Raw genomic sequence first — 110,437 nt, 5'->3', positions numbered from 1 at the left:
CCTATACGATCCCGTTGAAAAGAAACTGAGCGACATGGAGGTAATCGGGCGCGTGATCTGGGCCGGAGGGAAAGTGTAGCGAGCCACGCACATTATGGGCCGACCAAAGATTGAGAGGGATCAAAGATGTTTTTTAGAAAAAGACGGCGTTGGAACGGTGAGGTTATCGCGTTGCTGCCTATGTTTGATCTAACGCCTGATATCCTTGGCGGCCCTTTGGCGATTCTCGATAGCTTAGACTTAGTTTATAGAAAGGGTTTCAGCCACCAAGAGGGGGCACTTTTTTTGGCGTACAATGCGTATGCGACGTTTATTAAGACGGAGGATCCGAGATCGGTGAACCTTGCGCACCGCATTAACCTAGCGGAAGAAGAATGGATTAAAATTGGGCGCGCAACTCCTGCACTCATTCATGGCTGGCGTGATTATATAAAAGGGATAAAGGCCTCGGCGGAACGACACAAATGAAACTGCGAAACGTCAAATTTTTGCTCATTCCCACTACCTAAAGTGAGGCAAATGTATTGTCGCGCAATGTTCTTGAATTGCTCGGCGGTTTTGCGCGATGCGAGCGGGCAATGCTCCATCACTTATCCGCATCTCTTCGAATTCTTCTTTCGAAAGATCATTAAAGTAAAAATTGCCAAGGCAATGACAGTACATGTTGGCAACTTTTTGAGGATTAGACGCCAGTCCGGCGCTTTCTAATTGAAAGCTCACATTAGGCAAACAAGTCCGTAAATGTCCAGTTTTTAGCGCTTGGATTAGGTGCGGATCTAAAGGTGTTTCGGCCACCACAGCACCCGTAAACGCCAATAGCGCCAGAAGCCACGTCCTAAAATTAACAATCAATCTCATCTATATCCGTCCTTTTTACCTGCCACCCCTAGACTAACCAACTCTGGGATACTGGCGCCTCCACCGTCAAGTCATGCGATATCAAGCGTGACCCCGGAGTTTGAAAAATACTGATTCTCCCCCCTATAATTGGGAGGTAATGGGCATTTTCCCAATTTGGGCTTGAATTTGGGAATTTTCCCAATATCCTGCTACCCACCTAGCAGGAGATAACTATGCCGACACTGGAAGCAGACATCGAGACGGTCAAGGCGCTGCACACCGCGCCTCTGGCCAGCCAAGCCACGCGCCTGCACGCCTTGGACAAGTGCCTGATCGCACTTGACGACCCGGACACTTGGAGCCTTGTGGAAGCCATTAGGGCGCTGAGCAGCATGATCGCCGATTGCTGCATTGAGTGCGATATGTTCATTCATGATGCGAGCGACGATCAGCCGACTTGCAAGAGTTGCGACGCCGAGGCTGCCGCCTTCATGGCTCTGCTCAAGGTCGAGGCCGAGGAAGACGCGGCTGACAACGCGCTGATGCGCATGCAGGAGGATCAGGCATGAGCAGATCCTTCGGCCCCGTGGTCATTGTGAACCCTGACACAGACGAGGTTGGGAAGGTGCACTGTCACTGGTGCATCTTCAACGACTACCGCCCGACAGGTCGGGTGTGTAGCCATGGCGACAGCGCCAATCCGCGCAAGATTTACGATCCGGATGACACGCCCGATTTTTGTGAAATGAAATCCGGGGCGATCCAGGACGCGTTGGACATGATGCGCGGCGTTTCGCACACGGTCATGCGCTGGTCCGGTCGCAAAACGGACGAGCCGCGTGTCGTTTACGAGGGCATCCCCTCGGAAGCGGCCCGCATGTTCCGGATCACGGCGCGCAACGCAAAGCGCGGGACTGTCGTTCTGGAGGATGTGTCTGGAAAGCAGCTCGACGCTTGGCCGGAGGGCGCAGCATGTACGCGCTGCGCGAGGCTATGCGCCAGTGGCGCCTTGACCTCGAACGCGGACAAAAGGCGGCGACCGCGCCTCTGTACGAAGCCTACAAGGCTGAACTGGATCGCTGGAAGCCGACGATTAAAGACGCAAAGCGCATCGAGGATGCCCTTGTCGCTACGATGGACAGCTTCACGCGCAAGCTGGACGAGGAAAAGCGCGCCAAGGAACGCGCGGCATGGGAAGCCGCTGAAAAGGCCCGCCGCGAGGCTGAGGCCAAGGCGGCCGCCGCCGCTGCCAGCGACCTTGAGGCGCAGCGCGAGGCCGACGCAGCCAAGCAGGCTGCTATCGACGCAGAAAAGGCCGCACAGGCCGCCAAGCGCGATAAGGTCCCTGGTTTGCGCACGGTGACGTTCCACAAAATCGAGGACTACCAGGAAACATGGTTGGACATCGTAAAGAAGGACCGTGACGCCGTGACCGCTTTTATCGAGGACTACGTGCGCCGCCACCACAAGACCCGCGATATTGCCGGCGTGCGCGTCTGGACAGAAAAGGTTGCCTATTGATGGCCCAGACCGTGATCCTCCGGGGGCCTGAGCAGCGAAGCCTTGCGCGTCAAATGATTGATCGCGCGCCGCAGGATGCTGTCGTTCGGATCTCGGAGGCCACCCGAAGCAATCAACAGAACGCCAAATTATGGGCCATGCTGTCTGACATATCGCGAGCCAAGCCTGACGGACGCACGCACACGCCGGAAGTCTGGAAGGCGCTATTCATGCACGCATTGGGCCACGAAACCCGCTTTGAAATGGGCTTGAGCGGCGAGCCGTTTCCGATCGGCTTTCGATCTTCGCACCTGACGGTGCGCCAAATGGCTGACCTGATCACCTTCATCGCAGAATACGGGGACCGGCACTGCGTTGTCTGGTCCGAGCCGCAAGACGAAAGGGCCAGCGCATGACCCGCCGTGAATTCTCAAACCGAACAAGGTTTCAAGCATGGGAGCGCGCAAGAGGCAAATGCGAGGAGTGCGGCGTCAAACTCAATGTGGGCGATCGCCGTGAGTTTGATCACCGCATCCCATGCGGCCTTGGCGGCGATAACAGCTTAGAAAATTGCGTCGTGCTGTGTGCTGCTTGCCACCGCGACAAGACCGACACCGAGGATATTCCCCGCATCGCAAAGGCCAAGCGCGTTGCCGCCAAGCACACCGGCGCGTTCCGGCCCAAGAGCACGATCCCCGGGTCGAAAGGCAGTAAATGGAAACGCAAGATGGATGGCACCGTCGTTCGGAGAGATTGAGAGGAGTTACAATGTTCCAAGCCGTTGTTAGAGCGATCTTTCGCAAGAAGGTCACACTCGCGCCCGAACCCGAACCCGCACAAGACACGTCGATATCTGTCGATGAAATCGAATTGCGCGTGACCGAGTTCTTAGCCCGAGGCCCCGCCACGACAACACAAATTTCCGGCCACATGAACAGAAGCAGTAGCCATATGGCCAGCTATCTGACGAATATGCATCGCAAAGGCGGGCTGATCAAAGCGGCCGCGTTCAAATCTTCCGACCAAAAGAGAGCCAGCGCAACGCTCTGGGCCTTGTCCGTAGAGTATCTGGTGCCTCGCGAAACTGTTGAATGTGGGGATGACTGAACATGCCCGTGACGCTTGATATCCCGACACTGCACGAGCGCGCCGACACACCGGTTATGCGCAAGATGTTGGAGAAGGTTGCTGAATCCGAAAACACCCTGGTCGAAATCCGCTTGCCGCGCCTGGCACGTAAAATGGGTGACGACCACAGCCATAGCGAGACGCAAAAGCTGGTCGAGATCGCTGAAAACTGCGGTTGGGTCCACCTGAAAACCAACAGCGTAGGCAGCATAAAGAACATCCAGATCACTGACGCGGGCCGGGCCATGATTGGCACCGCCCAGTGCCGCCGCCCTACGCGGCTACTGAGCGCGTCACCGAGGCCGATTTGGAAGGACCAGACCAATGACTGACCTGATCGACCGCGCGAAATCGGCGCTGGAAGGCGCAACACCGGGGCGGCGCGTCCAGTTTCATGGCGATTACTACATGGAGGCCAAGGGCACACCGTTTACCGAGTGGGACACATCGCACGACACAAGCGTGATCCTTCCCAACGGAGAACGACTTCGCGGATATTCGAGGCACAAGCACGCAGCAGATGCCGAACTTGACAACCTCGCCCCTGACCTCGCCCGCTTGGCTGTTGCGGCGGCGGAGTTGGCGGATCGTTTAGACGCTAAACTCAGATTGTGCTGCGGCGGCACTGATGCGGATCGCGCCGCCATCGCCCGCTTCCGGGCCATTGCGGAGGGGAAGGAATGACTAACCAAACAGACCCCGCCGCGCTGGTCCGGGCGGCGCTGGAGGCGGCGGCGGAAGCGTGTGCTGATGAAACGTGGAGGCGCGAAGGTGACGATGCTTTTACGCGCGGGCTGGACTGCGGATCGACTGAGCAAGCCGCTGCGTGCGCCGTTGCCATCCGCGCCCTTGCCGACTGCCCGGATGTGGTGGCGGGGATAATTGAGCGGGTGAAGGGAGAGAATGATGAGTGAACTGGTTGACTGGCTGACAATACCTGTCGGCATCGTAGGGCTGATTGCTTGGGTTCATGTGCTCAAAACAGCCCACCGTAGAATGAAGGACAAGACCGATGAGTGATGATCTGGTGAAGCGGCTGCGGGCTTTTGATTGCATCACGATGGAAGGGTGCGGAGACGATCTAAGGCACGCAGCCGCCGACCGCATCGAGGGACTTGAGGCCGAACTTCGTGAAGCGCGGATGCAATCACTGTCTGACTTAGGACAAGCACATGATGCATACCAAGCGCGGTTAGAGGCAGAGACCAAACTGGCGAAGGCGGTGGGGGCGCTCGGTGACATTTATGATGGCGAGCCTGAATGGCCAGACGACCCAAAAAAAGAACTGGATTGGTGCCGTAATCGTGCCCGCGCCACCCTCGCAGAACTGGAAGCCGAGAAGGACAAGACCGATGAGTAATAACCGTAAAGACTCCGGACGGATCAATTTGGTGACTTCGTTCATTTGCACCGAGTGCGGAGAAAATCTCGATTTGGCTTTCGACCAACTTGGAAAGCCAGCCCCGAAGGCGTCAACATCATTTGGAATGGGCGGGGCGTATGTGTTGGAAAATCGGGTGCACGTCCACCCATGCAGAACATGCATAGAAAAAGAGGTGGCACCCGCCCGCATGATTGCTGCTGCACTCGCAGAACTGAAAGCAGAGACCGATGACCAAGAGAGATAGAGATGGCGATATTGTGGACGATCTCCGTCTTGTAGTGCCTGCTTTGCGCAACCGCATTGAGGCGCTTGAAGCCAAGCTGGCGAAGGCCGTGGAGGCTTTAGATGAAGCTATCTACATGATCGCGCCGAGCGAGGCTGATATGGAGAAAAAAGCAGGCGTCTATCGGATCGTGAAGGCGCATGAAGAACTGAAAGGACAGGACCATGACAGCCCATGATCGAGCGATGGAACTGGTGCGGCAGCTACGGCAGGAAGGTCTCGACGTAGTACGGATCGTTGTGGAAGGTCGTAAGATCGACGTGGAAATCGCGCAGAAGGATGCGCCGCAACAGATAGACAGGGTGAAATGGTGAAACGGCAACTGCCAAAATATGTCTACGCGCGTGGCCGCAAGGGATACCCTTATTTCATACGCGGCAACACCTGCCAGCGCATTTTCGCAGAGCCGGGGTCCAATGCCTTCTGGGCCGAATACAACCGGCTTCTGAACGGCGCACCGACCGCGCCCAAGCGCACGATCAACAAGCTGATAGAGCACTACATGCGGTCGCCGGATTGGGCAAAGAAGGCGCACAACACTCGAAAGAGTTACGAGCGGTCATTCCTGTATTTCCGCGACAAGATCGGGCTCGTCGATCCGGCGTCCATCCGCCGCCGCCACGTCAACGACATGCGGGATGCGCTGTCTGCCACCCCGACAACCGCCAACCGGCGCGTTGCGGCCCTGTCCGTACTTATGAACCACGCCATAGACATCGGCTGGGTCGAACACGTGAACCCGGCCAGGGGCGTGAAGCAACTGGACGGCACAAAGACCCGCGAGGCATGGCCCGTCGATATGGTCGAGGCATTCCGCACGGCCGCCACGGGGCAGACGCTGCTGCTGTTTGAGCTTCTGATCGGCACAGGGCAGCGGATCGGGGACGTGTTGAACATGCAATGGGGGCAGATCGAGGACAACGGCATTGTCGTGCGTCAAAGCAAGACCAAGGCCGAGGTGTGGATCCCGTTCACCCGCCGCCTGTTGGACATGCTGAACAAGACGCCGCGAAATGCGCTCTACATCATAAACCATGAAGGGCACAGGGTGGCTTACAACACCGCCTGGAAATGGGTAATGGACGTGCGCAAGCAGATCGGCGCAACCGATTACGACATCCACGGATTGCGCCACACGGCGGCCTCAGAATTGGCCGCGCTCGGCATGACTGACGAGGAAATCATGAGCATTACTGGCCACACCTCAGCGGCCATGGTGCGGCTTTACGCAGGCAAGGCAGCGCAAAAGGCGCGGGCCAAGAAGGTTCAGGAAGAACGAGGATGAATAAATTAAGCTGCATGAGCCAAGAGTACCAAGAAATCAGATCACAGCTGGAAAAGGAAATGCCAATGAAGGGCGTTCCTATTAAAGCGCAAAATTTAGTCTGGGCGCTTGCTTGGGAATACGGCCACGCCGGCGGCGACGACATGATCGCACTTCATTACGATGACTTGAGGGCCGTTGCGCTTCTGGCTTCTGGCGTGCGCAAGGAATAGAGGCACTAAGAACAGAACAAGAATGAAACACGAATTTTGAAACACCTTTGAAACGCGCCCATCCGTAAGAGCAAATATATAAAAAAATCAATAATTTACGTGCGCCATAGAGATGATTGAGGAACATCTCCTTGGTCAGGGTCGTGCCCTTGCGCAGGCTCAGCAATTCGAGCATCTGGTATTCTTTCCCGGTCAGATGCACCGTCCGCCCCTCCACATCCACCGTCTTGGCATCCAGATTGACGTTGATGCGCCCGGTGCGGATCACCGATTGCGAATGCCCCTTCGAGCGGCGGATGATCGCGTGGATCCGCGCCACAAGCTCTTCGCGGTGGAATGGTTTGGTCAGGTAATCATCCGCGCCAAAGCCGAACCCCTTGATCTTGTTCTCGGTATCATCCGCACCGCTCAGGATCAGGATCGGCGTATCGATGCGCGCCAGCCGCAACTGGCGCAACACCTCGTGACCGTTCATGTCCGGCAGGCCCAGATCCAGCAGGATCAGGTCGTAATCATAGAGCTTGGCAAGGTCGATCCCCTCCTCGCCCAGATCGGTTGTATAGACGTTCAGGTTCGCATGGGTCAGCATCATATCGATGCTTTTCGCGGTCGTGGGGTCGTCTTCTACCAACAGCACACGCATTCACTCAACTCCGCTATGTCTTCGACTATCCGACCGAAACCATGGACAAGATTGGTTAAGCACAAGTTACCAGTGCGATAAAAATACAATTTTCTACCTTAGGTTGTACACCTCTTTCGTTCTGACCGTCGCGCGCAGCCCCGATGTGCCCTCTCGTTCGGCCGCACTCAGCCATTCGGCAAGCTCCGCTTCGCTCAGCTCGTAAAAGCTCTGCGCCTCGTCCTGCGACATCAGCCCATGCACCACGCCGCGCACCACCGCCATCTTGCGTCGCGCCGTCCAGCGCCGTGTATCCGCCGGCGGCAGATCTCCCCGGCTCAGGATACTGCCATCCGGCAAGGTCACCATCCGCGGCCCGTTCACCTTTTTCAGAAACATCTCTCTCACCCTCAAAAGCAACCGGGCACAAGACTGCCCCTGAGGTTTTAACGGCAGGTGAAACCGCCCCTTGAGACTGTCTCGCATTTTCTTATATTCCGTCACACCAAGGAGACCCGTCCAATGCCCCTCGAATCCGGCCTCAATTCCCTGGGCTTCGCCAAAGCCCCAGCCGACACCCGTGTCGTCGTTGCCATGTCCGGCGGCGTCGACAGCTCGGTCGTGGCCGCCCAACTGGCCGAGGAAGGCTATGACGTGGTGGGGGTCACCCTGCAGCTTTACGATCATGGCGCCGCACTTGCGAAAAAAGGCGCCTGCTGCGCCGGCATCGACATCCATGACGCCCGCCGCGTGGCCGAAGACATGGGCTTTCCCCATTATGTGCTCGATTACGAAAACATCTTCCGCGACGCGGTGATCGACGAGTTTGCCGACAGCTACCTTGCGGGCGCCACGCCCGTGCCCTGCATCCGGTGCAACGAGCGGGTGAAATTCAAGGACCTTCTGGAAACCGCCCGCGATCTCGACGCCGATTGCATGGCCACCGGCCATTACATCCAGCGCAAGATGGGCGCGCATGGTCCTGAATTGCACTGCGCCGCCGATGCCGCCCGCGATCAAAGCTATTTCCTGTTCTCCACCACCCCCGAACAGCTTGATTTCCTGCGCTTTCCCTTAGGCCACCTGCCCTCCAAGCACGCCACCCGTGAATTGGCCGCGCGCTACGGGCTGAAAGTGGCCGACAAGCCCGACAGTCAGGATATCTGCTTCGTGCCCGATGGCAATTATGCCGCAGTGATCGAAAAACTGCGACCCGGCGCCGCCGAACCCGGCGAAATCGCCCATGTCGATGGCCGCATCCTCGGCACCCATGAGGGGGTGATCCACTACACGATCGGCCAGCGCCGCGGCCTTGGCATCGGCGGGCTGAGCGAGCCGCTCTATGTGGTCAAACTCGATGTCGACGCGCAGCGCGTTATCGTCGGCCCCAAGGAACTGCTCGCCACCCGCCTCGTTCCCGTGCGCGAGATCAACTGGCTGGGCGACGCCCCTTTCGACAGCCGCCCGGAATGGCACCTCTCGGTCAAGCTGCGCTCCACCCGCCCCCCGCAAGAGGCGATCCTTCGCCCCCTGCCGGATGGCGGCGCCGAGGTCGAACTTCTCAGCCCCGAAGAAGGCGTCAGCCCGGGTCAGGCCTGCGTCTTCTATGAAACCGGTGACAGCCGCATCCTTGGCGGCGGCTGGATCTGGCGCGGATACTGAGCGCGCGTTTCGCAAACGCCCTGCACCCGTCCAGGCATGTCCCTGCACAGGCACTTCCGCACCCGTGCAGGAACGTCTTTTGGCATTACCGCGTCTCTACGATCTCGGAATAGGCCCCGCCAAGCTGCAGGGTCACCTTGATGGCGGCATCATCGCGGTTACGCCAGAACCAGCCGTGCTCTCCGGCAAAACCCGCCTCGATCCGGCCCTCGCCCTCGGTCGCACCCCGACCCCGGTCATAATCGACGGACTGCCCCTCGCCATGCGCGTGCAGGTCGAAATTGATCCGTCCGCCTGTCGCACTCCAAGCATAGGTCGCGATATCGCCCGCCTGCATCACCAGCTTGATCTCCGCCGACGCGTCCGGCTCCAGCGTGAAGCTGACAACATCCGTCCACGCCTGCTCCTGCGCCTGCGCGGCCCCTGCGAACAGGCCCAACACATCCCGCAACAGGCTCGATGATGTCTCGCTCCCGTGCAAAAGCCGGTCGCGTTCGGCCTCTTCGGCCAGCTCTCGCTTGATCTCGCCCATTTCCGTCAGGCCCAGCACACGCCCGATCCCCGTGGGGTCAATCGCGCGCTCGGCAGGCAGAACCACGGTCAAAAGGATCGCCACGCCGGCCACCCCTGCCAAAAGGGCCGACCGCTTCAGGCTGGCCAATGTTGGCAGCTCTTCGAGGGTGGGTTTTCTCACATTATGCATCTTGTCTCTCCCTTGTCTCAGCCATGCGCCACAAAGCCGTGGACCTGCACATAGGTCAGCCACAGCCCAAGCCCGATCATCACCACATTCGCGATGGTCGCCTGCCGCATGAAATTCGGTTGTCTGCGCCAGACCCCCATCACGATCAGGATCACCGCCAAAGCCAGCAGCTGCCCGATCTCGACCCCCACGTTGAAGGCGATCAGATTGGCCAGCAGCCCGTCCTCGGCAATCTCGTATTCAAGGATCTTCGTCGCGAGCCCCGTGCCATGGAACAGCCCGAAGATCAGCGTCGCGGCCTTGGTATCGGGCTGAACCCCGAACCACCGCTTGTAGGCGCCAAGGTTATCGAGCGCCTTGTAGACGACCGACAGGCCGATGATCGCGTCGATGAGATAGGCATTGATGCCCCAACCATACCAGACGCCCAGAAGCATCGTCACCGAATGGCCGAAAGCGAAGATGCTGACATAGATCGCCACATCCTTCATCCGGTACAGGAAGAACACCACCCCCAGCAGGAACAGGATGTGGTCATAGCCGGTGACCATGTGCTTGGCACCGAGATAGATGAAGGGGATGATATGCACCCCCCAGATCTCCTGGATATAGCCCGCGTCACCCGGCGTGACATTATGGGCCAGCGCCGGAGCGACGCTAAAGGCAATCGCGCAAACCGCGATCAGGGTCATGACAAGCGACCGGCGCACAGCCGTATCGCCAGCATGTCGGGATATCGAAATCATGGAACTCTCCATTTATGCGTGAACTCTTTCGGTCAGCCGCCGTGCGGCGGCGCCGATCACGCACGCGGAGGTCGGTCTATCCTGAACACCCGATACGCGCCCGGGTCCGACGATCTGAACCGCCAGCCATCGCGGCTGGCCGCTTGGGCCCCCGTCGGCGCACGCGCCACCAGAACCGCCTGACTGTGATCGTGATCGGCAGCATCGTGGCTGTGACCATGCAGCAGCCGATCAAGGTCATGCTCATGTTGATTTTCGTGCTCATGCACATGTCCGTGCGCATGCCCGTGACCGTGCCCTTGCTCGGCGATGACCTCAGGATGAGTCTGAGCCGTCTCCAACGCCTCCGGCGCATGCGTGACGCTCGGCATCACCGACCACAGGATCAGTGACAGACACAGGACCGCCGCGAACGCCGTCCGACAGGCTGTTTGCGTACCAAAGGGACACAATTTTCGCCAAATTGCGCAGACTCCGTCCCAAACCCGTGTCGGTTTCGTACGAACCCTACGCATGGCCCATCCGCGCCAGAACCGCCCTTGCCGCCCGCAGCCCCGGCGCCTCACCATCGCGCCCCAGCCGTTGCATGGTCAGCTCCATCGCCGCGCGTTGCGCGCCCGGCGCCTCCATCACCTCAAGCATGCCGGGCGCGATCAACTCGGGCCGGCAGCGCTTGCCGTTGAACTCCGGCACCGCCCGCGTCTCCGAGACAAGGTTGACAAGCGTCAGCGTGTCGATGGTCAGCATCTTGGAAATAATGAACCGACTCAACGGGTTGACGTCATAGGCAATGACCATCGGCGTGCCCGCCGCCACCAGTTCCAACGACACCGTCCCCGACGCCGCCAGCGCCCAATCCGCCGCCCCGAACGCCGCCCGCTTCTCGGCCTTGGCGGTTTCGGCATCGGTTTCGGAGGGGTCCAGGATCACCGGCCTCACCGGCCAGCCCTCGACCATCTCCCGCACCATCGGCGCCACGTTTGACCTCGTCGGAATGACCACCGAAAGATCCGGCTTTTCCCGGATAACCCTTTGAACAACCTCACTAAATATCGAACCAAGGCGCTGCACCTCTCCCCGGCGCGAGCCCGGCAGGATCATCCACAGCGCCCCCTCGATCCCGTGACGCTCCCTAAACCCTTGAATTTCCTCGGCATTCGCCTGACGATCACTCACCACCGGATGCCCCACAAAATCGCACGCCACCCCCGCCGCTTCCATATAGGGTGGCTCGAACGGCAAAAGCGCCAAGACCTGGTCCACGACCCGTGCCATCTTGCGCGCGCGCCCCGCGCGCCATGCCCAGACCGACGGCGCCACGTAATGCACTGTTCTTATGTCACTTTTCGCCTTGACCAGCTTGGCGACCCGCAAACAGAAATCCGGGCTGTCGATGGTGATCAGCACATCCGGCCGCGCCTCGAGCACCGCTTTTGCCGTCTGGTGCAACCGTCGCCGCAGATGGGGATATTTCGGCACGATCTCTGCCAACCCCATGACCGACAGCTCATCCATGTCAAACAGGGAAACCATCCCTTCGGCCTGCATCAGAGGCCCGCCAATCCCTTGGAATTCAACGCTTTCAAGGGATTTCAGCCCAGCCATCAGCGCGGCACCCAGCTTGTCGCCCGACGCCTCTCCGGCGATCAGGAACACCCGCATCACAGCACCCGTGACGAAAGAAAAAGCCCTGCCTTTTCAACAGCCTGCACGGTCTTTTCCCGCTCAAGGATCATCACCCTGCTTGCCTCGACCACAAGCCCCGCCAACCCGGCCTCGGCAACCGCCTCGATGGTCTTCGGTCCGATCACCGGCATATCGACCCGCAGGTCCTGCCCCCGCTTGGCCGCCTTGACGTAAACGCCCCTGACGCCCCGACGCAACGCCTCTGGCGTGGCTGCCACAAATCCCAGCAGGGCATCGGTCCCCTGCACCGTCTCGATCCCCAGGCACTGTCCCCCGGCCACCACACAGCCCTGCCCCACATCCAGCGGTGACAAGGCCATCAGAATATCCCATGCGCGCCCGGCATCCGTCAGATCGGTCTCGGACATCTCGGCGCCGACGCAAAGCCCCTCTTCTGCGGTCAGCCCCGGCACCAGCTCATGCGCGCCCATCACGGCAAAGCCCTGTTCTTCGAAAATCGCGATCACTTCTCTGAGCAGCGCGTCATCGCCGCCCTGCATCGCCACCATCAGCCGCGGCGCAAGGCCCAACATCACCGGATCGAACTCGGCCGGGTTCAGCGGCGGGCGCGAAAGCGATCCGGCAAAGACCACACGGTCCACGCCCTGCGCCCTCAACCCGTCAAAGACAGCGCCCATCTTCTCGAAGCGGTGAAGATGAACATCGCCCTGCAACGCGTTGGGAACGCCTTGAAAACCCAGCTTCAGCGCATCGGGCTGAGCCTCGGCGATCCGCACCGGAAGGCCGCCGCTACAGGCCAGGATCGCCAAACGTCCCGCCATGCTCAGCCCGCGCCCGGTGTCAGGAACGACCGGTCGCTCGCCCCCGTCACGAAGTCGACGATCTGGCGCACATAGTCGCTTTCGGTCTCGTCCCCAAGGCGCCGGGCGCGATCCTGAAACGCGCCTTCGCCCTGTGCCAGCATCTGAAACGCCGCCCTCAGCGCGGTGATATCCGCGCGTGGCACACCGCGCCGCTTGAGCCCCACAAGGTTCAGCCCGTCCAATTCACCGCGCGGCGCCTGCACCAGACCGTAAGGGATCACGTCATTGGTCACCATCGTGACCGCCCCGATGATCGCGCCCTGACCGATGCGCACGAATTGATGCACACCCGACAGGCCGCCGATGATGACATCGTCCTCCAACACGCAATGCCCGGCAAGCGCCGCGTTGTTCACGATGATGACCCGGTTGCCCAAATTAACGTCATGCGCAACGTGACAGCCTGCCATGAACAGTCCGTCATCGCCCACGCGGGTTTCCCCGCCGCCGCCTTCGGTGCCGGTATTCATCGTCACATGCTCGCGAATGCGGTTGCGCGCGCCGATCACCAACCGTGTCCGTTCGCCCTTGAATTTCAGGTCTTGCGGCACCTCCCCGATGCAGGCGAAGGGGAAAATCACCGTATCCTCGCCGATCACCGTGTCACCGGCCACCACGACATGCGATTTCAGCACGACGCGATCACCAAGCCGGACATCCGGGCCGACATGGCAAAACGGGCCTACATGACAGCCGGTCCCCAAAACCGCGCCCTCTTCGACAAGCGCGGTCGGGTGAATGAAGGTTTCCGCCAGTTGCGGCATCGGCGTCACTCCTTGGGCAAATCCATCATGGCGGTGAATTCGGCCTCGGTGACGATCTCACCCTCGACCTCGGCCACGCCGGCGAATTTCCACACTTTGCCGCCGGGCTTGCCACGCAACGTTGTCAGCTTCAATTCGAGCACATCTCCCGGCACGACCATGCGGCGGAATTTGCAATTGTCGATCGCCATGAAATAGACCAGCAGGTCGCGGCCTTCCATGCCCATGGCAGTCCCGACCATGACAGCGGCGGTCTGGGCCATCGCCTCGACGATGGTGACCCCCGGCATGATCGGCTTGCCGGGGAAATGCCCCTGAAAATGCGGCTCGTTGATCGTGACGTTCTTGATCCCGCGCGCCGATGTGCAGCCATCGATATCGACCACCTTGTCGATCAGCAGAAACGGATAGCGGTGCGGGATAAGCGCTTGGATCAGCTGGATATCCGCGGATTTCAGCGGCTCGGTCATGATGCATTCCTTCGATGTGCAGGCTTGCCATGTCCCTAGCAAGTCAACCTGTCATGGGCAAGCGGCCAGAGGGCGGCAAGGTCACTCGGCGCCAGAAGATGTGTCATCCGGCGCAGCTTGCGGTCCTCTCATCAGCTCGGGTGGCATTGTGTCGCCGATCGTCTCATCCACCCTCGAAATCGCAAGGGCGGTGATATCCACCGCATCTACACCGAGCAGCGTGGCACGGCTGTCAAGGATCACGGCGGCATCTGCATCGCGCATGATCTCGATCAGGATCGGCTCGACAATGCGCATGAAGGCCACAGGCGCCTGAGACCGGCTGCGCTCTAGGTCGCGCACGCGGCGTTCGCTATCCTCGCGGATTTGCTGCACTTTCCGGTCGAAACTATCCGCCATACGGCGAAACTCTTCCGGGCTGGTCTCGGCGCGCAATTCTGTCAGCGCCTTCTCTTCGCTTTCAAGCTGCTGTTCGAGATCCCGGTTCAGCGCGATCAGCGCGTCTCTTTCGGCCTGCAATTCATCGGTCATACGCTGACCCAGCCGGGTCTCGGCAAAGAGCAGATCGGGGTTGACCACCAGCACATCGCTTTGCACCACGCCGATGGATTGCGCCGAAGCCTGCACCCCGGCCAGCATCGTGATCCCCAACCCGACAGAAACCGCCACTCTCCTGAGAAATGCCAGACCCGTCATCCGAGGGCTCAGAACTCCGTCCTGACAGTCAGATCGAATGTCTGCTCGATATCTCCCGGCTCTTTTTCAAGCGCCGTCGACCAGTTCAGCCGCAGCGGACCGAAGGGTGATGCCCAGAACATCGACACGCCGACCACATGACGCGCCTTGAAGCCCTTGGAGCGGATCAGGCCCGTGGCATTGCGCGTATCCAGACCCCAGATGCTCCCCACATCATAGAAGGCCCCCCCGGAAATCCCGTATTCTTCCGGCAGGCCCAAGGGGAATTCGGCCTCGAACTTGGCCACCGCGTAGAAGTCGCCACCCAGATGCTCTGTCCCTTCTATCGGCCCCATCCCGTTCGGCTCGAAGCCGCGCATCACTTGCGAGCTGAAGCGATCCACCGCACGGCTGGTCTCCTTCTGGAAATCGAGCGCGCCACCTTCCAGCGTCGCCCGCAGGGTGACCTCCTCGTTCAGAACCATGGTCTGCGCGATGACACGGGCATTGGTCTTGATGAATTCCGTATCCCCACCAAGCCCGGCGAATTCCTGCCCGAAGGACAACAGCACGCCCGAGTTCGGATCAAGCCCGCCCCGGCGCGTGTCATAGGTGTATTCATAGCCGATGCCGCTTGACCACAGGCCTTTCCGTGCCACCTCCGACCGCAGGACGCTCGAGAAACCACGGTAATCGGTCATCTCGTCATAGCTCGCGTCATAGAACAGCGACAGACGGCCGTTTTCACTCACCGGGAAGGTCAGGCTGGGCCGGAAAATGCCCGTCGTCGTGTTGAACAGGCTGAAATCACTGTCGGATTCGATCAGTGCAAAGTCCAGCCCGAACGCCACATCGCGGCCAAGGAAAGCAGGCTCGACAAAGCTGATATTGTAATTGGCGTTGTTTTCAGCCGCGGCGATCTGAGCGGTCAGCTCCTGACCGCGCCCCATGAAGTTGCGTTCGCTGAAGCCCACGCTGATGCCAAGACCGCTATTGGTCGAATAGCTGCCGCCGAAGCTGAGCGAGCCTGTCGTGGTTTCCTCGACATTGACATCCACAACCACCTGATCGGGCCGCGAGCCTTCGCGCGCATCCACTTCAACATCCGAGAAATACCGCAGCGCGCGGATCCGCTCCGCGGCTTCGCGGATCTGGCGCGGGTTGAACGGATCGCCCTCGACCACGTCGAACTGACGCCGGATCACCTGATCCACCGTTGTCGTGTTGCCCTCGATGTCGATCCGCTCCACAAAGACTCTCGGACCGCGCACCAGCGCGAATTCGACGTCCAGCGTCAGATCCCTGTCATTGCGCGAGATCCGCGGCTCCACCCGCAGGAAATCCACACCCTCCTTGATCGCCAGACGCTCCATCCGCGAGATCGCGTTTTCCACGCGGGTGGGCGAATAGACCATGCCGGGTCTGAGCTTGAGCACGGCCTGATAGACGTCGGGATCGACTTCCGGCAAATCGCTGATTGTGGTGATCTCACCGAAGGTGAATTGCTGGCCTTCCTGGATGTTGAACGTCACGAAATAGGCGTCACGCTCCCGCGCCAATTCCGCATTCGTGCCCGTGACCCGAAAATCCACATAACCGCGCGACTGGTAGAAATCCGTCAGAACCTGCCTGTCGAACTCGATCCGGTCCTCGACAAAGGTGTCCCGTTCGATCAGCGCGCGCAGCAGACCGGCTTGCTTGCTGTCGATCACGCGCCGCAGGCGGCGATCGGAAAACGCCTTGTTGCCGACAAAACCGATGCGCTGCACTTCGATCTTGCCGCCTTCGAAAATCTCGAACACGAGGTCGACACGATTATCGCTGCGGCGGATCACCTTGGGCGACACCCGCGCCGACAAGCGCCCGTTCTGCGCATAGGCTTCGGTGAGGGTTGCTGCGTCCCGCTCGGCCTGTGTCGGGCTGAAGACCTGTCGCACCCGGCTTTGGACAAAGCCCTCGAGATCCTCATCCTTCAGCCGTCGGTTCCCCTCGAAGGCGATGCGGTTGATGGTCGGGTATTCAACGACACTGATGAAAAGCCGATTGCCGCGCGGCTCGATCGTCACGCTTTCGAACAACCCGGACGCAAGGATTTTCTGGTAGGCATCGTTCAATTCGGCTGCGGACACCGTCTGCCCCCGCTCGATCCCCGCATAGCTGAGAATCGTGCCGGCCTCGACCCGCTGGTTGCCTTCGATCTCGACGGTGCTGAACCGATAGGACTGCGCCGAGGCCACACCGGCAAACGCCAGAACGGCGAATGTCACCATGACAAGGCCAAAGGCCCGGAGGGTCTTAACGAGGCTTGGCGAAATCCCCCCGCTGAAGACGCGGCGCTGGTGCTTTATTTCCATGTCGTAATATCCGGTCCAACATCCCTATCACAGATGTCAGTATCCGGTCTGGAAAGGCTTGTCAAAACTGGGAGAGCAAGTTTGCCTGACAAAATTGATGCGCCGCTGTCCCGATGCGGCGCAGGCGTCACAGCGAGCCGATGAACCCACCTGCCAGCAACGCCACCGTGATGGTCGCCAGATACAGAATCCGGTCCCAGTTCAGATTGACCAGAAGGCTGAGCCCCCGATATCCGCGTTTGATGTGTTGCATGGTCTTGGTCCTGCCAGATCTTGTCCTCCATGGATGCAGACCCATTATGGCGACGGCCAGGACAGGATTTCGGCATTTTCAAGGCGCCGCGGACCGTGCCGCGACGCCCCTGGTCGTGATCGTGACCCTGATGACCGCGCCGACGATCAGCAGAAGATATCGTTATAGAGCGCAAAGGCCATCAGGCTCAGAATGAGCGTCAGGCCCAAGGTCATCAGGATGCGCAGCGCCCGGTCACTCGGCGGTTTGCCCGACACGGCCTCATAGGCGTAAAACGCCAGATGCCCGCCATCCAGAACCGGGATCGGGAACAGGTTCAGCAATCCGACCGCGGTGGACAACACGGCGATGAACCAGATGAAGCTCTGCGCGCCCTGACTGGCCATCGCGCCAGACACTTCGGCAATCCCGATGGGCCCCGACATGTTACAACTGCTGATCGCCCCGGTGATCATGTGATACAGGCCCGACATCGACCCCTCGATGATGTCCCAGACCTGCACCGCACCGCGCTGCACCGCCTCCACGGGGCCAAGCCGCTCGGTCGCGGGATCAAAGGCCAGTGCCCCCGCGATCCCGATGCGCCATTGCGTCTCGAACCCGCCATCGGGTTGCGGCTCGTCCACGCGCCGCGGCTCGAGCACGAAATCCAGTGTCTCACCCTCGCGCCAGACCTTCAGCGCAAGGGGCCTCCCGTCCGAACTTTCGACCACCTCCTTGAGTTCGGAAAACGCATGAATCGGCGTGCCGTCCACGGCGGTGATCACATCGCCCGGGCGCATGTTGATCTCGAAGGCGGCGGATTGCGGGGCAAGCTGCGCCACCAGCGGCGGCAGCGGATAGGGGCCTTGAACGGTCACCTCCTGACCATCGCGCAGCACCACGTAATCCAGCAGCGGCTCGGTCGGCAATTGATCCATGAACGGATCGAACACATCCGGGTTGCCGAAATCGGGCACATCGATCCCAGCCACGTTCAGCAGCGCGTCTCCCGGCTGCAGGGTGATGCCCTCGACCGGCAGCGGCTTCAACTCTCCCACCGCCAAAGGCTCGGCCACCTTGCCTTGGGTCATCATGATCGTGGCAAAAACCAGAATGGACAGCACGAAATTGAACACCGGACCCGCAGCCACCGTCGCCGTGCGCGCCCATAATGGCGCGCCATGCATGGTCTGCCGCCGTTCTTCCGGGCTCATCTGATAAAGCGCGCCCTCGGCCGTGGCGCTCGCGGCATCCGCATCGCCCCGAAACTTCACGAAGCCCCCAAACGGCAGCAGCGCCACCTGCCAGCGGGTGCCGTGCTTGTCCATCCGCGACCAGATGACCGGCCCGAACCCGATCGAGAACACATCCGCCTTGATGCCCGACCAGCGACCGACGATGTAGTGGCCGTATTCATGCACCGCGACGATCGCCGACAGGGCGACCACGAAAGCCAGAATTGTCATGAAGAGACCGCCGAATTGCGGCAAAAACGCTACGCTGTCCAAGATCGCTGTCCTATCTGCTCTGCTTTTGCGCCACCTCGTCGGCGCATATCCGTGAGAGGTGGTCCAGATGCATCACGGTATCAAGGGTGATCTCGGCATCAATAAGGCCTTTATCCGCCGACAGACGGGTCAAAACCTCTTCCACGATGGCGCTCATCGCCAGAAATCCGATGCGGCCCGCGATGAAATGATCCAGCGCGCGTTCTTTGGCGCCGTTGAACACCGCCCCGCTCAACCCGCGCGCCCGCATCACCTCGCGGGCCAGTCGCAAGGCGGGATAGCGCGCCATATCGGGCGCGCGGAACGTCAACTGTCCCGTGGCGGCCAGATCCAGCGCCTCTACGGGCAGCTCGCGTCGCTCGGGCCAGTTCAGCGCATAGCCGATGGCGTGTCGCATATCGGGTGGGCCGACATGGGCCATGAGCCCGCCATCGCAAAAGCCGACAAGCGCGTGGACAAGGGATTCGGGATGCACAAGCACCTCGATCTTGTCCGGGTCCAGCGCGAAGAATTCCCGCGCCTCGATCATCTCGAGCGCCTTGTTGAACATCGACGCCGAGTCGATCGTGATCCGCTGCCCCATATCCCAATTGGGATGGGTCGAGGCCTCTTCGATCGTGGCCCCCGCCAGCCGCTCCATCGGCCAGTCGCGGAACGCGCCGCCGCTCGCGGTGATGATGACCCGGCGCACGGCCTCCATATCCTCGCCCACCAGCGCCTGAAAAATCGCCGAATGCTCGCTGTCCACCGGCAGGATGCGCGCGCCGTTCCGTGCCGCCGTCGCCATCAGAAGCGGGCCTGCCGCCACCAGCGATTCCTTGTTGGCCAGCGCCAGTGTCGCGCCCTGCTCAAGCGCTGTCAGCCCCGGTGGCAGCCCTGCCGCCCCCACGATCGCCGACATCACCCAATCCGCAGGCCGGGCCGCTGCCTCGATCAGCGCCTGTGCGCCCGATGTGGCCTCGATCCCCGATCCCGCGAGCGCCGCGCGCAGATCGTCCAGCAAGTCGTCATGCGCCGTGACCGCAAGGTTTGCGCGGAACTCCCTCGCATCGGCCGCCAACTGCGCGATATTGCGCCCGCCGGTCAGCGCCACCACCTCGAACTCCTGTGGCGCACGACGGATCAGGTCCAGCGTGTTCTGCCCGATGGACCCGGTGGCCCCAAGAATCGTCACCCGCTTCATGTCAGCCCCGGCATCACGCCGGCCATCCACAAGATCATCACCATCATCGCAGCGCCCAGCATCGCATCGAACCTGTCAAGCACGCCCCCATGCCCCGGAATGAGAGCGGAGCTGTCCTTCACCCCGGTGCGCCGCTTCACAGCACTTTCCGCGATGTCGCCCATCTGCCCGGCGAAGCCCACCAGCATCGAGATCACGACAAGCCCCGCCCCTGCCCCGAGCGGCTCGGCAAAGACCAAGCCGACGATCCCCGCCCCGGCCCAACCCGCCAGCGTGCCGGACCAGGTTTTCTTGGGGCTGAAGCGCGGCCAGAATTTCGGCCCGCCCAAAATGCGGCCCGCGAAATAGCCCGCCACATCCGACACCACCACCACCAGCACCAGCCACGCGATCCAGCCAAGGCCAGCCGCGTCCAGCAAAACGCCGAAACCATAGCAGCCCAGCAGAACCCACAGCACGAACACGGCATAGACCCCGCCCTCGCGCCCCGCTTGCGTGGCCCCCACCAGCGCCGCCGCCGCCAGCGCCGGCAGCACGACCATCCCCGGCAGCAGCAACGCAAGCGCCAGCGCCACAGCCGACAAAAGCCCAAGCCCGACAACCCCCTTGGCGCCGAGCATGCGCGCGGCCTCCCACGTCATCAGACCGGCCAGCGCACAGATCATGCCCTTGAAGATCCAGCCCCCCGACCACAGCGCCACCGCACCCGCCACAGCCATCGCCAGCCCCGACAAAAGCCGCGGCGCAAGGTCGGACCAGCGGGCCGATGAACTCATCCGATGACGGCGCCGAAACGCCGCTCGCGCGCGCCATAACTCCGGAGCACGTCGGTAAAGATGTCCTTGGTGAAATCCGGCCAGAGCGTATCGATGAATTCATATTCCGAATAGGCCGATTGCCACAGCAGGAAGTTGGAGATCCGCGCCTCGCCGCTGGTGCGGATGACCAGCTCGGGATCCGGCAGAACGCAGGTATCCAGATACTTGGGCAGGGTTTCCTCATCCACGGCCTCCGGATCGAGCCGCCCAAGCGCCACATCCTGCGCCAGCCGCTTGGTGGCCCGTGCCACCTCGTCGCGCCCGCCGTAATTCAATGCGATGGTCAGGTTGAGACGGGTGCAATGGCTCGTCATCGTCTCGGCCTCATCCATCAGGTCCTGCAAGGACCGATCCAGCCGCCGACGATCCCCGATGAAGCGCACCCGCACGTTTTCCTTCACGAATTCCTGCATTTCCTTGATGATATACCGCCGGAACAGCGCCATCAGCCCCGACACCTCGGTCTGGGTGCGCTTCCAGTTCTCGGTCGAGAAGGCAAAGATCGTCAGGTAATCCACGCCCAGTTCCGGGCAGGCGCTGACGATGTCGCGCACGCGCCGGGCGCCTGCGTGATGCCCGAAAAGGCGCGGCCGTCCGCGCGCCTGCGCCCATCTGCCATTGCCATCCATGATGATCGCCACATGGCGCGGTCCACCGGTCGGGGGGCTGTTCCTCGCCATGTCGCAATCCTTCATCGTCACACCTGCATGATCTCGGCTTGCTTGGTCTCAAGCGCCTCGTCGACCTGGGCGATAAACTTGTTGGTCAGGTCCTGCACTTCGGATTCCCAGAACTTCTGGTCATCCTCGGACATGCCGTCTGCCTTGGCCTTCTTGATCTGGTCCATGCCGTCGCGGCGCACGTTGCGCACGGCCACGCGCGCGTGTTCGGCATATTGGGCCGCGACCTTGGTCAGCTCCTTGCGGCGCTCCTCGTTCAATTCGGGGATCGGCAGCATGATGATCGTTCCGTTGAGCTGCGGGTTGATCCCCAGCCCGCTTTCGCGGATCGCCTTTTCCACCTTGCCGACCAGTCCCTTGTCCCAGACATTGATCGTCACCATGCGCGACTCGGGCACGTTGACCGTGCCGACTTGGTTGATCGGGGTCCGCTGCCCATAGGCATCTACCATCACCGGCTCGAGGATCGACGCCGACGCGCGCCCCGTGCGCAACGAGGCGAATTCCGTCTTCAACGCCCCCATGGCGCCCTCCATGCGCCGTTGCAAATCACCCGTGTCCAGTTCGAACTCTTCCGCCATGTTCATCGGTTCCTTCTTGCGGCATTCGCGTCTTTGTTGGTCTCTTTTGCCTCAGCCATGCACGGTTGTATAGGTGCCGTGGCCCGCAAGGATGCCCTTGAAGCCGCCCGGCTCGTCCAGACTGAAGACGATGATCGGCAGGTTGTTGTCGCGCGCCAGCGCAATCGCGCTGGCGTCCATCACCTGCAGATGCTGGGCCAGCACATCGTCATAGCTGATCCGGTCATAGCGCTTGGCATCCGGATTGGTCATCGGATCCCTGTCGTAAACGCCATCCACCTTGGTGCCCTTGAAAATCGCCTCACAGGCCATCTCGTTGGCGCGCAGCGTGGCCGCGGTATCGGTCGTGAAATAAGGATTGCCCGTACCCGCCGCAAATATGCAGACACGCTTTTTCTCCAGATGGCGGACAGCACGGCGGCGGATATACGGCTCTGCCACCTCGTCCATCCGAATGGCCGAGATCACCCGGCAATAAACCCCCATCTTTTCGAGCGAGCTTTGCATCGCCAGCGCGTTCATCACCGTGGCCAGCATCCCCATGTAATCCGCGGTTGTGCGCTCCATGCCCTGCGCCGAGCCTTGCAGCCCGCGAAAGATGTTGCCGCCGCCGATCACCATGCAGATCTCGACGCCCAGATCGTGCACCGACTTGACCTCGCGGGCGATCCTCTCGACCGTCGGAGGATGCAGCCCATAGCCCTGATCGCCCATCAGCGCCTCGCCGGATATTTTCAGAAGAACGCGCTGGAATCTGGTTTCGGGCGGGGCAGTGTCTGACATGGGCGGATCTCCGTGCGGCCTTCTGATTGCGCGCAAAATGTCGGAAAACCCGCCGGTGTTCAATGACCGAAACCCGTTCCCGGCAGGATAAACGCCGATGGCTCTCGAAATGGGCCCCGATTTCGCATATCTGACGCCCCGATGACGCAGCTGCCCCACATATCGCCCGATCGCCCCGTGCTGATCGCCGGCCCCACCGCCAGCGGCAAGTCGGCGCTGGCCCTGCGCATCGCGCGAAATCAGGGCGGCGTGATCGTCAATGCCGACGCCATTCAGGTCTATGACAACTGGCGCGTGCTCACCGCGCGCCCCTCGCCCGAGGACGAGGCCGCAGCCCCCCACCGGCTCTATGGCCATGTGCCGCGGGACGGGGACTATTCCGTGGGCCACTGGCTGCGCGATCTGGAACCACTGCTGCGCAATGGCCCCCGCCCGATCATCATCGGCGGCACCGGGCTCTATTTCACGGCCCTCACCGAAGGTCTGGCGCAGATCCCACCGACCCCGCCCGCGATCCGCGCGCTGGCCAATGACCTTATGGCCCGCGAGGGCTGCGCCGCCCTTCTGGCCGATCTCGACACCGCCACACGCGACCGGATCGACACGCGCAACCCGATGCGGGTGCAACGCGCCTGGGAGGTGCAGCGCGCCACGGGTCGCGGCCTTGCGGACTGGCAGGACGACACGCCCCCGCCGCTCCTGCCGCTCGATCACTGCGCCGCCCTTCTGGTCGAGGCCGACAAGGACTGGCTCACGCCCCGGATCGAACGGCGCTTCGACGCCATGCTGCGCGCCGGCGCTCTGGACGAGGCGCGCGCCAATCTTGCGGGCTGGCAACCCGATCTGCCCTCGTCGCGCGCAATCGGCGCCCCCGAACTGATCGCCCATCTGCGCGGAGACATCAGCCTTGACACCGCCCGCGAGGCCGCGACCATCGCAACCCGCCAATTCGCCAAGCGACAACGCACATGGTTTCGCGCCCGGATGTCCGGCTGGCACAGGATTGCCGCGCAGGACTTGTGAATTATCAACAATTTTTATTAACAAGATCAGAATAATGGGCATATAGTGACGAAATTTCGTCAATCGGGGCTGTCCGGCCATGCAACGTCAACCGCACATCATGACGCTGGCCCAATGGGCCGGTCCCGCCCGCTGGAAAGCCGAACTCCCCCATAGCCACGACACCCATAGCATCCTGTGGATCACCCGTGGTCAGGGCCGCTGCCTGCTCGATGGCATCCGCCGCGGCGTCGGGGTGCATAACGCCGTCATCATTCCCGCAGGCACGCTCTTTTCCACCGATCTGGCCCGGCTGGGCTTCGGACTTGTCTGCGCGATCCCCCCGAGCGAGGCCGTGCCGATGCCCGACAGCGCACAGCTTTTGCGGCTGCGCGATGTCCATGCACAGTCGGAATTGACGACGATCCTTGAAACCATGCAGCGCGAGGACAAGGCACAACGCCCCTTCTCGGACGAGGCGATGCGCGCCCATGCCGTTCTGCTCGGGGTCTGGCTCCGGCGCAGCATGATCGAGCAAGACCCCGATCCGACCCGGCCTCCTGCTGCCGAGCGGTTGGTGCGTGCCTATGCCGCCCTGATCGAACGGGACCACGCGACCGGCAAGCCGATGGCCGATTTCGCCCGCGCGCTTGGCGTCACACCCACCCATCTGACCCGCACCTGTCGGCAATGCGCCGGCATGAGCGCGTCACAGCTTCTCACGCAACGCATCCTTCATGCCGCGCGCAGTCTGCTGGACCACTCGGATCATCCGTTCAACCGCATCGCCGCCATGCTGGGCTTTCGCAGTGCTGCCTATTTCTCGCGTTTCATGCTGCACCACACCGGACAGACGCCCACCCAACTGCGCCGTGAGGCGCATGGCGCGACGATGCCGCAAGCCGGCGAGCGCGGTTTTGGTTGAACTCGCAGCGCCCGGGATGTGTAATGGAACTGCGAGTCCTGATTTGCACGCATAAACGCGCTCGCACCTGATTGCCTGTCTCCCCACGCCAACCGAAAGCGAATTTCAGCACATGCCTTCACGCCCCCGCCGCCCCGCCTCTTTCCATCCCGCCGCCCGGCCCCTCGCCCGCGCGCTACAGGAAGGACGCATCGACCGGCGCGAGTTTCTGACCCGTGCCACCGGCCTTGGCGTCGGGGCGGCGGCGGCTTTCGCACTTGGCGGCTTGCCCACCCCGGCCCCGGCCCAGACCGCGATCGCTCAGGGCGGCACGCTGCGCATCCAGCAAAACGTCAAGGCCCTGCGCGATCCGCGCAGCTATGACTGGAGCGAGATGGGCAACCAGACCCGGGGCTTTCTGGAATATCTGGTGGAATACAATGGAGATGGCACGTTTCGCGGCCTTCTGCTCGAGACATGGCAGGTCAACGAAGACGCCACCCGCTACGTGCTCAACCTGCGCCCCGGCATCGCATGGAACAATGGCGATCGTTTCACCTCGGCGGATGTCGCGCATAATCTGGCGCGCTGGTGCGACAGCACCGCGCCGCGCAACGGCATGGCCAGCCGCTTTCCCGGCCTGATCGACCCCGCGACCGGCCAGCTGCGCGACGGCGCGGTGGGCACGCCCGACGATCTGACCGTGACCTTGCAGCTGTCGGCCCCTGACATCACCGTGATCGCCAATATGTCGGATTATCCCGCCGCCCTCGTGCATTCCTCCTATGATGGCGGCGATCCCTTCATGCATGGCATCGGCACAGGACCCTTCCGGCCTGTCAGCCTCGAAGTCGGCAAAAGCTGCGTGCTCGAACGCGATCCCGCGCATCAGTGGTGGGGCACCGAGGTCTTCGGCGGACCCTATCTGGACCGGGTCGAATTCATCGATTACGGCACCGACCCCTCGAAATGGGTCGACGCCGCGCGCAACGGGGACATCGACCTGCTCTATGAAAGCGTGGGCGATTTCATCGACGTCATGGACGCCATAGGCTGGACCCGCACCCGCACCGAAAGTGCCTCCACCGCCGTGATCCGGGCCAATGCCCGCGCCGAGATCGACGGTGCCACCCCCTATGCCGACGCCGCCCTGCGCCGGGCCATGGCGCTGGCCGTCAACAACGAGATCTGCCTCGAGCTGGGCCATGCCGGGCGCGGCACCGTCGCCGCCAATGACCATGTCAGCCCCCTGCATCCCGCCCATGCCGATCTCGGCCCCGCCCCCTATGATCCCGATCAGGCGCTGGCCGATATCCGCGCGGCGGGGCTTGGCGATTTCGAGCATACGCTGGTCACGCTGGATGACGAATGGCAGCGCAATACCGGCGATGCAGTGGCAGCACAGCTCAATGATGCCGGGATTTCCGCGCGCCGCGTGATCCTTCCCGGCGCCGAGTTCTGGGACAACTGGAAGGAATTTCCCTTCTCGCTCACCTTATGGAATCACCGGCCCCTCGCGATCCAGATCCTGAACCTCGCCTATCGCTCGGACGCCGCCTGGAATGAAAGCGGCTATGCCAACCCCGCCTTCGACGCGCTTCTGGATCAGGCCATGTCGCTCACCGATGCCGACGCCCGCCGCGACGTGATGCGCGACATTCAGACCATGATGCGCGACGACGGTGTGATTATTCAGCCCTATTGGCGCGCGCTTTATAATCACCACAACGGCACGCTGGTGAACGCCGAGAAACACCCGGCCAACGAAATCCATCTCTACAAGATCGGCTTTTCGGCTTAACCCATAGGGGCCGCCGCGGCTCAGCCGTTGCCCCAGATGATCCGCACGTAGTTGCGCGTTTCCTTGAACGGGGGAACGCCGCCGTATTTCTGCACCGCCCCCGGACCCGCATTATACGCCGCCAGCGCCAGCGGCCATGACCGGAAGGTGCGATACTGCTCGGCCAGATACCGCGCACCCCCATCGAGGTTCTCGTAAGGATCATGCGGATTGACCCGCAAAAGACGCGCCGTCCCCGGCATCAACTGCGCCAGCCCGATCGCCCCCTTGTGCGACAGCGCCTTGGGGTTCCACCCCGATTCCTGCTGCACAAGCCGCAAGAACAGATCAACCGGCACATCGTGCCGCCTGGCCGCATTCTTGGCCATATCCAGATATGGCCCGCGATAGGCCCCGCCGAAAGCCGGTCCCGGCTCGATTCCCCATTTGGTCGGCGTGTGAAACGTCTGGGGCTGCAAGCGCACCGAATTGTTGTATTGCTGTTTGGCGCGGGTATCCAGAACCTTGGTCTGCGACTTGAACACCATGGCCCGGTTCTTGCTCGACAACACATCCGCATGGCCAATGAGCGGCATAAGTATGCCGCACGACATCACCGCAACCATAAGATACCGCATGCGCGCTCTGCCCCCCGGCCTGTTTCGCTCCGGCGCACTATACGCGAATCCTTCATGAATTCCAGTTGCCTGCAGCCGCCTGCGTCGTTTTTCCCGACCAGCCATGCGAATTTTCAGCAAAATTTACCTTTCCTTCATCCCCATGCGATGGTGTAACGCTGCGCATAGACGCAAGCGACAGTTCCAAGGAGGTCCGCCATGGCCGGCTCAGTCAACAAGGTAATTCTCATCGGCAATCTGGGCCGCGATCCCGAGGTGCGCACCTTCCAGAACGGGGGCAAGGTCTGCAACCTGCGCATCGCCACCTCCGAAAACTGGAAAGACCGCACCACCGGCGAACGCCGCGAGCGCACGGAATGGCACACCGTGGCGATCTTCAACGAAGCCCTCGTGCGTCTGGCCGAACAATATCTTCGCAAAGGCTCCAAGGTCTATATCGAGGGCAAGCTCGAAACCCGCAAATGGCAGGACCAATCCGGACAGGATCGCTACAGCACCGAAGTTGTGCTGCGCCCCTATGCCGGTGAAATGACCTTCCTCGATGGCCGCAGCGATGCGGGCGGCGGTGGCGGCGGTGGCGGCTCTTACGGCGGCGGTCAGGACAGCGGCGATTACGGCGGCTATGACAACGATCCGGGCCGCGGCGGCCCGCAGGGCGAACCGGCCCGTGGCCCCTCGCGCGATATCGACGACGAAATCCCGTTCTGATCTTGCCGCATCGCAGCATTTCAGGGCCACCTTCCGGGGTGGCCCTTTTGCTTATGCACACTCACAACCCTGCCGCGCGGCGCTTTTGCCTCTTTCTTTTCTGCCCCACAGCCTATAGGGCGCAGGGAAACTTCCCCGGGATCGGACCAAAATGGACCTGCGCAACATCGCAATCATCGCTCACGTCGACCATGGCAAGACCACGCTTGTCGACGAACTTCTCAAACAATCCGGCGCCTTCCGCGCCAATCAGGCCGTGGACGAACGCGCCATGGACTCCAACGACCTCGAGCGTGAGCGGGGCATCACCATCCTCGCCAAGGCCACCAGCGTCGAATGGAAGACCACGCGCATCAACATCGTCGACACCCCCGGCCACGCCGATTTCGGCGGCGAGGTCGAGCGTATCCTCAGCATGGTTGATGGCGTCGTTCTGCTGGTCGATGCCGCCGAAGGCCCGATGCCGCAGACCAAATTCGTCACCTCCAAGGCGCTTGCCCTTGGCCTGCGCCCGATCGTGGTGCTCAACAAGGTCGACAAGCCCGATGCCGAACCCGACCGTGCGCTCGATGAATGCTTCGATCTCTTCGCCAATCTCGACGCGAACGAAGATCAGCTGGATTTCCCGCATCTCTACGCCTCGGGCCGCGCAGGCTGGGCCGATACCGAATTGACCGGACCGCGCAAGGATCTCTCGGCGCTGTTCGATCTGATCGTGAATCACGTCCCCGCCCCGCGCCAGATCAAGCACGTGAACGACGATTTCCGCATGCTCGCCACCACCCTCAGCGCCGACCCCTTCGTGGGCCGCATCCTGACGGGCCGGGTCGAAACCGGCCGCCTCAAGGTGGGCCAGACAGTGCAGGCCATCAGCCGCGTGGGCCAGAAGATCGAACAATTCCGCGTCACCCGCATTCAGGCGTTCCGCGGCCTTGGCCAGCAGGACATCGACGAAGCGGCAGCCGGCGATATCGTCAGCCTCGCAGGCATGCAGAAAGCCACCGTCGCCGACACGATCTGCGCGCTTGCCGTGGACGAACCGCTCGAAGCACAGCCGATCGATCCGCCGACCATCTCGGTCACCTTCGGGATCAACGACAGCCCCCTTGCGGGCCGTGACGGCAAGAAGGTGCAATCGCGCGTGATCCGCGAACGCCTGATGAAAGAAGCCGAATCGAATGTCGCCATCAAGGTCACCGACACCCCCGGCGGCGAAGCCTTCGAGGTTGCGGGCCGTGGCGAATTGCAGATGGGCGTCTTGATCGAGAACATGCGCCGCGAAGGCTTCGAGCTGTCGATCTCGCGCCCGCAAGTGCTGCTGCGCAAGGATGCCGACGGCAACACGCTCGAACCCATCGAAGAAGTCACCATCGACGTGGATGACGATTACTCGGGTGCCGTGATTGAAAAGATCACCGGACCGCGCAAGGGCGAACTGGCCGAAATGCGCCCCGGCGGCGCCGGCAAGACCCGCATCATCGCCCATGTCCCCTCGCGCGGGCTCATCGGCTATCAGGGCGAGTTTCTGACCGATACGCGCGGCACCGGCGTGCTCAACCGGGTCTTCCACAGCTGGGCGCCCCACAAAGGCCCGATCCCCGGCCGCCGTGCCGGTGTGCTGATCTCCATGGAAGACGGCGAGTCGGTCGCCTATGCGCTCTGGAACCTCGAAGATCGCGGCCGCATGTTCATAGGCGCTCAGGCCAAGGTCTATCAGGGCATGATCATCGGCGAACACAGCCGCGAAAACGATCTCGAGGTGAACCCCCTCAAGGGCAAGAAACTCACCAACGTGCGCGCGTCAGGCACCGACGAGGCCGTGCGCCTCACCACGCCCATCACCATGAGCCTCGAAGAGGCCATCGCCTATATCGATGACGATGAACTGGTCGAGGTGACCCCCAACGCCATCCGCCTGCGCAAGCGGCATCTCGATCCGCATGAGCGCAAGCGCGCGTCGAAATCCTCCTGAGGCGCATAGCCCTCAGGGCGCGGTCTCGATCCGGCCAACCACCTCCAGCCCGCCGCGCCCGTCGCGGCGGGCGACGATGATCTCGCCCGAACCGGGGCCGACCCCGGTCAGCGCGCTGATATTCACGAAATGCCCCACCAGCAGCACGCGCGCCCCCTGCGGCAGCGCGTCGATCATCTCTTGCGTGCGGGCCGTTTGCGCCGCCCGATCACCGCGCCCCTGAAAGAACGAATTGAGCGACGGTTGCTCGGCCACCTCCCCGATCTCCAGCAACTCCGCGGTCTCGCGCGCCCGGCACCACTGGCTTGTCCAGATGTGATCGAAACTCACCCCCGCCGCCCGCATCGCCTCGCCTGCACGCCGGGCCTGATCGCGCCCCCGTGCATCCAGATTGCGCTGCGTGCTGCAATCGCCGATCTCGAAATTGGCCGGATCCCCCGTGCCCGCCGCCAGCGCATGCCGCATCAGCGCCACGACTCCGGGCTGCTTGAGCATCGACATATCCTGCGCCACCGCCCCCAAGGGCAGGCAAAGCATCGCAACTAAAAGCAAAAACCGCATCGCGCGCCTCCTTTATCCGCTGAAAGCAGATAGCGCGCAGCCCGCAGCCGGCCAGCCCCTATTCGGTGGTCTCGACGATCAGCAATTCGCGCTCGGACGCGCCGCGCGCATGGCTCAGCGCCTCTTGATATTCGGGGCTGTGATAGCACGCCTCCGCCGCCTCGATCGACGGAAAGCGCGCCACGACATTGCGCGCGCGCTCCTTGCCCTCAAGCTGCACATAGCGCCCGCCACGGGCGATGAACTGCCCGCCATGCTGCGCAATCGCAGGCCCCGCCAGCTCGGCATATCGGCCATAGGCCTCCGCATCTGTCACCGTCACATGCGCAATCCAGAGTGCTGGCATCGCTTATCCCTCCAATATCTGTTCTGCGGCCTTGATCGCCGCCTCGGCATTGCCCGCATCCGGGCCACCGCCCTGCGCCATGTCGGGCCGCCCACCGCCGCCCTTGCCACCCAGAACCGGCACGGCCGCCCGCACCAGATCCACCGCCGACACCCGGCCAGTCAGATCCTGCGTGACGCCCGCCGCCACCGCGGCCTTGCCATCGGCGTCCGCAATCAGCAGCACAGCACCCGATCCCATCCGCGCCTTGTGCTCGTCGATGATCGCCGGCAGATCCTTGCCCGACACGCCGCGCAGCACCTGCGCAAGGAACGGCACACCGCCGATCTCGCGCATCTCAGGGCCATCGCCCTGCCCCGCGCCGCCCGCCATCGCCAGCTCGCGGCGCAGCTGCGCCACTTCATTGGCCAACTGCTTGCGCTCATCCATCAGCGCCTTGACCCGTGTCACCACGTCGTCGGGCCGCGCCTTCAACTCGGCGGCCAGCGCATCCACCCGATGCGCCTGCGCACTCAGATACTGCCGCGCCGCCTCACCGGTCAGCGCCTCGATCCGGCGCACACCCGCACTCGACGCCTGATCGCCGGTCACCACGAACACCCCGATATCCCCGGTCTGGCGCACATGCGTGCCGCCACATAGCTCGATCGAATAGGTCCGCCCGTCCGAGCCCTTGCCCGACCCGTCCAGCTTGCCCATCGACACGACGCGCACCTCGTCGCCGTATTTCTCACCGAACAGCGCCTGCGCCCCAAGCGCGCGCGCGTCATCCGGCGTCATGATCCGCGTATCAACAGATGCGTTCTGGCGGATGAACCCATTCACATCCGCCTCCACACGCTCCAATTCCTCCGCGCTCAAGGCCTTGGCATGGCTAAAATCAAACCGCAGCCGGTCCGGCGCATTCAACGATCCGCGCTGTGCCACGTGATCGCCAAGCGCCTCGCGCAGCGCCTCATGCAACAGATGCATCGCCGAATGGTTGGCCCGGATCGCTGTGCGCCGCGTGTGATCGACCTCCAGCTGCGCGGCCTCACCGGCCACAATCCGCCCCTCGGTCACCTCGGCCACATGCAGGAAGACGCCCGCCACCTTGCGCGTGTCGGTGATCCGTGCCGCCCCACCTTCGGTGCGCACCACCCCCGTATCGCCCACCTGGCCACCGGATTCGGCATAAAACGGCGTCTGGTTCAGAACGATCTGCACCTCTTCGCCCTGTGACGCGGCCTCGATCCGCTGACCGTCGCGCACAAGCGCCATGATCTGCCCCTCGGCGCGTTCCGTGTCATAGCCCAGGAAATCCGTGGTGCCCTTGTCCTCGGCAATATCGTACCAGATCGTCGCATCCGCCGCCTCGCCCGAGCCGGACCATGCCGCGCGCGCCTTGGCCTTCTGCTCGGACATCGCCTCATCGAAACCTGCCACATCCACCGACCGGCCCTTTTCCCGCAACGCATCCTGCGTCAGGTCGAGCGGGAAACCGAACGTATCGTATAGCTTGAACGCGGCCTCTCCCGGCAGCGGCGCATCGCTGGCCAGCTTGTCCAACTCGTCATCCAGAAGCCGCAACCCGCGATCCAGCGTTTGCCGAAACCGCGTCTCCTCCAGTTTCAGCGTCTCCTCGATCAGCGCCTGCGCGCGCCCCAGTTCCGGATAGGCCTGCCCCATCTGTGTCACAAGACTGGGCACAAGGCGGTGCATCACCGGATCGGCCGCACCCAGCTGATGCGCGTGGCGCATCGCCCGGCGCATGATCCGCCGCAGCACATAGCCCCGCCCCTCATTCGACGGCATCACCCCATCCGCAATCAGGAACGAGGTCGACCGCAGGTGATCCGCGATCACCCGGTGATGCACGTTGCCCGGGCCGTCCGGTGCGCCATCGGTGATATTGGCGCTGGCCTCGATCAACGCGCGCAGCAGGTCGGTATCGTAATTGTCATGCTTGCCTTGCAACAGCGCACCGATCCGCTCCAGCCCCATACCGGTGTCGATCGACTGCATGTCCAGATCGCGCTGCGTGCCATCCTCGAACCGCTCGTTCTGCATGAAAACGAGGTTCCAGATCTCGATGAACCGGTCGCCATCCTCTTCAGGGCTGCCCGGCGGGCCACCCCAGATATGCGGGCCATGATCATAGAAAATCTCGGTGCAGGGGCCGCAAGGGCCGGTCGCGCCCATCGACCAGAAATTGTCATCCGTGGCGATCCGGATGATCCGCTCTTCCGGCAGGCCCGCGTATTTCTTCCAGATATCCGCCGCCTCGTCATCGGTGTGATAGACCGTGACCAGCAGCTTGGATTTGTCGATGCCGAAATCCTTGGTCAGCAGATCCCAGGCATAGGGGATCGCCTGTTCCTTGAAGTAATCTCCGAAGCTGAAATTGCCCAGCATCTCGAAAAACGTGTGGTGCCGCGCGGTATAACCCACATTGTCCAGATCGTTGTGCTTGCCGCCGGCGCGCACGCATTTCTGACTGGTCGCCGCCCGGCTGTAATCGCGATGTTCGACCCCGGTGAAAAGGTTCTTGAACTGGACCATCCCCGAATTGGTGAACATCAGGGTCGGATCGTTGCGCGGGACAAGCGGCGAGCTGTCGACGATCTGATGATCGTTCTTTTCGAAAAAATTCAGAAAGGTCGAGCGGATGTCGTTGAGCGTGGGCATCTGTGTCTCTTTATCCGGAGCGGTCTGGGCTTGCGTTCGTGCAGGTTTATCCAGCACCGTTGCCGGTGTCCACCGCAAGAAAGCGCCAGCGCATCCAGGGAAAAGACCCGGCGCAAGCATGCGCGCGGGCCTTCAACCTTCACTCGGGTCCCGAAGGACCGTCACGCCTCGAGGATATCGTCGCCCTCCGGGCCGCCACGATCTCCCCCATCAGGCTCGGCCATGTCGAATTCCAACCCATGCGACGCACGGATCTTGTCCTCGATGCTGTAAGCGGTCTTGGGATTGTCCTTGAGGAATTGCTTGGCATTCTCGCGGCCCTGACCGATGCGTTCGTCGCCATAGCTGAACCAGCTGCCCGATTTCTCCACCACGCCAGCCTTGACGCCAAGGTCCAGAAGCTCTCCGGTTTTCGAGATGCCTTCGCCATACATGATGTCGAATTCCACCTGCTTGAACGGCGGGGCCACCTTGTTCTTCACCACCTTCACGCGTGTCGCGTTACCGACCACCTCGTCGCGGTCCTTGATCGAGCCGATGCGGCGGATATCCAGACGCACGGAACTGTAGAATTTCAACGCGTTGCCGCCCGTCGTGGTTTCCGGGCTGCCGAACATCACGCCAATCTTCATGCGGATCTGGTTGATGAAGATCACCGTGCATTTGCTGCGGCTGATCGATCCGGTCAACTTGCGCATCGCCTGGCTCATCAGGCGGGCCTGCACGCCCACATTGCTGTCGCCCATATCGCCTTCAAGCTCGGATTTGGGTGTCAGCGCCGCCACCGAATCAACGACGATCATGCTGACCGCGCCAGACCGCACCAGCGTATCCACGATCTCCAGCGACTGCTCGCCGGTATCGGGCTGCGATATCAGCAATTCGTTGATATCCACGCCCAGTTTTTGCGCATAGATCGGGTCGAGCGCATGTTCGGCATCCACGAATGCGCAGACCCCGCCCTTTTTCTGTTCCTCGGCCACGCAATGCAGCGTCAGCGTCGTCTTGCCCGAGCTTTCCGGACCGTAGATCTCGACGATCCGGCCCTTCGGCAGACCGCCGATTCCAAGCGCGATATCCAGCCCCAGCGACCCGGTCGAGGTTGCCTCGATATCGGCAACGGGATTGTCCGATCCCATCTTCATGATCGAGCCTTTGCCGAACTGCCGTTCGATCTGCGCCAGCGCGCTTTCCAGCGCCTTTTGCTTGTCCGCGTTCTTCTTGCTGTCCATTGTCAAAAGATCTGCCGTTGCCATTGTTCCGGTCCCTTATTTCACACCCTGTATCGAGCGGCAATCGCTGCCTGTGTTCACCTCTTGTTCCAAAAGGTATGGAGACAAAAGGAGAACATTTCAAGAATTTTGTTCACAAGCTCCAGTTTTTCATGCAGTGATTAAAAAGCCGTAAACAGGCGCCGAAATCTGTTGTCGCGTGGGGGATTGGGCAAAAATGCTCGTGTTTTCAAAGGCCGGGCTGGTGTTCTTGTCAGTGCCGAAGACCGGCTCCACGGCCTATCAGGCGGCGCTGGCGCCCCATGCCGCGATGATCGTCGGCGATCCGCCTGAACTCAAGCATGCGCCGGTGTTCCGCTACAATCGGTTTTTCCGCCCCGCTCTCGAGAAATTCATCGGCGCTCCGCTCGATGTCCTGGCGGTCATGCGCGAACCGGTGGACTGGCTGGGCAGCTGGTATCGCTACCGGCGCCGGCCCTTCCTTCAGGGGCAGCCCAAATCCGCCCATGACATGAGCTTCGACGCGTTCGTCGATGCCTATACCCAAGGCGAAAAACCGCCCTTCGCCAATGTCGGCTCGCAGGCCAAGTTCCTCGAGCCGCAGAAAAACGGCACGGCGGCCACCCATCTCTTCCGCTACGAGGATCAGGCCGGGCTTCAAAGCTTCCTGCAAGAGCGTCTGGGTCTCGAGGTCGATATCGGCCGTCAGAACGTCTCGCCCCCCATGCCGCTCGAGCTGAGCGACGCCACGCTTGCCAAGCTGCGCCGCAAATGCCCGCAGGAGTTCGCGCTTTACGACAGCATCCGCCCCGGCGGCGCCTATACCCCCCTTCCGCGCGGCTGACGGGCACAGACCATCGGTCATGCCATCTGGCGCTGAACGATATCGGTCAGTTCGGTCAGCGAAAACGGTTTGGGCAGGAAAACGGAATTCGGGATCTGTGCCTGACTGTCGCTGAAGGTCTCCTCGGCGTAGCCCGACATGAACACCACATGCACACCGGGCCGGTCGCGCAACGCTTGCCGCACCCATGACGGCCCGTCCAGACCGGGCATCACCACGTCGGTCACGAAGACATCCACCACAAGGTCCTTCTGCGCCAGAAGCTCGAGCGCATCCTCGGCCGACTCGGCCTCGAGGACGGTAAAGCCCCGCATCTGCAGGGCCCGGCTGGCAAAGGCCCGCACCGGCGCCTCGTCCTCGACCAGCAGAACAACCCCGTCCGATCGCCCCCCCGCGATCCGCGGCGGCGCCTCGGGAGCGGAACGGGGCGGGGCCTCGTCCTGATGGGCCGGCAACAGCACCTGAAAACGCGCGCCCTGCCCCGGTGCGCTTTCGACGAAAATGAACCCGCCCGTCTGCTTCACGATTCCGTAAGCCGTCGACAGACCAAGGCCCGTCCCCTCGCCCACGCGTTTGGTGGAATAAAATGGCTCGAACACCTTCTGCAGTTTGTCTGGCGCGATCCCGACGCCCTCGTCGCTCACCACCACCGAGACATACCGCCCCGGCGCAACAACCGCACGCCCCCGGCGCAACGGTTCGTCCAGCAGCAGGTTCTCGGTCACGATGCGGATCTCCCCACCCTGTGGCATGGCATCGCGCGCATTCACCACAAGGTTCATCAACACCTGCTCCAACTGCCGCTTGTCCGCGCGAATCCGCGCCAGAACCGGATCATGCCGCAGAAGCAGGCTCACCTTCTCGCCGACCAACCGATTGAGAAGATGGGTCAGATCCGCCAGCATATCGCGCAGGTCCATGATTTCCGGGCGCAGCGTCTGCTTTCGGGAATAGGCCAGCAGCTGGCTGACCAGCGCCGCCGCTCGATTGGCATTCTGACTGATCTGCACGAGATCGGCATAATCGCCATCCCCCTGATCGTGCCGCAACAAAAGCAGGTCGCAATGCCCTGAAATCGCCGTCAGAAGATTGTTGAAATCATGCGCCACGCCACCGGCAAGCTGACCAATGGCCTGCATTTTCTGAGACTGGACGAATTGCGCTTCCAGCGATTTGAGCTTGGTCGCATCGCTGAGCACCGCGATCAGCACCGCTTGCCCGTCTTCAACAACACGATTGAGCGACACTTGCGCAAAGACTTCCTTATCGTCGCGCCGCACACGCATGAATTCCGAATGCACCGTGCCGCGTCCCGCAGCCGCATCGCCCAGCCAATCCGTGATCGGCCGGCCCAACCCTTCCATCAGATCCCCGAGCCGCACATTTTGACACCGATCCACGCCAAGCAGGTCGCGCGCGGGCCGGTTGGACAGCTGCACCTCGCCCGTCGCCGCAAGTTTCAGCAAGGGCACCGGCAATTCATCGAAAAACGCCCACCCGTCTGGCTGGTATTCCGGCGCGGCGATCCCCGGCAAAAGGAACACTTCACGGCGCCCCGCCACACCTTCCAGTTCGACCATCAGACAGGATTGCGCACCGTCGCGCGTGGTGATTGCATTCATCGCACCAGAGCGCAGCGGAAGCTTTGGACACAGCTGGTCGAGCGATCGCAGCCGGTCGCCCACAAGATGACGGGCCGCCGCGTTCATGAACAGGATCGTGTCATTGCGCCCCACCGTCAACATCGGCAAAGGGGAGGCGTCGCCTTGGGATTGCGGCCGGTCGGCGGATTTCTCGACCCGCCAGAGCAGCAGATCATCGCCCACTCGATGCGCGCTGATCCGCAGATGACCGCTGCGCGTCACCACATCCTCCTGTGCGGCTCCGGTGGCCTGCGCCCGACTTTCAAGACGAAAGAGAATCAGCCCCGGATCGGCGAGGCAGGACCGCAAGGCCGCGACCAGCGTTGTCGCGCGGTCGATAAGAAGCTGCTCCGCGGCTGCAGGGTTGACATAGACCAGACGCCCATCGACATCCGCCACAAGGCTGGGCGCGCTGTCATGATCCAATATGCTGGAAAAAGCACCGCGCGCGCTGTCGCGCGATCTTTGCCCGGCACGGGCGATCACATGGCTCCAGCCTGCGCACATCGCCAGCGTTCCGGCCACCAGAAACAGCACCGCTTGCCCCGGCCCCGGCCCGAGCAGCCACCCCGTTGCCGCAAAAAGAGCCGCCGACAGGACAAGAAGCCCCGCACGCGGCTGCAGGTCCGTTACCGCCCGCCGCACCGGCAGAATGAATTGCGTCGTCTCGGCCACCTTGTCACACTCGTCTCGCACCTCGCTGCCACAGCAGTTTGCCCGAAACGACTTAAACAGGGGTTAACGCGGGAGCTTTTTTAGGGCCAGCTTTCGGGAGCACGCAGGCCCGCCTCATATCCTCTTGAAAACCGACAGGAAAAACCCGTCGCCTTCGGCCGATACCGGCCAGCGGCGGCGCAGGGTTTCGCCCCATGCGGGATAGCTCTGCAAAAATGCCGCGCTCTGATCCTCGTTCTCACAGCGAAACACCGAGCATGTCGTCAGCACCAACTGCCCGCCGGGGGCCACCAGCGCCGCGGCACTCTCCAGAATCTCCCTCTGGATCGCGCAAAGCGCATCAAGCCGCTCCGGCGTCAGCCGCCATTTGGCATCCGGCGCGCGCCGCCAAGTTCCGCTGCCCGAACAGGGTACATCGCACAGCACCAGATCGAACGGCCCCGCCGCAGCCAAATCCCCCACCTCCAGCTGTGTCACCTCGACACCAGCGCGCGCCCCGCGCGCCGGAAGATCCGCCATTCGCCGCGGATCGGCGTCATGGGCGAACCACATCGCATCATGCCGCGCCGCCAGCGCCAGCACCTTGCCACCGCCGCCTGCGCAGTAATCGAGCACGCGCGCGCCCGGCGTGATCTCCAACGCCGCCATCGCCGCCTGGCTTGCGCCGTCCTGCAGCTCGATGCCACCCCTCGCATAGAGCTCCGATTGCGCCACCTTGCGCGCGCCCTCAGTGACAATGAGTGCCTCTTCGGCGACCTCGGTCCGCCGAACCGAAATCCCGCTTTCCATCATGTATTCAATAACTTCTGAGACGGAGTTCATGCGAATATTGACCCGCAAGCACACAGGCGCCCGCTCGCGCAGCATCACCGCCGCCGCCTCGGCCCCATCCCCGAGCGCCGCCTCGAAAAGCGGCACCATCCAGTCCGGCAGATCAAGCCTGTCGCCCACCGTCACCGGCGCAGCACCTGCCGCCGCCTCGTGCTGGCTCAGCACCTCGGGGGCATGGCCCTGCCCCGTGAACACCGTCTCAGGCGCCACTCCGCCCGCACGCAGCGCGCCCAGCATCAGCCCGCGCCCGGTCTCGGCCCCGCCCAGACAGGCATAAGAGCGCCGACAGCGCAGCGCCTGAAACACGTGATCGCGCACCGCCGCGCGGTCCTTCGAGCCCGCAAAGCGCGACCGCCGCCCCCAGGAGGTCAGCGCCTTTTCGGCCGCATCGCCTGCCAGAACCCCGTCTAGCACCTCGATCGCGGCCTGAATGCGCGCCTCGGGGGTCATGGCTCACCGCCCGGTAAACGCGCCTCAGCCGATCCGGTAATTGGGGCTCTCGCGGGTGATCTGCACGTCATGCACATGGCTTTCCTTGAGGCCCGCGCCGGTGATCCGCACGAATTTGCAATCACGGCGCATCTCCTCGACCGTGGCGCAGCCGGTATAGCCCATCGCGGCGCGCAGCCCGCCCACCAGCTGGTGCAGCACGTTGCCCGCACCGCCCTTGTAGGGCACCTGCCCCTCGATCCCTTCGGGCACCAGCTTGTCGCTGGCGGCATCCTTCTGGAAATACCGATCCGCCGAGCCGCGCGCCATGGCGCCAAGGCTGCCCATCCCGCGATAGGCCTTGAAGGTACGCCCCTGATACAGAATCACCTCGCCCGGCGATTCGTCCGTGCCCGCCAGCATCGAGCCGACCATCGCACAGGACGCGCCCGCCGCGATCGCCTTGGCGAAATCCCCTGAAAACTTGATGCCGCCATCGGCGATCACCGGCACATCGCCCGCCGCCTGCGCACAATCCATGATCGCGGTTAATTGCGGCACGCCCACACCCGCCACCATCCGCGTGGTGCAGATGCTGCCGGGGCCGATGCCCACCTTGACCGCATCGGCCCCCGCATCGATCAGCGCACGTGTGGCTTCCGCCGTGGCGACATTGCCGGCCATCACCTGCACCCGATTGGACAGCGCCTTGACCCGCTCCACAGCGATCGCCACACCCTCGGAATGGCCATGCGCGGTGTCGATCACGATCAGATCGACCCCCGCATCGATCAGAGCCGCCGACCGCTCGAACCCGGCATCCCCCACGGTCGAGGCCGCCGCCACCCGCAACCGGCCCAGATCGTCCTTGCAGGCCGTCGGGTTCAGCACCGCCTGTTCGGTGTCGCGCAGCGTCAGAAGACCGGTCAACTTGCCATCGCCATCGGTCACCAGCAATTTCTCGATCCGCCGCGCCTTCATCAGCGATTTCGCCTCTTCGCGATCCGCAGGCTCCTGCAGGATCGCGAGGTTATCCGAGGTCATCATCACCCGCACCGGCGTGTCATCGCGATCCGCAAAGCGCATGTCGCGGTTGGTCACGATCCCCACGACCCGGCCCTTGTCATCGACCACCGGGAAGCCGGTGACATTGTAGCGCTCCTGCAGCGCCTTGGCATCGGCCAGCGTCTGGTCGGGGGTCAGGGTGATCGGGTTGTACACGATCCCCGATTCGAAGCGCTTGACGCGGCGCACTTCTCGCGCCTGCTCCTCGACGGTCAGGTTGCGGTGGATCACACCCATACCGCCGGTCTGCGCCATGCAGATCGCCATGCCGCTTTCGGTCACGGTGTCCATGGCGGAGCTGAGAAGGGGAATATTGAGGTCGATCGACCCCGTTACCCGCGTGCGTGTATCGGCGGTGCTGGGCAGCACGCTCGACTTTGCGGGAACAAGCAGAACATCATCGAAGGTCAGCGCCTCACGAATCTCCATTGCGTCTCTCCATGGGCAGATCGTTTGGCGCTTCCCTATCGCATGGATCAAAGGCAGGCGAAAGGCCATTCTCGCCTTGCCGGGCGCGACGTTTCGGGCCAGCCTGCGCCACGACCCATCACACGAGGATTTCCCATGGCCACACACGGATACGAGGGCGGACGGCTCGACCTGCCCTTCGTCGGAATCTCGACCTTCGGCAAACGCCCCTATGTGGCCGACTGGGGCGGCATCGAGGCCGATGCCGCCATTCTCGGCGCGCCTTTCGACTTCGGCACGCAATGGCGCCCCGGCGCGCGCTTCGGCCCTCGCGCCGTGCGCGAGGCCTCGACGCTCTTCAGCTTCGGCCATGCCGGCGCCTACGATCACGAGGACGACGCCACCTATCTGCCCGGCGATGTGCGTATCGTCGATATCGGCGATGCCGATATCGTCCATACCGATACCGAGAAAAGCCACGCCAATATCGAAACCGGCGTGCGTGCGATCCTTAAGGCCGGGGCGCTTCCGGTGGTGATCGGCGGCGATCATTCGATCAACATTCCCTGCATCCGGGCCTTCGACGATCAGGGCGATATCCATGTGCTGCAGATCGACGCCCATCTCGATTTCGTCGATGAACGCCACGGCGTGCGCCACGGCCACGGCAACCCGATGCGCCGTGCCGCCGAACAGCCTTATGTGACGGGTCTCACGCAACTGGGCATCCGCAATGTCAGCTCGACCTCGAAAGAGGGCTATGACGACGCCCGCGCGCGCGGCTCGGATATCCTGTCGGTGCGCCAGATGCGCCGTCTGGGGACGCAGGCGACCGCCGCCCGCATCCCCAAGGGCGCGCGGGTCTATGTCACGCTCGACATCGACGCCTTCTGCCCCTCGATTGCGCCCGGCACCGGCACACCCAGCCATGGCGGGTTTCTCTATTACGAGGTGCTGGAACTTCTGCAGCAGGTGGCGCGCGACCACGAGATCGTGGGCATCGATCTGGTCGAGGTGGCGCCGGACTATGACCCGACGGGATCAACCGCGATTCTGGCGGCGCAAGTGCTGCTGAACCTGCTGGGCTTCGTCTTCCATGCCCGCCGGTCCGCGGGATAATCAGCCGCGCAGGGGGGCCAGCCCCCGACGTTGAAATCCCTGAAGGGGGATTTCAACGCCTCCCCCGGGATATTTCCGGCCAGAAGAAGCCCCGGCGCAACCTGCGCTTGGCCTGCCCCCTTGATCCGGGCTATAGGGGCGCAAAGAAACGTCAGGACAAGACCATGGCCGAAACCGAGCAGCCGCAGATCTATCTCATCACACCGCCCGATTTCGAGCTGTCGGACTTTCCCGACCGGCTGGCGGCGGTTCTGGACGCACAGGACATCGCCTGTGTGCGTCTGGCCATGGCCACCCGCGACGAGGACCGGCTGGCGCGCGCCGCGGATGCCTGCCGCGAGGTGACCCATGCGCGGGACGTGGCGCTGGTGATCGACAGCCACATCATGCTGGTCGAGCGGCTGGGGCTCGATGGCGTGCATCTGACCGACGGGGCGCGCTCGGTGCGCAAGGCCCGCAAGGAGCTGGGTGCCGACGCCATCATCGGCGCGTTTTGCGGCACATCGCGCCACGAAGGCATCTCAGCCGGCGAGGCGGGCGCCGATTACATCAGCTTCGGCCCCGTCGGTGCCTCGGCGCTTGGTGACGGGTCGATGGCCGAACATGAGCTCTTCGACTGGTGGTCGCATATGATCGAACTGCCGGTGGTGGCCGAAGGCGCGCTCGATGCGCAGCTGATCGCCGCCCTGGCGCCGGTCACGGATTTCTTCGGCATCGGCGACGAGATCTGGAGCACCGAGGATCCCGCCGGCGCCCTGGGCAAGCTGATCGCGGCCATGGGGTGATCCGGGGCCGGGTTTTGCGCCTGTTTGTGTACGGGATGGACACAAATTTCGGTAAAAGACACGAGGTTGGTCCTAAACACGTGTCGGTTTCGTACAAATCGCACACACCTCATCCGGGCGCGCGCCGATCCTCGGGCATGGCGCTGCGCACCACCTCTTCGACATGCGCCGCGAGCGCCTTGCGATCGGCGAAGGCCTCGACCCTGACGGGGGGGTGATAGACCACCGTGACCCCGCCCTGACGCTTTGCTGCAAGGGTTTTCAGCAGATGCCCCCCGAACTCCATATCACCCCACCAGCCGTAAAAGCGCGGGTCTTCGGTCTGTGGCGCCCGATAGATCACGGTCACGGGCTGGATATGCAGGTCATGGATGATGTTCGAGCTGAAGAACGCCTGAAAAAGCGTTGATTTGAAAGGCAAAACTCGCATCCCGTCGGTCGAGGTCCCCTCGGGGAAGAACAGCAGCTTATGCCCGGCCTGCAGGCGCGCCTCGAACATATCGCGTTGCGACCTCGCCTCTGACGGGGTGCGATTGATGAACACCGTCCCGGTGATCCTTGCCAGCGTGCCGATCCCGGGCCAGCCCGCGACCTCGGATTTCGAGACGAAATAGATCCGCTTGCGCGCATTGAGGGCGAAAATATCAAGCCAAGACGAATGGTTAGCCACCACAGCGCCATGCGCTTGCATGGGCTGTCCGCGCGTGTCGTGGCGCATTCCGAGGATCACGAACGCCGCCCGGCAGACCCATTGCGTGATATATGGCGTCCAGGGCCGGCCCAATCCGAACAGCGGACGCTCCACGCCGCGCACCAGCAGCATCAGCGCGACACCCATGACCAACACCATGGCCAGCGCCCCTCCGCGCCGGATAACGCGCAGCCAGCCACCCAGACCCGGAGCGGCGCTTGGAGGCGGCTCTTCACCGTGACCATTCCACGTGAACGTCACGGCGTAACCCTATTATTATAAATGCTTTTGTTTCGGTCACTCATACGGCTTGTATCCATCACCAGACAGATATCCGTGGTGTTGAAGCTATGGTCGACAAAGGCGCCTTCGCCGACATGGCCGCCCAATCGCAGATAGGCCTTGATCAACGCCGGCACTTGCAACATCGCAGCCCGGCGATCGAGTTCCGCTTCCGGGATGATGTCCATCGCCTGAAAATGATCCTCACGCGCCCTGACCCGCAACTCGGACGGGGCGAGGTAGCGATGATGCAGCAAGGACAGGGGCTGGGCCAAAGACTGCGGATCGGTGCCATGGAAACTGGCAACACCGAACAGGATCTCGATGTCGTGGGCGGCGATATATTGTCCAAGCCCGTTCCACAGATGCAGCATCGCGGCCCCACCGCGATACTCCGGATCAAGGCAGGAGCGACCCAACTCCATCAATCGGCGCCCGGATCGCTTCAACACGCCAAGATCATACTCATCCTCGGAATAGAATTGCCCGGCCCGCTGTGCCCGATCATCGCGCAACAGCCGGTAAACCCCTACAACAGAGCCATTTTTTGCCTCGTCCAGAAGGATGAGATGCTCGAAAAACGGATCGAACCTGTCCCGTTCGAGACCGGAATCGTGATCCACCATCGGTCCGTCACCGCCCAGTTCCTCGACAAAAACGCGATATCTCAGGCGCTGCGCCGCGCGCAGTTCCGCGTCGGTACTCGCCAGCTTTACGCGAAACTGCGGGCCGTTTTCCGACTCCATCTGCCTCGGATCCCATCGGTCATTTCCGGGGTTTTAGTCAAGCCATGGCGTGATGGCAACGTTCTGCAGTCAGGTCGCGGCGGCCAGCTTTCCATTAATGATTTGGTAACCGCCTTCAGTCTTCAATAACCATGACAAGAGAGATGCGACTCCCGTCGATCACCATCTTGCCGACCTCGCGAAAGTTCACAGTGATGCGCCCGCCGATATTGGACTGCACTTGCCCCACGCCCCAATCGGGTTGTTGTGGATGCGTCACCAGCATCCCGGGTTCGAGCAGCGAATTGAGTTCCGTCATCTATGCACCCGCCTTCCGGAGTGAGCCTCATGCCCTACCATAGCCATAACATAGCCGCCCTGACAGCCTCGCGCATCTGCCATGATCTCATCAGTCCGATCGGCGCCGTGGCGAACGGGATGGAGCTGATGCAGTTTGCCGGCGCGTCGGACGGTCCTGAAATGGCTTTGGTCAGCGAAAGCGCCGCGCATGCCAAGGCCCGCATCCGCTTTTTTCGGCTGACATTCGGCATCGCCTCCGACAGTCAGATGGTCGCCGCCGAAGAGGTGAACGAGATCCTCAACGCGATCTACGGCGGCACCCGGATCGAGATCGAGACCACCCTTGATAGAAGCCTGCCGCGCGCCATGGCCCAAGCCGTTCTGCTTGCTGTTCTGTGCGCCGAGCACGGGCTGGGTGTCGGGGGGCAGCTGCGGGTTCATGAGGTCGGTGAGCATTGGCAGATCGAAGCCCGTAGCCCACGCCTGCGCGCCGATCCCGGATTGTGGGGAAGCCTGACCGGGCAACCCGTACCGCAAGACATCCCCCCGGCGGCGGTGCAGTTCTTGCTTCTCCCGCTGATCCTGACGGATCTGGGCAGGACCTGCGCCTGCAGCCTGACTGAAGACAGCGCGCGGATCACGGTTTAACGCCGAACAACCCCGTCTCCTTCGACCAGATATTTGAAACTGGTCAGTTGCGCCGCCCCAACAGGCCCTCGCGCATGAAGCTTGCCGGTCGCGATACCGATCTCGGCGCCCATGCCGAACTCCCCACCATCGGCGAATTGGGTCGAGGTGTTGCGCATGAGGATGGCACTGTCCAGACGACGAAAGAACATCTCCGCCGCCTCGTCGTTCTCGGTGATGATGCAATCGGTATGCTGTGAGCCGTAGCGCCGGATATGGGCAATCGCGGCCTCTTCGTCCTCCAACACTTTCGCGGCGATGGTCGAATCAAGATATTCGCGGCCCCAGTCCTCTTCGGTTGCCGCCTGCGTGCCTGCGATGGCCTTGAGCGTCGCATCGGCGCGCACCTCCACACCGGCATCCAACAGCGCGCGGATCACGCCTTGGCCGATCGTGTCCACCACATCGCGGTGAATGAGCAGGCATTCGGCGGCACCGCAAATCCCCGTGCGGCGGGTTTTGGCATTGAGAACGACCTTGAGCGCCTTTTCCGGGTCCGCGTCACGATCGATATAGATATGCACGATCCCTTCGAGATGGGCAAAGACCGGCACCCGCGCTTCGCGCTGCACCAGCCCCACAAGCCCCTTGCCGCCGCGCGGAACGATCACGTCTATCGTGTCAACCATGGTCAGCATTTCCTGAACGGCGGCGCGATCACGGGTGGGAACCAGCTGGATCGCATCCTCGGGCAATCCTGCCGACCTCAGCCCCTCCACGAGGCAGGCGTGGATCACGCCTGATGAGTGGAAGCTTTCCGACCCGCCCCGCAGGATGACGGCATTGCCGGATTTCAGGCACAGCGCCCCCGCATCCGCCGTCACGTTGGGCCGGCTTTCATAGATCACGCCGATTACGCCAAGGGGGGTGCGCACCCGGCGAATGTGAATACCCGATGCCATGTCCCATTCCGCCAGCACTTCGCCCACCGGATCATCCTGTGCCGCCACCGCGCGAAGCCCCTCGACGATGCCCGCGATCCGATCCTCCGACAAAAGCAGCCTGTCCATCATCGCCTCGGACAGCCCCTTGTCCCGGCCATAGTCCAAGTCCTTGCCGTTGGCCGCAATGATCTCGCTGCGCTGCGCCCAGACGGCATCCGCCGCCGCCTCGAGCGCATGGCGCTTGGCCTCGGCGCTGGCAACCGACAGCTCGACCGCCGCCGCCTTGGCGCGCTGTCCGATATCGGCCATCAACTGGGGAATGTCACCATGATCTTTCATCTGAATGTCCTTTCGGTTTGCGCAAAGACTACCATTGGTGCGCCTCAGAACGCCATATCGTCGCGATGGATCAGCGGCCCGCGCGCAGGATAACCCAGCACCTGTTCCACCTGATCCGAGCGCAGGCCGCGAATTTTCGCAGCATCCTGCGCATCATAGCGCGTCAGCCCCTGACCCAGCCTGTGGCCCGCCTCGTCGGCGATTTCCAGCGGATCACCGCGCCCGAACGCGCCCTCGATCCGCACCACGCCCGCCACCAGCAGGCTGCTGCCCCGCTGCAAGGCCCCGGCAGCCCCCTTGTCGACGAAAACGCGCCCCTTGGGTTTCATCGCGCCGATCCAGGCTTTGCGCTTTTGCTGCGGATCGCCCTGCGCCGTGAACCAGGTGGCCGGAGCACCCTCTTCCAGCGCGCGGATCGGATAGAGCACCGAACCTTCGGTGATCGCCATGTCACAGCCCGCCGCTGTCGCCGTCTTGGCCGCCATCAGCTTGGTCTTCATGCCGCCCTTGGACAGCCCGGACCCGGCATCGCCCGCCATCGCCTCGATCTCGGGCGTGATCTGGGCAATCACGTCGAAGCGCTTGGCACTCGGATCAAGCGCGGGATTGGCCGAATAGAACCCATCCACATCCGACAGCAGGATCAGCTGATCCGCGCCCGCCGTGACCGCGATTTGCGCCGCCATCCGGTCATTATCGCCATAGCGGATCTCATCGGTGGCCACGGTGTCGTTTTCATTGACGATGGGCACGGCACCCAGCATCAGGAGTTGCTCCAGCGTGGCGCGGGAATTGAGATAGCGGCGCCGATCAGCGCTGTCCTCCAGCGTCACCAGAACCTGGGCGGCGCGGATGTCATGCTGATTGAGCGCCTCGGCATAAGCGCGCGCCAGTTCGATCTGCCCGACCGCGGCTGCGGCCTGACTTTGCTCAAGCGACAATTCGCTGGCCGGCAGTCCAAGCGCTCCCCGCCCAAGGGCGATCGATCCCGAAGACACGAGGATCACATCCGTGCCACGGGCGCGAATGCGGGCCACGTCCTCGGTCAGTGCGCGCAGCCATTCAGCGCGCAAGCGTCCCGTCTGTCGATCCACCAGAAGCGCCGAGCCGATCTTGACGACAAGGCGCTTTGCATCTTCTACGGCTGCCACGGTTCCGGCTCATCCTCTGAAATGCGCGTGCGCAGGCGATCGTCGTCAATCTCAAGGCGCAGGCGCCGCAGCACCTCGGTCACGCCCTGCCGGGCGACGCCGGACATCTCCAGCACCTCGCAGCCGCAGGCCTCTTCCAACTCGGCGCGCGCCGCCGCGCGTTCCTCATCATCCAGCGCGTCGATCTTGTTCAGGACAGTGACCCGTGGCTTGTCGGCCAAATGCCCGCCATAGGCTTCAAGCTCGTGGATGATCGTTTGGTAATCCTCGGCGATGCTCTGCGACGTGCCATCCACCAGATGCAGAAGCACCGCGCAGCGTTCCACATGGCCCAGAAACAGGTCTCCCAGCCCCCGCCCCTCATGTGCCCCCCCGATGAGGCCCGGAATATCGGCCACCACGAATTCCACCTCATCGATCCCCACAACACCCAGATTGGGATGCAACGTGGTGAACGGGTAATCCGCGATCTTGGGCCGCGCGTTCGAGGTTGCGGCCAGAAAGGTTGATTTTCCGGCATTGGGAAGCCCCAAGAGGCCCACATCCGCGATAAGCTTCAGCCGCAGCCAAAGCGTCCGTTCGACGCCCGGCTGGCCGGGATTCGCGCGGCGCGGCGCCTGATTGGTCGCGCTCTTGAAATGCAGGTTGCCCCAACCGCCATTGCCGCCCTTGGCCAGCAAGACGCGCTGTCCAATCTCGGTCAGATCGGCAATCACCGTTTCCTGATCCTCATCGAGGATCTCGGTCCCGACCGGCACCCGCAACACGATGTCGTCGCCCGTCTTGCCAGTGCGCTGCTGGCCCATGCCGGGCTGACCGTTCTTGGAAAAGAAATGCTGCTGATAGCGGAAGTCGATCAGCGTGTTCAGCCCATCCACCGCCTCGGCCCAGACCGAACCGCCGTTGCCGCCATCGCCGCCATCCGGGCCACCGTATTCAATGAACTTTTCACGGCGGAAGCTGATGCACCCGCCGCCGCCCGCGCCCGAGCGAATGTGAACCTTTGCCAGATCGAGAAATTTCATGTCTTCTCCTTATGCAAAGGCGTGGTCGGCCTCAATCCATTTTGAGGCTGTAGGTCCATGTCGGAACCTTTGCGTTTCTTGCAACCGAGAATGTCTCGGCATCCCCCAGATATTCGAACCCTGAATTCGTCAGAACCCGCGCCGAGGCCGGATTGTCCTGGAAAACCGTGGCAAAGATCGTGCGGCACTCCAGCGGATTGGCCCCGATCAGGGCCGCAACAGCCGCAGACGCCACCCCTGTATTCCAATAGGCGGGTGCCACCCAGAACGAAATCTCGCATTGCCCCCGCTCCAGCCGGTCAAGACTGATGACGCCCATCACCTCGGGACCGCCCGATTTCGTGCCATCCATCGTCCAGACATCTTCTGTCCGGTTTGCGGACTGCGCCCGCGTGATGAACGCCTCGGTCGTGCCCGGCGGCAACGGATGCGGGATCGAGGTGGTTGCCTTGGCCACACGCGCATCGCCCGCGTGCAGATCGATCAAGCCGCTATCCGACAGCCGCAGCGGCCGCAGATCGAAACGCTCGGTCTCGATCATCGGCTGGCTCACGATCAGATCGTGTTTCATACTCTTTCTCCTCCACCTGCTGGTATCCGTCATCACCGCAGCGCCCGCCGTCCACGGTGTGGTCCCGACCTCCTCAAATCCGGACCGACGGAAAAAGAAAAGGGACCGGCGGTTCCGCCGATCCCCCAATTTCTGAACCCTGTCAGGATTGGCTTACTCGGCCGCCTCCGCGACTGGCAGCACCGAAATAAATTTCCGACCCTTCAGCCCCTTGTGGAACTTCACGGCGCCCCCTTCCAAGGCGAACAAGGTGTGATCCTTGCCCTGCCCTACGCCGGCGCCCGGCCAGAACTTGTTCCCGCGCTGACGCACGATGATGTTGCCCGGGATAACGGCTTCGCCGCCATATTTCTTAACGCCAAGGCGGCGACCCGCGGAGTCGCGACCGTTACGGGAGGAACCGCCTGCTTTTTTATGTGCCATATCGTGTTGCTCCTTTAGCCCTTGGCCAGTTCTTTGGCCTGTTCGACCCAGCCTTCACGCTCGATCCGGCCTTTGAACGACAATTTCTCGTCCATATCAGCAATATCCGCATCCGTCCACGCCGCGATCTGCGCGAAGGTGGTGACACCCGCCTCGTGCAGTTTCTTTTCCAGCGCGGGACCGACGCCCGACAGCAATTTCAGGTCATCGCCGGTCACATCGGCCTTCTTTGCCGGTGCTGCGTCTTTCTTTTCGGCCTTCTTGGACGGGGCTTTCGCTTCGGCTGCGCCAGCGGCGACCGCTGCGACAGAACCCGCACCCACGGCGGCCTTGACGCCGGACTTGTCGGCGCCCTTCTCGAGGATCTCGGTCACCCGCAGCAGCGTCAGTTGCTGGCGGTGCCCCTTCGTGCGCTTCGAGCCGTGCTTACGGCGGCGCTTGACGAAGTGGATGACCTTGTCACCCTTGATCTGGTCAACGACCTCGGCCTGCACAGCAGCCCCCGCCACAAAGGGCGCACCGATGACAGGCGTATCGCCACCCAGCATCAGGATATCGTTGAACTGAACTTTCTCACCGGCATCGGCTGCCAGCTTTTCAACGCGCAGAACGTCGCCGGACTGCACCTTGTACTGCTTGCCACCGGTTTTCATAACCGCGAACATCTTCGTTTCCTTTTCGATTGCCGCGCTCTGTGGTCCCCATGTCGGGAGTTTCCGGCCAAAAGCCACCTCGAGCAGCGCGCCCAGTGCGAGCGATAGTTACATCTCCCGTGCAGGTCCACCCTGCCGAGATGGGCGCTTATTCAAAAGATGCCGCCCAAAGTCAAGGGGGTGGCGCGGTTTTCCCGTTCAAAGCTTCTCGCTTTGCAGTCTTTGCGCGATGGAGCGTCCCAACAGATAAGACAGCTCTTCGTACATCCGGTCGAAGGCCGCGAAAACCGCAGAGTTCAGCGCTGCCCCCGCCGGGCTGCGATAGAACTCGGCATAGGCGTCAAGATCCTCGGGCGCCAGCGGCTCATAGGCCATCAGCAGGAACCCGTTGAGCCAGTCGCGCGATTCGCGGCGCAGCGTGTCCTCCTGCCCCCAGACATCCGCGAGCACATCATCCTGCGACATCTCGAACGCCCCGCCATCGATCAGCCCCTGATAAAACGCAAGTTGCGTGTTCAGCGCCCCCATCACGTTGCGCTCGATCAGGTCACTGTCCGCGATCAGCCTCCCGATCCGCTCCAGGATCGGCGCATCCCGGTCGCGCAGACGCTCGCTCCGGTCCATCGCCGCCTCTTCCACGGCATCATCCATGAACGCCCGCCGCGCGGCCAGTTCCAGACCGACGATCTCTTGCCCGCGCTCCGACGTGAAAAACGCCAACATCTGCGCGACATCCTCGCCCTCGAGCGCTGCGGCAAAACCGGCCTCGACCAAGGCTTGCATCTTGTCGGCATCATGGATCCGCGACACGACGTCCTGCCAGCCTTTGCTATCCCCCTCGGGCAGCATCTCGAGCCCAAGATCGCGGCCATAGACCAGCCCCTCATCGCGCATGATGGCGACCGTGTCGGACAGGCGCAGCGCCTTTGAAAGGTCTTCAATCTCCGCATCCTGCGCCACTGCCACTCCGGCAGAGCCCAGACTGATCGCCAAGGCCACAAGGCCGCCTTTCACCATCTCCACGATCACAGATCCTGACCTCCGGAAATTTCGGCCATCCGCATGGCCAACGCCTCGTAACGGTTGCCCATGATCTCCCATTGCACCGCGTTCATCAATTCATAAACGCGTTGCATTTGCGGATCTTCCAAAGCCGCAAGATACGCGCGCAGATCCTCGTCGTTGATATCGCGATAGGTATAAGCCGCCGACGCAAGCGCCGACCGTCGCATGCTCAGGCGCAATTCCCCCTCGGTTTCCTTCATCAAGGCCCGCAACATCTCTTCGTCGAACTCCTGTTCCAACACCCCGGCCGTGCTGGCCGCCAGCAAAAAGCGCAGCTGGATCTCCTGCACCGCGCGCACGGCGACATCTCCACTGTCGACCGCCGCGTTCATCTGCACCAGCACATCCAGCCGCTCATCGCTGCCGGCAACCATCGCCGCGACCAGATCTTCGCCCTCAGCCTGTTTTCGCGCGTCATCCGCATCCATATGCGAGGCGTTCTCGACCTCCACAAGGCGCATCCCAAGGGGCGAGGCATAGAAGGCCGCCGCATGTGCCAGATCGTCATCGCTCAGCGTCTGCTCCAGAATATCGAGCGCCATGCCCCGCATGATGTCGGTGTCGAACACCTTTTCGGCAATCCGCGTCCAGCTCTCCCCGAAATCGCTGGCCGACATGCCAAGCATCTCTGGCGCATCCGCCGCCGACAGCGCGATACTGTCCAGCGCGACATCAAAGCCGGTCACGTTCAAGAACGCCTTGAGCCGGTCCCGATCCGCCGCTTTCACAGGCAAGCCGGACAGCAGGGCCAACAGCACCGCAAGCCCCACCATCTTGAACAAAATCGAGGGTATTTGACGCGTCCTTGCCATGCCGTGTCCTCCGATGCCTGCTGACTTTCGAGAACCTAGGCATTTTCTCATCACAAACAACGGAAAACCCCCTTGTCATGCCCGCCAAAGGCAATTACACGCAGCCTCCATACCCCGCGGAGAGGTGCCGGAGTGGTCGAACGGGGCGGTCTCGAAAACCGTTGATCCTTCACGGGATCCCAGGGTTCGAATCCCTGTCTCTCCGCCATTCATTCCAGACGAAACGCTGGTGTGAAAAGCCGGAACCGCTTGGCGACCCTCCCTCAAATCAGACGTGCGACTGTAGCACTTGGGCACGCAAGCGACCCCTACCCGGTCTCGGCCCTGCGTCCAGCCCAACAGGCTTTGCCCCTCAAGCCGACACGCCTCACAAGCCGAAGTGGAAGCCATGCGCTTTCCCGCCAATCTGGGATTTCACTGAGCCGTCTGCCTATTGCCCGACATGGGCGCGGTGAACGCCGCGCATATCTTCGCAGCCATGCAACGCCTTGGCTGGCCAAAGCCCTTTGCGCCGAATTCTCCATGGTCTCGCTGCATCTTGGCACCGGAATTGCCTTAATCGCATGGCAATCTTTCACGTTCAAACTGCGTTTCATGGAGATCGAACCCGTGCCCGCCGCCGCCCAAAGCTATCCGCACACCGCGCGCGCGCGGTTGTTCGAACTGATGCGCCAGCAAAACCGCCGGGAGGTGCGCGCCCTGCTGTGCCGCAACCGACAGCCCTTGATCCAGACCACGCCCTGGCCTTTCTCGCGGCCGCCGAACGCTCTTTCGCGCCGCCTTCGCCCGACCAAAGGATCAGGCCTCGTGCTCAGCCCTTGAAACCGGTGGCCACGACGAATTTCTCGGAACTGTCGGCGCGCGATGCGGGTGGCTTGACATTGGCCACCTTGGTGAAGCGCTGCTTGAGCAGTTTCTGCAGCTCGCCCTCCGCGCCCCCGGCCAGAACCTTCGACACGAAGGTGCCGCCCTCGTCCAGAACGTCAAACGCCAGATAAGCCGCCGCCTCGCACAGCGCGATGATGCGCAAATGGTCGGTCTGTTTGTGGCCCGAACTGGCCGCCGCCATATCGCTCATCACCACGTCGGCCTTGCCGCCCAGCCATTCCTTGACCAGCACATCGGCATCATCGGCCATGAAATCCAGCTGTTTGAGAACGCATCCCGCGATCGGCTCGACCTCTTGCAGATCGATGCCCAGAATGAAGCCCTGCGCCTTGCCGCTCTTGTCGCCAAGCGCATTGATGCGCGGCACCGCCACCTGGCACCAGCCGCCCGGCGCACAACCCAGATCGACCACCCTTGCCCCTGGCACCAGAAACCGGAACTTGTCATCCAGCTCCATGATCTTGTAGGCCGCGCGCCCCCGATACCCTTCGGCCTGCGCACGCTGCACATAAGGATCGTTCAGCTGCCGCTGCAGCCAGCGCGTCGACGAGGCCTTGCGCCCCCGTGCCGTCTTGACCTTGACCGTCAGGTCGCGCAGCCCGCGCCCCGAGGTGTTCTTTCCATCCGGTCCCTTGGCCATCACTTCGTCCTATCTTCAAGCACGCCATCGCGTGACATCAGCGCATAGAGCATACCCTCGCGCAGACCCCGATCCGCCACCGACAGCCGGTCCGTCGGCCAGCACCGCAGAAGCGCCTGCAGGATCGCCGCCCCCGACATGATGAGCGCCTGCCGGTCCAACCCGATCCGCGGATCCTTGCGCCGGCCCGACGGCCCGAGCGCCAGATACTTGCGGATCACCAGATCGATCTCGTCGCTGGTCATGCACAACCCATCCACCTTGTTGCGGTCATAGCGCTTCAAACCCAGATGGCTGGCCGCAACGGTCGTGACCGTCCCCGAGGTGCCGATGATCTGAAACCCCTCGCGGGTCTGTTCGTTCTTGTAGGGCGCGAATTCCGCAAGGTTCTCCTCGAAAAACCAGCTCATCAAGGCAAAGCGCGCGCTGTCATCCTCGACGTCTCGGAACTGATCGCGGAGCGTGGCCACACCAAGCGGCACACTGATCCAGTCCACCACCCGCGCCGAAGCCCGACCCGTCTCGCTGCAATGAAAGCCGCCATGCATCCGCATGATCGCCTGCGCGCGCTCGACCGGCGGCACGTCGCGCAGATCTATCCACACCAGCTCGGTCGATCCGCCGCCGATATCCACCACCAGCAGCTGCTCGGTGCCCGGATTGACCAGCGGCGCACAGGACACCACCGCAAGTTGCGCCTCTTCCTGCGGCTGGATCATGTCCAGCTGCAGACCGATCTCGCGTTGCACCCGGCTCAGGAACGCCTCTCCATTGGCAGCGCGCCGGCAGGCTTCGGTCGCGACAAGGCGCATCCTCTTGACCTTGTGTCGGGTAATCTTCTGCTGGCACACGCGCAGCGCCTGCAGCGTCCGCATGATCGCAGAACGCGATAATCGGCCATATTTCTCCAAGCCGGACCCAAGCTGGACCGACTTCGAGAAACTGTCCACCACCTTGAACTGATCCCCGTCAGGACGGGCAATCAGCATCCGGCAGCTGTTTGTGCCAAGGTCCAGCGCCGCATAAAAGTCGGCCGGACCAAGGGAGCTCAGTGCGGGGCTCTCTACCGTTTTCGGGATAGCGCCCGCACTTTCGGGACGCTTGGGCGCCATGTCATACGCCCTCCATTTCGAGTTATCCCAAAGGTAGTGCCTTGCGGCGCCCTGCGCAAGCTTTGCCGGCATGCATAAACATCATGAAAGCTTTTCGCCATCCGCCCTGTGGCGGCGCCGCGCGGTTCGCACTAATGTCTGCACGTCGCATGGCGCGCGCGTTCTGTCGAAAACCGACCAAGCGACACGTCCTCCCTGCATTAGAGAGGGTCCACCGAGTAAGAGGAATCAGCCATGGTTGACGTCACTATCGTCTACTGGCGGGACATACCCGCACAAGTGATTGTCGGAAAAGGCCGTCGCGGCGCCAAAAAGCAACTCGCCGAACGGTTTGAACAGGCGATCGACCGCGCAGCGATGAAAACCGGTGCGGCCGAAACCGACGCCTACCTCGCCGAATGGCGCAAGGCGGCCCCTTATCAGGTCGAAGGCGACCCGGCCGACGTGGCCGAAGCCGAAGCGACCCGGCTCGAAGCGGAGTACGATCAGGACCGCATCAAAGCCCTGATCGCCAATGATGGCTGGGCATGACGCCAGCATCCCTATGGGAGGCCGCAATGGCTTTGTTGAACTTCAGAAAACGTGATGCCGGCGCGCAAGCGCCCACCCCCGTAAACCCGCAGGTCGAAGCCTTCCTGCAAGGCTACTCGATCGAGGTCATGCCGCGCACGGCCGAAAAGGTCGAGAATTTCCGCGATCTTCTGCCCGAAGGCACGCGGGTCTATATCGCCCATATCGAAGGCACCCCGATCGAGGACATGGTCGCCACCGCCGCGCGTCTGGCGCGTGACGGCTATCCGGTCATGCCGCATTTCCCGGCGCGCATCATCCGCGACAAGGCGATGCTTGAAGACTGGATCGCCCGCTATCAGGGCGAGGCGGGCGTCGATCAGGCGCTGTTGCTGGCCGGTGGCGTGACCACGCCGCATGGTGAGTTCGACAGCTCGATGCAGCTGATGGAATCCGGCGCTTTCGACCGTGCGGGCTTCAAGCGCCTGCATGTCGCCGGTCACCCTGAAGGCAACCGCGATATCGACCCCTCGGGCGGGATGAAGAACGTCGAAGACGCCCTTCAGTGGAAACAGAAATTGTCCGAACGCACCGATGCTCAGATGGCCCTTGCCACGCAATTCGCCTTTGACGCGAAGCCAATCATCGCTTGGGCCGATGGTCTGCGCGCGGCAGGCATCACGCTGCCGGTGCATATCGGCATCGCCGGTCCCGCCAAGCTGCAGACCCTCATCAAATTCGCCATCGCTTGTGGTGTCGGTCCGTCTTTGAAGGTGCTGCAGAAACGCGCTATGGATGTCTCCAAGTTGCTGCTCCCCTACGAGCCGACCGATGTTCTGGCGGACCTGGCGGCCCACAAGGCTGCCAACCCCGATTTCAACATCGAGGCGGTTCATTTCTTCCCACTGGGCGGCATCAAGACCAACGCCACCTGGGCGATCGAAAACGGCGGCGCGTCCGCCGTACCCGCAAACGCCACCTGACCGAAGGACACATGGATACATGACCCGAACAGTCGTCGAAAGCAAAACCAAGACCGCGATTATCGGCTTCGATCAGCCGTTTTGCGTGATCGGTGAGAGGATCAACCCCACCGGCCGCAAGAAACTGGCCGCCGAACTCGAGGCCGGTGACTTTTCGACCGTCGAGTCGGATGCCATCGCACAGGTCGCCGCCGGCGCCACCGTGCTCGATATCAACGCGGGCGTCGTCTACAACTCGAACCCCGATCCGAACGAGACCGAGCCGCCCCTGATGCGCAAGATGATCGAACTGGTGCAGGGGCTTGTCGATGTGCCGCTCTGCATCGACAGCTCGGTGCCCGGCGCGCTCGAGGCCGGTCTGGCCGCCTGTGAAGGCCGCCCGTTGCTGAACTCGGTCACCGGCGAAGAAGACCGTCTGGAACTCGTTCTGCCGCTGGTCAAGAAATACAACGTGCCCGTGGTGGCGATCTCCAACGACGACACCGGCATCTCCGAAGATCCCGACGTGCGCTTTGCCGTCGCCAAGAAGATCGTGGAACGCGCCGCCGATTACGGCATTCCAGCACATGACATCGTCGTGGACCCGCTTGTGATGCCGATCGGAGCCATGGGCACGGCGGGCATTCAGGTCTTCACCCTTGTGCGCCGCCTGCGCGAGGAGCTGGGGGTCAACACCACCTGTGGCGCCTCGAACATCTCCTTCGGGCTGCCCAACCGTCACGGCATCAACAATGCCTTCCTGCCGATGGCCATGGGCGCAGGCATGACCAGTGCGATCATGAACCCGGTGGCCTTGCCCGTCAAACAGGCCGAGATCGAGGCGCGCAAGATCGCCGCCACCGCCGCCGGGATCGTGCTGCCCGAGGATATGGACGACGAAACCTTCTGCCAGCTGTTCGGCCTCGGCTCCACCAAGCCACGCCCCGGCAAGGAGATGGAGGCGATCCGCGCGGCCAACTTCCTGACCAACAACGACCCGCATGGCGGCGAGTGGATCAGGTTCAACAAGCCCATCCTGAAAGAGGGCGAAAAAGAAGCCGGCGCGCGTGGCGGGCGCACGGGCGGACGTCGCCGCCGGGCCTGACCCTGTTACAAGGCGGTGTTACCGGACCAAAGCCCCGTGCCGACATGGCGCGGGGTTTTTTCGTGCCAAGCGGGCGTTTTTCGCCGGTTGGTAACACCGATGTCCGCACCGACGCGATACCGACGTTATACCGACGTTATACCGAAGCCCGCGAACCCGGTTCAGACAAGCCCCAGGTCCCGCCCCAGCATCGCCGCATGTGTCCGGTTCCGAGCCTGCAATTTGCGCGACAATGTCTTGACATGCAGCTTGACCGTGACCTCCTGGATGTCCAGCTCGCGGGCGATTTCCTTGTTGGCCTTGCCTTCGGTCAACCCTTTGAGAACATCGAGTTCCCTTGGCGTCAGAGCCACATCCAGCGGGCTCGCCTCGGCCTCGGCCAGAAACTCGATCGGCCGGTAGATACCGCCGCCCAGCATCTCATGGACCGCCGCGATCAGCATATCCGGACCAAGGGTTTTCGGCAAAAAACCTGCGGCACCGGCCCGCAACGCCCGCCGCGCCACATCCGCCGACGCCGTCCCCGACAGGATCGCCACAGGGCACCCGGCATGCTCTTTCATCCGCGCCAAACCGGCCAGCGTGTCCATGCCCGGCATCGAATAATCCAGTAAAACAAGGTCATGCGGTCCCTGCTCGGTTTCGATGGCCATGGCCTCATCCAGCGATCCGGCAGCCGAGACCTCAAATCCGCCCTGCGATCGCAGGTAATCGGCGATCGTTTCACGCACAAGCCCGTGATCATCAGCCAGCAACAGCTTATGCATGAGCCCTCCTGCAAGCACCCGGTTTCTGTCGGCATTGTCGAGACGCAACCATGCATCTGTTAGGGTTAACGCCGGTTTAATACAGGCCTCCTGCGCGAAAGTGTATGCGCATATTACCCGCAAGCATAGAAAAATGCTGGCGAGATGTCGCCAAACAACCGTATCCTGTCCTCAGGAGTTTGCCGAAGACATGAGGTTTCAGGCGCGTGAAGGCGGTCTCGTTCATAGGTTTGATGTGTCTCTCTTTATCGGTCCCATGTGCCCCTGCCGCCATGGCAGAGCAGACACCGGTCATCTTATCGATCCACACCGAGCAGCAGCAATCATCGCCCGAAAACAGCATCTTACCCGTTCGAATGACATTGTCGGACTTGCGCGCCCTGCCCGTTGCCTCCTTCGAGACGACGACGATATGGACGATGGAACCTCAAGTCTTTTCCGGGGTCTGGCTGGCCACCTTGCTGGCTCACCACGGCATCACGACAGGCACCTTGGAACTTGTTGCCATCAATGATTACCGGGTGGAAATTCCGGTAAACGATATTTACCCCGGTGGCGCGCTGCTCGCCTATGAACGCAACGGAGAAGAGATGTTGCTGCGCGACAAGGGGCCATTGTGGTTGGTTTTTGATTGGGACGACAACCCCGCCTACAGGAACGAAATCCATTATTCCCGTAGCATATGGCAACTGGACCGGATCATCGTGAAACGATAGTTTGCAGACTTGGCCACAGACGGACCTTATCATTGAAGATTTTCTCAACCACCCAGAAACGGCTTTCACGGCGCAAGGTTCAGATCACCATTTTCGGGTCGATGTCCTTGGTTTGCATGATCGTGACTGCGTTTCTGGCGGTGCAGGTTTTCGTCAAACTGGATCATTACGGCAGCACACCGATCGACAATATCCAGTGGACGATGTCGCAACTTGAGGTCGAGCAGATCAAGCTGGCCACGGCCCTCGAGCGGCTGGAGGACCCTACCGAAGACACGATCACGCATGCGCGGCAGCGGTTCGATATCCTCTACAGCCGCGCGAACGCGATGAAAAACGGATCGGGTTACCGCGCGGCTCTGGATGGCTCGGCGGCGGACCATCAGCTTGACATCATTTTTTCCGAACTGACCGATATGCTTGCGGTTTTCGACACGTCCGACGCCGCGTTGATCGCAGAGCGGGCCACGCTTCTGGATGCGACGAACGCCCTGACACCGGCCATCCGGCGGCTCTCCAGCGAAGCAATCTCTATAGGCGCAAAGGCAGCGCAGGCCGAGCGCACCTCGCTGACCAGCACATTGCAGAAAATGGCATTGATGAGTCTTCTCATGGTAACGGCGATGCTGTCGCTCATGTGGCTTTTGTGGCGGCTTTACACGCTCTACAGACACCGGGCGTTTCAGAACCGGATCACGCTGAACCGGCTCTCGACGATTTTGGACACCTCGGAAGACGCCATTCTGGTGGTGCGTCCGGATGGCACGATCATCGAGACTAACACCGCGGCCCGGAGCATGTTCGGGCCGGACAATACAGAAACCGGAAAGAGCAACATTTACGGCGTCTTATACCGTCAGGAAGAGGACAGGACACTGACTGCAATCAGCGATGAGCCTCTCGGAGATGTCCGCGAAGGCGAAGCTGATTCCACGCCTCTCGTGGCTCGTCGGCAAGACGGGAGTTTGGCCGCGGTCGAGCTTTCGGCCAACGTCGCCGCGCGATCGGTGGACGAAGTCTGGGTGTGTTTCATCCGCGATATCTCGGACAGGTTGGCGGCGGAGGCTGAAGTGCAGGCGGCGCGGGACAAGGCGTTGTCCAACGAAAAGGCCAAGGCGCATTTTCTGGGACGGATCAGCCATGAAATGCGCACGCCGCTGCATGGGATATTGGGAACGCTCGATCTGATGGATAGCACGCCTTTGTCGCCGGAACAGACGAGATATAGCGATATCATGAAGTCTTCCGGGCAGGTTTTGCTCAATCAGATCAATGATGCGCTTGATATAACCCGGTCGAGCGCAGAGCCGTTGCCGCTGGTGGAGACGGTGTTCGATGTCGAACAGTTGATCGAGGACATCGCGACAAGCCAGGGCGCGGTGGCCGAAGCCCACGGAAATACCATTGACCTGCATGTTCAGAATGCCCCTGTCGGCGCGGTCTTGGGCGACCGAGACCGTGTGCAGCAGGTTCTGCTGAACCTCGTGTCGAACGCGATAAAATTCACCCGCAATGGGCGCATATCCATTGAGGCAGCACGGGTCGGACTGCATGGAAAGCACGATAATATCTTTGAAATTCAAGTATCTGACACCGGCATCGGGATTGCAGAAGATGATGTGGAGCGCATCTTCGACGACTTTGTGCGCGTGATCTCATCCGATGGGGAGCGCACCGAAGGGACAGGTCTGGGCCTCGGGATCGCGCGAAACCTGGTGTTGCAGATGGGCGGGGATATCGGGGTGGAGAGCCTGTTGGGGGAAGGCAGCGTGTTTTGGGTGCGGCTGCCGCTGCGGGCGGCGGGGATCGACCAAGAGGCCGCGTTGAAAGATACGTCCAAAACCGTTGCTCAAAGCATCGCGCCGAAGGATATTCTCATCATCGAAGACAACCCGACGAACCGCTTCGTTCTGAAAGTCATGCTGGAAAAACAAGGGCATAGGGTAAGTCTTGCCGTCGATGGAGAAACCGGCGTGGCGCTGTCGAGGGTCAGGTCGTTCGACCTTGTTGTGGTGGATGTGAACATGCCGGGGATCGACGGGGGGGAAGCGACGCGGCGGATACGGAGTGGAAACGGGGCGAGCGCCCGGACGAGGATCGTGGCGCTTTCGGCATATATAGACTTCAACACACGGGAAACATTGATGAAATCCGGTGTCGACGATGTTCATATCAAACCGCTGCGCATGGCTGATCTGGAGAGGGTGCTTACTGGAAAAGGCCCCAGACAACCGAAGGCTGATTTCCACGAAACGCTTGATCCGGCGGTCACGAAACAGCTGAAATCCGCCCTAACGGAAGACCGTTTTTACAATCTTGTTCAAGGGCTTACACAGGAATCCTCAGACATTCTCAAGGCCCTGGAAAACCTTGACAGAATCGATCCTGAATCGATGGCTAGGCAGTTGCACAAGTTTGCGGGGATCGCTGCGACGGTCGGGGCGATTGCGGTCAGGGATATTCTGTGCCGGGCGGAGACAGCGGCAAAAACCGGAGACATCGCAGAGCTTGAAAAAGAACTGCACGCCTTTTCAAAGACTTGGGAGAAAACGCTCAGGCATCTGAACGCGCAGGATGAAGCCGCCTGACACGGTCGCACCCGTGATCCATGGTCCACAGGGCTGAAAGACAGGGCACCGCCAGTTGTGTAGGGTTCGTACGAAACCTACGCGCGTTCAGGACGAAGTTTGGTCAAAACTGCGTGATTTGTGTCCCTTCCGTACACATCCGGGCCCGGCAGGGCCGTGGCGCGCGTATTTAGGGAGTTGTTATTCCCCCTAGCCAATATAGATTCGATGCAACCTCAGAGCGGCTGACGGTGGCCCATGCTCGTTTGAAAGGGACTGCTCCTTTGTCAATCTGGAAACAGTTGTTCATCCTGTGCCTTCTCGTGGCGGGCGGCTATGGCGGCTATGAGGGCTACCATAGCTATATCGCCGCCTCGGGCGGCGAGAGTGCCGCCGCACCGGACCGCTCGCGCAGCAGCCGCCCCTCGCCGGTCGAGGTGAAGCAGGCCGAGACGCGGACCCTGTCGACCACGGTAGAGGCCGTGGGCACCACCCGCGCCTTGCAATCGGTCGAGATCGTGCCCGAAGCCGACGGACGGATCGTGGAGTTGAACATCACACCGGGCGAACAGGTCAGGAAAGGCGACGTTCTGGTGCGGCTGGATGACGAGATAGCCCGCGCCGATCTGGCCGAGGCCGAGGCGCGGCTGATCGAGCGGCGGCAGGCGGTGGAGCGCGCCACGTCGTTGCGCCGCACCAATGCCGTAGCCGAGGCAACGGTGGAAGAGGCGCAGGCGCGGCTGGCCGAGGCGCTGGCGCAGTTGGACCGCACGGCGCGCAGATTGGAAGAGCGCACCATCACCGCACCGTTCGACGGTGTTCTGGGGCTGTCCAGTGTGGATGCGGGCGCGCGCGTCGATCAGCAGACGATCATCACGCGGCTGGACGATCTGAGCCAGATCGAAGTGGAATTCGCGCTGCCGGAAACCCTGTTCGCACAGGTGACAAAGGGTCAGAAGGCCCTCGCGACCAGCGCGGCTTTTCCCGGTCAGGTCTTCGAGGGCGAGATCGACGCGGTGGATAACAGGATCGACCCGGTCAGCCGGTCGTTCCGCACCCGCGCCATTCTGCCCAACCCCGAAGGCACCCTGCCCGCGGGTATGTTCATGTCGCTGGAGCTGCTGCTGTCGCAATCCGACTTCGTGGTCATCCCCGAGGAGGCGCTGATCTTTCAGGCGGCGGAAACCTATGTGTTCGTCGTCGAGGACAACACCGCGCGGCGCGTTGTGGTCGAGACCGGGCAGCGGCGCGACGGCATGGTTGCCGTGCGCAACGGCATCGAGGAAGGCCAGACCGTGATCGTGCGCGGGCTGCAACGCTTGCGCGACGGCGCGGCGGTACAGGTGCTGGGCGAGACAGGCACGGATGGCGAGGACAAGACCAGCAGCGAGCTGCGCGGCACTTCCGCCAAGCCGGAAGGCGACAAGACATGACGCTGTCGGATATTTCCGTCCGCCGCCCGGTTCTGGCTGCGGTGGCGAGTCTTTTGCTGATCGTGTTCGGGGTCAGCGCCCTGCGGGATGTGCCGGTGCGCGAATTGCCCGATGTGGACAATGCGGTGGTGAGCATCACCACCACCTATCGCGGGGCGGCGCCCGAGGTGATCGACACCGATATCACCGAGACGATCGAGGGCGCTGTCGCGTCGATCGCGGGCATCCGGACGATCAGTTCGGAAAGCCGGCAGGGCCGGTCGCAGGTCACCATCGAGTTCGATCCGGGGCGCGATATCGACATCGCGGCCAATGACGTGCGCGACGCGGTGGGCCGGATTCTGGACACCCTGCCCGAAGATGCCGACCAGCCACAGGTCGAAAAGGCCGATGCGGATGCCGATCCGGTGATGCGGCTGGCCGTCACCTCGGACCGGATGACCACCGCCGAGATCACAGATTACATGGACCGGTTCATCGTGGACCGTCTGGCGACGCTGGACGGGGTGGCCAATGTGCGGGTCTATGGCGACCGGGCCTTTGCGGTGCGCATCTGGCTGGACCGGCGGGCCTTGGCGGCGCGCAAGCTGACGATTGCGGATGTGGAAAGCGCGCTCAGGCGCAACAACGTGGAATTGCCCGCCGGAGAGGTCACCTCGATCGACCGGCAGCTTTCGGTGCGGTTGAACAGCCGATTGGCCAGCGTGGAGGATTTCCGCGACGTGGTGCTGGACCGGGTGGCGGGCTACCCCGTGCGGCTGCGCGACGTGGCGCGCGTGGAGCCGGGGGTGGCCAGCGACACCACCATCGCGCGCAGCGACGGGCGCGATGCGGTGGGCATGGCGATCCAACGCCAGAGCCAGTCGAACACGCTGCAGATCTCGAACGCGGTGCGGGCCGAGGTGGCGCGGCTGACCCCGACCCTGCCCGAGGGCATGGAGATCATCATCGGATCGGATGACGCGCTGTTCGTCGGCGCCTCGATTCGCGAGGTGGTGGTGGCGCTGTCGATCTCATTGGCGCTGGTGGTGCTGGTGATCCTGCTGTTCCTGCGCAGCATCCGCGCCACGTTGATTCCGGCGATCACCATTCCGGTGTCGCTGCTGGGCTGTTTCATCCTGATCGGGATGTGGGGGTTTTCGATCAACACGCTGACCTTGCTGGCGCTGCTGCTGGCGATCGGTCTGGTGGTGGATGACGCGATCGTGGTGCTGGAGAACATCCAGCGCCGGATCGAGAATGGAGAAACCCCGCTGGTGGCGAGCATGAAGGGCGCGCGGCAGGTGACCTTCGCGGTGCTGGCCACGTCGGTCACGCTGATCGCGGTGTTCGTGCCGCTGTCGTTCATGCCGGGACAGGTGGGCAAGCTGTTCGTGGAATTCGGCTGGGTGATGGCGGGGACGGTCGCGATCTCGACCTTCGTGGCGCTGACCGCCTGTCCGGCGCTGGCCTCGAAGGTGCTCAAGGCCGGCAAGGGAGCGCCGGTGAGCGATGAATACGCCGCGCGCGGCTGGATGCAGAAGGGCTATAGCGCGATCCTGAGCCGGGCGCTGCGAATGCCGCTGGTGGTGCTGGTGCTGGCCTTCGGGGCGACGGCGGGCTCCTACCTGTTCTATGACGGGCTGCCGCGCGAGCTTGCGCCGCGCGAGGACCGGGGCGTGGGTTTCGTGCCGCTGACCGCGCCGCAGGGCAGCACGCTGGCCTATACCGATCAGGCCGCACGGCAGGTCGAGGAGATCCTTGCACCGCTGCGCGAGGAGGGCATCGTCGAGACGGTGTTCACCTTCACCGGCTGGGGCAACCGGGCATGGCGCAGTTTCGTGGTGTTCCGGCTGGCGCCCTGGGACGAGCGGAGCGTGCCGGTCTCGGATGTGGTGACACGGCTGATCCCGCAGATGGCCCAGGTGACCGTCGCACGCGGCTTTCCGGTGACGCCAGCGGGCTTGGGCCTGCGGGGCAATTCGACCCCGGTGCAGGTGGTGATCGGCGGGCCGGAATTCGGCGATGTGAAGGAATGGGCACAGGCGCTTTTGAGCCGTGCGGAAGAGATCGAGGGGCTGGTGAACCCGGAGATCAATTTCGAGGAAAACCTGCCGCAGCTCGATGTAACCATCGACCGCGAACGCGCCGATGACCTTGGCATCTCGGTCGAGACGGTGGCCAATACGCTGCAGACGATGCTCGCCTCGCGCGAGGTGACCACCTTTGTGAGCCGAGGGCGCGAATATCCAGTGATCGCGCAGGCCGAGGAAGAGGACCGGCGCACGCCGTCGGATATCAACAACATCTTCGTGCGCTCGGGCGATGGCGAGACGCTGGTGCCGCTGGGCGCGCTGGTGACGGTGACCGAGAATGCGGCGGCGCCGTCGCTGCGCCGGTTCGACCGGCTGCCGTCGATCCAGCTGTCGGGCGCGTTGGCGCCGGGGGCCGATCTTGGTACGGTGCTGACCCGGATCGAGGAGGCGGCGGCCGAGATTCTGCCTGCGGAGGCGGCGCTGGGTTATCAGGGGCAATCGCGCACGTTCAAGGACACCTCGGCGGGTGTGGGTCTGGTCTTTGCGCTGTCGATCCTGATCGTGTTCCTGGTGCTGGCGGCGCAATTCGAAAGCTTCGTGCATCCGGTGACGATCATGCTGACCGTGCCAGCCGGCGTGGCTGGGGCGATCTATGCGATGGCGCTCACGGGACTGTCCATCAATGTCTACAGTCAGATCGGGATCATCCTGCTGATCGGGCTGGTGGCCAAGAACGGCATCCTGATCGTGGAATTCGCCAACCAGCTGCGCGACGAGGGCAAGGATGTCCGCGAGGCGGTGCTGCAGGCCTCGGTGCTGCGGCTCAGGCCAATCGTGATGACGGTCGTGTCGACGGTGCTGGGCGCGCTGCCGCTGGTTCTGGCGACGGGTGCGGGCGCGGAAAGCCGTAACGCCATCGGCACGGTCATCATCGCAGGGCTGCTTTTTGCCACGGCGATGATGCTGCTGGTGACGCCGGTGCTGTATGACCTGCTGGCACGGTTCACCAAGCCGCGCGGCGCGGTTGAAAAGGCGCTGGAGTCCGAGCTGGCCAAGTCCGGCAAAGCGATCTGAGCGCATTTCAGCCCCTGCCCCGGCTATCGGCTCGCAGCGCGGTGAAGTTCAGGTAGACTGCGACGTGGTAACGGAGCTGACTTTTGTTCGAATCATTTATAAGGGCCCGGCGATTTGTGCCGATGCTGGTGGCGCTCATGCTGTCGGCGCAGGCGGTTCGGGCCACGGAATTGACATTGCAAGCGCCGGGCGCACCGGAAAAGCTGACCGAGCAACTGACGGCGGCGTCGCTTGTTCTGGCGGCGGCGCGGCGTGACGAGGCCCCTACCCCACAGGATCTTGTGGCCGCCGCGCGCGCGGATTATGCGCGGATGGTCGGCGTTCTGTATGGCGCGGGGCTTTATGGCGGCGACGTGCGGATCAGCGTGGATGGTCGCGAGGCCGCCGAGATCGACCCGCTGAGCCGGATCGACCGGATCGAGCGCATCACGATCACGGTGCTTGCCGGTCCGAAATTCACCTTTTCGCAAGCCTCGGTCACGCCGCTGGCGCCGGGCACCGCCCTGCCCGAGGGTTTTGCGGCGGGAAAGACCGCCGAGGTCGGGATGATCGAGGCGGCGACCACCGCCGGGATCAATGGCTGGCGCGCGGCGGGCCATGCCAAGGCCGATCTGGAAAGCCAGACCATCTATGCCAATCACGATATCGCCATGCTGGCCGCCCATATCCGGCTGCGCCCCGGACCAAGGCTGCGCTTCGGGGATCTGCTGGTGACCGAGACAGGCCGCGTGCGCCCCGATCGCATCCGTGAAATCGCGGGCCTGCCGACGGGAGAGGTCTATACGCCGGACGAGGTCAGCGAGGCCGCCGACCGGCTGCGCCGGACAGGCGCGTTCCGCTCGGTGGCGCTGCAGGAGGCCGAGGAGATCGGACCGGGCAACACGCTCGATATCGAGGCGCAGGTCGCCGATGAACGCCCCCGGCGCATCGGGTTTGGCGCCGAGCTATCCTCGCTGGAGGGGATCACGCTGTCGGGGTTCTGGTTACATCGCAACCTGTTCGGCGGGGCCGAGCGCTTTCGGGTGGATGCCGAACTGGGCGGTATCGGCGGCGACTCAGGCGGGATGGATTACAGCCTGTCGGCGCGGCTGGACCGGCCCGCGACATTCACGCGCGATACGGGCCTGTTTCTGAGCTTTGCGCTGGCCGAGGAAGATGAGCCGGATTACCGCGAGCGCAGCGCCGAGATCGGCGCCGGTCTGACGCATCGCTTTTCCGACGAGCTGAGCGGCGAAGCCGGGATCGCCTATCGCTATTCGGAGGTGGATGACGATCTGGGATCGCGCACACTTGAACATGTGCTGTTCCCGCTGCGCGCGACATGGGACACAAGGGACGATCCGCTGAACGCCAAGGATGGCGCTTTTGTGGATGTGCAGGCCACGCCCTTTGCGGGGGTGAACGGCAGCGCGAGCGGCACAAGGCTTTACGCCGATGCGCGGGGCTTTCTGGGCTTTGGCGAGAATGACCGCTTCGTTCTGGCGGGGCGCGCGCAGATCGGCTCGGTTTCGGGCGCGGCGGCGACCGAGGTACCGCCGGGGATGCTGTTCTATTCGGGCGGGGCCGGAACGGTCCGCGGCCAGCCCTATCAATCGCTGTCGGTCGATCTGGGGGCCGGGCGCAGCATCGGCGGGCGCTCGTTTCTGGCGCTGTCGGGAGAGCTGCGCGCCGAGATGCGCTATGGCGTGTCGCTGGTGGGGTTTTACGATCTGGGCTTTGTCGGCGCGGACAGCTGGGGCACCGAGAATGGCGATTGGCATAGCGGCGCGGGGCTTGGCCTTCGTTATGACACGGGGATCGGGCCGATCCGGCTGGATGTGGCAACGGCGCTGGACAACAAGGACAGTGGCGGGGTCGAGGTTTATATCGGGATCGGGCAGGCCTTTTGATGCGCAGTTTCTGGACCATATTGGCGCTGATCCTCTGGGCGGTCGTCGCGGCCCCCGGTGCCTTTGCCCAAGAGGACGACCGGGAGCGCGGTCTGTTGCAGGGCTTCATCGAGGACAACCTGTCGGATGTGAGCCGCGACGTGCGGATCACGGGATTTCGCGGCGCGCTGTCGTCGCAGGCCAGTCTTGACGAACTGACCATCGCCGATGGCGAGGGCGTCTGGCTGACCCTGCGGGATGTGACGCTCGACTGGACGCGCAGCGCGCTGCTGCGCGGGCGGCTGGAGGTGAACCGGCTGACGGCGGCCGAGATCATCATGCCACGCCAGCCGGTGCCCGAGGGCGGGCTGGAGCCGGAAGATGCCGTGGCCCGGCCCTTTGCGCTGCCGGAATTGCCGGTGGCGGTGACTATCGGGCAGATCAGCATCGAGCGGGTGGAACTGGGCGCCCCGGTTCTGGGCGAGGCGGTGGCGCTGTCGATGCAGGGCGCGGTATCGCTGGACGCCGGTGCCGGGGCCGCCGATCTGGAGGTCACGCGGCTGGACGGTGATGGGGGCTTGAGCCTGAATGCCGGTTATTCAAATGAAACCCGTATCTTGGCGGTTGATCTTGATGTAACTGAAGGCCCCGGAGGCATCGTGGCGGGGCTTATGAACCTGCCCGGTCGGCCCGCGCTTGGGCTGACGCTTGCGGGCGAGGCGCCGCTGGACGATTACGAGGCACGGCTGACTCTTTCGCGCAACGAGGTGCCACGGCTGACCGGCACGCTGCGCCTGCAGGGCGATCCCGAAACCGGCGCGCGGCGGTTCGAGGCGCGGCTTGGCGGGGATGTACGGCCCTTCTTCACGCCCGAACTGCAGGGGTTTTTCGGGGACAGGTCGCAACTTCGGCTGATCGGACAGACCCGGCCCGAGGGCGGCACGGTGATCGAGGATGTGACGCTTGCGACCGAGCGGCTGCAGCTGAAGGGTGCGCTGGAGCTTGACGCCGCGGGCTGGCCGGTGCGGGTGACGCTGGACGGGGGTCTGGATGCGGGCGGCGCGCTGCTGCGGTTGCCGGTGGCAGGCCCGCCGACGCGGCTGCGGCGGGCCGATCTGAGCGCGCGCTATGATGCCGCCGAGGGTCAGGGCTGGCAGGCGCGCGCGGTGGTGGATGAGCTGCAACGCGAGGGGCTGCGGATCGGCCAAGCGCGGCTTGACGGGCGCGGGCAGATCCTGCGCGGAGAGGTGCGCCGTCTTGTGGCGGAGCTGGATTTCGGGCTGCGCGGCTTTGTGGACCAGAGCGATGCCGCACTCAGCGAGGCGGTGGGCGCGACACCCGAAGGGCGGCTCGAGATGCGCTGGCAGGAGGGTGCCGCGCTGGAGATCACACGGCTCGATGTGAGCAGCGGCAATGCCGAGCTGCGCGCGGTGGGCGAGCTTGACGGGCTTGGCGAGGGTTTTCCGCTGCGCGGGCGCGCGACGCTGAGGGCGGCGGATCTGGGCCGGTTCGCGGGGCTTGCGGGGCGCGATCTGGCGGGGCGGATCGACACGACGGTTCAGGGGCAAGGCACGCTTCTGGGCGGAGCGTTCGATCTGGCGCTGGAGGCCGAGACCGAAGGGCTGGCGCTTGACGTGGCGCGGCTTGACCCGGTGCTGGCGCCGCAAACGCGGCTGCGCGCGACGGCGCGGCGCAACGAGACGGGCACGGTTCTGGACCGGCTGCAGATCTGGAATTCGGCGCTGGAGGCGGATCTGTCGGGCCGGCTCGATGCGCAATCGGGGGCGCTTGATCTGGCGGTGGCGCTGAGCGAGGTGGGTCTTGTGGAGCCGCGGCTTGAGGGCCCGGCGCGGATCGAGGGCGGTCTGGGATGGACCAGCGGCGGCGCACTGGTGCTGGAGGATCTGCGCGGATCGGTGGCGGGGGCGGCGTTTCAGGCCACGGGGCGCATATCGCCAGAGGATGCCAGCCTGCCGGTGGATGGGCGCGTGTCGCTGACTGCGCCCGATCTGAGCCGGTTCGCGCGGCTGGTGGGCCGGCCTATCGCGGGCAGGATCGAGCTGAGCGCCGATGGCGAGGGGCAGATCAGGGGCGAGACGGGGCGCTTCGATCTGAGCCTTGAGGGGCGCGATCTGCGCAGCGGCATCGCCGAGTTGGACCGGCTGATCGAGGGACGCATGTCGGCGGCCCTGAAGGTCAGGCGGCAGGACGCGCGGATCGTGTTGGACATGCTGAGCGTTGAAAGCGGGCGCGTGTCGCTGTCGGCACGCGGCAGCCAGCCGGGAGCGCCGATCGCCGTGAATGGGCGGCTCGACGATCTGGCGCTGCTGGCACCGGGCTTTTCCGGCCCGGTCGAGGCGGCGGGGCAGATCATCCTGCGCGACGAGACGGGGCGCGATATCGGCGTCGATCTGGGGCTGACCGGTCCCGGCGGCACTACTGCGAACCTGACCGGGAGCATCGCCGATCTGGGCCAGAGGCTGGCGCTGAAGGCGAGCGGCACGCTACCGCTGGGGCTGGCCAATGCCTTCATCGCGCCGAGATCGGTGTCGGGAACGGCACGCTATGATCTGTCCATTGACGGGGCACCGGCGCTGTCGTCGGTGTCGGGGCGGGTCGATCTGTCGGGGGGGCAAGTGTCCTTTCCGACGCTGAACGCCGCGTTGGACGATCTGACGGGACGGATCACGCTGAGCGGTGCAAGCGCCGCGTTGGACATGAGCGCGCAGGGCCGCGAAGGCGGCACGATCCGCGCGGCGGGGACAATCGGGCTTGCCGCGCCCTACCCTGCGGATGTTGTCGCGACACTGACCTCGGTGGGGCACAGCGATCCCGATCTCTACCGCACCGAAGTCAGTGGCACGATCAACCTGACCGGGCCGGTCGCGGGTGCGGCATTGATGAGGGGCGATCTGGTGCTGGGGCAGACAGAAATCCGGGTGCCAACCAGCACAACGGCGAATGTTGGGCTTTTGCCGCAGATCCGGCATATCAACCCGCCGGATTATGTGACGCGGACCCGCCGCAACGCAGGGCTGATCGCGGAAGAGGACAGCCCGCCGGGACCGGGCCGCAACCTGGACATCACCATCAGCGCGCCGAACCGCATTTTCGTGCGCGGTCGCGGGCTGGATGCGGAACTGGGCGGCAGCTTGCGGATACAGGGCACGACAACCAACGTGGTCCCAAGCGGCACGTTCCAGCTGCAACGCGGGCGGCTTGATATCCTGGGCCAGAGGCTGACGCTGACCTCGGGTGTGATCGATCTGCGCGGTGCCTTCGACCCTTATCTGGAATTCGTCGCCGAGACCGATGTGGAGGACATGACCGTGCAGGTCATCATCCGCGGCCTTGCGAGCGCGCCCGAGATCATCTTCGCCTCGAGCCCGGAGTTGCCACAGGAAGAAGTGGTCTCGCGGCTGATCTTCGGGCGCGGCATAGACGACATCTCGCCGTTTCAGGCGGCACAGCTGGCCGCAGCGGTGGCCACGCTGACCGGCGGGCTGGATGGCGGGCTGTTCGGGGGGGTGCGCAATGCGCTTGGCCTGAGCAATCTGGATGTCACCAGCACGGCGGAAGGTGCCACCGCCTTTACCGCCGGGGCCTATATCTCGGAGAATGTCTATTCCGAGGTGACCGCCGACAGTGACGGCAATCAGAAGGTCGACCTGAACCTCGATCTGAGCCGCAGCGTCACCGTGCGCGGCAGTGTCGGCACCGATGGCGATACCGGGATCGGGATTTTCTTCGAGCGCGATTACTGAGCAAGCGCCGGTCTGTGCGCGATCACAGTCTGTGCGCGATCACGGGCAAGGCCGGATCACATAGGTTCCGTCGCCGCGCGAATAGGCGCATTCGTCGCGCGCCGCGTTGCGCGCAACCAAAACCCCGGCCGCCGCACCGGCCAGCCCGCCGATGATCTTCCAGTCGTCGTCGGCATCGAGCGCCTTGGCGGTCACCACGCCAAGGGCTGCCCCGGTCAGACCGCCGACAACCATGGTTTCCTCACGGGTCATGTCCTCGCAGGCGGTCAGGATCAGGACCGAACACAGGGCGGTCACGCAAGCAGGTCTGAACATCGGATGGCTCCTTTTGCATCGGCTGATGGAGGGCTGCACCGGATCAGGCCAGCCGCCCCGTTGCGCCATGGTGGCCGGGCACAGGCGCGACCACATTGACGGGCGTCAACACCCCGGCGGCGCTGCCGGTTAAGACTGACACGGAAGCGACAGGCAGTCCGTGAGGGAGGGGCCGATGACGGCCATCGGTTTGACGCAGCGCAGCGGCACGGGCGATGAGCCCGTGACCGGCGACCCGATGCGCCGCAGTTTCGCCACAGGCGCGCAGATCGCGGTCGAGGGCGGGCCGTCCTGTCATGCGATCTGCGTGGAAAGCGGGTGGCTCGGCCTGTCCAAGACGATGAAGGATGGCAAGACGCTGATCGTGGATCTGCTGATGCCGGGAGATGCGGCGCGGCTGAGGATGGCGGGGGCCGAGCGGGCGCTGTGCGATCTGCGAAGTCTCACGCAAAGCCATGTGATCTGCATTCCCGAGCCGCATGACATCGCCGCGCGCCTGCCCGGTCTGACCGAGAGGCTGAAGGCGAGCGAGCACGCGGCAAGGGCAAGATGGGCGGAGCGGATGCCAAGGCTGGGCTGGGCGGCGGCGGACAGGCGCATTGCTTATCTGCTGGTGGAACTGGCGCTGCGCGCCGAAGCGGCCGGGCTGGCCAGCAGCCCGGTGCGGCATCTGAGCCTGCCGCTGACACAGGCGCAGCTGGGCGAGATGGCGGGGCTGTCGGCGGTGCATGTGTGCCGGACGCTGCAGGCGCTGTGTGCCGAGGGTCTGATCGGCGGGACTTTCCTGCCGGGGCTCGATGTGCCGAGCCTGCCGGATCTGGCGGCACGGGCGGGCACGGAAATCGACGATTTGCGTAGAAAGATTATTCCCGAAGACAGGAGCGAATGAATGACCCAGACCACAAGCGCGACCGCGAAAGATCATGACGAGGATCATGTCACAGTCATCCGCATCCCCGAGGCGGTGGGCGTGTTCGACAGGTTCGAGGATCTGCAACAGGCGGTCTATGACCTGCATCTGGTGGGGTTCAGCCGCTATGACATGAGCCTTTTGGGGTCACAAAAGGCGCTGGAGGCCAAGCTGGGCCGCGCCTTTTGGCGGGCCGAGGATCTTGAGGATGACCCGCATGCGCCAAGGGCGCATTTCGTCTCGGAAGAGGCGATGGGCGAGCTGGAGGGGGCGATCGCGGGCGGGTTCTTTTTCCTTGGCTCCTATATCGCGATGGCCGCTTTGCTGACGCCGGTGAGCACGCTGGCGGCCTCGATCGCGGCGATTGCGATTGGTGGCGGGCCTGCGGCGGTGATCGGCACGCTGCTCGCGCGGCGCGCAGGCCGGCATCACAAGGAGTATTACGAGAACCAGATCCGCCATGGCGGCATCCTATTGTGGGTGCGCGTCAAGGATGACGAGCGAAAGGAAAAGGCGGTGAGCATTCTCAAGGGGCATTCGGGGCGGGACGTGCATGTGCATGACTGGAGCGAATAGGGGCGCCCTGCCCCGGCTTTGATCCGGCTTTGATCCGGTGTTGCTCCGGTGCCGTGGGATCAGGGTTCGTATTCCTGCGCGCCGATCGGGCGGACGGTGCTGGCTTGCGGGCCGATGGCGCTGTCGCGGATGTTGACCACCAGTTCCACCGGGTCGCGCAGGCTGAGCGCGTCGAAATCGCCATCCACCACCGCGTTGCGGTGAAAATAGATCAGCCGGTTGTCGGTGGTGGCGATCTGGCCGAAATCGGCAGCATGGTCGATCTGGGCGATGCGGCCCTGCAACATGCCCTCATGCTGTTTCACCTCGCCGGAGATCCGCTGCTTGTGGGCGCGCAGCTGACGCTCGATCGCGGTGAAGGCATCGCGGATCGCCACCTGGGGGTGTTCATGGGCGGGCACGTCGCCCTTGGTGGGATGCACGACAAGTTCGGTGCCGGGCACGCGCAGCTCGATGGTCACCTCGTAGAGATTGCCCTGCCGGTGCCGGTTATGGCCCGGTTGCAGGGTGACATGGCAGCTGGTGATCCCATCGAACAGCGCATCGAGCTGGGTCACGCGCGTCTCGATCAAAGCGCGCAGGGCGTCGTCTTGGTCCATGTGGCGAAAGGTGAGTTCGAGCGGTGTTTGCATGGGGCGATGATCCTTTGACTTGAGCTTGGCGCGCAGGCGGCCCCGCGGCCCGCAACGACCGGCCCGCGAAGCATGGACCGGACGGCGCGAGCATCATCCGGCTGCCCGGCGCAAGGATGCCAAGGCGGCAAGGTGCCGGCATTGACGAGCCGCAATGGCGCGGCGGGCCGTCTGCGGTTTGACGGCTGTCAACGCATCTGCGCACCGGTGATGCGATGCTGCCGGGGCATCACGAAAAGGACGCATCTCATGAGCACGCAGGGTTTGGAAGTGATCGACCACACGGTTCAATTGACCCATGAATGGATCAACGATCTGGCCGAGCGGCTGGATTGGGCCGACAAACGGCAGGTTCTGATGCTGTTGCGATCCACGCTGACGGCGCTGCGCGATCTGCTGAGCGTGAACGAGGCGGCGCAGATGTCGGCGCAACTGCCCCTGCTGATCCGGGGGCTGTTCTATGAAAACTGGGCACCCGCAAGCCGGGCGGAACGCACGGCGGCGGCGTTTGTCGCGCGGGTGAGCGAACGGCTGGAGATGGATGCGGAATATCGCGGCGAGGAGGACATCACCGAGGTGTTCCACCTGCTGAGCGTCCGTATCTCGGAGGGAGAGGTGGCCGATATCCGCCAATCCCTGCCCGCCGATATTCGCAGGCTCTGGCCCGGCTGAGGCCCAGCTGACCGCATTTGTGGAGGTGGTCCGGTGCGCCGCTGGCGGAGATGGTCCGGTGCGCCGCTGGCGGAGATGGTCCGGTGCGCCGCTGGCGGCGACGCACCGGGAGAGGCCGGTCATCCCGCGGCGCGCTGCGGGTATTCGACCAGCCCTTCGAGCGACGGCCCGGCCAAGTCCTCGAGCCGGGCGCTGTCCAGAACCTCGATCAGATGCGGCGCACAGACATGCACCGCCCCCTGATCGGCCAGAGCGTGAAGGCAACGGCAAAAGGTTTCCGGCGTCATGTCCAGCAGGCTGGCCAAGTCGATCCGGCTGAGCCGAAGGTTGAGCACCAGCCTGTCACCGATGGTTTCGACATAGGCATCGGCGGTGTCTTCGGTGGCGGAGCGATAGAGCAGATAGGCCGCCACCCGCTGCCGCGCGGTGCGCCCGCGCAGAAGACAGGTCCAACTGCGCATCGCGTCCATCTGCGCCAGCGTGGTCACGAGATAGCCATGCTCGAGCGTGGGCGAGCGCGACAGAAGGCTTTCGAAGGACCGGCGATTGACCGAGCACATGGTCACATCGGTCGCCGCCTCGTAGGAAAAGCGCATTTCGGGCTCAAAAGCCCGGCCCACGAAATCTCCGGGAAACAGCAGGCCGAGCACCTGGGTGTCCCCGTCCTCGGTCATGAAGACGGTCTTGACCACGCCCGAGGTCACAATCCCGAGGGTTTTCGCGGTATCCCCTTGCATGATGATGGATTGGCCACGTGAAAAGCTGCCATTGTGCAACAACCGGCACAGTTCGGAGCGAGTGGCTGAATCGGCGTAATGGCATAAGGCAATGTCTTTAACGGGGCACTCATTACAGATCGATTGACTGGTGTTCTGAAGCGATACAACGGTCATGTCACCCCCCTGACTAAAATCGGCGCGGATGTGTCCAGCGGATGAAGCCCGGCTATGGACCGGACGATCCGATGGAGCGCATGTGACGCCAGTGATCATAAGGAATCCGGTTTCCAGCCGGTATGTTCCACCCTCCCTGTTTTGCAGATGGCACGTTCACCCAATGTGCCGCCAATCAGTGAACGCTCGAATCATGAAGAATTCAAAAAAAGAAATGTGTAGAATTGTGCACGATCCGGGCCTTACCATGAGAAAAGGGCTGGGAGAAAAAGGCTGGCCCGCGCGATCCCGAAGGCGAAGGTGAGACAGCATGGATGATAATCCTGACCCCGGCCACGGGGGCAAACCCCCGGCCAGCGGCCACCTGCCCCGGCTTGAGAGCGGGCCGCAGGCCTTTGATTTCATCGAAGAGGCGCCTGTCGCGATGGCGGTTCTGGATCGGCAGATGCGCTATCTTGCCTATAGCCGACGCTGGGCCGAGAGCCACGGTCTGGGGGACGGGGATTTGCGCGGGCGGTGCCATTACGAGCTGTTCGGCGCCTTGCCGGAGCGCTGGCATCATGCGCATGAACTGGCCCTGAGCGGAGAGAGCGTCGCCCGGGCCGAGGACCGGATCGTGCATCCCGATGGCCGGGTGCAATGGCTCGGCTGGGAGGTTCAGCCCTGGTATCACGGGCCGGGATTGCCGGGCGGTGTGATGATCTGCACGCAGGATATCACCGACAGCAAGCAGACCGAACACTGGCTGCGCGAAAGCGAAGCGCGCCTGAGGCTGGCAGCGCAGGCGGCACAGTTCGGGATGTTCGACATCGATCTGGCGGCGGGCACGGGGCATTGGTCGAAAGAGGCGCTGGCGCTTCTGGGACTGCCCGAGGATGCGCGGCCGGACACTCTGGAAGACCTCAAGCCGATCCTTGATCCGGACAGCCTGAAGGGGTTGCGCGCGGTGTTGCGCGACGCGCTGAGGCCCGGATCGGCCGGGCGGCTGGTGCGCCAGCTGCGCCTGCCGGGTGGCGGCGGCGAGGACCGGTGGCTGCAATTTCACGGGCAGGTCACCTTTGCCGGCAAGGGCGCGCACCGCAAGGCGAAGCGCATTCGGGGCATGGTGCTTGACATCAGCGACACGCGCCGGATGGAGCAACGCCTGTCACGGTCTGAGCGGCTGGAGACGGTGGGGCGTCTGGCCAGTGGGATCGCGCATGATTCAAACAATCTGCTGACGGTGATCCTGTCAAATCTCGAACTGGCGCTGGCGCGGACGGACGACCCCGAGGCACGGCGGATGATCGGCACGGCGGTGAACGCGGCAGAAGTCAATGCAGGGTTCAACCGGCGGCTCTTGTCGCTCACCTGCACGCGAGGCGATACGGCCGCCGTGCTGCTGATCGGGGCGCATCTGGACGCGACGCAGCCGCTTTTGAGCCATGCGATCGGCGATCGGATCAGCTTGACGATAGCGCCCGAGGACGGGCTATGGCCGGTGCGCGCCGATCCCGGCGATCTGGACAGTGCGTTGTTGAACCTCGCGCTGAATGCGCGCGACGCGATGCAGGACGGCGGCGCACTGAGCGTCACGGCGAGGAATGTCGCGCTCGATGCACGGCACGCGGCGCGCATGGGTCCGCAGGCGCGGGAGGGCGATTTCGTCTGCATCAAGATGCGCGACAGCGGCACCGGCATGTCCGACGAGGTGGTGGCGCAGGCGATGGAGCCTTTCTTCACCACCAAGCCCAAGGGCCGCGGCACCGGGCTTGGCCTGACCAGCACGGCATCCTTTGTCAGCCGGCTGGACGGGTTCATGACGCTCGACAGCGACCTTGGCAATGGGACACAGGTGGCGCTTTATCTGCCGCGCGACACAGGCGCGGCGCAAGGCGAGGAGCCAGCCAGGGACGCAGACACCGAGCCGGTGCATGGTCATGGCGAGGTCGTCTTGCTGGTCGAGGACAACCGCGATGTCCGCGAGGCGGGTCTCAAACGGTTGGAAATCCTCGGGTATGTGGCAATCGAGGCCCGCGACGCGACCGAGGCGCTGGCGGTGCTGGCGCGCGGCGAGCCGGTGGATCTGGTGTTTTCGGATTTTGCGATGCCCGGTGCGGACAGCGGGCTGTCCCTGGTTCAAAGGGTGAGGCGCGATTACCCCGGTATGGCGGTGCTGCTGACGACGGCGGATGGCGCGCAGATCCTGCGCAAGGGTGTCGACGAGACGCGCGAGACCGTGGAGATCCTGCCCAAGCCCCACGCGATCAGCGATCTTGCGCGGGCATTGCGCCGGGCACTGGATCGTCGGGATCCGTCTCGGGACAGACCTCGCCGGTGAAGACATAGCCCACGCCGCGCACCGAGCGGATCAGCAACGGTTCGTCGTGGCCCGGGTCGATCTTGCGGCGCAGGCGAGCGACATGACCATCGATCGTCCGGTCGAGCGGTGACCAGGCCTGACCGCGCAGCGCGAGGGATATCTCGTCACGGCTGAGCACGCGTCCGGGATGACGGACAAAGAGTTCCAGAAGGCGCAGTTCGGTGTCGGTGAGGTCGATGGGGCGACCATCGAGTTTGCGCACGAAGCGCCGGCGGGTGTCGAACACGCAATGATCGAAATCCAGCAGATGGGGCAAGTCGGGGCCGCTGTCGGCGCTGGCGGAAGCCTCGAGCTCGTAGCGGCGCAGCACCTTTGTCATGCGCATCACCACCTCGGAGAGGTGGAACGGCTTGGTGATGTAGTCGTCAGCACCGTTTTCTAGCCCGCGCACCCTGTCCTGAGGCGCGGCGAGTGCCGTGACGATGATGATGGGCACGTTGCGCGCCTCGCGCAGCTCGCGCGCCAGTTCAAGCCCGTCATCGGCCCCCAGACACAGATCGAGCGTCACGAGGTCCACGGGGTTGCGACGGATCATGTCGAGGGCGCTGTCGCGGGACTCGGCTTCGAGCACGTCAAAGCCACGATCCTGCAAGCCGGTGCGGAGGCAGGCACGGACATCACGCTCGTCTTCCACTACAAGCACGGTCGTGCCGGTCTGATTTTCGGACAAATTGCGCCTCGTCGACTGTTATGTGCCAGTGTCGAGCAAAGCAGCGATGATCGCATTTTGCAATAATTTTGACTTTTTGGTGAGAATTTGTCGAACGATTGCAGCGGGCATGGGCGCGTCGTGATGCAAGTCCGCCCGGCAAGCACGGGCTTAGATCCGGCCCATGATACGCCTGCCGGGCGCAGGGGTGCAGCAGGTCAGGAGACCGAGATCCGATCCTCGACGGATTTGACGCCGGGCACCGACCATGCCGCGCGCTCGGCGGTCTGGCGGTCCTTGATGTGGCGCACATGCCCCGACAGGATCACATGCCCGGAATCGACCGTGATCCTGATGCCCGAGGCTTCAAGCTCGGCATCGCGGCGCAACGCGTTCTCGATCCGCTCATGCACGTCCGAGGGGCTGAAGGAGGGGCTGATCGAAATCGCGTTGGTCAGGCCCGTCATCCCCGCCAGACCCCGGATCGCGCGGGCGGCGGCCTGTTTCTGGAAGTTCCATTGGACATCCCCGCTGAGCGTCACCCAACCGTTATGCACCTTGACCCGAATGACGTTTTCCGGGACCGAGGTATTCCATTCCAATATGTGCAGGATCCGCTTGGCGATATCGTCATCGGCCGTCCGGTGCGTGCCTATGGGGCGCACCTCGATATCGACGACAATGCCGCGCACGCCCTTGACGCGCATCGTGACCTTTTCGGCGGTCGCGCGTTCGGCAAAGGTCGTTACATGCCCGGTGAGCGTGACCACACCTTCGTCCACGCAAACGCCGATATCAGCGGCGTCGATGCTTGGTTCGAAATCGAGCGCGTCCAGAATATCCTGCTGAAGATCAGTGTCTTTCATGCCATCATCCTCCGTCATCAGAGAGCCGTTGTCCGGCACGGCTCAGACTGCGGCGGACTGGTGATATCGGCATTGATCGTGGGCAACGCGAGGCCCTGAAAAGCGGCGATGTGGCGGGATGGATTGCACCGAATGCGGGCCATGAAGTGCCCGAACGTGCGCACTAAGAAAGTGACATGGACGAGCGGGATCCATGACCGGGGCCACCGCATTGTTCGCCGCCTGCGCGATATGTGGCCGGGTCTTGCGCGGGCGCTTGAGCGGTGAGAAAGGCTGTCAGTTCTGCCGCTCGTCGGCCTTGCGCTGACGCAGAGCGGCGTTCTGCATGAGACGGATCACCTCGTCATCGGGCACTTGATCGAAACGTCTGTAGGCGCCGCCCACGGCGCCGAAATGCAAATGCGGTTCGGGACAGATCAGCATGTCGACCTCGGCTTGCAAGGCGTCGAGCACGTCCGCGCTGGCAACCGGGACCGCAAGGATCACCCGGCGGGGCTTCATCTGGCGCAGCGATGCGAGGGCCGCGCGCAGGGTCGTGCCGGTGGCGATCCCGTCATCGACCAGAACCACGGTGCGGCCCGTCACCGGCACAGGGGCCTTGTCGCCCAGATAGGCGCGGCGGCGGCGTTCGAGTTCAGTGCGCTCGGAAGTGGCGAGCGCATCCACATCGGCGCGCGTCATCCCGAAAAGCCGGGCCACGGGGGTGTTGACCACCAGCCCCGCATCGCCCGGCCCGGTGACCGCGCCGATGGCCAGTTCCCGGTTTCGCGGCGCCCCGACCTTGCGCACGAGAATGAGATCGAGCGGCGCATCCAGCGCCTCGGCGATCACCGCGCCGATCGGCACGCCGCCACGCGGCAAGGCCAGAACGACCACATCTTCGTCCGCAAGTGGCGGCAAGGCGCTCAGAAGCTGTCGCGCGGCGTCCTCACGGTCGTCATATATGGGCATCTGGCCTGTCCGATCTTGCCGCGTCAGCCTGACTTGATGGCGATCTTGCGTTCCTTCTCGCGGGCTTCGGGCGTTTTGGGCATGGTCACGCGCAGCACGCCATCCGAAAAGCGGGCGTCAATCCGGTCGGGGTCGGCACCGGGGGGCAGCTTGCAGCGGCGATGGAAGGCGCCGAAGCTGCGCTCGCTGAGGTGGTAATTGTCCTCGTCGGTTGTCCTTTCCTCGGTCTTTTCGCCGCGGATCGACAGGGTGCCGTCGCTGACCTTGACCTCGACATTGTCGGCGCTCATGCCCGGCAGCTCGGCGGTCAGTTCGAAATCGCCGTCGCGTTCCACAAGGTCCATTGCGGGCATCGGTGCCATGGCCGAGCGCAGCCGACCAAGCGGCTGACGGCGCGAGAGGCCCCAGCCCCAAGGGTCGAATTCATCGAACAGGCGGTCGATCTCGTGGCGCAGACCGGGCAGGATGCCCATCCCCTGCCCCGTGATGTCGGAGGTGGCGGGCGCTGTCTGCACCTCGACGGTGCCGGGTTTGGCTGCATCGGATTTCTTCTTGGACACGGGTCGTGACCTCCATCTGGACAGATGCGACAGGATGCGCCCCTGCGGCGCGCCGCCGGGACATGTCGATTGGGAGGCATCATGGAAAAGGCGCGCCGGGACGCATTGATGATAGTCAAGCGCGCGGCATGCCCGCGCCGCCCCGAAGGGCCGCGTTGATCTGCGAGACCTCGTCCTGCCAGAGTGCGATGAAGGCCGAGGCCAGATGCGACGGCGGGCGGTGCGCCGGTGTCAGTATATGAAAATCGACGGTGATTTCAGGGCGGAACGGACGAAAGACGATGCCCTGCTGCTGCACGCCGCGATAGCTTTGGTAGCTTTCGGCGCTCAGCACATCGACCACGGAACAGGCCAGCCCCAGTTCGACGAAATTCAGCAAAGGGATGAAATACTGCGTCTCGTAGCGCAGGTCGAACCGGGCCCCGGCGGCGGCGAAGGCGGCACGCGTATCGCGGTGGGTGGAGTGGCTTTGATGCAGCGCGGCCATCGGGCGACCATCGAGATCGGCAGGGGTTATGATATCGAGCCGCGCCAGCGGATCGGCGGCGGGCACGGCGCAGAGGCAGCATGTCGAGGTGGGCAAGGGCGTGACGAGCTGAGAGGTGCCGCCGATCCTGGCCCCCAGATCAGCGATGCCGAGATCGTAGGATTGCGTCGAGATCAGCTGATGCACCTGAGGCGAGCTGCGGGAAAGGATCGTCGTGCGGATATCCTTGTGCGCGCTGGTCAGCCGACTGACAAGCCGCGGCACCAGAAACACGGATGGCCCCGGCATGGCGACGATACGCAGCTCGCCGCGGGTCAGCGCCTTGAGGTTGCGAAGGTTCTGGCGCGCGGTGTCGAGTTTGTCGAGGATGTCCGTCACCTCGGCCAGAAGGTAATGCGCATCGGGCACGGGATGGAGCCGGCGCGAGCGCCGCTCGAAGAGTTGCATCCCCATCTCGGCTTCGAGCGCGGCAATGGCGGAACTGATCGCGGGTTGGGTCCGGCCCAGATTGCGCGCCGCCTGAGACACCGAGCCGGACAGCATGACTTCACGAAACGAGAGGAGATGCACGATGTTCATGGGCAAGATCTATAAGGGCTTTTTATGATATTCAATAAACTTTGAATTTGCGTTTATGCAAAGGACTTGGCAGGCTTAAGGCAACAGGCGGTTGGACCGCACTGTTCCGGAATGCGCCGGAGACAACCGGCACCGGCTCATCTACCAACAGGGAGCACGAAAACGAATGAAGCACACAAGAACGTTCAGAAACATCGCCATCGCCACGGTGGCCGGTATCGGGCTGGCCCTGCCCGCTGTGGCGCAGGACATGAAATTCTTCCGCATCGGCACCGGCAGCGCCGGGGGCACTTATTTCCCCATCGGCGGCATCATCGCCAACGCCATCTCGAACCCGCCCGGATCGCGCCCCTGCGAAGAAGGCGGCAATTGCGGCGTGCCCGGACTGGTGGCTATCGCGCAATCGACCAACGCCTCGGCGCATAATGTCAACGCGGTGCAGGCCGGGCAGATGGAAGCGGGCCTGACCGGCGCCGCCACCTTGCATTTCGCCTATAACGGCACCGGCGTGTTCGACGGCAATGCAAAGCCCGATTTGCGGGTCATCGCCAATCTTTTCCCCGAAGATCTGCATCTGGTGCTGCCCAAAGGCGCCAAGCTGGAAAGCCTCAAGGATCTGGAAGGCAAGCGCGTGGGGATCGCACAGGCCGGTTCGGGCACGCAGATCGCGGTCGAGCTGATCCTTGCGACCCAAGGCATCACCCGCGACAATATCGAAGAGGCCGAACTGAACAACACCCAGAGCGCCGAGCGTTTGGCCGATGGTCAGCTTGACGCCTATTTCTATGCTGCGGGCACGCCGGTTGCCGCGATGATCCAGCTCGACAACACCAAGGGCATGGAGCTGTATGACTGGTCCGAGGAAGAGTTGACCGCCGGAAACGAGGCGGTGCCTTACTACATCAAGTCACAGATTCCCGCCGGCACCTATCCGGGTGTGGATTACGATGTGGACACGCTGGCGGTGTCGGGCATCCTTGTCACCAATGCCAATCAGGACGAAGAGCTGATCTATGAGATCACCAAGGCGCTGTGGTCGGATACCGCCCGCAAGCTGCTGGACAATGGCCACCCCAAGGCCAAGGTCATCACGAAGGAAACCGCGCTTGACGGTGTCGACGGCATCGGCGTGCCGTTGCATCCGGGTGCCGAGCGCTTCTATCGCGAAGCCGGCATGATCCAGTGAACCGGCTCTGACCATGCACGGGCCTGCCCCAAGGGGCTGGCCCGATTTTCGGGCCGGGCGCGCTGCGCCGCGTTCGGCCTACCCCCAACATCATTGCCAAGGAAGCGCCCCATGGCCAGCGATCGCATGTCCTCGACCCTGGATGCAAGGCAGCTTGAAGAGCTGGAAAAGAAATACGACAGCGCGCTCAATACCCGCGACAACGGGCCGACGCTCAAGATTGCGATCTATTGGGCCACGATCCTGTTTGCCGCCTATCATGTCTGGACCGCAGGGTTCGGAACGCCGGTGGATCATGTGCATATGGGCATCCATCTGGCAGGGCTGTTCCTGTTCATCTTCATTTACTTTCCGGTCAAGCGGACCCCGGCCAGCCTGTCTTATGAGGGGGCGGGACTGCTCAAGCCGGGCAATGTGCCGCTCTATGACTGGGCGATCGCGCTGGCGGGCATGCTGGCGGCGCTGTTTTTGTGGATCAGCTGGCGCGGGCTGGAGATATTCGGCCTCGACATCCCCGAGCAGGCGCTCAGGCAAGGCAATCCGACGACGCCGGACGTGATCCTTGGCACCATCCTGATTTTCGCCACGCTGGAGATCGCGCGGCGCACCATCGGCTTCGTTCTGCCGCTGATTATCGTGGTGTTCATGTGCTATGCCCTGTTCGGCCCGTCGATGCCGGTGCAGATCCTGCAGCATCCGGGCGTGGACTGGCACCAGTTCGTCAACAACATGTATTTCCCCTCGGAAGGGATTTTCGGCATCACGCTCTGGGTGGTCTCGACCGTGGTGTTCCATTTCGTGCTGTTCGGCGTGGTGGCGCAGCGCATGGGGCTGGGACAGTTCTTTGTCGATAACGCGATGATGCTCGCGGGGCGCTATACCGGGGGACCAGCCAAGGTGTCGGTCGTCTCATCGGCGTTTTTCGGCACGATTTCGGGCAGTTCCATCGCCAACACCGTCTCGACCGGGTCGCTGACCATCCCCAACATGAAAAAGATGGGCTATCCGGGCTATTTCGCGGGCGGGGTCGAGGCGGCCTCATCCGCAGGTGGCCAGATCACGCCGCCGATCATGGGCGCGGCAAGCTTCCTGATGGCCGAATATCTGGAGGTGCCCTATACCACCATCGTGATCGCAGCGATCGTGCCGGCGCTGATGCATTACATCGGCGTGTTGTCGATCGTGCATTTCACCGCGAAACGGCTGGGCCTCAAGGCCTATCCCAAGGAGGAGCTGCCCAAGTTCCTGCAGGTCTGGAAGGACGGCTGGTACACGATCATTCCGCTGATTGCGCTGCTGATCGTGCTGTTTTCAGGCTATTCGCCGAACATGGCCGCCTTCATGGGGCTGCTGTTGTGCATCGTGGTGGGCTTCTGTGGCTTTGACCGGCCCCTGACGCTGGCTATTCCCTTGGGTCTCTTGGCGTTCATCTTCTGGAAAGCGTCGCCCGCCAGTGGCGAGGGCTTTTCCGCAACGCTTGCAGGCATCCTTGCGGCGCTCACGATCATCGGCTCGCTTCATCGCAATGAGCGCAAGGATTTCAAGGACTTGCTGGACAGCTTTCATGTAGGTGTCCAATATGCGCTGGCGGTTGGCGCGGCCTCGGCAGCGGTGGGGATCGTGGTGGGGGTCATCAACACCACGGGCGTCGGGTTCCGAATGGGGTTCATGGTCACCAATGGCGCCGCCGACATGGCCGCCTGGCTGCATCCTTTCGTGGGCTGGATCCCCGCCGAGGCGTTCTCATTGAGTGCGCTGCAGCAATTCATCTCGCTCGTGCTGATCGCGATGGCGTGCATCCTGATGGGCGCGGGCCTGCCGACTACGGCGCTTTACATCATGCTGGTCGCAGTCGCGACCCCGGCGCTGACCCAGCTTGGCGTGCCGCCGCTGGCGACGCATATGTTCGTGCTCTATTACGGCGTCATATCCGAGATCACCCCGCCGGTCTGCGCCTCGGCCTATGCGGCGGCAGGGATCGCGGGGGCCAATCCGTTCCGCACGGGACTGAATGCCTTCACGCTGGGATTGGGCAAATTGCTGGTGCCGATGGTCTTTGTCTATGCGCCGGTGATCCTGATCGTGCTGCCGGAATATTTCACGCTGATGTCCTTCCTGCAGGTGTCGCTGACCTGTGCCGCAGGTGTTTTTGCCATCGGCACGGCGGTGGCGGGGTATTTCATCGACCGGATGGGCGGGGTCGAGCGGTTCCTCATGGTGGTAGGGGGGTTGCTTCTGGTGGCGCCGAGCGGATCGAGCGACCTGCTGTCGCTCGGAGTGATCGCACTGGTTCTGGTGCCGCAAGTGCTGCGCAAACGCGCCGAGAAGGCGATAGAAGATGTCGCCGGAGAGTGACGCCGGCGTCACCATTCTGGGCGGCGGCGCCGTGGGCATCTGCACCGCGCTCGAACTGGTGGAGCGGGGCATTCCCGTCCGGCTGATCGACCGGGACGCGCCGGGGCAAGGCGCCTCAAGCGGGAATGCGGGGGTGATCTCGCCTTTTTCGGTGGTGCCGCAATCCATGCCGGGGGTCTGGAAGAAGGCGCCGGGATGGCTGCTGGATCCGCTGGGGCCGGTGGCGGTGCGCGCAAGGCACCTGCCCCGCTTTCTGCCTTGGGCGCTGCGCTTCGTGCTGAATGGCAGCGAGGCGCGCGCGAGGGCGGTATCGGCGGCGATGGACGGGCTGACGGCGGGGTGCGTCGATCTTTACCGTCGCCACCTCGAGGGCACCGGCCATGAGGGGCTGGTGCGCGACAGTTGCTATGTGCTGGCCCATCGCGATCCCGCTCTGGCCAGTGACCGAGGGCTTGATGCCGAATTGCGCCGCATGGCCGGGGCAAGGGTCGAGGTGATCGGGGCGGACGCGCTGCGCGAGATGGAGCCGGATCTGTCGCCGGAGTTCCGCGCCGCGGTGGTGGTGCACGGACAGGCGCGCGCGCTGTCGCCGGGGCGGCTGATGGCGGTGCTGGCGGAGAAGCTGCGGGCCTTGGGCGGCGAGGTGCTGCAGCGCGAGGTGCGCGCGCTGCGCCCCTGTGCCGAGGGCGGCTGGCAGATCGAATGCGAGGGCGAAACGGTGCACGCGGCGCGGGTCGTGGTGTCGGCGGGGGCATGGTCGGCGCGGCTTCTGGCGCCACTTGGGCTGAGGCTGCCGCTGGAGGCGGAGCGCGGCTATCACGTGATGTTCGCCGATCCGGGCGTGACTTTGCGCAATTCGGTGATGGATACGGATCGCAAATTCGTGTCCAGCAGCATGGAGGGCGGGCTGCGGGCCGCGGGCACGGCGGAATTCGGAGGGCTCGATGCCCTGCCCGATCCGCGCCGCGCCGAGACCATCGCCGGATTGGCGCGGCAAATGGTGCCGGGGCTGGGGAGCGCGGCGGTCACCACATGGAGCGGTGTGCGCCCGTCCTTTCCCGACAGCCTGCCGGTGATCGGAGAGATGCCGGGACATCCAGGGCTTTACGGGGCCTTCGGGCATTCGCATTACGGGTTCATGATGGCGCCGCGCACGGGGAGGATCATGGCGGACCTGCTGCGCGGGGCGGGGCCGAATATCGATCTGTCCCCCTATCGCGCGGATCGGTTCGGATCGGTTTGAAACCGGAGCGTGGCGATGCTACGTTACCGCTAACGCCAACCAGCCGGACCTAGCATGACCCTCCACCCCAAAATCGACGCCCTCACGGCCCGTATCCGGGACCGCTCAGCGCGGACGCGCGGCACATATCTCGAGCGGATGCGCCGTGCCGCCGAGGATGGTCCGCGCCGCGCGCATCTGAGTTGCGGCAACCAGGCCCATGCCTATGCCGCGATGGGCGAGGACAAGGACAGGCTGGCAGCGCATCGCGCGCCCAACCTGGGGATCGTGACGGCCTATAACGACATGCTATCGGCGCATCAGCCGTTCGAGCGTTTCCCCGAGCTGATCCGCGACGCCGCACGAGAGGCGGGCGGCACGGCGCAGGTGGCGGGCGGTGTCCCTGCGATGTGCGACGGGGTCACGCAGGGCCAACCGGGGATGGAGCTGTCGCTGTTTTCACGCGATGTGATCGCGATGGCGGCGGGTGTCGCACTCAGTCACAATACGTTCGATGCGGCGGCCTATCTGGGCGTGTGCGACAAGATCGTGCCGGGGCTTGTGATCGCGGCGGCAACCTTCGGGCATATCCCGGCGGTGTTCATGCCGGCGGGGCCGATGACATCGGGGCTGCCCAATGACGAGAAGGCCAAGGTGCGCCAACGCTTTGCCAAGGGCGAGATCGACCGCGACGAGCTGATGCGCGCCGAGATGGAAAGCTATCACGGTCCCGGCACCTGCACCTTTTACGGAACGGCCAACACCAACCAGATGTTGATGGAGTTCATGGGGCTGCATCTTCCGGGGGCGAGTTTCGTCAATCCGGGCACGCCGCTGCGCGATGCGCTGACCCGGGCGGCCACCGCCCGCGCGCTGGCGATCACGGCACTGGGCAACGAATATATCCCGGCGGCCGAGGTGCTGGACGAGCGCGCCTTCGTCAACGGGATGGTGGGGCTGATGGCAACGGGGGGATCGACCAACCTGGTGCTGCATCTGCCGGCCATGGCGCGTGCTGCGGGCATCCTACTGGAGCCGCAGGATTTCGCCGACATCTCGGCGGTGACGCCGCTGATGGCCAAGGTCTATCCCAACGGGCTGGCGGATGTGAACCATTTCCACGCCGCGGGCGGGCTGGCCTTCATGATCGGTGAATTGCTGGAGGCGGGGTTGCTGCACGAGGATGTGCAGACCATCGCCGGGCCGGGGCTGGAGCGCTATACGAAAGAGCCGACGCTGAGAGAGGATACGCTGATCTGGGGGGACGGTCCGGATCGCAGCCGAAACGAAAAAATACTGCGCCCGGTAGGCGATCCGTTTCAGGCCACTGGCGGCTTGCAGGATCTGAGCGGCAATCTGGGTTCGGGCATCATGAAGGTGTCGGCGGTGGCACCCGAGCTGCATGTAGTCGAGGCCCCTGCCCGCGTGTTTCACGATCAGGAGGCGGTCAAAGAGGCGTTCCGCGCAGGAGAGTTTACTGAGGATTGCGTCGTCGTGGTCCGGTTTCAGGGGCCGCGCGCCAACGGGATGCCCGAGCTGCATGCGCTGACACCGCTTTTGTCGGTGCTGCTGGACCGGGGATTGAAAGTGGCGCTGGTCACGGATGGGCGCATGTCCGGCGCGTCGGGCAAGGTGCCCGCCGCGTTGCATGTCAGCCCCGAGGCCGCCCTTGGCGGGCCGCTGGCAAAGCTGAGCGATGGGGATCTGATCCGGGTCGATGCCAAGGCGGGCCAGCTTGAGGTGTTGACCGATGGCGCGCTGGAGCGCGACGCGGCCAGCCCCGATCTGAGCGCAAACACCCACGGGATCGGACGGGAATTGTTCGAGCTGTTCCGGCAATGCGCGGGACCGGCAACGCAAGGCGCCTCGCCCTTGCTGCCGAGCGAGGGCACGCCATGACCCCGCAGCAGGCCAGCGCCGAGACCCGGCGCCTGTGCGGGCTGGCGCCGGTCATTCCGGTTCTGGTGATCGAGGATGCTGCAAAGGCCGAAGGGCTGGCGCGCGCACTGGTAGACGGTGGGCTGCCGGTGCTGGAGGTGACGCTGCGCACGCCTGCGGCACTTGAGGCAATCGCCGCGATGGCCCGAGTGCCGGGCGGCGTGGTGGGCGCGGGCACGGTCCTGACGCCCGAGGACGTGCAAGCGGCCAAGGCAGCGGGCGCGCGCTTTGCCGTGGCCCCCGGCGCGACACCCCGCCTGCTCGAGGCCTGCGAAAGCGCCGATCTGCCGCTCTTGCCGGGGGCGGCCACGGCCAGCGAGGCGATGGCGCTGCTGGAACGCGGCTATGACATGCTCAAGTTCTTTCCCGCCGAGGCCGCGGGCGGCGCGAAGGCGCTGAAGGCCATCGGCGCACCGCTGCCGCAGATCACGTTTTGCCCGACAGGCGGGATCACGCCCGACACGGCCGCGGATTACCTGGCGCTCTCCAATACGCTCTGCGTGGGCGGAAGCTGGGTTGCGCCGAAGGACGCGGTAGAGGCCGGAGATTGGGCACGGATCACCGATCTGGCGCGCAAGGCGGCGGGGCTGAGCGGCTGACGCGGCGGCAGTTCAGGCGCCGCCTTCGGCCTCGAGCTTGCGGAAATGCTCGACCACGGCCTTGCGGGCGACGCCGATATGGTAATCCATCGCGGCACGGGCCTGTTCGGGATCGCCGGTTTCGAGCGCCTCGATGATGAGGTAGTGATTGCGCGCGATCATCCCCGGCTCGTCGAACACCCGTTCGATCAGCGCCGTGCAGGCCTGAATTTCCGAGGCCAGCTTGTCGAACACCGCCAGAAAGCGTTTGTTGCCGCTGGTCTCCACGATCAGCCGGTGAAATTGCAGATCGACCACGATCTGATGCATCAGCCTTTTTTCGGCAGACAAGGCCACCATCTGTTCGATCAGGGCGCGCAGTGGGTCGAGGATGTCGGGCAGCCTGCCCTCGCGCACGACACGGGCGGCGGCTTCGCGTTCGATGCACAGGCGCAGCTCGTAAAGCGCATCGAGGTCTTCGGCATCGATGGTGCGCACGAAGAACCCGCGATTGGCCTTGGAGACCAGAAGCCCCGCACTTTCCAGCAGACGGCCCGCCTCGCGCACGGGCGCACGGCTGACGCCGAGATCGCGGGCGATCACGGATTCGGCCACCCTGTCACCGGGTTTGAGCTGCCCGGACACGATGGCATCGGTCAGGATGCGGGCAATGCGCTGCGAGAGCGCATCGCGGGCAAGAGGCGGAAAGAGTGGTTCAGATTCCATCGGCATGGTCGCAAGCTATCCCTGAAATTGTCGTCTGTCGACAATTTGCCTTGACTCCGTGAGGGCCAGAAGCTGAACTGACCCCATGCCGAATGCCCTAGCGACCCCCGCTTGCAGGGATCAAGGGCAAACATCGCCGGACCGCGCCGAAGAGTGAAAAATCCGCCGGGCGCGCATGACGCAAGGACCAAGGCGGAGGGCGGCCACGCCGGTGCCGAAAACGCAAGCCGGGCTGCGCCCGAAGCAGAATTTCAACAGGGAGCAACAGATGAAGAAGATTTTTACCACGTCGATCCTGAGCATGGGTCTTGCCATGCCGGTAGCCGCGCAGGACGCGGGCGGCCGGCTTGACATCGTCGTGCAGCCTGAGCCGCCCAGCCTCATGCTGGGGCTTGTGCAGAACGGCCCCACCCAGCTGGTCGCCGGGGACATCTATGAGAGCCTGCTGCGCTATGACACCGATCTGAACCCGCAGCCGTCGCTGGCGAAATCATGGGAGATTTCGGATGACGCGCTCACCTATACGTTCAAGCTGCGTGAGGGTGTCACATGGCATGACGGCGCGCCGTTCACCGCAGAGGATGTGGTGTTTTCCGTGGACAAGTTCCTGCGCGAAACCCATGCGCGGCTGCGCGTGAGCCTTGCGCATGTGGAGTCGGTGACCGCCCCGGACGATCATACGGTGGTCTTCCAGCTCAAGAACCCCTTCGGGCCATTCATTGGCGTCTTCGAGGCCGGCACGATGCCGATGGTGCCCAAGCATATCTATGAGGGCACTGACTACGCCAACAACCCGGCGAACAACACGCCGATCGGTACAGGCCCGTACAAGTTCGAGGCCTGGGAAAAGGGCAGCTATATTCATCTGGTCAAGAACGAGGATTACTACCTCGAGGGCCAGCCCTATCTGGACGAGATCTATTACCGGGTGATCCCGGATGCCGCGGCGCGCGCCGTGGCCTTCGAGAATGGCGAGGTCGATGTGCTGCCGGGCGGCTCGGTCGAGAACTGGGATGTTCAGCGGCTCACGCAGATGGACGGGGTCTGTTCCACCGGTCAGGGTTGGGAATATTTCGCGCCGCACGCGATGGCATGGATGAACAACCGCGAAGGGCCGACCGCCGACACGCGGTTCCGCAAGGCGGTGATGTATGCGATGGACCGCGAATTCGTGAAGGATGTGATCTGGAACGGGTTCGGCAAGGTCGCCACCAGCCCGGTATCGTCGAAGACCAATTTCTATACCGACGACACGATCATGTACGACCACAACCCCGACAAGGCCCGAGAATTGCTGGCCGATATGGGCTATGACGGGGAAGCGGTGCGCATCCTGCCCCTGCCCTATGGCGAGACGTGGCAGCGTTGGGCCGAGGCGATGAAGCAGAACCTGTCCGAGGTGGGCATCAATGCCGAGGTCGTGGCCACCGACGTGGCCGGCTGGAACCAGAAACAGGCCGAATGGGATTTCGACATCGCCTTCACCTATCTCTACCAGTATGGCGATCCGGCCCTGGGCGTGGCGCGCAGCTATCTGTCCACGAATATCGCCAAGGGCAGCCCGTGGAACAACGTTGCGGGCTATGCCAATGAAGAGGTCGACGCGATGTTCGCCGAGGCTGCTGTCGCCGCCACCCCGGAGGCACGACAGGAGATCTACACGGAAATCCAGCAGACGCTGGTGGATGACGTGCCCGTGGCGTGGCTTCTGGAGATCGAGTTTCCGACGATCTACCGCTGCGAGGTCAAGGACCTTGTAACCACCGGGATCGGCATCAATGACGGTCTGCGCGACGCGTGGATCGAGAAGTAAGCCCCTTGCCGACAGGGCGGCCAGTCCGGGAGATACCGGGCCGGCCGTCTTTGCGTCCTGACCATTCCAGATATCCGGGCAGAACAGTCACATGACACTTCTCTCCGCCATTTTCGGGCGTGCCGCAAAGGCGGCGGTCACGCTGTTGCTGATCGTCGTTCTGAATTTCTTTCTCATTCATGCCGCCCCGGGCGATCCGGCGATGGTCATGGCGGGCGAGGCAGGGGCTGCCGATGAGCAATTCATCGCCCAATTGCGCGAGCGGTTCGGGCTGGACCAGCCGCTTTACGTGCAGTTCTGGAATTATGTCTCGGGGGTGGTGCAACTGGATCTGGGGTATTCCTACCGTCAGCAGATGCCGGTGCTGGACCTGATCCTTGACCGGCTGCCGGCAACGCTGCTTCTGACGCTCACGGCGTTCGGCATGTCGCTGCTGTTGGGGATCGTGTTCGGTCTGGCGGCGGCGGCCCGGCAGGGCCGTTGGGGGGATTCGGCGATCACCTCGATTGCGCTGCTGTTTTATGCCACGCCGCTGTTCTGGGTCGCGCTGATGGCCGTGGTCCTGTTTTCCGTCAAGCTCGGTTGGTTCCCGGCCTTCGGCTATGGGACGGTGGGCGCCGATCTGAGCGGGCTCGATCTGGTGCTGGACCGGTTGCGGCACCTGTTCTTGCCGGCGCTGACGTTGGGGCTGTTCTTCATGGCGGTCTATCTGCGGATGACGCGATCCTCGGTGCTGGAGGTGAGCCAGATGGATTTCGTCAAGACCGCCCGCGCCAAGGGCCTTGGCGAAGGGGTGATCCGGCGGCGTCATATCCTGCGCAATGCGCTGTTGCCGGTGGTCACGCTGGCAGGTCTGCAGGCGGGGCAGCTGGTGGGCGGCGCGGTGCTGACCGAAACGGTCTTTGCCTGGCCCGGTATCGGACGGCTGATGTTCGAAAGCCTGACGGCACGAGATTACAACACGCTTCTGGGGGTGTTTCTTGTGTCGGCGGCGATGGTCATCGCCTTCAACATCATCACCGATATCGTCTATCGGCTGATCGATCCGCGGATATGAGGAGGCACGCATGATGGATTTCCTCAAACGGTTTTCACGCAACCGGGGCGCCGTGATCGGAGCGGTGATCCTGATTACGGTGGTGCTGCTCGCAGTTCTGGCGCCGCTGCTTTATCCCGAGAGCCCGTGGAAGATGGTGCAGCGCCCGTTCCTGCCGCCGTTCAGCGTGGAGGGATTTCCGCTTGGCACCGACACGCTGGGGCGCGATGTCGCCTCGGGGCTGGTGCATGGCGCGCGGGTGTCGCTGATCGTTGGGCTCGTGTCGACGCTGGTGGCGCTGCTGATCGGTGTGCCGCTTGGGGCGTTTGCGGGCTTTTATGGCGGTCTGGTCGATGATGGCGCGATGCGCTTTACCGAGTTTTTCCAGACGATCCCGAATTTCGCGCTGGCGATCGTGCTGGTGGCGATCATGGAGCCGACCCTGCCGACGATCACGCTGGCCATCGCGATTGTCAGCTGGCCACCCGTCGCCCGACTTGTGCGCGCCGAGGTGCTGTCGCTGCGCAAGCGCGAATTCGTGGATGCCGCAAGACTGGCTGGGCTTTCGAACACGCGCATCCTTTTCGGGCATATCCTGCCCAATGCGATGTCGCCGATCATCGTGATGGCCTCATTGATGGTGGCCACGGCCATATTGCTGGAAAGCTCGTTGTCGTTTCTCGGTCTGGGCGATCCCAATATCATGAGCTGGGGCTACATGATCGGGGCCGCGCGCACGGTGATCCGCAGCGCATGGTGGCTGAGTTTCATTCCCGGCGTGGCGATCCTTTTGACGGTGCTGGCGCTGAACCTGATCGGTGAAGGGCTGAACGATGCGCTCAATCCGCGACTGGCCAGAAAGGGACGCTGAGATGGAGCCTGTCCTGAAAATCCGCGATCTGGCGATTTCCTTGCCGCCCGGTGCGGACCGCGGCTTTGCGGTGCAGAATATCGACTTCGATCTGGGTGCCGGAGAGATCCTGTGTGTGGTGGGCGAATCCGGGTCTGGCAAGTCGATGACCGCCAATGCGCTGATGGGGCTCTTGCCGGATCAGGTGGAGGTGGCGCGCGGCACCGCCCATTTCGAGGGGCGCGACATGCTTGCCCTGCCCGATCATGAGCGGCGCAAGCTGCGCGGCGACCGGATCGGGATGATCTTTCAGGAACCGATGACCGCGCTCAACCCGCTGATGCGCATCGGCGATCAGATCGCCGAGGTCTTTGAGGCCCATAACCGCCATACCCCGTCCGAGCGGCGCGACAAGGCGCTGGCGCTGATAAAGGAGGTCGGGCTTCCCGATCCTGAAAAGATCATCCGCGCCTATCCCTTCCAGTTGTCGGGCGGGCAAAGACAGCGGGCGATGATCGCCATGGCGCTGGCGCTGGACCCGGCGATCCTGATCGCGGACGAACCGACCACGGCGCTGGATGTGACCACGCAGGCGCAGATTCTGGAACTTATCAAGACGATCCAGCATCGGCATGGCATGTCAGTGATGTTCATCACCCATGATTTCGGCGTGGTGGCGGAAATCGCCGACCGTGTGATCGTGATGCGGTATGGCGAGATCGTGGAACAGGGACCGGTCGCCGAGGTTCTGAAAACACCGCAGCACGCCTATACCAAGGCGCTGTTGGAGGCGATCCCGTCGGATCATGTTCCCAGCCCCGAGCCGGTCTCGGGTCCGGCGGTTCTGGAGGTGCGCAATCTGCGCAAGACCTTTGTCACCTCGGGCGGGCTCTTTCGGCCCAAGCGCAGCGTGACGGCGATCGACGATGTGTCCTTCAGCATCGCGCGCGGCGAGGTTCTGGGGATCGTGGGCGAATCCGGGTCGGGAAAATCCACCGTGGGCCGTGCCATCGTGCGGCTGGTCGAGGCGGATTCGGGCGAAATCCTGCTGGATGGGCAGAACATGACAGCCCTGAGCGCCGATGAGCTGCGCCGCGCGCGCAGGCGGGTGCAGATGATCTTTCAGGACCCTTATGCCTCTCTCAATCCGCGCAAGACGATCCTGCATGCGCTTTGCGAAGGACCGATCGTGCAAGGCGCGCCGCGCGACAAGGCCCATGCGCGCGCCCGCGAATTGCTGGAGATCGTGGAGCTGGATGCCGGCGCCGCAGACCGCTATCCGCATGAGTTTTCCGGCGGCCAGCGGCAGCGCATCGGCATCGCGCGCGCGCTGGCGATGGACCCGGATCTGATCATCGCCGACGAGGCGGTGTCGGCGCTGGATGTGTCGATCCAGGCGCAGGTGCTGGAATTGCTGCGCGATCTGCAAAAGCGGCTGCATCTGTCGCTGATGTTCATCACCCATGACATGCGGGTCGCGGCACAGCTTTGTGACAGGGTGGCGGTGATGCAACGCGGCAAGCTGGTGGAAATCGGGCCGGTGGCCGAGGTGTTTCTCAACCCGAAGGCCGAGTATACCCGCAACCTTTTAGCCGCCGTGCCCGGCACCGACTGGAACCGGGGGGCAGCCTGAGCGGATTGTGGGTGCTGACCGGGGTATGGCGCCCTGCCCTCGCCTATCGCGGTTCGGGTCAAGGTGGTCGAGATGCTTGGACCGGACGGGATGAACCGGCAGCACACCGTCAGGCTTTAGCCTTCGCGCGCCAGAACACGATCCGCCAGAACGGCGGCGGAGGTTCTGTTATCGACCCCCATCTTCTGAAACACCTGTTCGAGATGCTTGTTGACCGTTCGCGCACTCAGATCGAGGATTGCGCTGATGTCGCGATTGGTCTTGCCAAGGGTCAACCAGAATAACACTTCGGATTCACGCGCTGTCAGATCGAAGGCAGCGCGCAGCTTCTCTTCGTTGCTGGCACCCTCAAGCAGGGTGATCTTGACCAGATAATCGCGGGCGATCGAAACGCCAACGAAATGAAAACTCGTCGCCCCATGCGCGTATGGCGCGATTGCCGACAGGGGATTTTCGACGCAGCCCGCGATCCATCCCTTGAGCTCGGTCATGGGGATATCGCCCGCGATAGATGAAAAATAGCCAAGCGCCTTTTGCGAGCCCCAGGCCAGCTCACCCTGCTGATCGAAGGCAAGAATGGCCCGGCCACAGGAATCCAGCGCATCACGCGCGCTTTGAATGAGCTTGGAATTAACGATATGCGTGCTCAGACGCGCGATCATCTCATCCAGTTCGACGGGTTTGGTGATGTAGTCAACGCCCCCTGCACGCAGCCCTTTCACGATATGTTCCTGATCGCTGAGCCTGGTCATGAAGATGATTGGGGCAAGGACCGGATTGGGCCCGAATTTGAGTGCGCGGCAGGTCTCGAATCCGTCCATCTCGGGCATTATGGCATCCATCAGGATCACATCGGGCTGCACCCTGTGCGTCAGATTGATCGCCGACCGCCCGTCGCGCGCCACAAGCACTGTCATGCCATGGCTTTCCAGTGCCGCGGAGACCATCCCGAGAGATTCCGGGTTATCATCCACCACCAGCGCGATACTACGGGTCTCAAAGTCACTGGGGTTCATGTCACGCCTCTTCCAAATATGTCACGATCCCCTCCAGATCGAAGACGTCGATACGGTCCTGCAGCGCTTGCAATAGCTCGGGCGGGGCTGACCGGGTCAGCTTCAATTCCGCCAGCTTGCTGCGCAACGCACTGGCATGACCGATCAGCGCATGGGAGATCAGCGTCTCCCGATCCGGCAGGGACAGGGGTTTGAAGGTTTGTTCAGTGTCGGAATCCTGATCTTCCAGGATCAACTTGATTTTCAGCAACTCGGCGATCTGAAGCAGCAGATCGTCGAGATTATACGGCTTGGCGATGAAGGCGTCGTGCAGTCCTGTATCGAAAGCTCCGTGCCCCTCATCATTGGCGTGGCCCGACACCATCACGATCGGAATGTTGCGGTGCGGGCCGTCGCGTAACTCCCGTGCCAGAGACCAGCCATCCTGATCGGGCATGTCGATGTCCAGCAAGAACATATCCGGCGTCGTTTCTTTCAAAAGAGCCTGCGCGATCTTGGGACCGGAGGCCGCGATCACGAAAAACCCAAGCCGGCTGAGATAGCTTTCGGCGAGCGCCAGATGATCGAGATCGTCATCCACCACGAGAACGGTCTTGCGTTGACCCTCATATCCGATCACCGGAAGCGAGGGGGCATCGGCGGCCACGTCGTTGCCATCGAACACGCTTGGCAAGATCGACGGCAGCATCATGCGCACCCGAAAGGTGCTGCCCTGCCCCGGCGCGCTGGTCACATCGATATCGCCGCCCAGAATTTCAACCAGCAGTTTCGTGATCGTCAGCCCCAGCCCCGATCCCGGGCCGCTTGTCTGGCCTGCACGCTCGAAGGGGCGCCAGATGCGGGTCATGTTATCGGGAGATATGCCGATCCCTGTATCGGCGACCGTAATGATCGCCACTTCGTTGCGATAGGTCAGATCGAAGCTCACGACACCGCTATCGGTATAGCGGATCGCGTTGGACAAAAGATTGATGATGATCTGGCGCAACCGCTTTTCATCGGTTCCCACCAATGTGGGCAGAAAGCCATGGGTCGTCACCCTGAAGTCGATGCCTTTTTTGCGCGCCTCTTCCTGAAAAATCGACGCCACCTGCTTGACGAACATACGCAGATTGACCCGGTCACGGGTAAGGTCGAGCCGTCCTGCCTCGATCCGGGAGATGTCCAGAAGCCCTTCGATCAGACCGGCGAGATGCTCGCTCGAGCGTCGGATGCTGGTGATCGACGGACGCCAGGGCGCAAGGCCCGGATCTTTCTCCAGCAATTGCGCAAAGCCGTAGATCGCATTGAGCGGCGTGCGCAATTCATGGCTGAGGCCGGTCATGTAGCGTGTCTTGGCAAGATTGGCGGCCTCGGCTTTTTCCTTGGCCTCTTGCAGAGCGCGGTCGGTGCGATCATGGGCGCGGATTTCCTTTAGCAGGCGATCCGTCTGGCGTTTGGCTTCGGCGCGGGCGTTTTGCTGGCTTTCTCCGATCAGAATGAACATCCAGACGAAAATCCCGATCCCGATCAGGACCGTCCCGAAAATGATCGTCAGGATCGCATCGAAGTTCTGCGCGCCCGAAACCGAGCGGATGGCCACCAGCAACGCACCGAACGCGCCCGACAGAACCAATGTCCAGATCAAGAACCGCGACATGCGCGACATGAGCGCCTTGGCGACCTGCGGGGAAAATCTGCGGTCGAGCACGTCGCGCACGGAATTGTCCAGCCGGGCATGGGGCTTGCAATGATCATGGCAGGCCGTATCCAGCGTACAGCACAGCGAACAGATCGCCCCTTGATGAAAGGGGCAGTCGCTCATGTCTTCGGCATCGAACCGGTATTCACAGACCCGGCACTGCTGCAGGCCCTTGGGACGCGGTTCATCGTCAACGCGGGCGAGGTAATATTTCCCACCCGTGGCGAAGGCGATCACCGGCGCCAGCACGAAAGCGGTGCCAAGCGCGATGAAGGACGAAAACGCCTGAGCCCCGGCGCCCAACACGCCCGAGAACGCCACCAGCGACAGGATACAGGCGCAGATCATCGACCCGATGCCGACCGGGTTCACATCGTAAAGATGCGATCTGCGAAACTCGATTCCCTTCGGACTTAGGCCAAGGGGCTTGTTGACCACCAGATCGGCCACCAGCGCCCCGATCCATGCCACGGCGACATGGGAATAGAGCGACAGGATATGTTCCAAACCGCGAAACACCCCCAACTCCATCAGCATCAGCGCAATGGCGACGTTGAACACCAGCCAGACCACCCGCCCCGGATGGCTTTGGGTCAGTCGCGAGAAAAAGTTCGACCATGCGATCGACCCGGCATAGGCGTTGGTGACGTTGATCTTGAGCTGCGACAGGATCACGAACACGCCGGTCAGCGCGAGGATGACACCGGGCGAATCGAGGACTTGATCGAAAGCGACGTAATACATGCGCGTCGGATCCGTGGCTTCATCGACGGGGACGGAATCGCGCAAGGCCAGCGTCACCAGATATGAGCCCGCCACCATCTTGATGACGCCGAGAACCGACCAGCCCGGCCCTGCCGCGAGCAAGGCCAGCCACCACTTGCGCCGCTCTTGGCGGCTGCGCGGTTCCGGCAGAAAGCGCAGGAAATCGACCTGTTCGCCGATTTGCGCGATCAGCGAGAAGATCACCCCCGACGCCGCGCCCAACATCAAAAGCCGCGAGCTGTCGGGCACGTCGGAGGCGCCCGCAAAGCTGGTCCAGCCGTCGATATCATAGCCGACCAGAGCCAGCAGAACGAAGGGCAGGATATGCAGCAGGACCCATAAGGGCTGGGTCCATGTCTGGAAGGTGGAGATCTTGGAAAACCCGTGGATGACCAGAGGGATCACGATCAGCGAACTGCCCACATAGCCAAGGAAAAGCGGTATCCCGAGACAGAATTCCAGCGCCAGCGCCAGGATCGCCGCCTCGAGCGCGAAAAAGATAAAGGTGAAAGAGGCGTAGATCAGCGATGTGATCGTGGACCCCAGATATCCAAAGCCGGCCCCCCGGGTCAGAAGGTCGATATCCAGACCGTGCCGCGCCGCATAATAGGAGATCGGCAAACTGGTCAGAAAAAGGATCGCCCCAACAAGCATGATCGCCGCGATGGCGATGTCGAACCCGTAAGTGACCGTGATGGTCGCGCCAATCGCTTCGAGCGCCAGAAACGAGATCGAGCCGATCGCCGTATTGGCGACCCTTGCATAGCTCCAGCGACGGGCTCGCCGCGCGGTGAAGCGCAGGGCGAAATCTTCCATCGTCTCATTGGCCACCCAACGATTATAGGTGCGCTTTTCGCGCGTGGCCTTCAATGCCGTGACCATCCTCGGAGCCTTCCGCCGCTCTGGTTTTTTTGCGGCGCGCCTACCCTGATGCCCGATGGGTCAGTTGGTTTTACCGCTTCTGTTCGCGGGGTTGAGGATACTGCTCGAAACGCGCACTGGAATACGTCATTCGACGTATACTGCACTGCAGCATTTCACGACATCCTTTTCACAAGCGGGCACCAAGGCAATCGCCCAAAAATTTATCACCCGAAAAGGAGCCACCATGTCTGAAGAGAATTCCACCCCGAAATCCAATGGCGTGTCGCGCCGCGCGGTCCTTGCCGGCGGCACGGCGCTGACTGCCTCGCTGTTCATGCCCAAAGGCCTCAAAGCCTCGGATTTTCCGACATCCGCGGTGAACACCACCGGCCTTGCGGTGACCGACGACACCGTGACGATCGGCATTCTTCACTCTGTCACAGGCACGATGGCGATCTCGGAAACAGGATCGGTTCAGGCCGAGAAACTGGCGATCGAGCAGATCAACGCCCAGGGCGGCATCCTTGGCCGGAAGATCGAGTATATCCAGGAAGACGGCGCCTCGGATTGGCCGACTTTCGCGGAAAAGGCCCGCAAGCTTCTGGTCAACGACAAGGTCGCGTCGGTCATGGGCTGCTGGACCTCGGCCAGCCGCAAAGCCGTGCTGCCGGTGTTCGAACAGCATAACGGGTTCCTTTATTACCCGACCTTCTACGAGGGTCTCGAGCAAAGCCCCAACGTCATCTACACAGGCCAGGAAGCAACCCAGCAGATCATCGCCGGGCTCGACTGGGTCAACCAGACCAAGGGCGCGAAGTCGTTCTATCTGCTGGGGTCCGATTACATCTGGCCGCGCACATCGAACAAGATCGCCCGCAAGCATATCGAGAACTTCATGGGCGGCTGTGAAGTCGTCGGCGAGGAATATTACCCGCTCGGCCACACGCAGTTCAACTCGGTCATCAACAAGATCCGCCTGCGCAAGCCGGACGTGATCTATGCGATCGTCGTGGGCGGCTCGAACGTGGCTTTCTACAAGCAGTTGAAGGCGGCCGGCATCGACCTGACCGAAGAAGCCCCCCTGCTGCTGACGATCTCGGTGACCGAGGACGAGATCCGCGGCATCGGCGGCGAGAATATCGAAGGCGCCTATGCCTGCATGAAATACTTCCAGTCGCTCGACAACCCCAACAACATCGAATTCGTCAAGGCATTCAAGGAGATGTGGGGCGACGACATGGTGATCGGCGACGTGACGCAGGCCGCCTATCTGGGTCCGTGGCTGTGGAAAGCCGCCGTCGAGGCCGCCGGCAGTTTCGATGTCGACAAGGTTCGGGCGGCAAGCCCCGGGATCGAACTGACCACGGCGCCCGAAGGCTATGTGAAGGTGCATGAAAACCACCACCTGTGGTCCAAGACCCGCGTTGGCCGCGCACAGGCGGATGGACAGTACGAGGTGGTCTTCGAGACGGCCGAGCTGGTCGAACCGAACACCTTCCCGGAAGGCTACCAGTAAATAGGGGTTACTCCCCGCGCGGTCCGGGTTCCATTGTCCGGGCCGCGCATCTTTCCCCTTTCAACCGACCGTCGGAGGCACGCATGTTTGCCGATTATTCCATGTCCGAACTGGGCGCGATTTTTGCGATGCAGGGGTTCGCCGGGCTCATTCTCTTTTCCGTCTTCGTGCTCATGGCGCTCGGGCTTGCCATCATCTTCGGGCAGATGGGCGTCATCAACATGGCTCATGGCGAATTCATGATCCTCGGGGCCTATGTCACCTATATCATGTCCAATATCTTCGCCGATTACATGCCCGCCTTGTTCGGGATGTATTTCTTTGTCGCGATGATATTTGCGTTCCTGGCCTCTGGCGCGCTTGGGCTGTTTATCGAGTGGGCGCTGATACGCCATCTCTACAAACGGCCGCTCGACACGTTGCTGGCAACCTGGGGACTGAGCCTCATTCTGCAGCAGATCTATCGCAGCGTCTTTGGCGCCCGCGAGGTGGGCGTTTCGATCCCGGACTGGATGATGGGCTCGCTTCCGCTGACCGACATGATCGAAGTGCCGATCAACGGTATTTTCGTGATGATCCTCGCTGTTACCATCAGCTTTGGCGTCTGGATCATGATGTATCGCTCCAACTGGGGCAAGCAGGTGCGCGTGATCAACCAGAACCGGGTGATGGCCGATGCCGTGGGCATCAACACCGCCTGGACCGACAGGCTGACCTTCGGGATCGGCTGTGGTGTGGCGGGCGTGGCCGGATCGGCCTTCACGATGATCGGCTCGACCGGTCCGACCGCGGGCCAGCTTTACATCGTCGACACCTTCCTTGTGGTGGTCTTCGGCGGTGCCGGCAGCCTTCTGGGCACCATCGCCAGTGCGTTTTCCATCAGCCAGGCCCAGTCGATCATGGAGTTCTTCCTCTCCGGCTCGATGGCCAAGGTTCTCACCCTTCTGACGGTCGTCGGCATCCTGATGATCCGCCCGCAGGGTCTCTTTACCCTCAAGCTGCGCAAGTAAGGAGACACGGTCATGAAATCCACCTTCCTGTCGCGTTCGGAACTGATCGGTTTCGCCATTCTAGCGCTGATCATCTTCATAGCCCTGCCGATGGCGCTGGACAGCTTCCGCCTCAACCTCTTCGGCAAATATCTCACCTACGCCTTCGTCGCGGTCGGCCTTGTGCTGTGCTGGGGCGCAGGCGGTATTCTGAGCCTGGGACAGGGCGTGTTCTTCGGGCTTGGCGGATATTGCATGGCCATGTTCCTCAAGCTCGAAGCGTCGACGCCTGAGAACACCTCGATCCAGTCCACCCCCGGCATCCCGGATTTCATGGACTGGAACCAGCTGACCGAGTTGCCGATCTGGTGGCAACCCTTCCATAGCCTTGCCTTTTCGCTGTTCGCGGTGGTCGCGGTGCCGGTCTTCTTTGCCTTCATCATCGGGGTCGCCATGTTCAAGCGGCGCGTTGGGGGCGTGTATTTCGCGATCATCACACAGGCTTTCGCCGCAATCCTGACCATCCTCATCATCGGGCAGCAGGGCTATACCGGGGGCGTCAACGGCATCACCGACCTGCGCACGCTGTTGGGCTGGGACATCCGCACCGACGAGGCCAAGGAGGTGCTCTATTACGTCAATGGCGCGCTGCTCTTCGTGGTTCTGTTCATCGCGCAATTCGTGCGCAAGTCCAAGCTGGGCCGGCTGCTGATCGCGATGCGTGACCAGGAAGATCGCGTACGGTTCTCAGGCTATGACGTGGCCGGCTTCAAGATCTTCATCTTCTGCCTTGGCGCGGCCTTCGCAGGGATTGGTGGCGCGATGTTCACGCTGCAGGTGGGCTTCATGTCGCCCACACTGGTGGGGATCGTGCCGTCGATCGAAATGGTGATCTTCTGTGCGGTCGGTGGTCGTCTTTCGATCCTCGGCGCGGTCTATGGCGCGTTGCTGGTCAACTGGGCCAAGACCTCGTTCTCGGAAAGCTTTCCCGAGCTGTGGCTCTTGGGTCTTGGAGGCCTGTTCATCGCCGTGGTCATGCTGTTTCCGAATGGGCTGGCCGGCATCTGGAGCCAGCATATCGAGCCACGCCTGAAGGCCTTGTTCGGACCGCGCGGCGCACCGAAATCCGCCAGCCAAAGCACCCCGGCCGAATAGGCCCATCGATCCAGAAGGAAACGACAGATGAATGTGCCCAACGAACGCTTCATCCTCAAGGTCGAGGGGCTGACCGTGTCCTTCGACGGGTTCAAGGCGGTGGATGATCTGAGCTTCTACGTCGAACCCAACGAATGCCGGGTCATCATCGGCCCGAACGGCGCGGGAAAGACCACGGTGCTCGATCTGATCTGTGGACGCACGCGCGCCACCAGCGGCAGCGTGACGTTCAAGGACAAGGAATTGCTGACCATGCGCGAGGACCAGATCGTTCATGCCGGCGTCGGGCGGAAATTCCAGACCCCTTCCGTCTACGAGGATCTGACCGTCTTCGAAAACCTCGAGCTGAGCTATCCAAAGGGTCACGGCGTCTTCGGGGCTCTGGCGTTCCGGCGCGACGACAAGGTGCGCCACCGCATTCAGGAGATCGCCGAGACGATCTTTCTCGAAGATCTGCTGGAGGAAAAGGCCGCGTTCCTCAGTCATGGCCAGAAACAGTGGCTGGAGATCGGGATGCTGCTGATCCAGGACCCGGAACTGCTGATGCTGGACGAGCCTGTTGCCGGCATGTCGGTCGCCGAACGCAAGAAAACGGCCGAGCTGCTGAAACGGATCATCGAAGACCGCTCCGTCATCGTGATCGAGCACGACATGGGATTTGTCGCCGATATCGCCACGCGCGTGACGGTTCTGCATCAGGGCAAGACCCTGTCGGAGGGGTCCATGGAACGCGTTCAGAGCGACCCCAAAGTCATCGAAGTCTATCTGGGCCACTGAAGGGGTACCGTCATGCTGAACATTCAAGACTTGCGCGCCGCCTATGGGGCCAGCGAGGTACTGCACGGGATCGACTTCAAGGTCGAACCCGGCGAGATTGTCGCGATCATGGGCCGAAACGGCATGGGCAAGACCACGCTGATGAAGACCCTGATGGGCATCGTGCCTGAAAAAAGCGGCACCATCACCGTGGGCGACACGCCCGTGACCGGCCTCAAATCGCACCAGCGCGTGGCGCGTGGCATCGCCTATGTCCCTCAAGGGCGGATGATCTTTTCCGCGATGACCGTACAGGAGAACGTGGAAACCGGGTTGACCGTGACTGGTCAGAAAACCGTGCCCGAGGAAATCTACGAGCTTTTTCCGGTGCTTTTGGAAATGAAGAACCGGCGCGGCGGCAACCTGTCCGGTGGCCAGCAACAGCAATTGGCCATTGCCCGGGCGCTGGCCTCGAACCCCAAGGTCCTGCTGCTCGACGAGCCGACCGAGGGCATCCAGCCATCGATCATCCGCGAAATGGCCCGAACCCTGCGCCAGATCCGCGACAACAAGGGGCTGTCGATCGTCGTTTCCGAACAGGTGCTGAGTTTTGCGCTGGACGTGGCCGACCGTGTGGTGGTGATCGAAAACGGCAATTTCGTCCATGACAGCCCCCGCGCGGGCATCGACGAGGCCAAGGTCTCGAAATTCCTATCTGTCTAAACCCCAAGCAATACTGGGAGATACCCATGTCCAACACTCTGATCTCAGTCAATCTGTCGGAAGATCCGCACACCAATGAAAATGTGCATAACCGCTGGCATCCGGACATTCCGATAAATGTCTGGGTCGAACCCGGCGACGATTTCAAGATCGAGACCTATGATTGGACAGGCGGTCAGATCAAGAACAACGACGACGCCTCGGACGTGCGCGACGTGGAACTGGAACAGGTGCATTACCTCTCCGGCCCAATCGGCGTCAAAGGGGCCGAGCCGGGCGATCTGCTGGTGGTCGACATTCTTGATATCGGCGCCAAGGAAGAGATGCTCTGGGGGTTCAACGGCTTTTTCTCGAAAAAGAACGGTGGCGGTTTCCTGACCGAGCATTTTCCCGAGGCACAGAAATCCATCTGGGATTTCGACGGCATGTTCACCAAGTCGCGCCACGTGCCGGGCGTCAAATATGCGGTCCTGATCCATCCGGGTCTGATCGGCTGTCTGCCCGATCGCAAGATGCTGGACATGTGGAACAGCCGTGAAACCAAGCTGTTCAACACCGATCCCGAGCGCGTGCCGCCGCTGGCCGCCCTGCCCAACACCCAGGCCGCACATATGGGGGCCATGAAGGGCGAGGCGCGCGACAAGGCCGCGGCCGAAGCTGCCCGCACCGTGCCGCCGCGCGAACATGGCGGCAATTGCGACATCAAGGACCTCAGCCGAGGCTGCAAGATCTATTTCCCGGTCTATGTGGACGGCGCGGGCCTTTCGATGGGCGATCTGCATTTCAGCCAGGGCGACGGCGAGATCACCTTCTGCGGCGCCATCGAAATGGCGGGCTGGCTGCATCTGAAAGTCGAGCTGATCAAGGACGGCATGTCCAAATACGGAGTGAAGAACCCGATTTTCAGGCCGTCGCCGATCACGCCGAAATACGACGACTACCTGATCTTCGAAGGCATCAGCGTCGATGAAAGCGGTGAACAGCATTACCTCGACGTGCATGTCGCCTATCGGCAGGCCTGTCTCAATGCGATCGAATATCTCAAGAAATTCGGATATACTGGCGCGCAGGCCTATGCGATCCTTGGCACCGCGCCGGTACAGGGGCATATTTCAGGGGTGGTGGACATCCCCAATGCCTGCGCCACGCTCTGGCTGCCCAACGATATCTTCGAATGGGACATGATGCCGAACGCGAACGGGCCGACGAAATATCTCGACGGCAGCATCGATATTCCGCTCGCCCCGGATCTCTGAACGCATCCCGAAAACCAAAGCCGGCCCCTGACAGGGCCGGCCACATAGCCTGAGGAGAGATGACGTGCCCCTTTACGAATATATGTGCGATGCCTGCGGCCCGTTCGAGGAAATCGCCCCGATCAGCCAGTTTTCCGATCCCTGCGACTGCCCGGATTGCGGCGCGACATCGCCGCGCGTTCTTCTGTCCGTGCCAAGACTGGCCACCCTGTCCAGCGGCACCAGACGCGCGCATGAAACGAACGAGCGCTCGGCCGACAGCCCCAAGCGATCCTCCCATGGTCCGGGCTGCGGATGCTGCGGCGGGTCCGCGAAAAAGAAGAATTCGAAAACGCTCTATCGGCCGGACGGATCGAAAAGCTTTCCGACCAAGCGCCCTTGGATGATTTCGCACTAAACCGGGTTGCGCCGCGCTGTGTCGCAACAGCGTCGGCCAGACGGGGTCGGGAGCGTGCGGCGCCCGCCCCCGTCACTATCGCGACCTTGACCGTTCCGCCCCCCCAGTAAGATTCCAAAACGGGTATTTTCCACGCACTTCGCCTAATTACTGAGCATGACCCGCTCAAAAGGATACCCAATGATCAGCGCGCCTCTCGCACGCCGCCGCCGCATGGTGAAGATGACGCACAACACCTTTCGCGGAGCATCGCCATAACCCTGCAGCCTTCAAATCTTCGCGGATCGTTGCAACCACGTGCGCGCGGCGAAATCGTCCTGTCGTCAAAGCATGCAGGCGGGCGCAGCGCGATCGATGGATTGCGCCAGTCCGGTGCGTTCAAGGCGGTGTTTCCCCGAACCCGCGATCAGCTCGAGTGCATCGTCGTCAACACGGCAGGCGGTTTGGCGGGGGGCGACCGGTTCCAGCTGACCGCTCACGCCGGAGAAGGAACCCGGCTCAGCTTGACGACACAGGCGGCGGAACGCGCCTATCGGGCTTTGCCGGGCGAAACGGCGCATGTGCGCACGCGGCTGAGCGTTGCCAAGAACGCCCTTCTGCATTGGCTTCCACAGGAGTTGATCCTTTTTGACGGCTGCGCAATCGACCGCCGGCTGAGCATCGATCTGGACGCGGGGGCACGACTGCTGATGGTCGAGCCGGTTATTTTCGGACGCGCCCTGATGGGCGAACAGGTGACCCAAGGCAGCTTTCGCGACCGGATCGAGGTGACGCGGGATGGCAGCCCTCTCTATCTGGACGGCATTTCGCTGTCGGGCGATATCGCGGCTCAGCTGTCGCGCCCGGCGGTAGCCGCAGGGGCCGCCGCCATGGCCAGCCTGCTTTATGTGGCGCCCGACGCCCCTTCCCGTCTGGCCCAGGTCCGCGAATATCTGCCCGCGACCGGCGGGGCCGGACTTCTGAACGAAACCACCCTGACCGTGCGGCTGGTAAGCCCGGACGGGTTCGAGTTGCGCAAACATCTTTTGCCGATCCTAGATGCGCTGAGCGATGCATCCCTGCCCATTTCCTGGAGATTGTGATCCATGAACCTGACGCCCCGAGAGAAAGACAAGTTGCTGATTGCCATGGCCGCCGAAGTCGCCCGCAAGCGCCTTGCGCGCGGCGTTCTGCTCAACCACCCCGAGGCGATCGCGCTCATCACCGATGCTGTCGTCGAGGGCGCGCGCGACGGGCGCAGCGTCGCCGACATGATGGAAGCCGGCGCTCAGGTCGTCACCCGCGAGCAATGCATGGAGGGCGTGCCCGAAATGATCCACGACGTGCAGGTGGAGGCCACCTTTCCCGATGGCACCAAGCTTGTGACCGTTCATAACCCGATCCGCTGATCCTGCCAAAGAAGGAGACATCCCTATGCTGCCCCTTGTTCTGCCCTTCGTTCTTCTGGCCGCCACGATGCCCGCCGTGGCGGATATCGCGCCCATCGTGCTCGATGATGCGATGCGGTCATGGCTGCCTGCTGCGCTGCTGCTGCTTCTGACATGGACTGCGGTACTGGCTTTGACGCTTCTGCGCGATCTCAGGAAGGTGCCCGCATGATCCCCGGTGAGTTGTTCCCCGCCGAAGGCGATCTGACGCTGAACGCAGGCGCCGAGCAAACCGTTCTGATGGTCGCCAATACCGGCGACAGGCCGGTTCAGGTGGGCAGCCATTACCATTTCGCCGAAGCCAACCCAGCCCTCGATTTCGACCGGGACGCGGCACACGGCCTGCGTCTGGACATCGCCGCTGGCACCGCCGTGCGTTTCGAGCCGGGCCAGCGCCGCGAAGTCACCCTGATCCCGATCTCGGGCGCGCGGCGCATTTTCGGCTTCAACCAACAGGTCATGGGAGATCTCTGATGCCAGCAAGGATCACGCGCGACGCCTATGCCGCAATGTTCGGACCAACCGTGGGCGACCGGCTCAGGCTGGCCGATACCGACCTGATCATCGAGGTCGAACGCGACCTGATAACGGAACGCGCGGGTGCGGCGGTTCATGGCGGCACCGGGCCGAACACGGCGCTGTATGGGGAAGAGGTCAAGTTCGGTGGCGGCAAGGTGATCCGCGACGGCATGGGCCAAAGCCAGATCACGCGCGCGGCGGGCGCGGTGGATACGGTTATCACCAACGCGCTGATCGTCGATCACACGGGCATCTACAAGGCCGATGTGGGCCTTCGCGACGGGCGCATTCACGCCATCGGCAAGGCCGGAAACCCCGACACCCAGCCGGGTGTCGACATCATTGTCGGCCCCGGCACCGAGGCGATTGCCGGCGAGGGCCGTATCCTGACCGCAGGTGGCTTTGACAGCCATATCCACTTCATCTGCCCGCAGCAGATCGACGACGCGCTGCATTCCGGCCTGACCACGATGCTGGGCGGCGGCACCGGTCCCGCGCATGGGACGCTGGCCACGACCTGCACACCGGGTCCGTGGCATATCGGGCGCATGCTGCAGGCGGCGGATGCCTTCCCGATGAACCTGGCATTTGCTGGCAAGGGCAATGCCTCATTGCCTGCAGCCTTGGAAGAACAGATCCTGGCCGGGGCCTGCGCGCTCAAGCTGCATGAGGATTGGGGCACGACGCCGGGCGCCATCGATTGCTGTCTGGGGGTTGCGGATGCGCTGGACGTGCAGGTGATGATCCACACCGATACGCTGAATGAAAGCGGCTTTGTAGAAAACACCCTTGCCGCCATCAAGGGCCGCACGATCCACGCCTTTCATACCGAGGGTGCGGGCGGCGGGCATGCCCCGGACATTATCCGCATCTGCGGCGAGGACCATGTCCTGCCCTCCTCGACCAACCCGACGCGCCCGTTCACCGTCAACACGCTGGAAGAGCATCTCGACATGCTGATGGTCTGCCACCATCTCGACAAGTCGATCCCCGAGGATGTGGCCTTTGCCGAAAGCCGCATCCGCCGCGAAACCATCGCCGCCGAAGACATCCTGCACGACATGGGCGCCTTTTCGATCATTGCGTCGGACAGTCAGGCGATGGGCCGTGTGGGCGAAGTGATCATCCGCACATGGCAGACCGCCGATAAGATGAAGAAACAGCGCGGCAGGCTGAGTGACGAGACCGGCGAGAACGATAACTTGCGTGTCCGCCGCTATATCGCGAAATACACGATCAATCCCGCCATCGCGCACGGCATCGCCCACGAGATAGGCAGTATCGAGATCGGCAAGCGTGCCGATCTGGTCCTGTGGAACCCGGCCTTTTTCGGTGTGAAGCCCGAGATGGTCCTTATGGGTGGCAGCATCGTCATGGCGCAAATGGGCGATCCCAATGCCTCGATCCCGACGCCGCAGCCGGTCTACAGCCGGCCGATGTTCGGCGCCTATGGCCGCTCGGTCGAACATTCCGCCGTCACCTTCGTCTCGGAAGCCGCACAAGCCGAAGGCATCGGCGCCTCTCTCGGGCTGGCCAAGCGCACGCTTGCGGTGCGCAATACACGACATATCGGCAAGAAAGACCTGATCCTGAACAACGCCACGCCCGATATAGAGGTCAATCCCGAAACCTACGAAGTGCGCGCCGATGGCGAATTGCTGACCTGTCAGCCCGCCGAGGTTCTGCCAATGGCGCAACGCTATTTCATGTTCTGAGGGACCCAGATGCCGACACTTCCCATTGCACAGCGCCTGATCCGGAAAGGCCATTGGTCGGGACCGGCCGAGACCTGCACGCTGGATTACGACGGGCGCTTTCTGCGCCGCAAACGTCTAAGCACCGATGACGGGCGCGATTTCATCGTCGATCTGGCGCAAAGCACATCAATGGATGACGGCGACACGCTTGAGCTTGAGGATGGCAGCCGGGTGGTGATCCGTGCCGCAGACGAGGAGGTGATGATCGTCACCGGCCCAGATCTGCCCCGGCTCGCCTGGCATATCGGCAATCGGCACACGCC

113 protein-coding genes, 1 tRNA gene and 1 pseudogene (2 of these 115 only partly in view) are annotated in these 110,437 nt (G+C 62.9%); 64 read left to right on the top strand and 51 right to left on the bottom strand.

Going from position 1 to position 110,437, the window contains the following annotated elements; translation table 11 throughout:
• Both RAZWK3B_RS13630 and RAZWK3B_RS13625 read left to right on the top strand, forming a co-directional pair.
• Window positions 1-79 carry the 3' end of a S24 family peptidase gene (locus RAZWK3B_RS13630; RefSeq protein WP_232279532.1) on the top strand. Its footprint begins 671 nt before the window's first position, so only the last 79 of its 750 coding nucleotides appear in the window; the start codon falls outside the window, past its left edge; its stop codon occupies window positions 77-79.
• A gap of 47 nt (window positions 80-126) precedes the next feature.
• Window positions 127-468, top strand: a complete 342-nt coding sequence (locus RAZWK3B_RS13625) for a hypothetical protein (RefSeq protein ID WP_007816077.1) — start codon at window positions 127-129, stop codon at window positions 466-468.
• Window positions 469-501: 33 nt separating this feature from the next.
• On the opposite strand, the gene RAZWK3B_RS21215 is transcribed toward RAZWK3B_RS13625, so the two are convergent.
• Entirely contained in the window at window positions 502-858 is a 357-nt protein-coding gene (locus tag RAZWK3B_RS21215) for a hypothetical protein (RefSeq protein WP_157132261.1), read from the bottom strand.
• Window positions 859-1,073: 215 nt separating this feature from the next.
• Here RAZWK3B_RS21215 and RAZWK3B_RS13615 point away from each other — a divergent pair, with 215 nt between their 5' ends.
• From RAZWK3B_RS13615 to RAZWK3B_RS22010, 14 genes and pseudogenes are all read left to right on the top strand, one after another.
• Window positions 1,074-1,409: a hypothetical protein gene (locus RAZWK3B_RS13615; RefSeq protein ID WP_007816075.1), complete on the top strand. Its 336-nt coding sequence runs from the start codon at window positions 1,074-1,076 to the stop codon at window positions 1,407-1,409.
• Between the two features lie 403 nt (window positions 1,410-1,812).
• Window positions 1,813-2,361, top strand: a complete 549-nt coding sequence (locus tag RAZWK3B_RS13610; protein WP_007816074.1) for a hypothetical protein — start codon at window positions 1,813-1,815, stop codon at window positions 2,359-2,361.
• Complete coding sequence (locus RAZWK3B_RS13605) at window positions 2,361-2,756, top strand: recombination protein NinB (protein ID WP_007816073.1); 396 nt, start codon at window positions 2,361-2,363, stop codon at window positions 2,754-2,756. Before RAZWK3B_RS13610 ends, RAZWK3B_RS13605 begins: the two co-directional genes overlap by 1 nt.
• A complete protein-coding gene (locus RAZWK3B_RS21855; RefSeq protein ID WP_007816072.1) occupies window positions 2,753-3,097 on the top strand; it encodes an HNH endonuclease in 345 nt (114 codons plus the stop codon). Before RAZWK3B_RS13605 ends, RAZWK3B_RS21855 begins: the two co-directional genes overlap by 4 nt.
• A gap of 11 nt (window positions 3,098-3,108) precedes the next feature.
• The gene (locus RAZWK3B_RS13595) at window positions 3,109-3,447 is read left to right on the top strand and encodes a hypothetical protein (protein ID WP_007816071.1); all 339 of its coding nucleotides are present in this window, start codon (window positions 3,109-3,111) and stop codon (window positions 3,445-3,447) included.
• 2 nt (window positions 3,448-3,449) lie between these two features.
• Complete coding sequence (locus RAZWK3B_RS13590) at window positions 3,450-3,800, top strand: hypothetical protein (protein WP_007816070.1); 351 nt, start codon at window positions 3,450-3,452, stop codon at window positions 3,798-3,800.
• Window positions 3,793-4,152 (top strand): hypothetical protein, encoded by a 360-nt coding sequence (locus RAZWK3B_RS13585; RefSeq protein WP_007816069.1) that lies wholly within the window; start codon window positions 3,793-3,795, stop codon window positions 4,150-4,152. Before RAZWK3B_RS13590 ends, RAZWK3B_RS13585 begins: the two co-directional genes overlap by 8 nt.
• Window positions 4,149-4,382, top strand: a complete 234-nt coding sequence (locus RAZWK3B_RS13580) for a hypothetical protein (RefSeq protein ID WP_007816067.1) — start codon at window positions 4,149-4,151, stop codon at window positions 4,380-4,382. Before RAZWK3B_RS13585 ends, RAZWK3B_RS13580 begins: the two co-directional genes overlap by 4 nt.
• Before the next feature lie 98 nt (window positions 4,383-4,480).
• Window positions 4,481-4,828 carry a hypothetical protein gene (locus tag RAZWK3B_RS13575; protein ID WP_007816063.1) on the top strand — a complete coding sequence of 116 codons (348 nt, stop codon included), beginning with the start codon at window positions 4,481-4,483 and terminating at the stop codon, window positions 4,826-4,828.
• Complete coding sequence (locus RAZWK3B_RS21210; RefSeq protein ID WP_157132260.1) at window positions 4,821-5,096, top strand: hypothetical protein; 276 nt, start codon at window positions 4,821-4,823, stop codon at window positions 5,094-5,096. Before RAZWK3B_RS13575 ends, RAZWK3B_RS21210 begins: the two co-directional genes overlap by 8 nt.
• On the top strand, window positions 5,080-5,313 hold the full coding sequence (locus tag RAZWK3B_RS13570) for a hypothetical protein (protein ID WP_007816061.1): 234 nt from the start codon (window positions 5,080-5,082) through the stop codon (window positions 5,311-5,313). The genes RAZWK3B_RS21210 and RAZWK3B_RS13570 overlap by 17 nt, the downstream gene beginning before the upstream one ends.
• Window positions 5,300-5,449: a hypothetical protein gene (locus tag RAZWK3B_RS21205; RefSeq protein ID WP_007816059.1), complete on the top strand. Its 150-nt coding sequence runs from the start codon at window positions 5,300-5,302 to the stop codon at window positions 5,447-5,449. The genes RAZWK3B_RS13570 and RAZWK3B_RS21205 overlap by 14 nt, the downstream gene beginning before the upstream one ends.
• Window positions 5,443-6,420 carry a tyrosine-type recombinase/integrase gene (locus RAZWK3B_RS13565; RefSeq protein ID WP_007816056.1) on the top strand — a complete coding sequence of 326 codons (978 nt, stop codon included), beginning with the start codon at window positions 5,443-5,445 and terminating at the stop codon, window positions 6,418-6,420. Before RAZWK3B_RS21205 ends, RAZWK3B_RS13565 begins: the two co-directional genes overlap by 7 nt.
• Window positions 6,417-6,530, top strand: a pseudogene (locus RAZWK3B_RS22010) (hypothetical protein); the annotation flags it as partial. The gene RAZWK3B_RS13565 and the pseudogene RAZWK3B_RS22010, both read left to right, overlap by 4 nt.
• Here the strand turns inward: RAZWK3B_RS22010 and RAZWK3B_RS13560 are convergent.
• The gene (locus tag RAZWK3B_RS13560; RefSeq protein WP_007816054.1) at window positions 6,502-7,275 is read right to left on the bottom strand and encodes a response regulator transcription factor; all 774 of its coding nucleotides are present in this window, start codon (window positions 7,273-7,275) and stop codon (window positions 6,502-6,504) included. The pseudogene RAZWK3B_RS22010 and the gene RAZWK3B_RS13560 overlap by 29 nt on opposite strands.
• 93 nt (window positions 7,276-7,368) lie before the next feature.
• On the bottom strand, window positions 7,369-7,653 hold the full coding sequence (locus tag RAZWK3B_RS13555) for a DUF1153 domain-containing protein (protein ID WP_007816030.1): 285 nt from the start codon (window positions 7,651-7,653) through the stop codon (window positions 7,369-7,371).
• A gap of 123 nt (window positions 7,654-7,776) precedes the next feature.
• On the opposite strand from RAZWK3B_RS13555, the gene mnmA reads away from it, so the two are divergent.
• A complete protein-coding gene (mnmA, locus tag RAZWK3B_RS13550) occupies window positions 7,777-8,916 on the top strand; it encodes a tRNA 2-thiouridine(34) synthase MnmA (RefSeq protein ID WP_007816028.1) in 1,140 nt (379 codons plus the stop codon).
• 85 nt (window positions 8,917-9,001) lie between these two features.
• On the opposite strand, the gene RAZWK3B_RS13545 is transcribed toward mnmA, so the two are convergent.
• Window positions 9,002-9,619 carry a hypothetical protein gene (locus tag RAZWK3B_RS13545; RefSeq protein ID WP_007816027.1) on the bottom strand — a complete coding sequence of 206 codons (618 nt, stop codon included), beginning with the start codon at window positions 9,617-9,619 and terminating at the stop codon, window positions 9,002-9,004.
• 17 nt (window positions 9,620-9,636) lie between these two features.
• Complete coding sequence (locus RAZWK3B_RS13540) at window positions 9,637-10,311, bottom strand: HupE/UreJ family protein (protein WP_353611294.1); 675 nt, start codon at window positions 10,309-10,311, stop codon at window positions 9,637-9,639.
• Between the two features lie 197 nt (window positions 10,312-10,508).
• Here RAZWK3B_RS13540 and RAZWK3B_RS21475 point away from each other — a divergent pair, with 197 nt between their 5' ends.
• Window positions 10,509-10,757 (top strand): hypothetical protein, encoded by a 249-nt coding sequence (locus RAZWK3B_RS21475; RefSeq protein ID WP_198133293.1) that lies wholly within the window; start codon window positions 10,509-10,511, stop codon window positions 10,755-10,757.
• 115 nt (window positions 10,758-10,872) lie between these two features.
• Here the strand turns inward: RAZWK3B_RS21475 and lpxB are convergent, their stop codons facing one another.
• The 13 genes from lpxB to pyrH all read right to left on the bottom strand — a co-directional run bounded on the left by lpxB (window position 10,873) and on the right by pyrH (window position 22,926).
• A complete protein-coding gene (gene lpxB / locus RAZWK3B_RS13530) occupies window positions 10,873-12,027 on the bottom strand; it encodes a lipid-A-disaccharide synthase (protein WP_007816020.1) in 1,155 nt (384 codons plus the stop codon).
• Entirely contained in the window at window positions 12,027-12,833 is an 807-nt protein-coding gene (locus RAZWK3B_RS13525) for an LpxI family protein (RefSeq protein ID WP_007816019.1), read from the bottom strand. Before RAZWK3B_RS13525 ends, lpxB begins: the two co-directional genes overlap by 1 nt.
• A gap of 2 nt (window positions 12,834-12,835) precedes the next feature.
• Window positions 12,836-13,639, bottom strand: coding sequence for an acyl-ACP--UDP-N-acetylglucosamine O-acyltransferase (gene lpxA / locus RAZWK3B_RS13520; RefSeq protein WP_007816017.1), 804 nt, complete (start codon window positions 13,637-13,639; stop codon window positions 12,836-12,838).
• Between the two features lie 5 nt (window positions 13,640-13,644).
• On the bottom strand, window positions 13,645-14,109 hold the full coding sequence (gene fabZ / locus RAZWK3B_RS13515) for a 3-hydroxyacyl-ACP dehydratase FabZ (protein ID WP_007816015.1): 465 nt from the start codon (window positions 14,107-14,109) through the stop codon (window positions 13,645-13,647).
• Window positions 14,110-14,190: 81 nt separating this feature from the next.
• Window positions 14,191-14,805 carry an OmpH/Skp family outer membrane protein gene (locus RAZWK3B_RS13510; protein WP_198133292.1) on the bottom strand — a complete coding sequence of 205 codons (615 nt, stop codon included), beginning with the start codon at window positions 14,803-14,805 and terminating at the stop codon, window positions 14,191-14,193.
• A gap of 8 nt (window positions 14,806-14,813) precedes the next feature.
• Entirely contained in the window at window positions 14,814-17,138 is a 2,325-nt protein-coding gene (gene bamA / locus RAZWK3B_RS13505; protein ID WP_007816013.1) for an outer membrane protein assembly factor BamA, read from the bottom strand.
• A gap of 127 nt (window positions 17,139-17,265) precedes the next feature.
• Complete coding sequence (locus RAZWK3B_RS21850; RefSeq protein WP_007816012.1) at window positions 17,266-17,391, bottom strand: hypothetical protein; 126 nt, start codon at window positions 17,389-17,391, stop codon at window positions 17,266-17,268.
• A gap of 146 nt (window positions 17,392-17,537) precedes the next feature.
• A complete protein-coding gene (gene rseP, locus RAZWK3B_RS13500; protein WP_007816011.1) occupies window positions 17,538-18,881 on the bottom strand; it encodes an RIP metalloprotease RseP in 1,344 nt (447 codons plus the stop codon).
• A 10-nt stretch (window positions 18,882-18,891) separates the two neighbouring features.
• Window positions 18,892-20,064, bottom strand: coding sequence for a 1-deoxy-D-xylulose-5-phosphate reductoisomerase (gene dxr, locus RAZWK3B_RS13495; RefSeq protein WP_037295818.1), 1,173 nt, complete (start codon window positions 20,062-20,064; stop codon window positions 18,892-18,894).
• Complete coding sequence (locus tag RAZWK3B_RS13490; RefSeq protein ID WP_007816009.1) at window positions 20,061-20,840, bottom strand: phosphatidate cytidylyltransferase; 780 nt, start codon at window positions 20,838-20,840, stop codon at window positions 20,061-20,063. Before RAZWK3B_RS13490 ends, dxr begins: the two co-directional genes overlap by 4 nt.
• Complete coding sequence (gene uppS, locus RAZWK3B_RS13485; protein WP_007816008.1) at window positions 20,837-21,562, bottom strand: undecaprenyl pyrophosphate synthase; 726 nt, start codon at window positions 21,560-21,562, stop codon at window positions 20,837-20,839. The genes RAZWK3B_RS13490 and uppS overlap by 4 nt, the downstream gene beginning before the upstream one ends.
• Before the next feature lie 17 nt (window positions 21,563-21,579).
• Window positions 21,580-22,143 (bottom strand): ribosome recycling factor, encoded by a 564-nt coding sequence (gene frr, locus RAZWK3B_RS13480; RefSeq protein WP_037295868.1) that lies wholly within the window; start codon window positions 22,141-22,143, stop codon window positions 21,580-21,582.
• Between the two features lie 51 nt (window positions 22,144-22,194).
• On the bottom strand, window positions 22,195-22,926 hold the full coding sequence (pyrH, locus tag RAZWK3B_RS13475; RefSeq protein WP_007816006.1) for a UMP kinase: 732 nt from the start codon (window positions 22,924-22,926) through the stop codon (window positions 22,195-22,197).
• Between the two features lie 141 nt (window positions 22,927-23,067).
• Here pyrH and miaA point away from each other — a divergent pair, with 141 nt between their 5' ends.
• The 3 genes from miaA (at window position 23,068) to RAZWK3B_RS13460 (ending at window position 26,633) form a co-directional block, all read left to right on the top strand.
• Window positions 23,068-23,949, top strand: coding sequence for a tRNA (adenosine(37)-N6)-dimethylallyltransferase MiaA (miaA, locus tag RAZWK3B_RS13470; RefSeq protein WP_007816005.1), 882 nt, complete (start codon window positions 23,068-23,070; stop codon window positions 23,947-23,949).
• 79 nt (window positions 23,950-24,028) lie between these two features.
• Complete coding sequence (locus RAZWK3B_RS13465) at window positions 24,029-24,853, top strand: AraC family transcriptional regulator (protein ID WP_037295817.1); 825 nt, start codon at window positions 24,029-24,031, stop codon at window positions 24,851-24,853.
• A 112-nt stretch (window positions 24,854-24,965) separates the two neighbouring features.
• Window positions 24,966-26,633, top strand: a complete 1,668-nt coding sequence (locus RAZWK3B_RS13460; RefSeq protein WP_007816003.1) for an ABC transporter substrate-binding protein — start codon at window positions 24,966-24,968, stop codon at window positions 26,631-26,633.
• A gap of 20 nt (window positions 26,634-26,653) precedes the next feature.
• On the opposite strand, the gene RAZWK3B_RS13455 is transcribed toward RAZWK3B_RS13460, so the two are convergent.
• A complete protein-coding gene (locus RAZWK3B_RS13455) occupies window positions 26,654-27,250 on the bottom strand; it encodes a lytic transglycosylase domain-containing protein (RefSeq protein ID WP_007816002.1) in 597 nt (198 codons plus the stop codon).
• Between the two features lie 198 nt (window positions 27,251-27,448).
• Here RAZWK3B_RS13455 and ssb point away from each other — a divergent pair, with 198 nt between their 5' ends.
• Both ssb and typA read left to right on the top strand, forming a co-directional pair.
• Window positions 27,449-27,958 carry a single-stranded DNA-binding protein gene (ssb, locus tag RAZWK3B_RS13450; RefSeq protein WP_007816001.1) on the top strand — a complete coding sequence of 170 codons (510 nt, stop codon included), beginning with the start codon at window positions 27,449-27,451 and terminating at the stop codon, window positions 27,956-27,958.
• Between the two features lie 151 nt (window positions 27,959-28,109).
• A complete protein-coding gene (gene typA / locus RAZWK3B_RS13445; protein ID WP_007816000.1) occupies window positions 28,110-29,930 on the top strand; it encodes a translational GTPase TypA in 1,821 nt (606 codons plus the stop codon).
• Between the two features lie 12 nt (window positions 29,931-29,942).
• Here the strand turns inward: typA and RAZWK3B_RS13440 are convergent, their stop codons facing one another.
• The 4 genes from RAZWK3B_RS13440 to recA form a co-directional block, all read right to left on the bottom strand.
• Entirely contained in the window at window positions 29,943-30,491 is a 549-nt protein-coding gene (locus RAZWK3B_RS13440; protein ID WP_007815999.1) for a histidine phosphatase family protein, read from the bottom strand.
• Between the two features lie 58 nt (window positions 30,492-30,549).
• On the bottom strand, window positions 30,550-30,837 hold the full coding sequence (locus RAZWK3B_RS13435) for a DUF1330 domain-containing protein (RefSeq protein ID WP_007815998.1): 288 nt from the start codon (window positions 30,835-30,837) through the stop codon (window positions 30,550-30,552).
• 3 nt (window positions 30,838-30,840) lie between these two features.
• Window positions 30,841-33,504 carry an alanine--tRNA ligase gene (gene alaS / locus RAZWK3B_RS13430; protein WP_007815997.1) on the bottom strand — a complete coding sequence of 888 codons (2,664 nt, stop codon included), beginning with the start codon at window positions 33,502-33,504 and terminating at the stop codon, window positions 30,841-30,843.
• A gap of 161 nt (window positions 33,505-33,665) precedes the next feature.
• Window positions 33,666-34,760 carry a recombinase RecA gene (gene recA / locus RAZWK3B_RS13425; RefSeq protein ID WP_007815996.1) on the bottom strand — a complete coding sequence of 365 codons (1,095 nt, stop codon included), beginning with the start codon at window positions 34,758-34,760 and terminating at the stop codon, window positions 33,666-33,668.
• Window positions 34,761-34,953: 193 nt separating this feature from the next.
• On the opposite strand from recA, the gene RAZWK3B_RS13420 reads away from it, so the two are divergent.
• Window positions 34,954-35,580, top strand: a complete 627-nt coding sequence (locus RAZWK3B_RS13420) for a hypothetical protein (protein ID WP_007815995.1) — start codon at window positions 34,954-34,956, stop codon at window positions 35,578-35,580.
• Window positions 35,581-35,597: 17 nt separating this feature from the next.
• Here RAZWK3B_RS13420 and RAZWK3B_RS13415 read toward each other — a convergent pair whose 3' ends face one another.
• The 3 genes from RAZWK3B_RS13415 to guaB form a co-directional block, all read right to left on the bottom strand.
• Window positions 35,598-37,898, bottom strand: coding sequence for a hybrid sensor histidine kinase/response regulator (locus RAZWK3B_RS13415; protein WP_007815994.1), 2,301 nt, complete (start codon window positions 37,896-37,898; stop codon window positions 35,598-35,600).
• A gap of 114 nt (window positions 37,899-38,012) precedes the next feature.
• On the bottom strand, window positions 38,013-39,179 hold the full coding sequence (locus RAZWK3B_RS13410; protein ID WP_007815993.1) for an RsmB/NOP family class I SAM-dependent RNA methyltransferase: 1,167 nt from the start codon (window positions 39,177-39,179) through the stop codon (window positions 38,013-38,015).
• Between the two features lie 24 nt (window positions 39,180-39,203).
• Complete coding sequence (gene guaB / locus RAZWK3B_RS13405) at window positions 39,204-40,652, bottom strand: IMP dehydrogenase (protein ID WP_007815991.1); 1,449 nt, start codon at window positions 40,650-40,652, stop codon at window positions 39,204-39,206.
• A gap of 135 nt (window positions 40,653-40,787) precedes the next feature.
• Here guaB and speB point away from each other — a divergent pair, with 135 nt between their 5' ends.
• Both speB and RAZWK3B_RS13395 read left to right on the top strand, forming a co-directional pair.
• Window positions 40,788-41,750 carry an agmatinase gene (speB, locus tag RAZWK3B_RS13400; RefSeq protein WP_007815990.1) on the top strand — a complete coding sequence of 321 codons (963 nt, stop codon included), beginning with the start codon at window positions 40,788-40,790 and terminating at the stop codon, window positions 41,748-41,750.
• A 164-nt stretch (window positions 41,751-41,914) separates the two neighbouring features.
• Window positions 41,915-42,535, top strand: coding sequence for a thiamine phosphate synthase (locus RAZWK3B_RS13395; RefSeq protein WP_007815988.1), 621 nt, complete (start codon window positions 41,915-41,917; stop codon window positions 42,533-42,535).
• Window positions 42,536-42,644: 109 nt separating this feature from the next.
• Here RAZWK3B_RS13395 and olsA read toward each other — a convergent pair whose 3' ends face one another.
• The 3 genes from olsA to RAZWK3B_RS13380 all read right to left on the bottom strand — a co-directional run bounded on the left by olsA (window position 42,645) and on the right by RAZWK3B_RS13380 (window position 44,552).
• The gene (gene olsA, locus RAZWK3B_RS13390; protein ID WP_050774245.1) at window positions 42,645-43,487 is read right to left on the bottom strand and encodes a lyso-ornithine lipid O-acyltransferase; all 843 of its coding nucleotides are present in this window, start codon (window positions 43,485-43,487) and stop codon (window positions 42,645-42,647) included.
• Window positions 43,484-44,254 carry an L-ornithine N(alpha)-acyltransferase gene (gene olsB / locus RAZWK3B_RS13385; RefSeq protein ID WP_007815984.1) on the bottom strand — a complete coding sequence of 257 codons (771 nt, stop codon included), beginning with the start codon at window positions 44,252-44,254 and terminating at the stop codon, window positions 43,484-43,486. Before olsB ends, olsA begins: the two co-directional genes overlap by 4 nt.
• 115 nt (window positions 44,255-44,369) lie before the next feature.
• On the bottom strand, window positions 44,370-44,552 hold the full coding sequence (locus RAZWK3B_RS13380) for a DUF3553 domain-containing protein (RefSeq protein WP_007815983.1): 183 nt from the start codon (window positions 44,550-44,552) through the stop codon (window positions 44,370-44,372).
• Between the two features lie 29 nt (window positions 44,553-44,581).
• Here RAZWK3B_RS13380 and RAZWK3B_RS13375 point away from each other — a divergent pair, with 29 nt between their 5' ends.
• Complete coding sequence (locus tag RAZWK3B_RS13375; protein WP_007815981.1) at window positions 44,582-45,181, top strand: histidine phosphotransferase family protein; 600 nt, start codon at window positions 44,582-44,584, stop codon at window positions 45,179-45,181.
• Here the strand turns inward: RAZWK3B_RS13375 and RAZWK3B_RS13370 are convergent.
• From RAZWK3B_RS13370 to RAZWK3B_RS13335, 8 genes are all read right to left on the bottom strand, one after another.
• Entirely contained in the window at window positions 45,178-46,443 is a 1,266-nt protein-coding gene (locus tag RAZWK3B_RS13370) for a glutamate-5-semialdehyde dehydrogenase (protein WP_007815979.1), read from the bottom strand. The two genes, RAZWK3B_RS13375 and RAZWK3B_RS13370, sit on opposite strands and share 4 nt — an antisense overlap.
• Window positions 46,444-46,487: 44 nt before the next feature.
• Window positions 46,488-47,594, bottom strand: coding sequence for a glutamate 5-kinase (gene proB / locus RAZWK3B_RS13365; RefSeq protein ID WP_007815977.1), 1,107 nt, complete (start codon window positions 47,592-47,594; stop codon window positions 46,488-46,490).
• The gene (obgE, locus tag RAZWK3B_RS13360) at window positions 47,582-48,619 is read right to left on the bottom strand and encodes a GTPase ObgE (protein ID WP_007815975.1); all 1,038 of its coding nucleotides are present in this window, start codon (window positions 48,617-48,619) and stop codon (window positions 47,582-47,584) included. The genes proB and obgE overlap by 13 nt, the downstream gene beginning before the upstream one ends.
• A 31-nt stretch (window positions 48,620-48,650) precedes the next feature.
• Window positions 48,651-49,190 (bottom strand): GNAT family N-acetyltransferase, encoded by a 540-nt coding sequence (locus tag RAZWK3B_RS13355; protein ID WP_007815973.1) that lies wholly within the window; start codon window positions 49,188-49,190, stop codon window positions 48,651-48,653.
• Window positions 49,191-49,343: 153 nt separating this feature from the next.
• Window positions 49,344-49,613, bottom strand: coding sequence for a 50S ribosomal protein L27 (rpmA, locus tag RAZWK3B_RS13350; RefSeq protein ID WP_007815970.1), 270 nt, complete (start codon window positions 49,611-49,613; stop codon window positions 49,344-49,346).
• Window positions 49,614-49,627: 14 nt separating this feature from the next.
• Window positions 49,628-50,278, bottom strand: a complete 651-nt coding sequence (locus RAZWK3B_RS13345; protein ID WP_007815968.1) for a 50S ribosomal protein L21 — start codon at window positions 50,276-50,278, stop codon at window positions 49,628-49,630.
• A 186-nt stretch (window positions 50,279-50,464) separates the two neighbouring features.
• Window positions 50,465-51,283 (bottom strand): DUF2059 domain-containing protein, encoded by an 819-nt coding sequence (locus tag RAZWK3B_RS13340; protein ID WP_232279537.1) that lies wholly within the window; start codon window positions 51,281-51,283, stop codon window positions 50,465-50,467.
• Window positions 51,284-51,291: 8 nt separating this feature from the next.
• Window positions 51,292-52,143, bottom strand: coding sequence for a DUF2059 domain-containing protein (locus tag RAZWK3B_RS13335; protein WP_037295816.1), 852 nt, complete (start codon window positions 52,141-52,143; stop codon window positions 51,292-51,294).
• Between the two features lie 118 nt (window positions 52,144-52,261).
• On the opposite strand from RAZWK3B_RS13335, the gene RAZWK3B_RS13330 reads away from it, so the two are divergent.
• Window positions 52,262-52,351: transfer RNA gene (locus tag RAZWK3B_RS13330), tRNA-Ser, on the top strand.
• Window positions 52,352-52,737: 386 nt separating this feature from the next.
• Window positions 52,738-52,965 carry a hypothetical protein gene (locus RAZWK3B_RS13325; protein ID WP_157132257.1) on the top strand — a complete coding sequence of 76 codons (228 nt, stop codon included), beginning with the start codon at window positions 52,738-52,740 and terminating at the stop codon, window positions 52,963-52,965.
• Here RAZWK3B_RS13325 and RAZWK3B_RS13320 read toward each other — a convergent pair.
• Complete coding sequence (locus RAZWK3B_RS13320; protein WP_007815961.1) at window positions 52,955-53,671, bottom strand: RlmE family RNA methyltransferase; 717 nt, start codon at window positions 53,669-53,671, stop codon at window positions 52,955-52,957. The two genes, RAZWK3B_RS13325 and RAZWK3B_RS13320, sit on opposite strands and share 11 nt — an antisense overlap.
• Window positions 53,671-54,783, bottom strand: a complete 1,113-nt coding sequence (locus tag RAZWK3B_RS13315) for a Ppx/GppA phosphatase family protein (RefSeq protein ID WP_007815959.1) — start codon at window positions 54,781-54,783, stop codon at window positions 53,671-53,673. The genes RAZWK3B_RS13320 and RAZWK3B_RS13315 overlap by 1 nt, the downstream gene beginning before the upstream one ends.
• A gap of 234 nt (window positions 54,784-55,017) precedes the next feature.
• Between RAZWK3B_RS13315 and RAZWK3B_RS13310 the strand changes: the two genes are divergently transcribed.
• Genes RAZWK3B_RS13310 through RAZWK3B_RS13300 form a run of 3 tightly spaced genes read left to right on the top strand, consistent with a single transcriptional unit; the run spans window position 55,018 to window position 57,360 of the window.
• Window positions 55,018-55,314: a virulence factor gene (locus RAZWK3B_RS13310; protein ID WP_007815957.1), complete on the top strand. Its 297-nt coding sequence runs from the start codon at window positions 55,018-55,020 to the stop codon at window positions 55,312-55,314.
• Between the two features lie 26 nt (window positions 55,315-55,340).
• Window positions 55,341-56,276, top strand: a complete 936-nt coding sequence (locus RAZWK3B_RS13305) for a methylenetetrahydrofolate reductase (RefSeq protein WP_007815955.1) — start codon at window positions 55,341-55,343, stop codon at window positions 56,274-56,276.
• Between the two features lie 19 nt (window positions 56,277-56,295).
• The gene (locus RAZWK3B_RS13300) at window positions 56,296-57,360 is read left to right on the top strand and encodes a methyltetrahydrofolate cobalamin methyltransferase (protein ID WP_007815954.1); all 1,065 of its coding nucleotides are present in this window, start codon (window positions 56,296-56,298) and stop codon (window positions 57,358-57,360) included.
• 161 nt (window positions 57,361-57,521) lie between these two features.
• Here RAZWK3B_RS13300 and RAZWK3B_RS13295 read toward each other — a convergent pair whose 3' ends face one another.
• Window positions 57,522-58,127: a response regulator transcription factor gene (locus RAZWK3B_RS13295; RefSeq protein ID WP_007815953.1), complete on the bottom strand. Its 606-nt coding sequence runs from the start codon at window positions 58,125-58,127 to the stop codon at window positions 57,522-57,524.
• A 272-nt stretch (window positions 58,128-58,399) separates the two neighbouring features.
• Here RAZWK3B_RS13295 and RAZWK3B_RS13290 point away from each other — a divergent pair, with 272 nt between their 5' ends.
• The 6 genes from RAZWK3B_RS13290 (at window position 58,400) to RAZWK3B_RS13265 (ending at window position 71,564) form a co-directional block, all read left to right on the top strand.
• Complete coding sequence (locus RAZWK3B_RS13290; protein WP_050774244.1) at window positions 58,400-58,843, top strand: putative pterin-binding protein; 444 nt, start codon at window positions 58,400-58,402, stop codon at window positions 58,841-58,843.
• Between the two features lie 32 nt (window positions 58,844-58,875).
• Window positions 58,876-61,431, top strand: coding sequence for an ATP-binding protein (locus RAZWK3B_RS13285; protein WP_007815951.1), 2,556 nt, complete (start codon window positions 58,876-58,878; stop codon window positions 61,429-61,431).
• Window positions 61,432-61,694: 263 nt separating this feature from the next.
• Window positions 61,695-62,843, top strand: coding sequence for an efflux RND transporter periplasmic adaptor subunit (locus RAZWK3B_RS13280; RefSeq protein WP_157132256.1), 1,149 nt, complete (start codon window positions 61,695-61,697; stop codon window positions 62,841-62,843).
• Entirely contained in the window at window positions 62,840-65,932 is a 3,093-nt protein-coding gene (locus tag RAZWK3B_RS13275; protein WP_007815949.1) for an efflux RND transporter permease subunit, read from the top strand. Before RAZWK3B_RS13280 ends, RAZWK3B_RS13275 begins: the two co-directional genes overlap by 4 nt.
• 122 nt (window positions 65,933-66,054) lie before the next feature.
• Window positions 66,055-67,821, top strand: coding sequence for an autotransporter assembly complex protein TamA (locus RAZWK3B_RS13270; protein ID WP_007815948.1), 1,767 nt, complete (start codon window positions 66,055-66,057; stop codon window positions 67,819-67,821).
• Complete coding sequence (locus tag RAZWK3B_RS13265) at window positions 67,821-71,564, top strand: translocation/assembly module TamB domain-containing protein (protein WP_007815947.1); 3,744 nt, start codon at window positions 67,821-67,823, stop codon at window positions 71,562-71,564. The genes RAZWK3B_RS13270 and RAZWK3B_RS13265 overlap by 1 nt, the downstream gene beginning before the upstream one ends.
• Before the next feature lie 39 nt (window positions 71,565-71,603).
• On the opposite strand, the gene RAZWK3B_RS13260 is transcribed toward RAZWK3B_RS13265, so the two are convergent.
• Window positions 71,604-71,879, bottom strand: a complete 276-nt coding sequence (locus RAZWK3B_RS13260; RefSeq protein ID WP_007815946.1) for a YMGG-like glycine zipper-containing protein — start codon at window positions 71,877-71,879, stop codon at window positions 71,604-71,606.
• Between the two features lie 175 nt (window positions 71,880-72,054).
• On the opposite strand from RAZWK3B_RS13260, the gene RAZWK3B_RS20290 reads away from it, so the two are divergent.
• Both RAZWK3B_RS20290 and RAZWK3B_RS13250 read left to right on the top strand, forming a co-directional pair.
• Entirely contained in the window at window positions 72,055-72,768 is a 714-nt protein-coding gene (locus tag RAZWK3B_RS20290; protein ID WP_007815944.1) for a Crp/Fnr family transcriptional regulator, read from the top strand.
• Window positions 72,769-73,365 (top strand): hypothetical protein, encoded by a 597-nt coding sequence (locus RAZWK3B_RS13250; protein WP_007815942.1) that lies wholly within the window; start codon window positions 72,769-72,771, stop codon window positions 73,363-73,365.
• 59 nt (window positions 73,366-73,424) lie between these two features.
• On the opposite strand, the gene RAZWK3B_RS13245 is transcribed toward RAZWK3B_RS13250, so the two are convergent.
• On the bottom strand, window positions 73,425-73,997 hold the full coding sequence (locus RAZWK3B_RS13245; RefSeq protein ID WP_007815941.1) for an HPF/RaiA family ribosome-associated protein: 573 nt from the start codon (window positions 73,995-73,997) through the stop codon (window positions 73,425-73,427).
• Between the two features lie 249 nt (window positions 73,998-74,246).
• Between RAZWK3B_RS13245 and RAZWK3B_RS13240 the strand changes: the two genes are divergently transcribed.
• Window positions 74,247-74,669 (top strand): DUF2267 domain-containing protein, encoded by a 423-nt coding sequence (locus tag RAZWK3B_RS13240; protein WP_007815939.1) that lies wholly within the window; start codon window positions 74,247-74,249, stop codon window positions 74,667-74,669.
• Between the two features lie 119 nt (window positions 74,670-74,788).
• Here RAZWK3B_RS13240 and RAZWK3B_RS20285 read toward each other — a convergent pair whose 3' ends face one another.
• A complete protein-coding gene (locus tag RAZWK3B_RS20285) occupies window positions 74,789-75,562 on the bottom strand; it encodes a Crp/Fnr family transcriptional regulator (RefSeq protein WP_286131806.1) in 774 nt (257 codons plus the stop codon).
• A gap of 310 nt (window positions 75,563-75,872) precedes the next feature.
• Here RAZWK3B_RS20285 and RAZWK3B_RS20280 point away from each other — a divergent pair, with 310 nt between their 5' ends.
• On the top strand, window positions 75,873-77,882 hold the full coding sequence (locus RAZWK3B_RS20280) for a hybrid sensor histidine kinase/response regulator (RefSeq protein ID WP_007815935.1): 2,010 nt from the start codon (window positions 75,873-75,875) through the stop codon (window positions 77,880-77,882).
• Here the strand turns inward: RAZWK3B_RS20280 and RAZWK3B_RS13225 are convergent.
• The 5 genes from RAZWK3B_RS13225 to RAZWK3B_RS13205 all read right to left on the bottom strand — a co-directional run bounded on the left by RAZWK3B_RS13225 (window position 77,809) and on the right by RAZWK3B_RS13205 (window position 82,016).
• Window positions 77,809-78,594: a response regulator transcription factor gene (locus tag RAZWK3B_RS13225; RefSeq protein ID WP_050774242.1), complete on the bottom strand. Its 786-nt coding sequence runs from the start codon at window positions 78,592-78,594 to the stop codon at window positions 77,809-77,811. The two genes, RAZWK3B_RS20280 and RAZWK3B_RS13225, sit on opposite strands and share 74 nt — an antisense overlap.
• A 197-nt stretch (window positions 78,595-78,791) precedes the next feature.
• Window positions 78,792-79,439 (bottom strand): BON domain-containing protein, encoded by a 648-nt coding sequence (locus RAZWK3B_RS13220; protein ID WP_037295849.1) that lies wholly within the window; start codon window positions 79,437-79,439, stop codon window positions 78,792-78,794.
• A 276-nt stretch (window positions 79,440-79,715) separates the two neighbouring features.
• The gene (locus RAZWK3B_RS13215) at window positions 79,716-80,390 is read right to left on the bottom strand and encodes a phosphoribosyltransferase (RefSeq protein WP_007815926.1); all 675 of its coding nucleotides are present in this window, start codon (window positions 80,388-80,390) and stop codon (window positions 79,716-79,718) included.
• A 23-nt stretch (window positions 80,391-80,413) separates the two neighbouring features.
• The gene (locus RAZWK3B_RS13210) at window positions 80,414-80,950 is read right to left on the bottom strand and encodes an Hsp20/alpha crystallin family protein (RefSeq protein ID WP_007815924.1); all 537 of its coding nucleotides are present in this window, start codon (window positions 80,948-80,950) and stop codon (window positions 80,414-80,416) included.
• A 115-nt stretch (window positions 80,951-81,065) separates the two neighbouring features.
• The gene (locus tag RAZWK3B_RS13205) at window positions 81,066-82,016 is read right to left on the bottom strand and encodes a LysR family transcriptional regulator (protein WP_007815922.1); all 951 of its coding nucleotides are present in this window, start codon (window positions 82,014-82,016) and stop codon (window positions 81,066-81,068) included.
• Window positions 82,017-82,182: 166 nt separating this feature from the next.
• Here RAZWK3B_RS13205 and RAZWK3B_RS13200 point away from each other — a divergent pair, with 166 nt between their 5' ends.
• The 5 genes from RAZWK3B_RS13200 (at window position 82,183) to eda (ending at window position 89,316) form a co-directional block, all read left to right on the top strand.
• A complete protein-coding gene (locus RAZWK3B_RS13200; protein ID WP_007815920.1) occupies window positions 82,183-83,202 on the top strand; it encodes a TAXI family TRAP transporter solute-binding subunit in 1,020 nt (339 codons plus the stop codon).
• 111 nt (window positions 83,203-83,313) lie between these two features.
• Entirely contained in the window at window positions 83,314-85,557 is a 2,244-nt protein-coding gene (locus RAZWK3B_RS13195; RefSeq protein ID WP_007815919.1) for a TRAP transporter permease, read from the top strand.
• Entirely contained in the window at window positions 85,541-86,800 is a 1,260-nt protein-coding gene (locus RAZWK3B_RS13190; protein WP_007815917.1) for an NAD(P)/FAD-dependent oxidoreductase, read from the top strand. Before RAZWK3B_RS13195 ends, RAZWK3B_RS13190 begins: the two co-directional genes overlap by 17 nt.
• A gap of 54 nt (window positions 86,801-86,854) precedes the next feature.
• Window positions 86,855-88,678: a phosphogluconate dehydratase gene (gene edd, locus RAZWK3B_RS13185; protein ID WP_007815909.1), complete on the top strand. Its 1,824-nt coding sequence runs from the start codon at window positions 86,855-86,857 to the stop codon at window positions 88,676-88,678.
• Entirely contained in the window at window positions 88,675-89,316 is a 642-nt protein-coding gene (gene eda, locus RAZWK3B_RS13180) for a bifunctional 4-hydroxy-2-oxoglutarate aldolase/2-dehydro-3-deoxy-phosphogluconate aldolase (RefSeq protein WP_007815907.1), read from the top strand. The genes edd and eda overlap by 4 nt, the downstream gene beginning before the upstream one ends.
• Window positions 89,317-89,328: 12 nt before the next feature.
• Here eda and RAZWK3B_RS13175 read toward each other — a convergent pair whose 3' ends face one another.
• Window positions 89,329-90,027 (bottom strand): GntR family transcriptional regulator, encoded by a 699-nt coding sequence (locus tag RAZWK3B_RS13175; RefSeq protein WP_007815906.1) that lies wholly within the window; start codon window positions 90,025-90,027, stop codon window positions 89,329-89,331.
• Between the two features lie 262 nt (window positions 90,028-90,289).
• Between RAZWK3B_RS13175 and RAZWK3B_RS13170 the strand changes: the two genes are divergently transcribed.
• The 4 genes from RAZWK3B_RS13170 to RAZWK3B_RS13155 all read left to right on the top strand — a co-directional run bounded on the left by RAZWK3B_RS13170 (window position 90,290) and on the right by RAZWK3B_RS13155 (window position 95,353).
• The gene (locus RAZWK3B_RS13170; protein WP_037295845.1) at window positions 90,290-91,834 is read left to right on the top strand and encodes an ABC transporter substrate-binding protein; all 1,545 of its coding nucleotides are present in this window, start codon (window positions 90,290-90,292) and stop codon (window positions 91,832-91,834) included.
• Between the two features lie 91 nt (window positions 91,835-91,925).
• The gene (locus tag RAZWK3B_RS13165; RefSeq protein WP_007815904.1) at window positions 91,926-92,891 is read left to right on the top strand and encodes an ABC transporter permease; all 966 of its coding nucleotides are present in this window, start codon (window positions 91,926-91,928) and stop codon (window positions 92,889-92,891) included.
• 10 nt (window positions 92,892-92,901) lie between these two features.
• On the top strand, window positions 92,902-93,741 hold the full coding sequence (locus tag RAZWK3B_RS13160) for an ABC transporter permease (protein WP_007815903.1): 840 nt from the start codon (window positions 92,902-92,904) through the stop codon (window positions 93,739-93,741).
• A gap of 1 nt (window position 93,742) precedes the next feature.
• Window positions 93,743-95,353 carry an ABC transporter ATP-binding protein gene (locus RAZWK3B_RS13155; protein ID WP_007815902.1) on the top strand — a complete coding sequence of 537 codons (1,611 nt, stop codon included), beginning with the start codon at window positions 93,743-93,745 and terminating at the stop codon, window positions 95,351-95,353.
• Between the two features lie 116 nt (window positions 95,354-95,469).
• Here the strand turns inward: RAZWK3B_RS13155 and RAZWK3B_RS13150 are convergent, their stop codons facing one another.
• Window positions 95,470-96,369: a response regulator transcription factor gene (locus tag RAZWK3B_RS13150; protein WP_007815901.1), complete on the bottom strand. Its 900-nt coding sequence runs from the start codon at window positions 96,367-96,369 to the stop codon at window positions 95,470-95,472.
• A 1-nt stretch (window position 96,370) separates the two neighbouring features.
• Window positions 96,371-99,697: a hybrid sensor histidine kinase/response regulator gene (locus RAZWK3B_RS13145; RefSeq protein WP_007815900.1), complete on the bottom strand. Its 3,327-nt coding sequence runs from the start codon at window positions 99,695-99,697 to the stop codon at window positions 96,371-96,373.
• 226 nt (window positions 99,698-99,923) lie between these two features.
• Between RAZWK3B_RS13145 and urtA the strand changes: the two genes are divergently transcribed.
• The 13 genes from urtA to RAZWK3B_RS13080 all read left to right on the top strand — a co-directional run.
• A complete protein-coding gene (urtA, locus tag RAZWK3B_RS13140; RefSeq protein ID WP_007815899.1) occupies window positions 99,924-101,195 on the top strand; it encodes an urea ABC transporter substrate-binding protein in 1,272 nt (423 codons plus the stop codon).
• A gap of 83 nt (window positions 101,196-101,278) precedes the next feature.
• Window positions 101,279-102,205 carry an urea ABC transporter permease subunit UrtB gene (gene urtB, locus RAZWK3B_RS13135; RefSeq protein WP_007815898.1) on the top strand — a complete coding sequence of 309 codons (927 nt, stop codon included), beginning with the start codon at window positions 101,279-101,281 and terminating at the stop codon, window positions 102,203-102,205.
• A gap of 12 nt (window positions 102,206-102,217) precedes the next feature.
• Complete coding sequence (urtC, locus tag RAZWK3B_RS13130) at window positions 102,218-103,339, top strand: urea ABC transporter permease subunit UrtC (RefSeq protein ID WP_007815897.1); 1,122 nt, start codon at window positions 102,218-102,220, stop codon at window positions 103,337-103,339.
• Between the two features lie 27 nt (window positions 103,340-103,366).
• Window positions 103,367-104,116: an urea ABC transporter ATP-binding protein UrtD gene (urtD, locus tag RAZWK3B_RS13125; protein WP_007815896.1), complete on the top strand. Its 750-nt coding sequence runs from the start codon at window positions 103,367-103,369 to the stop codon at window positions 104,114-104,116.
• A 12-nt stretch (window positions 104,117-104,128) separates the two neighbouring features.
• Window positions 104,129-104,818 carry an urea ABC transporter ATP-binding subunit UrtE gene (gene urtE / locus RAZWK3B_RS13120; protein ID WP_007815894.1) on the top strand — a complete coding sequence of 230 codons (690 nt, stop codon included), beginning with the start codon at window positions 104,129-104,131 and terminating at the stop codon, window positions 104,816-104,818.
• A 26-nt stretch (window positions 104,819-104,844) separates the two neighbouring features.
• Complete coding sequence (gene fmdA / locus RAZWK3B_RS13115; protein ID WP_007815892.1) at window positions 104,845-106,074, top strand: formamidase; 1,230 nt, start codon at window positions 104,845-104,847, stop codon at window positions 106,072-106,074.
• Between the two features lie 64 nt (window positions 106,075-106,138).
• On the top strand, window positions 106,139-106,471 hold the full coding sequence (locus tag RAZWK3B_RS13110) for an FmdB family zinc ribbon protein (RefSeq protein ID WP_007815890.1): 333 nt from the start codon (window positions 106,139-106,141) through the stop codon (window positions 106,469-106,471).
• Between the two features lie 287 nt (window positions 106,472-106,758).
• Complete coding sequence (locus RAZWK3B_RS13105; protein WP_007815888.1) at window positions 106,759-107,553, top strand: urease accessory protein UreD; 795 nt, start codon at window positions 106,759-106,761, stop codon at window positions 107,551-107,553.
• A 3-nt stretch (window positions 107,554-107,556) separates the two neighbouring features.
• Complete coding sequence (locus RAZWK3B_RS13100; protein ID WP_007815886.1) at window positions 107,557-107,859, top strand: urease subunit gamma; 303 nt, start codon at window positions 107,557-107,559, stop codon at window positions 107,857-107,859.
• Between the two features lie 25 nt (window positions 107,860-107,884).
• Window positions 107,885-108,070, top strand: coding sequence for a hypothetical protein (locus RAZWK3B_RS13095; RefSeq protein WP_007815884.1), 186 nt, complete (start codon window positions 107,885-107,887; stop codon window positions 108,068-108,070).
• Window positions 108,067-108,372 carry an urease subunit beta gene (locus RAZWK3B_RS13090; RefSeq protein WP_007815882.1) on the top strand — a complete coding sequence of 102 codons (306 nt, stop codon included), beginning with the start codon at window positions 108,067-108,069 and terminating at the stop codon, window positions 108,370-108,372. Before RAZWK3B_RS13095 ends, RAZWK3B_RS13090 begins: the two co-directional genes overlap by 4 nt.
• Entirely contained in the window at window positions 108,372-110,132 is a 1,761-nt protein-coding gene (gene ureC / locus RAZWK3B_RS13085) for an urease subunit alpha (protein ID WP_007815880.1), read from the top strand. Before RAZWK3B_RS13090 ends, ureC begins: the two co-directional genes overlap by 1 nt.
• A 9-nt stretch (window positions 110,133-110,141) precedes the next feature.
• A protein-coding gene (locus RAZWK3B_RS13080) for an urease accessory protein UreE (protein WP_007815878.1) crosses the window boundary here: on the top strand, window positions 110,142-110,437 show its 5' portion. Its footprint extends 178 nt past the window's final position; only the first 296 of its 474 coding nucleotides appear in the window; its start codon is at window positions 110,142-110,144; its stop codon lies beyond the right edge, outside the window.

Source organism: Roseobacter sp. AzwK-3b, assembly GCF_000170875.1.
Lineage (GTDB): Bacteria > Pseudomonadota > Alphaproteobacteria > Rhodobacterales > Rhodobacteraceae > Roseovarius > Roseovarius litoreus.
Note: the sequence above shows the minus strand (reverse complement) of the source record. Positions and strands in the feature narration are given on the sequence as shown.

What these genes read in the sequence shown, in the direction of transcription:
- lpxA (WP_007816017.1), bottom strand. Translation starts at nt 13,639, where the DNA reads ATGCCGCAACTGGCGGAAACCTTCATTCACCCGACCGCGCTTGTCGAA.
- mnmA (WP_007816028.1), top strand. Translation starts at nt 7,777, where the DNA reads ATGCCCCTCGAATCCGGCCTCAATTCCCTGGGCTTCGCCAAAGCCCCA.
- RAZWK3B_RS13420 (WP_007815995.1), top strand. Translation starts at nt 34,954, where the DNA reads ATGCTCGTGTTTTCAAAGGCCGGGCTGGTGTTCTTGTCAGTGCCGAAG.
- RAZWK3B_RS21210 (WP_157132260.1), top strand. Translation starts at nt 4,821, where the DNA reads ATGAGTAATAACCGTAAAGACTCCGGACGGATCAATTTGGTGACTTCG.
- RAZWK3B_RS13090 (WP_007815882.1), top strand. Translation starts at nt 108,067, where the DNA reads ATGATCCCCGGTGAGTTGTTCCCCGCCGAAGGCGATCTGACGCTGAAC.
- RAZWK3B_RS13465 (WP_037295817.1), top strand. Translation starts at nt 24,029, where the DNA reads ATGCAACGTCAACCGCACATCATGACGCTGGCCCAATGGGCCGGTCCC.
- RAZWK3B_RS21205 (WP_007816059.1), top strand. Translation starts at nt 5,300, where the DNA reads ATGACAGCCCATGATCGAGCGATGGAACTGGTGCGGCAGCTACGGCAG.
- RAZWK3B_RS13295 (WP_007815953.1), bottom strand. Translation starts at nt 58,127, where the DNA reads ATGCATAAGCTGTTGCTGGCTGATGATCACGGGCTTGTGCGTGAAACG.
- RAZWK3B_RS13310 (WP_007815957.1), top strand. Translation starts at nt 55,018, where the DNA reads ATGGTTGACGTCACTATCGTCTACTGGCGGGACATACCCGCACAAGTG.
- RAZWK3B_RS13615 (WP_007816075.1), top strand. Translation starts at nt 1,074, where the DNA reads ATGCCGACACTGGAAGCAGACATCGAGACGGTCAAGGCGCTGCACACC.
- obgE (WP_007815975.1), bottom strand. Translation starts at nt 48,619, where the DNA reads ATGAAATTTCTCGATCTGGCAAAGGTTCACATTCGCTCGGGCGCGGGC.
- RAZWK3B_RS13160 (WP_007815903.1), top strand. Translation starts at nt 92,902, where the DNA reads ATGATGGATTTCCTCAAACGGTTTTCACGCAACCGGGGCGCCGTGATC.
- uppS (WP_007816008.1), bottom strand. Translation starts at nt 21,562, where the DNA reads ATGGCGAGGAACAGCCCCCCGACCGGTGGACCGCGCCATGTGGCGATC.
- RAZWK3B_RS13165 (WP_007815904.1), top strand. Translation starts at nt 91,926, where the DNA reads ATGACACTTCTCTCCGCCATTTTCGGGCGTGCCGCAAAGGCGGCGGTC.
- RAZWK3B_RS13540 (WP_353611294.1), bottom strand. Translation starts at nt 10,311, where the DNA reads ATGACCCTGATCGCGGTTTGCGCGATTGCCTTTAGCGTCGCTCCGGCG.
- RAZWK3B_RS13560 (WP_007816054.1), bottom strand. Translation starts at nt 7,275, where the DNA reads ATGCGTGTGCTGTTGGTAGAAGACGACCCCACGACCGCGAAAAGCATC.
- RAZWK3B_RS13315 (WP_007815959.1), bottom strand. Translation starts at nt 54,783, where the DNA reads ATGGCGCCCAAGCGTCCCGAAAGTGCGGGCGCTATCCCGAAAACGGTA.
- RAZWK3B_RS13260 (WP_007815946.1), bottom strand. Translation starts at nt 71,879, where the DNA reads ATGTTCAGACCTGCTTGCGTGACCGCCCTGTGTTCGGTCCTGATCCTG.
- RAZWK3B_RS13200 (WP_007815920.1), top strand. Translation starts at nt 82,183, where the DNA reads ATGAAGCACACAAGAACGTTCAGAAACATCGCCATCGCCACGGTGGCC.
- rpmA (WP_007815970.1), bottom strand. Translation starts at nt 49,613, where the DNA reads ATGGCACATAAAAAAGCAGGCGGTTCCTCCCGTAACGGTCGCGACTCC.
- RAZWK3B_RS13510 (WP_198133292.1), bottom strand. Translation starts at nt 14,805, where the DNA reads ATGACGGGTCTGGCATTTCTCAGGAGAGTGGCGGTTTCTGTCGGGTTG.
- RAZWK3B_RS13145 (WP_007815900.1), bottom strand. Translation starts at nt 99,697, where the DNA reads ATGGTCACGGCATTGAAGGCCACGCGCGAAAAGCGCACCTATAATCGT.
- RAZWK3B_RS13320 (WP_007815961.1), bottom strand. Translation starts at nt 53,671, where the DNA reads ATGGCCAAGGGACCGGATGGAAAGAACACCTCGGGGCGCGGGCTGCGC.
- RAZWK3B_RS13270 (WP_007815948.1), top strand. Translation starts at nt 66,055, where the DNA reads ATGCTGGTGGCGCTCATGCTGTCGGCGCAGGCGGTTCGGGCCACGGAA.
- RAZWK3B_RS13245 (WP_007815941.1), bottom strand. Translation starts at nt 73,997, where the DNA reads ATGCAAACACCGCTCGAACTCACCTTTCGCCACATGGACCAAGACGAC.
- RAZWK3B_RS13215 (WP_007815926.1), bottom strand. Translation starts at nt 80,390, where the DNA reads ATGCCCATATATGACGACCGTGAGGACGCCGCGCGACAGCTTCTGAGC.
- RAZWK3B_RS13455 (WP_007816002.1), bottom strand. Translation starts at nt 27,250, where the DNA reads ATGCGGTATCTTATGGTTGCGGTGATGTCGTGCGGCATACTTATGCCG.
- speB (WP_007815990.1), top strand. Translation starts at nt 40,788, where the DNA reads ATGGCCACACACGGATACGAGGGCGGACGGCTCGACCTGCCCTTCGTC.
- RAZWK3B_RS13240 (WP_007815939.1), top strand. Translation starts at nt 74,247, where the DNA reads ATGAGCACGCAGGGTTTGGAAGTGATCGACCACACGGTTCAATTGACC.
- ssb (WP_007816001.1), top strand. Translation starts at nt 27,449, where the DNA reads ATGGCCGGCTCAGTCAACAAGGTAATTCTCATCGGCAATCTGGGCCGC.
- dxr (WP_037295818.1), bottom strand. Translation starts at nt 20,064, where the DNA reads ATGAAGCGGGTGACGATTCTTGGGGCCACCGGGTCCATCGGGCAGAAC.
- RAZWK3B_RS21850 (WP_007816012.1), bottom strand. Translation starts at nt 17,391, where the DNA reads ATGCAACACATCAAACGCGGATATCGGGGGCTCAGCCTTCTGGTCAAT.
- RAZWK3B_RS13150 (WP_007815901.1), bottom strand. Translation starts at nt 96,369, where the DNA reads ATGAACCCCAGTGACTTTGAGACCCGTAGTATCGCGCTGGTGGTGGAT.
- urtA (WP_007815899.1), top strand. Translation starts at nt 99,924, where the DNA reads ATGTCTGAAGAGAATTCCACCCCGAAATCCAATGGCGTGTCGCGCCGC.
- fabZ (WP_007816015.1), bottom strand. Translation starts at nt 14,109, where the DNA reads ATGACCGAGCCGCTGAAATCCGCGGATATCCAGCTGATCCAAGCGCTT.
- RAZWK3B_RS13195 (WP_007815919.1), top strand. Translation starts at nt 83,314, where the DNA reads ATGGCCAGCGATCGCATGTCCTCGACCCTGGATGCAAGGCAGCTTGAA.
- RAZWK3B_RS13300 (WP_007815954.1), top strand. Translation starts at nt 56,296, where the DNA reads ATGACCCGAACAGTCGTCGAAAGCAAAACCAAGACCGCGATTATCGGC.
- miaA (WP_007816005.1), top strand. Translation starts at nt 23,068, where the DNA reads ATGACGCAGCTGCCCCACATATCGCCCGATCGCCCCGTGCTGATCGCC.
- RAZWK3B_RS13440 (WP_007815999.1), bottom strand. Translation starts at nt 30,491, where the DNA reads ATGCGGTTTTTGCTTTTAGTTGCGATGCTTTGCCTGCCCTTGGGGGCG.
- ureC (WP_007815880.1), top strand. Translation starts at nt 108,372, where the DNA reads ATGCCAGCAAGGATCACGCGCGACGCCTATGCCGCAATGTTCGGACCA.
- typA (WP_007816000.1), top strand. Translation starts at nt 28,110, where the DNA reads ATGGACCTGCGCAACATCGCAATCATCGCTCACGTCGACCATGGCAAG.
- RAZWK3B_RS13575 (WP_007816063.1), top strand. Translation starts at nt 4,481, where the DNA reads ATGAGTGATGATCTGGTGAAGCGGCTGCGGGCTTTTGATTGCATCACG.
- RAZWK3B_RS13435 (WP_007815998.1), bottom strand. Translation starts at nt 30,837, where the DNA reads ATGCCAGCACTCTGGATTGCGCATGTGACGGTGACAGATGCGGAGGCC.
- RAZWK3B_RS13190 (WP_007815917.1), top strand. Translation starts at nt 85,541, where the DNA reads ATGTCGCCGGAGAGTGACGCCGGCGTCACCATTCTGGGCGGCGGCGCC.
- RAZWK3B_RS13340 (WP_232279537.1), bottom strand. Translation starts at nt 51,283, where the DNA reads ATGGTGAAAGGCGGCCTTGTGGCCTTGGCGATCAGTCTGGGCTCTGCC.
- RAZWK3B_RS20290 (WP_007815944.1), top strand. Translation starts at nt 72,055, where the DNA reads ATGACGGCCATCGGTTTGACGCAGCGCAGCGGCACGGGCGATGAGCCC.
- urtC (WP_007815897.1), top strand. Translation starts at nt 102,218, where the DNA reads ATGAAATCCACCTTCCTGTCGCGTTCGGAACTGATCGGTTTCGCCATT.
- RAZWK3B_RS20280 (WP_007815935.1), top strand. Translation starts at nt 75,873, where the DNA reads ATGGATGATAATCCTGACCCCGGCCACGGGGGCAAACCCCCGGCCAGC.
- RAZWK3B_RS13355 (WP_007815973.1), bottom strand. Translation starts at nt 49,190, where the DNA reads ATGAAACACGATCTGATCGTGAGCCAGCCGATGATCGAGACCGAGCGT.
- RAZWK3B_RS13395 (WP_007815988.1), top strand. Translation starts at nt 41,915, where the DNA reads ATGGCCGAAACCGAGCAGCCGCAGATCTATCTCATCACACCGCCCGAT.
- RAZWK3B_RS13585 (WP_007816069.1), top strand. Translation starts at nt 3,793, where the DNA reads ATGACTGACCTGATCGACCGCGCGAAATCGGCGCTGGAAGGCGCAACA.
- eda (WP_007815907.1), top strand. Translation starts at nt 88,675, where the DNA reads ATGACCCCGCAGCAGGCCAGCGCCGAGACCCGGCGCCTGTGCGGGCTG.
- RAZWK3B_RS13525 (WP_007816019.1), bottom strand. Translation starts at nt 12,833, where the DNA reads ATGGCGGGACGTTTGGCGATCCTGGCCTGTAGCGGCGGCCTTCCGGTG.
- bamA (WP_007816013.1), bottom strand. Translation starts at nt 17,138, where the DNA reads ATGGAAATAAAGCACCAGCGCCGCGTCTTCAGCGGGGGGATTTCGCCA.
- RAZWK3B_RS13545 (WP_007816027.1), bottom strand. Translation starts at nt 9,619, where the DNA reads ATGCATAATGTGAGAAAACCCACCCTCGAAGAGCTGCCAACATTGGCC.
- RAZWK3B_RS13595 (WP_007816071.1), top strand. Translation starts at nt 3,109, where the DNA reads ATGTTCCAAGCCGTTGTTAGAGCGATCTTTCGCAAGAAGGTCACACTC.
- recA (WP_007815996.1), bottom strand. Translation starts at nt 34,760, where the DNA reads ATGGCAACGGCAGATCTTTTGACAATGGACAGCAAGAAGAACGCGGAC.
- frr (WP_037295868.1), bottom strand. Translation starts at nt 22,143, where the DNA reads ATGGCGGAAGAGTTCGAACTGGACACGGGTGATTTGCAACGGCGCATG.
- RAZWK3B_RS13100 (WP_007815886.1), top strand. Translation starts at nt 107,557, where the DNA reads ATGAACCTGACGCCCCGAGAGAAAGACAAGTTGCTGATTGCCATGGCC.
- RAZWK3B_RS13265 (WP_007815947.1), top strand. Translation starts at nt 67,821, where the DNA reads ATGCGCAGTTTCTGGACCATATTGGCGCTGATCCTCTGGGCGGTCGTC.
- RAZWK3B_RS13220 (WP_037295849.1), bottom strand. Translation starts at nt 79,439, where the DNA reads ATGAAAGACACTGATCTTCAGCAGGATATTCTGGACGCGCTCGATTTC.
- RAZWK3B_RS13155 (WP_007815902.1), top strand. Translation starts at nt 93,743, where the DNA reads ATGGAGCCTGTCCTGAAAATCCGCGATCTGGCGATTTCCTTGCCGCCC.
- RAZWK3B_RS13175 (WP_007815906.1), bottom strand. Translation starts at nt 90,027, where the DNA reads ATGCCGATGGAATCTGAACCACTCTTTCCGCCTCTTGCCCGCGATGCG.
- guaB (WP_007815991.1), bottom strand. Translation starts at nt 40,652, where the DNA reads ATGGAGATTCGTGAGGCGCTGACCTTCGATGATGTTCTGCTTGTTCCC.
- RAZWK3B_RS13275 (WP_007815949.1), top strand. Translation starts at nt 62,840, where the DNA reads ATGACGCTGTCGGATATTTCCGTCCGCCGCCCGGTTCTGGCTGCGGTG.
- RAZWK3B_RS13370 (WP_007815979.1), bottom strand. Translation starts at nt 46,443, where the DNA reads ATGAAAGATCATGGTGACATTCCCCAGTTGATGGCCGATATCGGACAG.
- edd (WP_007815909.1), top strand. Translation starts at nt 86,855, where the DNA reads ATGACCCTCCACCCCAAAATCGACGCCCTCACGGCCCGTATCCGGGAC.
- urtE (WP_007815894.1), top strand. Translation starts at nt 104,129, where the DNA reads ATGCTGAACATTCAAGACTTGCGCGCCGCCTATGGGGCCAGCGAGGTA.
- RAZWK3B_RS13335 (WP_037295816.1), bottom strand. Translation starts at nt 52,143, where the DNA reads ATGGCAAGGACGCGTCAAATACCCTCGATTTTGTTCAAGATGGTGGGG.
- RAZWK3B_RS13305 (WP_007815955.1), top strand. Translation starts at nt 55,341, where the DNA reads ATGGCTTTGTTGAACTTCAGAAAACGTGATGCCGGCGCGCAAGCGCCC.
- RAZWK3B_RS13290 (WP_050774244.1), top strand. Translation starts at nt 58,400, where the DNA reads ATGGCAGAGCAGACACCGGTCATCTTATCGATCCACACCGAGCAGCAG.
- lpxB (WP_007816020.1), bottom strand. Translation starts at nt 12,027, where the DNA reads ATGCGGGTGTTCCTGATCGCCGGAGAGGCGTCGGGCGACAAGCTGGGT.
- RAZWK3B_RS13460 (WP_007816003.1), top strand. Translation starts at nt 24,966, where the DNA reads ATGCCTTCACGCCCCCGCCGCCCCGCCTCTTTCCATCCCGCCGCCCGG.
- RAZWK3B_RS13605 (WP_007816073.1), top strand. Translation starts at nt 2,361, where the DNA reads ATGGCCCAGACCGTGATCCTCCGGGGGCCTGAGCAGCGAAGCCTTGCG.
- RAZWK3B_RS13580 (WP_007816067.1), top strand. Translation starts at nt 4,149, where the DNA reads ATGACTAACCAAACAGACCCCGCCGCGCTGGTCCGGGCGGCGCTGGAG.
- RAZWK3B_RS21215 (WP_157132261.1), bottom strand. Translation starts at nt 858, where the DNA reads ATGAGATTGATTGTTAATTTTAGGACGTGGCTTCTGGCGCTATTGGCG.
- RAZWK3B_RS13205 (WP_007815922.1), bottom strand. Translation starts at nt 82,016, where the DNA reads ATGAACATCGTGCATCTCCTCTCGTTTCGTGAAGTCATGCTGTCCGGC.
- RAZWK3B_RS13345 (WP_007815968.1), bottom strand. Translation starts at nt 50,278, where the DNA reads ATGTTCGCGGTTATGAAAACCGGTGGCAAGCAGTACAAGGTGCAGTCC.
- fmdA (WP_007815892.1), top strand. Translation starts at nt 104,845, where the DNA reads ATGTCCAACACTCTGATCTCAGTCAATCTGTCGGAAGATCCGCACACC.
- RAZWK3B_RS13555 (WP_007816030.1), bottom strand. Translation starts at nt 7,653, where the DNA reads ATGTTTCTGAAAAAGGTGAACGGGCCGCGGATGGTGACCTTGCCGGAT.
- RAZWK3B_RS21855 (WP_007816072.1), top strand. Translation starts at nt 2,753, where the DNA reads ATGACCCGCCGTGAATTCTCAAACCGAACAAGGTTTCAAGCATGGGAG.
- RAZWK3B_RS13565 (WP_007816056.1), top strand. Translation starts at nt 5,443, where the DNA reads ATGGTGAAACGGCAACTGCCAAAATATGTCTACGCGCGTGGCCGCAAG.
- RAZWK3B_RS13095 (WP_007815884.1), top strand. Translation starts at nt 107,885, where the DNA reads ATGCTGCCCCTTGTTCTGCCCTTCGTTCTTCTGGCCGCCACGATGCCC.
- RAZWK3B_RS13610 (WP_007816074.1), top strand. Translation starts at nt 1,813, where the DNA reads ATGTACGCGCTGCGCGAGGCTATGCGCCAGTGGCGCCTTGACCTCGAA.
- RAZWK3B_RS13380 (WP_007815983.1), bottom strand. Translation starts at nt 44,552, where the DNA reads ATGACGGAACTCAATTCGCTGCTCGAACCCGGGATGCTGGTGACGCAT.
- urtB (WP_007815898.1), top strand. Translation starts at nt 101,279, where the DNA reads ATGTTTGCCGATTATTCCATGTCCGAACTGGGCGCGATTTTTGCGATG.
- urtD (WP_007815896.1), top strand. Translation starts at nt 103,367, where the DNA reads ATGAATGTGCCCAACGAACGCTTCATCCTCAAGGTCGAGGGGCTGACC.
- alaS (WP_007815997.1), bottom strand. Translation starts at nt 33,504, where the DNA reads ATGCCCACGCTCAACGACATCCGCTCGACCTTTCTGAATTTTTTCGAA.
- RAZWK3B_RS13250 (WP_007815942.1), top strand. Translation starts at nt 72,769, where the DNA reads ATGACCCAGACCACAAGCGCGACCGCGAAAGATCATGACGAGGATCAT.
- olsB (WP_007815984.1), bottom strand. Translation starts at nt 44,254, where the DNA reads ATGGAGTCGGAAAACGGCCCGCAGTTTCGCGTAAAGCTGGCGAGTACC.
- pyrH (WP_007816006.1), bottom strand. Translation starts at nt 22,926, where the DNA reads ATGTCAGACACTGCCCCGCCCGAAACCAGATTCCAGCGCGTTCTTCTG.
- RAZWK3B_RS13490 (WP_007816009.1), bottom strand. Translation starts at nt 20,840, where the DNA reads ATGAGTTCATCGGCCCGCTGGTCCGACCTTGCGCCGCGGCTTTTGTCG.
- RAZWK3B_RS13625 (WP_007816077.1), top strand. Translation starts at nt 127, where the DNA reads ATGTTTTTTAGAAAAAGACGGCGTTGGAACGGTGAGGTTATCGCGTTG.
- RAZWK3B_RS13570 (WP_007816061.1), top strand. Translation starts at nt 5,080, where the DNA reads ATGACCAAGAGAGATAGAGATGGCGATATTGTGGACGATCTCCGTCTT.
- RAZWK3B_RS13590 (WP_007816070.1), top strand. Translation starts at nt 3,450, where the DNA reads ATGCCCGTGACGCTTGATATCCCGACACTGCACGAGCGCGCCGACACA.
- RAZWK3B_RS13410 (WP_007815993.1), bottom strand. Translation starts at nt 39,179, where the DNA reads ATGACCCCCGAGGCGCGCATTCAGGCCGCGATCGAGGTGCTAGACGGG.
- RAZWK3B_RS13375 (WP_007815981.1), top strand. Translation starts at nt 44,582, where the DNA reads ATGCCCTACCATAGCCATAACATAGCCGCCCTGACAGCCTCGCGCATC.
- RAZWK3B_RS13170 (WP_037295845.1), top strand. Translation starts at nt 90,290, where the DNA reads ATGAAGAAGATTTTTACCACGTCGATCCTGAGCATGGGTCTTGCCATG.
- RAZWK3B_RS13325 (WP_157132257.1), top strand. Translation starts at nt 52,738, where the DNA reads ATGGAGATCGAACCCGTGCCCGCCGCCGCCCAAAGCTATCCGCACACC.
- RAZWK3B_RS20285 (WP_286131806.1), bottom strand. Translation starts at nt 75,562, where the DNA reads ATGACCGTTGTATCGCTTCAGAACACCAGTCAATCGATCTGTAATGAG.